Below are 95,481 nucleotides of genomic sequence, written 5' to 3'. Positions count from 1 at the left end.
AGTTTGTGAGCAACAGCTTGCCTAAGATTCAAAGGTAGCTACTTTTAGCTGCGCTCATTTTTTAGTCTAAACTACAGTAAATTAAGCTCCTTGACTCGGTTTTCCAAGTTATTTCTTTCCGAGCCATCTCCTACGATTGTTAAGCGTATTTTACTTTGAATTGCCTGGGCTAATTTCCCAATAGACTCTATGACAACATCGGCGCATTTGTAAGGCACTAATCTGCCCACAAAAAGCAAATTGATATGGTTGATATCTTTCTTGGGGATACTGGTCTGACTTAAAAATTCCTCGGAAATGCCATTTTCGTAGAACAAATCAATTTTTTGGTCAGGGAGTGCAAACAAATCCTTTAGCAAATTTAAAGTATAGGTGGAACCTGCTAGGATTTTGTCGGCTTTTTTGTAAGTTTCTACATAGCCTGGAATTAATGCTCGACCAACTGCTCTCAAAAAGTTGAATTGAGCAAATTCTTGTCTGGCCGTTTCTTGAAAGCCTGGTGGAAATGGAATGCCGCCATTCACAGGCCCTAGAATAAAAGGAGTCTGCTAACACACACTGACTACCTTAAACGGATATCGCGGCATCATCGGGGTAATTGCATGAACTATGTCATAATCTCCGTTGAGGATTTTCCCTTTAAATTTTTGATAGAATTGCTGATTAAATTCTTCATAAATTGGGTAGATCAAGGCATTATAAAGAGGCCAATTTACTCGTCCATTTGCCGTAATTTAGGCCACTATTTTATAATATTGTTTGGTTAAGTTACCTTCTTCTAGATAGAAAATTTTTTCGTATTCCGGGTGTTTTTCTAGAGCTGGTTTATTTCTAATATGGGTAACGAGGGTTGTATCAACTAAGTTGTTAATTTTTTGAAAAAAATTGTATCCAACCAAAGGTACAGATGCCCAGTCAGGATTGCACGGCTCTACAATTAGTAAAACTTTTAATTTTTTATTACTCATTTGTTTGCTACTCAGGGGTTGACTTTCTGGGACGTTAGCTGTAATTCTAGCTGGCTGAATTAATAGAGTTGGTTGTTTTGTATTCGATTAACTTGCTTTGCTGCCCCAGTAATCGGCGCTGGTGAAACTGGATTTGACCTTGTAGCTGGGGAAATTTGGCTAATACGCAAGACAAAGCGTAGATGGCTGCCTCTTTACTTGTGATCTCCCGATGCTTTATATAATAGTTATAGGTGCGATAGGTTGCTAAGGGGTAGCCACTCAATAGTAACAGGCTCCAGCCTTTTGTCGGCCATGTCATTGCCAAGGCTAGCGCTGGCAAGACTAAGCCCCAAAACCAGGTGCTGCGGGTTTCTTTGACCCAATGGCGCTCCGGTTCGCTTCCGTGCATCCAGGAACCCTCGGCGTAGGCGTGACCCGCTCTTTGAGCGCGTTTCCACCACTGAGAGAAACTGCTCATTTGCGCGTCGTGCAGGGTCATTTCTACATCTAAGCGGAGGATTTTCCAACCTTTTTGGCGCAACCGCAAGCACAGTTCGGGTTCTTCGCCGGCTATTAGTGTGGGATTGAAACCTTCGACTTGCTGAAATGCGGTGGCGCGCATCATGGAATCGCCACCGCAGGCTTTGGTTTCGCCGATGGGGGTATCCCACTCGATGTCGCACAATTGGTTGTAGATGCTGGCTTCGGGGTATCGTTCGCGCCTGCGCCCGCATACTGCTGCTACCTCGGGTTTGGCTGTGAGTTCGCTGTAGGCCCGATCGATCCAGCCGTCAACGATTTCGCAGTCGCCATCGACAAATTGGACAAATTCGATGTCTGGAACTAATTGCAGCAAGCGGGCAAAGCCTTCGTTTCTGGCGCGTGCTGCGGTAAACGGTATAGATAAGTCTAGTTCTACTGTATCGGCTCCGATCGATCGGGCTAACTCTACGCTACCGTCTGTTGAGCCGGAATCGACATAGACGACGCGGGCAACTTTGTCTGTGGCCGACACTAGGCATTGGCGGAGGCGCTGCCCTTCATTTCGTCCGATCGCCACTAATCCAATTTGTTTCAAGTTTTACCTTTGGAATTCGACTACTGAGCAGTTCCTTTATATTTTAATAAAAGTCGAGCTAATTTCCTCATTTTTCGGCGACTTCTAGAAATTCTTTTTCAGACTCTCTGGGTTTTTTTTCGATTATTTTTGCCGGTATTCCTACTGCGGTTGCACCTGGTGGCACGTCACAAATCACCACAGCATTGGCACCAATCAAAGCATGATCGCCGATCGTTACTGAGCGAATAATTTTCGCTCCTGCACCGATATCGACGTGACCGCCGATTTTGACATCAGCAACAATTGTCACCTGTTGAAGAATCAGACAGTTAGGGCCAATGGAAGCACTGGGATGAATGACAATGCCATTAGGATGAGGCAGCACCAGTCCTCCTTGTATTTGGCAGTTTAAAGGGATGTCTGTTGCAGTTACCACGCTCCAAAATCGATACTCGATGATGTTCAAACGGCATAAAAAATAGCCTAAAATCCCACCCTGCTGCTGCCACTTTTGATAGTTGCGGATAGATTTGAGCAGTTGGCGACTCGGCTCCCACCACTTGCTGGGTTTTTCGCGACTCCAGTCTGCTTCTGTAGCAGAAACGATTGGCTTAGTGATTGACTCAACCATTGTTTGTGGAATATTTTGATAATGTTGACAATTGTGCCTATTTGTGCAGTTTACCTTAACAGGCATCTCTAACTTGAGTAGGTAGATTGATTGAATCTCCGCAAAGTTATAGGAGAAGGAAAAAGGCCGAAGGAAGACAATGATTTAAGTATTGTTTTCAGCAGGGCGGGATTTGATAATTTTGGCTGGGATACCAACGGCAGTTTGACCGGCTGGAATGTCTGATAAAACTACAGCATTGGCACCGATATTTACGTCGTCTCCCAAGTTTACTTTGCCGAGGATTTTTGCACCAGCGCCGACGTTAACCCGATCGCCCAATTGAGGAGATTCTAGCGGTTTGTCCAAATAGCGGTTTCCCAAAGTTACGCCTTGGCGTATAATGCAGTCGTCGCCGATCGTACAATATCCGTGAATAATAATAGCGTTTTGATGTTCAATCACCACGCGACGACCGAGCTTCACAGTGTAAGGCAAGTCTATCCCGTAACTATTGCGGACTTTTCGGTAGAGCGATCGATAAATAATGCTCAAAGGAGCTCGCAGTAATTTCGGTTCTACCTGCATTCTCCAGACGCCAAAACGCTGCACTGCTACGGCGCGAAATCCCGGTTTTGTCCAATCTCGACCATGAGCAATCCAGTCTTCTTTAATTTGCTGCCACAGTCCCATGCCGGGGTTTTCTACTTGATTTTCACTGGTGATTAAGTTTTGCTCAGTTACCATAAGCTCTAATTCACACTATTTCTTGTTTACTGTATTGCTAGATGCCCACGATATTAATTGGTTAATCAGGTTTTTGAGAAAAAAGCAACCCGGTTTTATCGCTCAAGAATACTAATTCCTGGTCTGCCTCTGCAAATATTTTGCTTTGCCTAGGTTAACCTGGTTTAGTTGGCTTTGACCGATTTACCAACTCCCTTTAAAAGTTTTTGGATTTTTCAATCTTACCCCCCTTAAAAAATACACTATTTAATACAAAATCCCTCAGCAATTGTGGTGGATCGCCATCTGGTTTGCCTTGAAGTACGCGACGCACCCTCCAGGCTGCAAAACCCGAAGCCCAAGATACATCAGTTAATGCTGTGTAAACCAAGCCGTAGTTTTTGATAAAGTACCTACGCCGGGAATCAAACCAATAAGTCGGCAGCCGCTTGGCGGGCTTTTTGGTGTCAGTGACGCCTGAGCTTTGGCCGACTAAGTGCACAACGCGACTTTCGGGTACGTACCAGCAACTCCAGCCAGCTTTGTTCGCTTGCAGACAAAAGTCCATTTCTTCGCAGTACATGAAATAAGCTTCATCCATCAAGCCAATTTTTTCAAATACTTCGCGACGGACGATCATGCTGGCTCCAGCTACCCAATCAGTTTGACAGGTTTCTTGGGAAATGGGAGGCGCTGCGGCCCAGTTGGCTAATAACTTGGATATAAAGCCTGTCCGCCAACCAAAATCGAGTTCTGTCAAGATGTTGTGAAACCGAAAAGCTGACTCCTGGGGCGTGCCGTCTGGGTCTTCCAAGCGGCTGCCGGCGATGCCGGCTTCGGGATGAGTGTCCATGAAATCGACGAGGGCTTTGAGGGCACCGGGGCGAACTATGGTGTCTGGGTTGAGCAGCAGGAAGTAAGGGGGGGGATTGGTGGATTGCAGGGCGGGACGGATCAGGGCGTTGTTGCCGAAGGCAAATCCGCCGTTACGGTCTAGGGGAACGAAGGATGCCCATTCATTCCAGCCTTCTGAGGCGATCGCACTACTAATTTCTTCGACGGATCGATCGCCTGAAGCATTGTCGGCAACTACAACTCGCATACCGGGCAGCGATTGAACTTCGCTAACTAGAGAGCGCAAGCAGTCAATTGTCAAACTAGAGGTTCGGTAGTTAACAATGACAACCAGCAGTGGATAGGGGTGATTGGACTCGCTGGCCTTGGACATAAGTACCGTTGTTTGTGTAACAACTTTTTAGCTCAAGTTGTACCCATCTGGCAAGCGGGAGCGATCGCCCGGAGTGCAGGTATCGCCTACTTTTTTGATTGCTCCAACATCATTAACAAAAGCTGCCACCGCTGCCGGTGCATTTCTTCGTGAGTCAGGCTGCGAGCCTTGTTCAGAGCTGCCATGCCCATATTTTGAAGTAGGTTCAAGTTTTCTCCCGACTGTTTGAGCAAGTTTGCTAAAGCAACGGGGTCATTGCAATTAGCGATCGAGCCTGTGATGCCGTTTTCGATGCAGTCGCGGAGTCCGGCTGTGTTGTTTGCCAGTACAGGTACGGCCTGGGAATAAGCATCGTATACGATTCTGGGCTGCTCGTCCGAGATGCTGGGAACCACAACAGCATGATATTGTTGCAGCCGCCCGAAGAATTCTCTGCCGTAAGGAATAGTTCCCAAAAGTTCGATCTGTACCGATTTTTGCATCGCCTTGCTTGCTGCTTGGCAGTTGCTTAACAGTTCGCCTTCACCTAGTATGTCCAGCTTGACGGCAATGTTTTGCTCGTCCAAGATTTTCATTGCTTCTAGGAGAACTAACAAGCCTTTATTGGGATGCAATCTGCCCGCAAATATAATTTTTAGTTGTTTGGGTGAGGGAGACAGTTTTTCGTGCCATATTTTTGTCGCGTCGGCTTCCGAAATAATATTTGCTTCATCTATCCACGAAGCATTAATTATGTGACTTTCTTTGTGTCGTTTTGTTAATAAACTTTGCTGGTATTCTGCCTGTGTAAAAATTGTCAAGTCGGCGCTGTTGATGCACCAGCGATTCAATGTTTCGTATATGTAAGCTTGGATTTTGGCTTTAATGCTGGCAGGGGGGCCCGGTGGCAGCCGCCACGGTGCGGACTCGACTATGAGCAGGTATGGTTTCCGCTGTATCAGGACTATTGGCGTCACTAACCATGCCATCGGAATCGGCCAGCCTGCTACGCCGCTATGTACGATATCTGAAGATGCGATCGCGCCCCAAAGCTGGGCAACCGTTGTCGGCAGCAGCAATATTGCTTTGGCCAAGCTATTTGCGGAGGGAAGGTCAATAAATTTAGCATCAGCAAATGATGTTTCCGAATCCACCTCTATTGTATTTTCTGGGGGGGTTTCTCGCACGCACGGAGATGCTAGCGTGAAGTTTTTCAAATACTTGAAGTGTTGGGTTAGGTCTTTAGCCCACATTAAATCGAGATACCTGCTGCCTTTGGAGTCGCAGGAGGATGGGATGTTGAGGACGAGCAGGTAGCGCTTGTCGATCGGCATCAAAGTCGGTTCTTTGGCCCCATCTTCTGTGATATTTAACGAGTTGGATTCCATAAAATACACTACGATTGAATGCGATATATCTACTTTAATGCCACCTTAGCCGATTTTTAGTATTAATTGAGACCCTAAACACGCAATTATATCGCCCAACAATACTGAAGTCAATTTTAAATCTCGCCGAGCTCCATCAAAGTCGATACTGCCTGTAGGCTTGACTTGCGGCTCGGTGCAGCAGCGAATGTCGGTAAACTAACCCCTTAGCGTCATCGGAATAGCCCCCGCCAATCACGCAGGCAACGGGATAGCCGCCAGCCAAACAGGCCATCAAAACTTGCATTTCCCGGCGAAATAAGCCCGTATCAGTTAAAGCTAATTTTCCCAGTTTGTCGCCGTGATGAGGGTCTACTCCAGCATCGTACAAAACTAAATCTGGCTTGACATTTGACAGCAAATCTGGTAAGAATTTATCCAATGTTTGTAAATATTCGTCGTCCTCCATACCCACAGGCAAAGGTACATCTAAATCGCCCTTTTGTTTAGTGCCGGGAAAATTGACTTCGCAGTGCATCGAGAAAGTAAAAACGCTGCTGTCATCTTGGAAAATTACGGCGGTTCCGTCTCCTTGGTGGACATCTAAATCGACAATTAAAACTTTGCGAACTAAACCAATTTTTTGCAAAACGCGAGAGGCGATCGCCAAATCATTAAAAATACAAAAACCCGACCCAAAAGCAGGGAAGGCGTGATGAGTTCCGCCCGCAGTATTGCAAGCCAAACCGTACTCTAAAGCGAGCTTGGCAGTTAGTACAGTTCCCGCCACCGCAGTGCAAGTGCGATTAGCAAGGGCGCGACTCCAAGGCAGACCAATTCGCCGAGTCGCTTTGTTATCGAGCGTCCCGTTGCAGTAAGCTTGAACATAGGAGTGGTCGTGGACTAATTCAATCCATTCTTGAGGCGGAAGTTCGGGAGCGTGAAATTGCGATTTATCTGCTACCCCGTCCGCGAGCAGCATCTGGTAAAGCATCCGAAACTTTGCCATCGGGAAGCGGTGATCCGGTGGCAGAGGTGCAACGTAATCTTCGTGGTAAATAATTGGTAAGTCCATTAAAATTATTGTATAACGAATGAATCTCCAATTGAACGCCTGCAATCTCAAATTTAAATTCGCTGGAGAACCTGTATATGCAACAACTAAAAACAGTCTGGCAGTCCGGCAGCACCGACCCCGAAAATGCTGACAATCTCGATAATATCAGTCAGTGGTGGGGAAACCTCAACGGCAAAGAAATTAGCTGGGTAGAGCGACTGATTCCGCAAATCGGCGGTCTGAGCGAAATTCACTGGCACCCCCAGCGTTTTGACGAAACATTTGTGATAGTCAATCCTGAAATTCGGGAGGAAACTCTCTATTGGTACATACCCGATTCTCCCGTCCGACGTAACAACACTGTTGACAAATTAGAACTTGACAATTTGCAACAGCAATTGTACATCTATCCTCAGTTGGAATCGGAACTGGTAATTCGCGTAGGCATTCCAGAAGTTAAATATCAAACACTTGAATTGAACAATCCCGAAATCGCCTTGGGCGAAGAAAATATGCTGCTGCTGTGGGAATCTGACCAAGAACTAGAAATTAAAATTTACTTCAGCGATAAAAATTTTGCTAAACTTAAGGAATTGCTGACCTAGAAAAGACCGATAAAATAGTTTATATCGTAGGCGTTGGGTGCGGGAGGATAGATATATAATCTTAGTCCCCTATAACTATCTTAAGACTGAGCGGCGGGTGCGTCAAAACCGAGGTTTTTCACAGCCATACTTTGTTGCAGCGACAAGAGTAAAACAACCGGTTTCTTCGCCTCGCGGTACGTCCCGGTGTGTATCTCGGCTAAAATCCTTTGAATGTGGCAGCAAAATGTCAAGAAACTGGCGTTATCCTCCTGGGACTTTTAATGCAAAAGTCAAGCAAAAAATAGTCCTGGACGCATCAACCCGGTTGTACGAAAATACTTGGTCGCAGCCCTTGAAAAAAGTTAAAAAACCCGGTTGCTTTGGTCGGGAGTGCCTAAGCGAGGATGGTTTTTCGGCCCACTTAATTGGGACATCAAATAAGGGGGTTTGTTGGGGAAATAAAATGTGGTTAAGTACGGTTAATTTGAGTGGAAAACTTAAGACAAGCCACCAATAAGTTTAAAAAATAGAAGGTGCGTTAGTTGATGGCTAATATCTAAAATTAATCCTCGATTTGCTGAGGTTGAAAAGGTTTTATAAATAATTACGAGCGGAAGGACTCGCTAAATTTATTAAATCATCAATCGGCTACTAGCACTAAAAAAACCACAATGGTCAGACAAAAAATGATATTTGACAAAGAAAATATTAACATTTTAATTATTGACGATCAACCCCACAACCTGCGGTTTATATCAAAGATATTGACGAGAGAAGGGTATAAAGTTCAGCGGGAGATTTCGGGAGAAATGGCGGTTAATGCTAATTATACAGTTCTCCCAGACTTAATTTTGCTAGATATTGCCATGCCCAAAATGAACGGATACGAAGTCTGTGTCCGACTGAAAGCTAATGAGGAAACGAGTGAGATACCGGTTATTTTCTTGAGCGTTTTTGATGATACTTTTCACAAAGTCAAAGCTTTTGAAGTCGGCGGTGTTGACTACATTACTAAGCCTTTTCAAGTGGAAGAAGTTTTAGTGCGGATCGAAAGTCAATTGACTATACAACAGCTATCAAAACAATTAAAACAGCAGAATGCCCAACTGCAACAAGAGGTAAAATTTCGCAAGCGGACAGAACAATCACTCCGGGAAAGTAAATCGCGGTTGCAGAAATTGGCTGTCAATATACCGGGAGTTCTTTATCAATTTATCAAGAAGCCCGATGGAAGTTTCAAGTTTGAATATATTAGTTATGCGTGTCGGGAAGTTTACGAATTAGAGAGTGAGGAAATATTAAAAAATCCCGACTTGTGCTTCGATCAAAATCATCCAGATGACCAAGAATATCTGGTAAAACAAATTGCTACTAGCGCCCAAACTTTAGAACCTTTTGCCTTTGAATGGCGGATTATTACACCGTCGGGGAAACTCAAATGGCTGCAATCTAATTCTCGACCAGAAATGCGCGATAATGGCGATATTGTTTGGTATGGCGTACTTTTTGATATCAGCGATCGCAAGCACGCAGAAATAGAAATGGCTGGAGCTAAAGCTGCTTTAGAACGGCAAGTTCAGCGAGAATTGCTGATTGCAAAAATAACTCAAGAAATTCGATCGAGCTTGCAGCCCGAACAAATATTTCAAATAGCTGCTACTCAAATCGGTCAGGCATTCTGCGCCAATCGCTGTTTGATTCATACTTACGTTACTACCCCCCAAGTCGATATTCCTATGGCGGCCGAGTATCTCGAACCCGATTGCCCATCTATTCGGAACGTACCTGTTCCAATTTGGGGCAATCCTCACGTCATACAAATGATGATACAAGATATGGCGATCGCCTCCAACAATGTTTATTCAGACCCTCTTTTGCAAGCTGTTCAACCGATTTGCCAGAAGGTTGGGTTAAAATCGATGCTGGCAATTCGCACTTCCTACCAAGGCATGGCAAACGGCGCTATCTGTTTGCACCAGTGCGATCGTTACCGGGAATGGACTCCCGAGGAAATCGACTTATTAGAAGCTGTGGCAGCTCAAGTAGGGCTCGCTATCGCTCAAGCTAAACTGATCGATCGAGAAAAAAACCGGCTTGAGCAGCTCGATCGGCAAAATAAATTGCTGCAAACAGAAATTCGCACCCGCATCTGCGCCGAGCAAGCTCTGCAGGAATCGGAAACAGAATTGCGGGCTATTTTTGCCGCCATGACTGACACAGTTTTAGTGAGAAATGCAGAAGGGCGCTGCATCAAAATCGCCCCGACAGCATCAACGAATTTGGTGAAACCTCCAAGCGAAATGATTAACAAAACGGCACACGAAGTCTTGCCAAAACCTATAGCAGATTTAGTATTAAATGCGATCCAACAAGCTCTAAAAACGAAGCAAACCCTCAATGTTGAATATAGCTTTCAAGTCGGAGAGCGCGACGTTTGCCTCGATGCTAAAGTTTCTCCGCTGACTCCTGATTCAGTGATTATCGTGGCGCGAGATATTAGCGTTCGCAAACAAACAGAATCCGCACTCAGAGAGAGCCAGCACTTCATTCAAGCGATCGCCGATTCCAATCCCAACCTATTGTACGTTTACGATGTAATTGAACAGCGGAATGTTTATACCAACCGACAAATTTCGACGATGCTCGGATATACCGCCCAAGAAATACAAGATATGGGTACAGCAATGATGTCAACGCTGATGAACCCCGAGGATTTGCCAGCTTTTTTTGAAAATATCCAAAAATGGGAGCGAGCCAAAGACGGCGATATCATTCAATTTCAATACCGAATGAAACACAAAAACGGTGAATTGCGGTGGCTGCACAGTTGGGATACAGTATTTCTCAGAACAGCAGATGGTAAACCCAAACAAATTCTCGGCACTGCTAATGACATCACAGACCGCAAATTAGCCGAAGAAAAACTGCTAGCATCGCAGCAAAGAATCTCATTTTTATTGCAGCAAACGCCGATCGCAGTTATCGAGTTAAACCTCAATTTAGAAATTATCACTTGGAATCCCGCAGCCGTTGCTATTTTTGGCTACAGCGAGCAAGAAGCGATTGGTCGAGTCGCCTCCGATTTGCTCGTACCTGAAAGCTACCGCCAGCAAATATCTGAGATTTTCAATCACGACTTGAACGCCAAATCCAGCGGCACTACCGAAAATCTGACTAAAGACGGCAGAATTATCATCTGCGAGTGGTACAATACTCAGCTAATTGACGATAACGGTACAGCGATCGGCATTGCTTTAATGGCTGTAGATATTACCGAACGCAAGCAAGCAGAAACCGAACTGCAAGAAAGTGCTTTACGACAGAGAGCGATCGCCCGCATCATTGAAAGAATGCGGCAGACTTTAGATATCCGAGAAATTTTTCACGCCACAACCCGAGAATTGCGCCAAACCATGAAGTGCGATCGAGTCGCAATTTACCGTTTCTATCCTGACTGGAGCGGCGAATTTGTAGCCGAATCCCGTGACCACAAGTGGGTTTCTTTCATCCAAGCACAGGAACTCGATTCTCACCTTACTGAAGGCGCTTTAGACAGCGACCGTTGCGTCGTCAAAGAATTAGATAGCCCCTCACAAGAAGTACGCGATACCTATTTGCAAGAAACCCAAGGCGGAGCCTACAGCCGAGGTACAACTTACCTTTGTGTCCCAGACATTTACAAGCAAGGATTCGATATTTGTTACATCCACTTACTAGAAAAATTCCAAGCTAAATCCTACATTATTGTACCAATTTTTTCCGGCAAAAAGCTCTGGGGATTACTAGCATCCTATCAAAATTCGGGTCCCCGCCAGTGGACTGAAGCAGAAATCAACGTTGCAGTTGATGTCGGTACTCAGCTAGGAGTAGCATTACAGCAAGCGGAATTGCTCGCCCGCACTCAAAGGCAGTCCATGGAACTGATTAAATCCAAAGAAAACGCCGAAGTTGCCAACCGCGCCAAAAGCCAATTTCTAGCTTCCATGAGCCACGAACTCCGCACACCTCTCAACGCCATTCTCGGTTTTTCCCAAGTCATGGCCCGCAACAGTTCTATCACGGCAGAACAGAAAGAATACATAGAAATTATTAACCGCAGCGGCGAACATTTGCTAGAACTCATCAATGATGTTTTGTCAATGTCCAAAATAGAAGCCGGTCAAATTACCATCAATCCCAGCCGCTTCAATCTCTACAACCTTCTCAACAGTCTCAAAGAAATGCTGCAACTAAAAGCCAACTCAAAAGGTTTGCAATTAATCTTGGAAAATACCGACGATTTGCCGCAGTACATTCAAACAGACGAAGCTAAATTGCGGCAAGTTTTAATTAACCTGCTCGGCAACGCGATTAAATTTACTCAACACGGAACTGTTACTTTGCGCGTCAGCAGCCAAGCTGAAAAAGACGCCACAGAAGAAAACAAATTCCAATTGTATTTTGAAATTGCCGACACCGGACCCGGCATCTCTCCCTCGGAAATTTCCACATTATTCAAGCCATTCGTGCAAACCGAAACAGGTCGGAAATCCATGCAGGGGACTGGCCTCGGATTGCCGATCAGCCAACAGTTTGTTCGGATTATGGGAGGAGATATTGATGTTGAAAGTCAACTCGGTCAAGGCACAACTTTCAGATTTAATATCTCGATTAGCTTAGTAACAGAAATTGATGAACAAGAAAAACCACCGATTAAACAAGTTATTGGTTTAGAAGCCGGACAAGACAATTATCGGATATTAATAGTTGAAGATGTAGCGGAAAATCGCCAACTGCTGCTTAAGCTCCTCGTACCGCTGGGATTTGAAGTCCGCGAAGCAACTAACGGTCAAGAAGCAATTGCTTTGCAGTCAACTTGGAAGCCGCACCTGATCTTAATGGATATGTTGATGCCAGTGATGGATGGTTACGAAGCGACAAGACAAATTAAGAAAACTCTAGAAGGTAAAGAAACAATAATTATTGCCTTGACGGCCAGTGCTTTTGACGAGCAGCGGCAGATAATTTTATCTGCTGGTTGTAACGATTTGATCTGTAAACCGTTTCGGGAAGAGGTACTCTTTGAAAAGATAGCGCATCACCTGAGCTTGCGTTATATTTATGAGAAAGAAAACTTATCTACTTCTTTTTCAACACCCACGCTGCTTAAAAGTTTGACCCCCGAGGATTTGAGTGTAATGCCCACAGACTGGGTGGTCGAGTTGCACCGAGCAGCACTTTGTGTTGATGACAACCGCATCCTCGAACTCATCGAGCAAATTCCCGAAACTGAGGCAAATCTCGCTAACGCTTTAACAGATTTAGTCGATAATTTTCGGATAGATATCATTATCGATTTAACTCAATTATATTATGATGAACGACCATCCATTACCAGCGACTCCTAAAGACATTCTGATCGTTGACGATCTGCCGGATAATTTGCGACTTTTATCCACTATGCTGACATATCACGGGTATCAGGTCAGGAAGGCTATTAACGGACACTTGGCTCTGCAAGGGGCGCAAATATCTCCTCCCGATCTAATTTTACTAGATATTAATATGCCGCAAATGAACGGGTATGAAGTTTGTGAGCAGTTAAAGTTAAGGGAAAAAACTAAAGATATTCCGGTAATTTTTATTAGTGCGCTAGATGACGTGCTGGAAAAAGTTAAAGCTTTTCAAGTAGGAGGAGTGGATTATATTACTAAACCGTTTCAAGTAGAAGAAGTCTTAGCCCGCGTCCAAAACCAACTTTCCCTTCGTTCGCTGCAATCCAAACTGCAACTGCAAGCTAGGGAACTGCACGATCGCAATTCTAGATTGCAGGAAGAAATCGCAGAACGGCAGCGGGCTGAAGAATCAATCCGGTTTTTGCTGGAAACTACGCGGGCGATCGGCGAAGCTGTAGACTTCCACTCAGCTTTAGAAGTAATTCTGCACCAAGTTGGCGAAACAATCGGATGGGATGTAGGAGAAGCTTGGATTCCCGATGCAGAAGGAACTGTGCTGCAATCTGCCCGCGGCTGGTATGCCAGCAACGCGAGGATGGAGGCGTTCCGCAGGCAAAGCGAACAACTGACATTTGCCATGAATATAGGGCTGCCGGGACGAGTTTGGGCATCCAAGCAACCGGAATGGGTAGAAGATATTTCCAGGGGCTACCCGCATTTTTTCCGAAGTCAGATAGCACTAGAACTCGGATTCCAAGCGGGTTTTGGCGTGCCGATTTTGGTAGGCGATGAAGTATTGGCAGTGCTAGTTTTCTTTAAAATTTCGTCTGGTGGGAAAGACGCCAGATTTATAGACGTTTTTAATGCTGTCGGCACTCAATTAGGTTCTTTGATTCAGCGCAAACAAGCAGAAGAATTGCTGCGTATTGCTCAAGAAAAATATCACAGCATTGTAGAAAATGCGATGGAAGGCATTTTTCAAAGCACGCCTTCAGGAGGCTATATCAGCGCTAATCCAGCTTTGGCAAAATTGTACGGTTACGACTCGCCAGAAGAACTGATGTCCGAGATTAACAATATTGCTCAGCAACTCTATGTTGACCAGGAACGCCGCCTCGAATTTGTCGCTGCTATGGATGCTGAAAATGCCGTTTCTGGGTTTGAATCTATGGTATGTCGCAAAGACGGGCGCCGGATTTGGGTGTCAGAAAATGTTCGGGCTGTTCGAGATTCAAAAGGTGAGCTGCTCTACTATGAGGGTACTGTTTCTGACATTACAGAACGCAAATTAGCGCAAGAAGCGCTCAAAGTTCAACAAGAACAAAGCGAGAAGTTGCTGTTAAATATTTTACCCAAACCAATCGCAGAACGCTTGAAGGCAGAGCAAAGCACGATCGCCGACAGTTTTGCCCAAGTAAGTGTTTTATTTGCTGATATTGTTGGCTTTACTGAGTTGTCGGCGAGAATGTCTCCCACCGAGTTGGTAAAGCGATTGAACGTAATTTTTTCGCACTTCGACCAGTTAGCTGAAAAGTACGGTGTGGAGAAAATTAAGACTATTGGCGATGCTTACATGGTAGTCGGGGGGTTGCCTACGCCGACACAGGCTCACGCCGAGGCGATCGCCCAAATGGCCCTGGGAATGCAGGCAAAAATAGCAAAGTTGTGCGCCGAGACAGGCGAAAAACTGGCAATTCGCGTCGGCATCAATTCCGGGCCAGTTGTTGCGGGAGTGATTGGTGTGAGCAAGTTTACCTATGATTTGTGGGGAGATACGGTGAATGTAGCGGCGAGGATGGAAGCTACGGGTTTTGCAGGCAGAATTCAAGTTACTGATGTTACTTATGAGCTTTTGAAAGATAAGTATTTGTTTGAGAGGCGAGGCGTAATTCCGGTAAAAGGTAAGGGGAATATGATGACTTATTGGTTGCTACAAAAAAAGTAAAAATTGCGAAGGAAGAAGGAAGAAGGAAGAAGGAAGAAGGAAGAAGGAAGAAGGAAGAAGGAAGAAGGAAGTTCGGCAACGGATTCTGTAACGGATGTAACGGATGTCAGGAAGAAGGAAGAAGGAGGAAGAATGAAGGAGGAAGAATGAAGGACGTTTATATGTTTATTTAACCTGATATCTTGCACCATTCTCAAGAACGGGCTAGAAGCCCGTTTCACTATTTGTTCAATGTTCTTGTGGCCCGTTGCTCCGAGGCCGCCCTTAGAGGGATTGTGCTGGTATGATCAAAGAAGTTAACGAAAATTTACATTAAGAGCCGTGACTGCACAACAATTAGTATCTGCAACGAGTTTTGAAAAGCTAATTTGGACTTGGAAAGGTCACAAAATCCAATATACCGTCCAAGGAACCGGCCGCCCTCTGATCTTGATTCACGGATTTGGCGCTTCGATCGGACATTGGCGGCAAAATATCCCCCCACTAGCGGCCGGCGGCTATCGCGTATTTGCTCTGGACTTGCTGGGATTCGGTGCTTCCGCCAAACCAGCCCTCGATTACACTCTGGAATTGTGGGAAGAATTGCTGACTGATTTCTGGGCTGATCTGGTACAGGAACCGGCGGTATTTGTCGGGAATTCGATCGGCGCTTTGCTGAGTTTGATGGTAGTCGCCAACCATCCAGAAATATCAGCAGGTGCAGTCTTAATCAACTGTGCCGGCGGGCTCAACCACCGGCCGGACGAACTAAATTTCCCGCTCCGAGTAGTAATGGGGACTTTTACTAAATTAGTTCGATCGCCCCTGATCGGCCCATTTATGTTCAACAACATCCGCCAAAAACACCGCATCCGCAACACCCTGCGCCAAGTCTACGGGAACCGCGAAGCCATCACTGACGAACTCGTAGAACTCCTCCACGCCCCCTCCTGCGAGCCCGGAGCTCAACAAGTGTTTGCCTCCATACTCACAGCCCCTCCAGGCCCTCAACCGTCAGAATTGCTGCCCAAAGTCGATCGTCCGTTATTGGTACTTTGGGGCGCAGACGACCCCTGGACGCCGATCGCCGGCAGCCAGATTTATCAACAATTGGCCGCCAACGATAAACCAGTGAAATTTGTTTCAATTCCCAACACAGGCCACTGTCCCCACGACGAGCGGCCGAGTGAAGTCAACGCTCTGATTTTGGACTGGCTGCTGGAATTGAAGTAAAATTTTTCTGCTCAATCCAACCCTTGGGCGATCGAGTCAAACCCTTGTATTGCAAGAGTTTTGCCTCGCTCCACCGCACCGACACCCCGGCAGCAGCCGACTCAAAAAACAATTTTTGGCAAAAGTATTGACACAATTTACTGAGTCAGCTATATTGATGGACGTGTGAGGAGCGAACCAGAAGAAGCACCGAGACGAAACACGGCCAGTCGTCGGTGCTTTTTCTGTTGAAACCCATTTTTAAGAGTTTTAAATTATCTATAATTCACATCCAGAAGATTTGTAAGCCCGCCCCGCCTTCTTCATTTCTTCCTTCGCGTTCTTAGCGTCTTCGCGGTTCGTTAAATAAATATTCGGATGTTGCAAACAAACTAATTAACTGGACTTAATCTCGAAAAATCAGAAATTGTGGATTTTTTTTATAATCAAAACTTGATTGCATAGAACTCAAAACTACACAGTTATATAATAATATCGTTTCCGGTTGCATCGGAATAATAAAATCGAGTCAACAGTTAACCGTCAACAGTCAACAGTCAACAGTCAACAATAATTCCGGTGCAACCGGAATTTATATAAATTAAATATTGTCGCTGGGTCGGGGCGGGTTGATATACATTTTTTCCAAATGTCGCTAAACCCGCCCCTGCGGTATTGGTGTAAAAATATCAACGATCGCCCAAAACAAATTGTTCGATCGCAGCCGCCACCCCATCTTCCTCCACATCCGGCGCCACCCAATCAGCAGCAGCCTTCACCGCATCAGGAGCATTGCCCATTGCCACGCCTACACCCGCGTAGGCAATCATTTCTAGATCGTTAAAATTGTCGCCGATCGCCATCACATTCGCCGCCTGTAAACCCAAAAGTTCCTCCGCTAAATACTGCACCGCATCTCCCTTATTCGCCAAAGGATGCGTAGCTTCAAAAAAAGTAGCAACCGATCGAGTCAAATAAAGCTCCGCAGGCGTGTAGCGCAGGCGCATACTGCTGAGCAAGCCGTCGAGTACCCCCGGATTGTCGCACAAAGCCAAAACTTTCGTCGGTTCCCCCGGAAGATCTCGCCGCAAATCTTTAATCACCATTGGTTCAATGCCCGATCGTTCGGCATAAATTCGGGTAGCTGCGGTAATTTCCGGCACGTAAAGTTGGTCGTCAATGTAGAAATGGATCGAAAGGAGCGATCGCAAATGCGGTTCTTCAAAATGGTCTAACAGTTGCAGAGCAGTTTGTTTCGACAGGGGCAAGTGCCGCAGCCGTTTTTGAGTAGCGTGATCTTGAATCCATGCGCCCTGGTAGCAAATCAGTGGCAATGTTGAGCCGATGTCGCGGTGAAAACGCAAAGCTGAGCGGTACATCCTGCCCGTAGCGACGGCCACTTTCACTCCCCGCGACTCGGCAGCCAAAATTGCCTGCTTGACTGGTTCTCGGATGGTATTTGACAAACCTGCGATCGTGCCGTCTATATCCACTACCAGCAATTGAATGTCTGCGGTGCCCAAAGCGCGATCGGTCGCATTAGCTGGATTTGAGGCAGTTATATTCTGCATGATTTTTTTAGATTTTAGCTGTTGATTTGCACGCACCCGTTTATTTTGCCACTGGCGGGATAGCAAAGTGCGACTTCTGATTTTTTGAAGACTAAAATATAGATAACTAAATAAGCGACAAAAAAAGTATCTAGGACGACTCTTTAGGGAGGGATTTAGCTAAGCTATATAATAGTAGCCAGTTTACTGCCGTAAAAACCGCACTCGACAGGCAATGTGTATTTTCACTTACTTAATAATACTTGTGGCCAAAAACAATGCAACTCTCAGCCCGCGCTCCAAACCCTTATATCATCAATCATTCCCAATCTAAAATCTAAATTCTAAAATCTAAACTTGTATAACCGCATCTTTGAAATTACCCCCAACTATCATGATTTCTATCCCAGGATACCGCATTGACGGAGAACTTTATACAAACCCTCACACAGTTATTTATCGAGGGATGCAGCTTGAGGAACAAAAACCCGTTATCCTCAAAACTCTCACACCCTCATACCCTACCCCAGCGCAAATATCCCAACTGCTGCACGAATCCGAAATTCTTAAGAATTTGAATTTCCCCGGAATAGTCAAGCTTTATAAAATAGAAACATACAATCACTTTCCTGTTTTAGTTTTAGAAGATTTTGGTGGGATTTCCCTAAAAGAGTTTCTCAGCAACAACCAGCTAGAGTTACAACAATTTCTGCATATTGCCATCAAACTAGCAGAAACTATTGGGCAACTCCACGAGCACCACATTATCCATAAAGATATTAAACCCAGCAATATTATTGTCAATATCGAGACAGGAGATGTCAAGATTGCTGATTTTGCGATCGCCTCCCTGCTACCGGGCGAAAACCCCGCCCCCAGCCATCCCCATTTACTCGAAGGCACTCTCGCCTATATGTCTCCTGAACAAACGGGACGCATGAATCGGGCGATCGACTACCGCACCGATTTTTATTCTTTAGGCGTCACCTTTTATGAGATGCTTTGTGGCGAATTGCCTTTTAAGGCGATCGATCCTATGGAATTAGTACACTGCCATATTGCCAAAACGCCAGTTTCTCCTTGGGAAAACAGAAAGCAAAAAGTACAAAGCAGAAGCATCGAAGGCAGAATCAATCAAGTAGGAACCAAGGAGATTCCTCAAGTCGTTTCCGATATCGTCATAAAACTCTTAGCAAAAACAGCCGAAGACAGGTATCAAAGTGCTTTCGGACTTTTGTACGACTTGGAAAATTGTCTCAATCAACTGCAAACAACAGGCGAAATTTCCCACATAACCCTCGGCGAACAAGATCAGTCAAGTCACCTGCAAATTTCGCAAAAATTTTACGGGCGAGAAGTAGAAGTTAATATGCTTCTCAGTATCTTCCAGCGGATGAGGCGAGGCAATACAGAAATTGTGCTGATTTCTGGTTCTGCAGGTGTGGGCAAATCGTCGTTAGTATATGAAGTTTACAAGCCGAATCGGCGGGAAAACGGGTATTTTATTGACAGCAAATTTGAGCAATTTAAGCGCGATATTCCCTACGCTTTTTTGCTCCAAGCTTTTCAGGATTTGTTGCGACAAATATTCACAGAAAATGCCGCCGAAATCCATGTTTGGAAAGAAAAAATTTTAAAAGCACTCGGCGGCAACTGCCAAGTAATTATTGAAGCTATTCCCGAAGTAGAACTGATTGTCGGGCCGCAGCCCCCCGTCCCCGATTTAGGAGCAAATGAATCTCAAAATCGCTTTAATTTAGTATTTCAAAACTTCATCCGCGTCTTTGCTCAAAAAGAACACCCCCTAGTAATTTTCCTGGACGACTTGCAGTGGGTCGATTCAGCATCTCTCAAGTTAATAGAACTGCTAGCCACTGACCTGGGAACTCAATATTTATTAATAATTGGAGCTTATAGAGAGCAGGAAGTAGATGCAAATCATCCCCTAATGCTGACCGCCGAAGCAATAAAAAAAGCAGGCGGCACTGTGAGGGCGATCGCCCTTTCGCCTTTAGATATAAGCAGCGTCAACCAATTTGTTGCCGATACTTTGAACTGCGCCCCAGAAAAATCCCTAAGTTTAGCAGAATTGCTTTTACGAAAAACCGCTGGAAATCCCTTCTTTTTAACTCAATTAATAAAATTTCTTTACTCGAAAAGTTTGATTCAATTTAAACTTTCACCCTCGAATAATTTGGTCGAGCTAGCTGAACCTAACCTGTCGGGCTTAGCGCAACCAATCTCAGAGCAAATTGTGAAAAAATGCCATCTTACAGGCGAGTGGCAGTGGGATATCGAACAAATACAAGAAATGGGAATAACTGACAATGTTGTAGAATTAATGATAGACAACATTCAGAAACTTTCAAAAAAGACCCAGGAACTGCTTAAATTAGCCGCTTGTATCGGGAACAAATTTGATTTAGAAACTATCTCGACAATCGCCGAAAAACCTCTCGCTTCCGCAGCAACAGACCTCGGTGAGGCACTTCAGTCCGGTCTGATTTTGCTCGTGAATAACGCCTACAATATTCCGATCGCACTAGCAGCAAGCACAGAAGTAACAGACACAATATCTAGAGACTTTACCGATAAATTTTCCCTACCAGTGGCTGATGTTTCGAGCGCCACTTACAAATTTTTGCATGAGCGAGTGCAGCAAGCAGCTTATGCTTTAATATCCGATTATCAAAAACAAAAAATCCATCTCAAAATAGGCAACTTTTTACTGCATAATTCACCGCCAGAGCAATTAGAAGAGCATATTTTTGATACCGTAAACCAACTAAATTTAGCGAAAGAAATCATCCGCAGCCAATTAGAACAATTTCAATTATGCCAATTAAATTTAATTGCAGGTCGCAAAGCAAAAGCAAGTGCAGCTTACGAACTTGCCCTCAAATATTTAACCGCAGGTATTGAACTGCTTCCCCCCGAAAGTTGGCAAACTGACTACGACTTGACTCTGGCACTCTACGAGTCAGCAGCAGAAGCTGCTTACCTCAATACCGACTTTGAAGCAATGGAAAAATGGGCGAGAATTGTCCTGCAACACGCAAAAAATGAACTAGACAAAATCAAAGTGTTTGAAATCAGAATCATAGCTTGTGCGATGCAAACCCAACTCCAAGAATCGGTAAAAATTGGTCGGGAAGCACTAAAAATGTTAGGAATAAACTTTCCAAAATCGCCGATTCCCCTCCACATTCAGCAAGCAATGGCTAAAACAGCAGCTTATTTAACCGAAATAAAAATAGAAGATTTAATTAACTTGCCGATGATGACAAACCCGCACAAATTAGCAACTATGCGTGTGCTTTCCAGTATGTTTTCAGCTACATTTATAGTTGAACCTGTGCTGCTGCCGCTGATTGTGTGCGAGCAAGTTAATTTATCTATTAATTACGGAAACTCTACTTTTTCTGCCTTCGGTTATGCTAATTACGGAGCAATTTTAAAAGGAATAGTTAGAGATATTGAATCGGGCGATCGGTTTGGTCAATTAGCTTTAAATTTGAGCGAGAGATTAAATGCGTTAGAATTCAAAAGCAAAACGCTTAATTTAGTAGCATTCATTTTGATGAACGGCAAGCATCACGTTAAAGACTCTTTGCCGCTATTAGAGGAGGCCTATCAAAGCGCGCTAGAAAATGGGGATTTAGAATCTGTCGGATATTCAGCCGTAAATATTTGTCAGTCTTTGTATTTCATCGGTCAAGAATTGCCACAACTGGAACGGAGAATGGTAAGTTACAACCATTTGCTGTTTCAACTCAAGCAAGAAACTGTATTGACTTGGAATCAAATATATCGGCAAAATATTTTGCAATTGATGGGAAAATTGGAAAGTCCACCCCTGGTATTAGGTGAAGCATACAGCGAAGAAAAATTGTTGTCGCTGCTGTTGAAAGCTAACGATCGGGTGGGACTACAGCACTTTTATTTGCAAAAATTAATACTAGCCTATTTATTTGGAGATACCGCTACAGCGCTAGAAAATGCAGCGCAAGCCGAAGTATATTTAGACGGAGTTGCAGGCTTTATTAATGTTTCTGAATACCAGTTTTACGATTCTTTAGCCCGCCTAGCCGCCTATCCATTTGCAACAGAGGAGGAACAAGAAGAGCATATTTTTTACGCGGTCAGTAACCGGAAAAAACTGCAACAAAAAGCGCTTTCGGCGCCCATGAATCTTCAGCACAAATGCGACTTACTTACGGCAGAAAAAGCGCGTGTTTTGGGCAATATTGAGAGAGCAATGGAATATTACGATCGCGCAATTGAAGGAGCCGAAGAAAACGGATACATACAAGTACAAGCACTAGCAGCAGAATTGGCAGGAGCATTTTATCTATCCATAGGAAGAGAAAAAAATTCTAAAACTTACTTGACAGAAGCGCGTTATTGCTATCAGCGCTGGGGAGCAACAGCAAAAGCAGCGCATTTAGAATCCAAATACTCGCACTTGCTAACTTCTGGCTCGATTTCAACTAATATTGAAACTCACAAATCTACCAGCAGCGCTTCTTCCACTACGAACGACGCTGCAGGCGTGCTAGACTTGACTACCGCAGTGAAAGCATCGCAAACCTTAGCGGGCGAAATAGTTCTAGACAAACTGCTGGCCAAAATGATGAAAATCGTTATTGAAAATGCCGGGGGGCAACGAGGGTTTTTAATACTAGAAAAAGAGGGTCAATGGGTGATTGAAGCATCAGGATCTGTAGATGTCGATCGCGTTGCTGTCATGCAATCAATTCCGATAGATTTTGTAGCCGACGATCGAGAAGTAACTTTGCTGGCAGTTGCAGTTGTGAATTACGTCGCCCGCACCCAGGAAAGTATAGTTTTAAACGATGCCAGCCGCGAAGGACAATTTACTCGCACACCCTATATAATGGCGGTTCAACCTAAATCAATTCTTTGCACTCCGTTAATTAATCAAGGTCAACTCACTGGGATTCTATATTTAGAAAACAATCTGACTACAGGCGCTTTTACCCAAGACAGGTTAGAAATATTAAAACTGCTGTCTTCTCAAATTTCTATCTCCATCGAAAATGCCCAACTTTACGCCAATTTGCACCAATTCAATCAGAATCTCGAAAATTTAGTACAGCAGCGTACCTCCGAGCTCTCCCAAACTTTAGCAGACTTAAAATCGGCTCAAAATAAACTGGTAGAATCGGAAAAAATGGCTGCCCTCGGAGGATTGGTGGCAGGTGTGGCCCACGAAATCAATACTCCCATTGGCATCGGCATCACCGCCGCCTCCCTGCTTGCTGAAAAAGCCACAAAGTTTTTTGAGGTTTACAGTAACGGGCAAATAAAACGTTCCGAGTTAGAAAAGTTTCTGGATACCGCCATGCAAAGCAGTAATATGATCTTATCTAACCTCACGCGGGCGGCCGACTTGATTCACAGTTTTAAAGAAGTAGCTGTGGATCAGTCGAGCGAGTTAAAACGCACGTTTAATGTTAAAAACTATCTAGAGGAAATTTTGACATCCTTGACAGCCAAACTAAAAAGAACTAAACACAAAATAGAGATTAAGTGTGATGAAAATATTGTAGTGGACAGTTACCCCGGCGTAGTGTGTCAAATTGTGACAAATCTGGTGTTGAATTCCCTAATTCACGCCTACGATGTAGAAGACGAAGGAGTTCTGGCGTTTGATTTCAAACTAGAGGGCGATCGGCTAATATTTGAATATGCCGATAACGGCAAAGGAATTGACCCAGAAAATCTCAGTAAAATTTTTGAACCGTTTTTTACCACCAAAAGAGGTCAGGGAGGCACGGGATTGGGACTGCACATTATTTATAACCTTGTTACTCAAAAACTAAAAGGCACAATTAGCTGCACAAGTCAAGTAAATAAAGGCACAAGATTTATGATTGAATTTCCCGCTAAAATGAGCAGTTAGTTATTAGACCGCCAACATGGATATAAGTTTTATATAGGAGAACGATATATGTCAGAAGCTAGTAAAAACCTGTTGGCTGCAGGCGATGACGAATTAATCCCAGCGGGCGACGATGAATTAATATTTGCCGAGGAAGACGAGGCGGAAGAAAAACCGCTAGAAGAAAGTTGGAAAATATTAATTGTCGATGATGAAATAGAAATTCATAATATTACTAAATTAGCATTAAGCGATTTTAAATTTGAAGGTAAAACTATAACATTTATTAGCGCTTACTCAGGAAAAGAAGCTAAAGAAATAATCCAAAATAACTACGACATAGCATTGATTTTACTTGATGTAGTTATGGAAACAGAAGAAGCAGGCTTGGAAGTAGTTAAATACATCCGCGATATTTTAAATAATCAAATTGTGCGAATTATTTTACGAACTGGACAGCCCGGACAAGTACCAGAAGATGTAGTAATTGTCAGCTACGATATCAATGATTACAAAACCAAAACAGAACTTACTAACAAAAAATTATTTACCACAGTAGTCACCGCACTGAGAGCATTTAGATCGCTCAATCAAATCGAATCCAGCAAAAGCGAACTAGAAAAAATTGCCGCTGCATCAGCCCGTTTTGTACCGCGTGAATTTTTGAAGTTTCTCAAAAGAGAAAGCATCGTTGATGCCAGACTAGGAGACTCTGTACAAGCAGAAATGACGATTATGTTTGCCGACATTCGCTCATTTACAAGTCTGTCAGAAAGTATGTCTCCCCGAGAAAACTTTGAATTTCTTAACTCTTACTTAAGCCGAGTTGGCCCAGTTATCCGCCAGTACAACGGTTTTATAGATAAATACATTGGTGACGGGATTATGGCTTTGTTTCCTAACAGGGCTGAAGATGCTGTGCAAGCAGCAATTGAGATGCAGCAGCAAGTAAAAATTTATAACAGACACAGGCAAAACAGTGGCTATCAACCTATTTCGATAGGGATTGGCTTGCATACGGGGACTTTAATGTTAGGTACGATTGGCGAAGCGGAACGAATGGAAAGTACGGTGATTTCTGATGCCGTTAATTTAGCTTCCCGCGTGGAAGGATTGACAAAGCTTTATGGAGTTAGTATTGTAGCTAGCGTCCAAACCCTTTGCCGGATAGACGATCCTCAACATTACAAGTGCCGATTTCTCGATCGCGTTCAAGTAAAAGGAAAACAAACACCTGTTGCTGTATTTGAAATTTACGATGGCGACTCGGCGACAATGATCGAACTAAAAGCACAAACTCAAACTTATTTTGAACAGGGAATTTTTTTTCACTACCAGCAGCAATTCGCGCAAGCAAGGCAAATGTTTCTGCGCGTTTTGCAAGTCAACAAGTATGATAAGGCAGCAGCTTTTTATGCAGAAAGGTGCGATATGTTGATGAAGAATGCAGTCATTATGACTCTGGAAGGAATAGAGATATAGGGAATAGGGCATGGGGCATGGGGCATGGGGCATGGGGCATGGGGCATTGGGAGTTGGGAGTTGGGCATTGGGAATTGGGCCGAAAAGAATTAGGAAATGGGCATCACCTAAGATAGTGAACAGTGAACAGTGAACAGTGAACAGTGAACAGTGAACAGTGAACAGTGAACAAATAACTTAATTTATGCGCTTCAAATCCCTTGATGTTTTTCGCGGAATTGCGATCGCCTCGATGATTCTAGTCAACAACCCCGGCAGTTGGAAACAGGTGTATCCGCCGCTAGAGCACGCAGAATGGCACGGCTGCACCCCGACAGACTTAGTATTTCCGTTTTTCTTATTCATCGTTGGCTGCGCGATGTCTTTCTCGCTGTCTAAATATATTCAAAATTATCCAAAAACCGGAATAGAAACCTCAAAATTTACACAAACCAAGGAAAAATCAGCATCTGCTAAAAACCCTCTTCCTTCTTCCTTCTTCCTTCTTCCCTCTTCAAATATTTACTGGCGAATTGCCCGCCGCGCCGCGATTCTATTTATATTAGGATTGCTGCTAAATACATCTTCGATCGCCCTTGACGTACTTCTCAACAGCGCCCCGGTGGAAAACTTCGGTAAAATCCGCATCATGGGAGTATTGCAGCGCATCGGCTTAGCTTATTTCATCAGTGCGATCGCGATTCTCAACCTTTCCCCCCGCAATCAAAAACTGCTCGCGGTTGCCGTGCTTTTGGGCTATTGGGCTGCATTAACCGTAGTGCCTGTAGGGGGGTACACTGCCGGCGAACTCACGCCAGAAGGAAATTTAGGGGGATATGTCGATCGGCTAATTCTCGGTAGCCAACACCTGTACAAAGGCGGCCCCTTCGACCCCGAAGGATTGTTGAGTACCTTACCCGCAGTTGTCACAGTCCTCACAGGCTACTTTACCGGAGAATGGCTGCGAGTACAGCAAATCAAAACCCGCACCAGTATCAACTTAGCAATCTGCGGTCTCAGTTGCGTGGTAATCGGCCACTTGTGGGGATTTCTATTTCCGATCAACAAACAACTTTGGACAAGTTCCTATGTAGTGTTTACCGCTGGTTGGGCGTTGCTATTGCTAGCAGCTTGCTACGAAACAATAGAAGTGCGGGATTGGAAATGGGGGAGACCGTTTGAAATCATGGGAGTGAATGCAATTTTCCTGTTTGTTGCTTCCGGTATAGTTGCCCGAATTCTCTTAAAAACTCATATCGGTACTGGTGCAAATGCTCCAACAACTTACACTTGGATTTATGAAAACTGGTTTTTGCCGTGGGCCGGGCCGCTGAATGGTTCCCTAGCGTTTGCCGTGACTGCGGTATTATTTTGGTGGTTAATTTTGTATGGAATGTACCGCCGAGGTTGGGTGATTAAAATTTGAGTAGTTTAGTATGTAGTGGATCTAACTCTTTTCTGGCTAGCGCCTGATCTACTTGAATCGGAGTGTGCGAGGTACTAGATGCTTGAAAGGGAGACTTCCTCTGGCAAGTAGTAGCTAATGGGGCTTGACATACAAAAGCCTTTTGCGGTAATATACACCATAAAATTTATTCTCCAAATACTATATAAAAACTTACCAATAAAGTAGTAGTCATCTAAAAAGAGAAGAGGTGAATAGTTATGGCAAGAATGATTCCTCAAAAATTATCATCAACAACTAAGAGCTACGCAGAAAAGACTCTCTTCCAGATTTTTGAAAAAAATTTGAGTGATGACTACGTTGTTTTTCATGGAGCATGGTGGCAGCACATCAAATATATCGTTCAAGATAGGGAAGCTGACTTCATCATTATTCATCCCGATCGAGGAATTATTATACTAGAAGCCAAAGGAGGGCAGATCGCCTACGATCATCTGAATATGGCATGGTATCAGAACCAATACAAGATGAAGATATCTCCTTTTCAACAAGCTAGAGAAATTAAGTATAAGTTTTTGGATTTTCTCAGTAAACACGACGAATTTAAAAATAAAGATTTTTGTATTGGACAATGTGTGGCTTTTCCTGATATGGATGACGTGGCAAATAATCTACCCTCGGAAGCACCTCAAGAAATCTTACTTTTACGTCCTCAGTTAGGAAATATTAGTGGCTGGATATCTTCTGTTTTCGATTATTATAGAGCGGCAGGAAATTTTCCAAAACTTGGACAGCAGCGGACAGATTCAATCATTAACCTCATATCTCCAAGTACAGTGTTCAAAAAATTTATTGTTAATGATATTGGTGAAAACAACCAAGAAATTCTGCAATTAACAGAACAGCAATTCGATATCTTGAATAATTTGTGCTTCCATTCTCAGTGCATTGTTTTGGGCTGTGCTGGTTCAGGGAAGACTCAGTTAGCTATAGAAAAAGCAAGAAGGTTATGCCAACATAAGGTTAGAACGCTCGTAATATGTAAATCTAATAATCTTTCTCTTTATCTCGCTGCTGCTTTACAAGATGAAATTACAGAGGGTTACTGTGTAGTTTATAGTTATGAAGAAATACAACCCCAAAAATCTCAGTTAACATTTGAGTATACAGCAATCATCGTTGACGAAGGACAAGACTTTGAGCAAAAGGAAATTAACGATTTGAAACAGTTGATTCCTGATGATGGAATATTCTACATTTTTCAAGATAGTAATCAAAAAATTTCAAAAAATGCAAATAGATGCGCCCTTCAAGTAAACCCGACTGTCTTAAATAAAAACTGTCGAAATACTCACAAAATCTTCAAACATGCCGAGAAATTTGTATCCTGTATTTATGAAAGAAAGAGTTCATTAATTGAAGGAAGAGAAGTAATACATCAGATATATGAAGAGACAGATGATATCTTTAGTCTATTAGAAAAAGATATTACCGAGCTAGTGAATAAGGAGAATGTTTCTCCGGCTCAGATAGTTATATTAACTGATATGTATCCATCATCAAAGTCCCTACTTTCACAATATTCGCATATCGCTCGTTTTTATCTTAAGCCATATTCATTTTCCGATAAAGATCAAAATACTATTCATTGGTCGAATATAGGGATGTATAAAGGACTAGAAAGTGATGTTATAATGTTATTTTTTGAAAAAGAAAAGAATTTGATATTAAGTAATTGGGATATCGCAGATAGGTATGTGGGATCTACAAGAGCAAAAAGCTTGCTTGTTATTTATGAACCTCCCGATCGAGATATTGATTTTTAAGATGGGAATTTTACTGACAATTCAAGTCTTCAGATTCATATTCTATTTCACTCTCTTCCAAAATCTCTTCAAAAGAAGCTAACCCTGGAGAATGATTTTCATATAAAGTTCCTATCTGATAAACAGCCTGTTGGATCGGTTTTGGTATGGGACGCTTTAAGTTATGAGATACAAAGTCTTGCAAATGTCGATGATCGCGGTCTCTGAACATCAGATAATAAGCATATATACAATTCAACTGCAATGCGATACAATTGATTTTCATTAACTTAGTTATATGTTCAATAATTCTATTTCGGAGTTTTTGATTCATCCCTATTCTTTCTATATAGGGTAAGCCCCCCTTTCGTGAATTAACCAGATGATGAATAATTCTAGTTTTGATAAATACATTAACAAGTTCATCATCAAATACTTTAAAAAGATATTTAAGGCTGATGTTTTGAATATCATTACTATAATTTTGTGATATAAATTTTACCCACAACCAAGAGTAATAGCTCCAATGTTTTGGGTATTTTTTGGACAATATATAAAGAGATTCCATCTGCTGACTAAATGCTTGATTTTCAAGTTTCGCGCCTAATTTAATGCCATTCAAAAAAACACAGATTTTTTTTGCTTTATCTTCATCATCAATATCGTTTATTTTTATAACTTTCTTTGGATATTTTAAAAAATATAATTTCTCATATTGCTCACTTGCTTGTTTAGAATCAATTTCTTTAATGATTTGGGTTTTATCTAGCTTTTTTTCTGGCTGGCTTTCATTAGAACTCTCTTCTTGACAGGGCCTTCCATAAATGCCACTTTTATTTGAATGTTTAATGAATTTAATAATTTGTTCTTGAGCTTCTATGATTTTGGTTTTTGAAGTATTCAAATTTAGTCCTATTTTTAGAAGAAATTCTTGTAGGATTATTAACACCTTTAATGAATCACTTTTATTGTTTGTAAAAACTCTAAAATCATCTACATATCTGCCGAAATTTATACCTAAATTGAATAATGCTTCATCCACTTCATTAAGAAATATATTAGCTATAAAGCCTTCGGCTGAATTTCCTATCGGTATACCTTGGCTATTATATGTTTCACATAATTTTCCGTCCACCATTGAATAGTAACAAGTTTTGAATTTCAATGTCCTACTAAATAGAATCATAAAATGACTTTCATTAGTTATGTTTAGTTTTTGTGAAATTGCTGACAGGAGATATTCATGAGATATAGAGTCATAAAAAGATGATATGTCGGTTTTCAGCAGACAAGTGCTATTTTCGACTTGGGCAAATTGCCAATCTATAAACTCTTGAAATCCTGCATAGTGAGGCATATATAAATATCTCTTGGATCTCTTATTTTTTATATTTCTATCAAGACGATGTGAAAAGCAATTGTGAACAAACGTAAAATCCAATAGTTCAGCTAATACAGATACAAAAATAAATTTGATTACTAAGTCTTTGAAGGGAGTGTATATCATCCTTCTGAAGAACATATCTGATTTTGGTAGATAGAATGAAAACGCAGTTTCTGGTTCATACAAACTGGGATTTTCCAGAGATGATTCAATTTCTTTAAATAATTTTTCTTTATTTTGTCTGTAGTAAGCTATTTCAATAAAGTTGCAGTAGGCATCTTCTTTGATTTGGTAGTAAATAGCATATACATAGGCTTTTTCAAAAACTTCTCTTTTCTTGAGCTGTTCAATCCAAAAATCTTGATTCATTAGTTTAATTAATTTAAATGTTACCTATCAGCAAAGGATTCAATGAGTCAGGGCAAATCCCGAACGGCGGAGGGCATCAAGGGAAGGATTGCCGATCGCACTTCTAATGATATGAGAAAAGGGCGATCGATCTTTCTAGCAAAACACCAGTTTAAGTTAAAATTGAAGGCATGAGCAAGTTTTTAGGCCGACTATCGCTCAGGAAATCTATATCCAAGTTGTCCGCACTTTGTCACTAACAGAGCGGCTGCGCTTGGCAACTCTTATCCTCAACGAGTTATCGCAGCCAAATCTCGCTGTAGTCGAGCCAAGTGATACCTGGACTGAGGAAGATTGTCTTGATGTCACAACCTTTTCTTTGCAATACGCAGCTACTATCTTTCATAGCGACCCCGATATTTTAGGTGGAACTCCTGTCTTTATTGCTACTCGCGTCCCGATCGAGACTCTACTTGATTATCTCGAAGCTGGTGATTCGGTCGATGAATTTTTCGACCATTTTGCTAGTGTCAGCCGCGATCGAGCGATTTCAGTTCTCGCAACGATACGATCGCCACATAACAACGTTGATTGATGTCCGCTTCCTCAACATTGATCGCCTGCGGGATCGGAAATCCGATCGCACCCCCGCCACAATTTCCACAAATGACCGCCCCCATCCCTTCCAGCTAAAGGATTTTGCCGATTTCTCGATCGCGCGCCACCCCTCCCTAACTATAAATGAGCCCTAATCGCTAAAATTAAAAAAAGATACGTAATAGGCAGGCAGGCGTCAATGATCCCAACAGTTATAGAACAATCCGGTCGCGGCGAACGCGCCTTTGACATTTATTCGCGACTCCTGCGCGATCGCATCGTCTTCTTGGGCCAACAGGTTGACTCAGACTTGGCTAACCTGATCGTTGCCCAATTGCTATTTTTAGACGCCGAAGACCCGGAGAAAGATATTTACCTCTATATCAACTCCCCAGGGGGTTCGGTAACAGCAGGTATGGGCATTTTTGACACGATGAACCACATCCGCCCCGACGTTTGCACTATTTGTCTCGGTTTGGCAGCCAGCATGGGCGCTTTTCTGTTGAGTGCCGGCGCTAAAGGCAAGCGGATGAGTTTGCCTCACTCCCGGATTATGATCCACCAACCTCTCGGCGGAGCTCAAGGACAAGCAACCGATATTGAAATTCAGGCAAAAGAGATTTTGTACCACAAACGCCGCCTGAACGAACATCTTGCCAACCATACCGGTCAGCCGCTTTCCCGCATTGAAGAAGATACCGAACGGGATTTCTTCATGTCGGCTGAAGAAGCAAAGGACTACGGATTAGTCGATCAAGTGATCGATCGCCGTCCTTCCGCCAGCCGCCCGATCGCCGCTGTCGTCTAAATAAAAAGTTAAAAATCAAAAATGAGGAAATATTCTTCATTTTTGATTTTTAATTTTTAACGTTCAAAAGTAGCTCTTTAATGGATAAACGGGTGGCGAGAAACCGGGTTTTTTACCCTAATCTTTGGTTCTCAACCTTAATCTCTGTAAAAAACCCGGTTTCTTTAATCTAATAGCCTCCAGCGCCTTGTTTAGTTGCCGAATTCCTAGGGCAAAGATTCGAGATATTGCAGGAAGTCGAGCAATTCTACTTGATTTAAGAAATGGCGCGCTTCTTTGCCATAACCTTGTTTGAGATAATCTTTTCCTTGGCTGGGACTCCAGTTCAACCGCTTGATTTCCTCAGTGGTTCTGCTGTAGATTTCCAGATATTCTAGGAAATCTCCCAACTGTTCGCTAGAAAGCTCTCTCTGCGACGACTTGCCGTAATTGTGTTCGAGACAGTCAGTTTCTTGTTTCTTAGTCCATTTCAAGCGCCTGAGAATTGCCTCTATTTGGGCGATCGTATCCGAATTATCCTCGATCGCATCGCTGGGAATTCCCACTGCGATCGGTTGCAATTCCCTGACTTCGGCCGCACCCTGTAGCAGTTCACTTTGGCTAGAAGTCGGCACCTCCAGTTCCTGAAGTGGTTCGCCGTAGCTAGAAGAAAGCCAAGCGTCTGAGTCTAACTGCTTTGGTACAAACCCAGTAGCCTCGACGCGATCGACCTTTGGCGGCAGCGGTTCCGGTACAGGTGCGATCGGCTCTTCATTTAATTTCGCTTCAGTCTTGACAAAATTCCTTTGATGTGTTTCAAGCAATTTGTCAGCAACAGGCATTTCTAGAACCGGAAGAGGAACACTTGTCGGCCCAACAGGAACCGGAACAGCAGGAGGAGGGGGAGGGGGAACAGCAGCAACCGGGGAAACGGCAGGAGGAGGGGGAACAGCAGCAACCGAAGCAACCGGAGCAACCGGAGCAACCGGAGCCGGATCAACAGTCGCGATCGCACGATCGGGCTCAGCAAATCCGAGGATAGCGATCGCTCGCAACCGGGCGCGGTCTTCAGCATCCTCAACAGACTCAGCAGCCGACATAGCCGTAACAAGAGTTTTGCCGTCAACCTGAACCAGACAGCGAACAACAAACTTACCGTGATGAACAGTCAGCAACTCACAGATTAACTGTCCAGCGGGATAAAGGGCGCGAAATTCAGCAAACATAATTTTTTGACCCCGAAACCAGGAGGGGCTTATGACTTAAGTGTAGTACAGCCAGAGAGAAAACTATTTTCTGAAAGCACCTATTCAACATACAATAAATTAAAGGTGAGTCATCCGCGCAACCTTACACGCCACTAAACCCCATCCCACATCCAGCGGTTTAAGCTAACAAGCATCGGGCGTCATTTCTACCTATAGGAGATGACACAGCAACTAAGCAAAAGTAGTAAAAGTCTCCGGTTTGCGTACCTGCACTTTCTACAGCACAGATTGCTCCCGACCCGCTCGTTGCACCTCTGTCCGCAAGGGCAGATCGCGTGCAAAAAACAGGGGCATCGCAGCAGCGAGCTACTAGCAATTTTGCCTTGATGCGGTAAATTCTTTGCTAAAGCAAGAAGCAAGAGGCACTTCAAAAGGAAGAAGGAACAAGGCAGAAGGAACCAGGCAGAAGGAAGAAATGCAAATTTTCTCCCTCTCCATCCCTCCATCGGCTCATCCTCGACTCAAGCCGTCGCTTTCAGTATCGAGCCATCTTTTAAGAACCGACAGGGGCTTTCTAATTCGCAAAGTGCTCGGCGCTGCTGACCTAAAAGCAAACAAACCAACGCTAAAAAATTGTATTGGGGAATAGCGTGCGGGACAGTTTTCTGCACCGTCAGCAGTCAGTTCAAGACAGACAGCAGACAATTAGCACCAAGCCGGTGTCGGGAGAGAATCTCAAAAAAAACCTCGCGATGAAACAAGGTGGCTGTGCTCGCGTCTCCACCTATCAACCCGCGCATTTGTTGGGAAGCAGGCACTGCGAGGGCCCGAGGGGGCGCGGCTGATTTCGCCAAAATTTAGACTAATTGCTGGAAACAAGAGGATCGATCGCTACATGGAATTTTCTATCGCTGCACTGCTGGCAAATTTTACAGAAGACAAATTAGTGGCCCCAAAAGCATTGGAGAAAAAACTCGACTGCAACGACGCCACCAGTCAACTCAAACTTCAAATCGCATTAGAAGCTCTAGAGAAAATTGGCATATTAGTCAAAGACAAAGGCCGCTATCGCCGAGTAGCTGAAGACGACGTAGTAGAAGCAAAACTGCGCTGTTCGAGCAAAGGATTTTGCTTTGCAATTCAAGACGCCGAAGGCTCAGAAGACGTTTACGTGCGGGAAAGTCACCTCTCGACAGCTTGGAATGGCGATCGAGTCTTAGTCAAAATCATCAAAGAAGGTAGCCGCCGCCGATCGCCCGAAGGCGAAGTCATGCTCATCCTCGAACGCGCCAACCCCTCGGTACTCGCGCGAGTCAAGCAAACCGCCACCCCCACCGGCCGCGTCAGCTACAGAGCAATCCCCCTGGACGATCGCCTGCTGTTTGAACTAGACTTACTCGCAAACGGCACAAATCTCCAAGAGGCGATCGACCACCTAGTACACGTCGAAGTCAAACGCTACCCCCTCGGCACCCACCGCCCAGTCGGCAAAGTAGTACAGGTACTCGGTTCCGACGCCGAAGCCGCAGACGACCTCGACATCGTATGCTGCAAACACGACTTGCCGCGATCGTTCCCCGCCGCCGTCATCAAAGCAGCCGAAAATTTGCCCAGCAAAGTCAAAAAAACCGACATCAAAAAACGGCTAGATTTGCGTAACATTCTGACTGTTAGCTTCAGCAAAAACGAACCGGGAACAACCAACAGCGAAAACGATGCCCCTAAAGTTGAGGAGGAAAATCTCTCCGAGGGAGGAGGCGAAAAGGAGTTTGACCCAACATCATTCCTCTCCGATCCGCCAGTGGAACGCGCTTTGTCGATCGAAACCTTGAAGCCCGGCCGCTGGCAAATAGGAATCCACATCAGCGACGCCGCCGAGTACGTGCAGCCAGAAACCCCGATCGACCGCGAAGCCCGCAAGCGAGGCACCGCCGCCCATCTGGGAGAAAAAATCATCGCCGTACTCCCAGAAACCCTCAACGAGCGCTGCTCCCTCCTGCCAGACACCGAACGGCTGGCCTTCAGCATACTGCTGACCCTAGACGAATCAGGAGAACTCCTAGAATACGAGATTCAAACCAGCGTCATTCAAATTGACTACCACCTCACCTACGAGCAAGCTCAAGCAATTCTCGAACCAGGCGATGCCGAAGAGCACCCTTTATCCTCCGCCCTCCGTCCTTTCCTAGATCAACTCGGTGCCGCCTCACAGGCTGCCAGACAGACAAGGCTCAAGCGAGGAGCTTTTGAACTAAATTTGCCCGACGCTAACTCTCACTTCGACGACGAAGGCGAATTAGGAGCTTTTGCAACGGCTCCCCCCGCCCAGTCGGCTGTCTCCGAGTTGATGGTACTTGCCAACCAAGCCGTCGCCACTCACCTGCAAGCCTTGGGAGTCCCAGCAATTTACCGCGTCCAGCCGATGCCAGACCCGGCAGACATTCAAGAGTTCATCAAACTCTCCAACAACCTCGGAGGCGAACTGTATCTCGAAACCGAAGAAGAAGTTTTGCCCTTGGACTTTCAGCGATTTACCCAGCAGTTTGCCGGCCTTAAGTCCGAAAGAGTTCTCACCTACCTGCTAGAAGACACCATGAAGCCCGCTGTTTACAGCACCACTCCTAAGCCACACTTCGGTTTGGGGCTGTCAGAGGGTTACACGCGCTGCACTTCGCCGCTTTCCCGCTACGCCGATTTGCTGGTGCTGCGGGTGTTGCAAGCGGTGTTCGAGCAAGGCCGCAGCAGCCGCACAACACGGGCTAAGGAAAAAGTTGACTTGCACCATTCCTCCTGTCACGGTCAAATTACTTGGAATGTTCTTCCCCCAGATTTGCACCACGAATTTGAGACAGAGTTTGCATCGGTAGTAGTCCACCTAACCGAACGCGAAAGGGTTGCTGAGGATGCCGAAAGCGATTTGCAGGGATTGAAGAAAACCGGATTGATGAAAGAGCGCACCGGGCAAACTTTCCAGGGTTTGATTACAGGCGTGCAGTCTTACGGTTTCTTTGTGGAAATTGAGGTGCGGCCACCGGAGAGCGACATCCTGCGAGTTGAAGGACTGGTGCACGTTTCCTCGCTGAAGGATGACTGGTACGAATATCGATCGCGCCAGCAAACTCTGGTGGGCCGCAAAAACCGCAATCAGTATCGTTTGGGCGATCGGGTAGAAGTTCAAGTCAAGAGTGTGGATTACTACCGCCAGCAAATTGATTTAGTTGCAGTTGGCGGCGGCAGTCAAGCTTTTGATGATGATGAGTAGTTAGTTGATAGTTGATAGTTGATAGTTGATAGCTAACAGTAAAGGTAGGGTGCGTCGCCAGTTTCCAACTCTCGCCTGTTTCTAACAAACGTCTGCTGTTCAGAAACCGGGTTTCTTGATGAAACCCGGTTTCTGAAGTCCGCTTCAAGAAAAATCAGGCTTTTTTGCAAATATTGCGGTGCTAAAATTCGATACTTTCCAAAAAAATCAGGTTTCTGGACTCGAGTCAGTGAAGGATCTAGAGCATCTGTGAGGAGGTGGGGTGGAAGGCTTTCCCGCACACCAAGGCGCATATTTCTAGTCTCTCCGAACAAGACCAGCTTTTGGCTAAGTCTTTTTGATACCAAACATTTTCTAGCACTTCTTTGATAGATTTGCTGCGGAGGTTGTTAAATCCTTGCCCATATTTTTCAAACAGAGCGATCGCCTGGGTCATATAAGTGTCGCTGTAATGAGCGTATTTGGTCTGAGCTGTATAGCAGCAGGGCCACAGTTCAGCGTCAAAACTAACGTAAATTTCAGCTTTCTTTTGCGACTGGCAGTTAATTTCAATGCCCTGAAAATAATTTTCTAATCCTCCATATTCTTGGACGGCTTTGCGAAAGTTGGGGATTTCTGGATTTTGATACTGGGGTAAGGAAGCCGGCTTGAGTTCTACGGAGCTTTCTTTGTTCGCTTTAGCAGCTTTAGCCGGAGCAATTTCTTGAGCGAGTTGGAGTTTAACGGCTTGCTGAAAAGCTTCATTTGCTTCTTCTATTTTACCTAATTGTGTCCAAATTTTGGCTAAATTTCGATACACTCCTGAAAAATTTGGTCGAATTTCCAGCGCTTTTTGATAGTGAGAAATTGCGGGTTCCCATTGTTTTTGAGAAGCATAAACGCTGCCCATATTTGCATAAACTTCGGCAAATTCTGGCTGAATTTCTAGGGCAGTTTTATAGGAGTTCATCGCTTCCTCCAGACAGTCTGTGAGCTGTAGCAGATTGCCTAATGTTTTGTGAGCGACGGCAAAGTTTGACTGAATCTCAAGTGCTTTTTGACAAGCTAAAAATGCTTGTTCTAAATTTTTTTCCGCTAAATAATCTTCAGCTTGTCGGTGAAAATTGAGAGCTGCTTTTTCTAGGGTGATGGGGGTAGAACGATCGCGCTTTTCCTGCGTCTGGGAGTCCACCTCTGCGATCGCCTCCTCCTTTTCTCCGACTTCATCAACCTCTGACAGCGCAAAGCGAGACGTTGCTTTAGCTTGAAATTTAATAAACCCCAGTCTACGGGCCAAAGCGCGAGCTTCTTCGACTTGGTGTTGATTGTGTTCAAAGACTAAATATTGCCACTCTGCTTGGCCACCGGCGCCAATAAAGGCCTCGACGGATTCCATAATCCGGTTCCAGTTTGTATTGCGACGGTAGAGGTGGTTGGTATCCGCTAATCCATCGATGGCAAAAATAACGCGATCGTTTGGTTGATTCAAAATTTTGGCCAGTTGTCGCCACCAATCAGGGCTGCGTCCGCTACCATTGGTGTACATCCAAAGGTAATTGACTCCCATTTTGTGAAAATACTTTAGCGCCGGGAGAGTGGTATTACTCACCATCGCATCCCCAAAGTTGCCGCACAGGTAAATCCAAGACAACTGAGAGCAGAATTCTTTAGGGAAGATTCTCTTAATATCTGCTATTGTCAATTCTGTCATTGGCAAAATAGGGTTCCCCGTGCGCGGACACTGAGGACAACCGGCATTACATCGGGAGGTAATGTCTAATTGCACTATTTCGATATCTTCGTATCTTAAGAACATTGTCTGCCTCCCCTGATGTTAATAAAGTAAAGTTAGTAGTTCTATTTTGACACAGAGTTGGTCGCGCGGCTATCAGGATGTAAGATGGGGCTGGGATCGGGAGCTCTGGCGATCGCAGTTAGCCTTTGTTTTTGTTAACGAAGAATAGGGTAATGATAATCCTGGCGAGCGCAGTCGCATACTTTCTTGTAGTATCCGGGGGTGTTGCAGGTGGCTATAGGTTTCGCCTTTTATTGTTATTAAGAGCGATCGCCACGCAATCATTGAATTGATTGATGAGTGTTGTGGCTGTTATTAGCACCTATCGCGCTATAATTAGTGAGCTTATTGCTGGATAATTTGCTCATGACTAATTCTGTTTCAGTCCCCGCCCAACCTCTAATTGTAGGAGTTACCGGTGCATCGGGACTGATTTATGCGGTGCGAACTCTGAAGTTTATGTTGGAGGCCGATCGCGCGATCGAACTGGTCGCTTCCAAGTCTACTTACATGGTTTGGCAAAGCGAACAGAACACCCGAATGCCCGCAGAACCGACGCTTCAAGAGGAATTCTGGCGGGAACAAGCAGGAGTACCCACAATGGGTAAACTTCGGTGTCATCCCTGGCAAGATGTCGGTGCTAATATTGCTAGTGGCTCCTTTCGTACCCAAGGGATGATCATTATTCCCTGTAGCATGAGTACGCTGGGCAAATTGGCGGCTGGCTTGAGTTCGGATTTGCTCGAAAGAGCGGCCGACGTTCAGCTCAAGGAAGGGCGAAAATTGGTACTCGTGCCTCGCGAAACGCCTTTTAGCTTGATTCACCTGCGGAATTTGACTACCTTGGCGGAAGCTGGAGCTAGAATTGTACCAGCGATTCCTGCTTGGTATCACAATCCGCAAACTATTGAAGATTTGGTAGACTTTGTGGTGGCTCGCGCTTTAGACCAGTTGGGGATTGATTGCGTTCCTCTCAAACGCTGGAAGGAAGAAGAAGGGAGTTAGTTGACAGTTGACGGTTGACAGTTGACAGTTGACAGTTGACAGTTGACAGTTGACAGTTGACAGTTGACAGTTGGCAGTTGACAGTTTGTTATTTGTTATTGATGATTTGTTAGTTTTAATTAGCAATTACCAATTACCAATTACCAATTACCAATATTTTTAATATGCGACCTGTATTTTTGCTAGTAATTGTGGTGGGGCTGACTATTTTTGCCCTGCAAAATGTGGAGCCGGCCTTATCGCTGGTGTTTTTGGGAGTTCGATCGCCTGCTGTGCCCTTATCTATCTGGATTTTGGTGAGCATGGCGGTGGGAGCTCTCACATCTTTATTGATTTCTGGTTTGCTGGCTTTTTCAAATTACCTATCTTCAACGCGGGCCCGCACGGGCCGATCCAGTCGCAGCCGTCCCGATACTTTCCCCGAAGACGGGAGAACACCTTACACGCCACCTCCCCCTCCGAGAAAACAGGAAATTGACCCGGATCTGAATAGGGAAAATAGCCAAACTCAGGCTGCTGGTTCCTACCGAACAGAGTACGGCACGTCGGCGGGTTACAGATCCGGGACTTTCCTGCAAGATACTCCGAACCCGGATGGGGCGAAGAATTACGCTCAACCGGGGACTTATGCAGCAGCAGACGATGAGGACGATTGGGTCTCAGATGGCTCAAAATCGGGTTCTCAAGGAGGTGATGACGATTGGGGGGACGATCGCGATTTTCCCGATCAACCGCAGGTCAATGATGTTCCAGGGGCAAATCCGAGGGCTTACGAAGCTCAGCAGGAACCGAAAAGCAAATCTTGGGCTGGCTCAGTATATTCTTACGGCTATCGAGATCCGAGCCAGTCTGGGGTGGGGCAAACTGAGGCTGTATACGATGCGGAGTATCGAGTGCTGGTTCCCCCGCAAGAGGCAATACCTAAACCCGCTGATGAAACACCAATAAATCCTATGGCAGAAGCAGAGGATGATTGGGGATTGGATGAGGGTGATGAGTTTGAGGACGATGATGGCCTCAGTGGCGGATCGATTAACCTGAAAAAATAGAAAAATATCGGAGGATTTGGCAGTGGATGGGTTGAGGGGAGTAAATATTTATCTTGTCGGGATGATGGGTGCGGGGAAAACAACGGTGGGGCGGATTTTGGCAAAAAAATTAAAATACCGTTTTTTTGATACTGATGAACTAATTGTTCGAGTTGCTAATCAGTCAATTGCTGAGATTTTCGATCGAGAAGGGGAAGAGGCTTTTCGGGAACTAGAAACTAAAGTGCTGGGGGAATTGTCTGCGTATCAAAATTCGGTAGTGGCTACTGGCGGCGGCATTGTGACGCGATCGATGAATTGGGGCTATTTGCACTACGGTGTAGTAGTTTGGCTGGATGTGCCTGTAGATCAATTGTACGATCGACTGCGTTCAGACACCGCTCGACCCCTACTGCAGGAGGGCGAGATCAAATCTAAGCTGCAAAGCCTTTTGAAAGAGCGAGAGCGTTTCTACACTCAAGCAGATGTCCGAGTCTATGCTGGTGTGGGGGAAAGGCCTGAAGCAGTGGCGACGAGGGCGATCGAGGAAATCCAAAAAGTTATCAAACCAGAAACCGGGCCTGAGATCAATTGATACATTCAGAAACCGAGTTTCTAAGAAAATAACAGGTTTGTGAGGACTTTTGATACCTGTTCAAAAAAATAATGCAACTATACGCAACCTCCAAACCACAAGCTTCATCAGTCATTCCCAAAATCTAAAATCTAAAATCTAAAATCTAAAATGGTATGACTTCGGTAAAAATACTGATTTTTGTCTGAGTGTGCCCGTTTAACCACCCAATATTTTGCAATCCACCGGGTTTGAGTGGATGTGATGCGTAACTTTTATAAGTATGAGGATGTGGCGATGCGGAGATTTTATACAATAACTAATGGCAGACTGATCTGATGGGTTAAAGTCGGCTATTGAGTTTTCCCTAAAAATAAAAGGGCCCCACCGCTGAAGGGCTGTAGGGCGCAAGGACAGTTAAACGCTAACTTGATTGTCGGGAAATTTAGCATCAATGCTATCCTCCTATGTGACGATTTTACGATCGTCCATTCACTCATCAACTCTCCTGTATCAAAAAATGTAACCCAGCACCGATCGAATTCAACGTGCCCTATTCTAAAAACAATACCTCATGCATTCTGACGAGCAGCTCCCAAAAGCTGCTTTTTTATTGCGATGAGTTTTTGGCTGCGGGACTTGCGGGCTCTTGGGAATAACATTTTGAGCAACAGTCGCTACACTTCAATACTGCCCTAGGGGTTTTCAGTTCCACTCCAGGTTTGTCGGTAATCGGTAATTAGTAATTGGGAATTAGTAACGCGCAACCGGGAATCGGGAATTGAGAAGCTTTACCTCACGAGGCTGGAAAACTGCTATGATTACGGCGCGGAGCGGGGAATTAATCCGGGGGTGGGGGATTGAAAAAAAATAAGCTGTATTTATTGATGGGCGATCTGATAGTTTTCGGCTAAATATCCGTTGCGAGTTATAGAATTTGGTTGGATGAATTTCCCGTTCCTCATTAAGAGAATACGAGCTTGCCTGTCCTTGACCAAAACTCGATCGCTCCGCCCAACCCCACACCTGTTAAAGAAATGGTAGCTAATACCGCAAAAGCCCGCCAATTCTTCCAACCAGATATTTGAATATCGAGTCTTGCCAAAGCTCCGGCTGAAATCAAGAGTAAACAAGTAGCAAAAAGGTGCAGCCAAGCAAAAACTACCACTGCCACAAAAGCTCCTACAATAATAGAAAGAAAAGCACCGATATCACTCGAAAACCACTGCAAAATTAAGGCTTTTATGTCTCTCAGAGGGAACGACAAGGCGACAGCAAACACTAAAATTGAAGCTATGGCTAGAAACCAAGTCAGGTGCGGTGGAACATCAAACTCAGATAATTTCCAGCCAAAAGTGAAATAAGTTACAAAAAGTAGAGTTAGGGAAACCCAAGAGTTTTTTTTCATCCAATCGCACCATTAGGAGAACCAGGCAAAAAAAGATGATGAGCCCCAGGAGTGTTTACAGGGCCTAGAGGTTAGTAGAAATAGCTTGCACCGGACAAGTAGGGATACACTGCTCGCAAACGATACACCGCGATCGAGCAAAACTTAGTTTAAAGCTTTCTGGGTCAAGGGTCAAGGCTTCTGTCGGGCAAACTCCCGTACACAAACCGCAGTCAACGCAGATATCTTCGTCTATGAGTATTTCCCGACTGGCTAGGGAAACGCCGATATTTTGCGATCGCATCCAGTCGATCGCGGCTTCTAGTTGGTCGATGTCCCCTGATAACTCTAGCACCAGTTTGCCCACTTGATTCGGAGCCACCTGAGCACGGATAATGTTGGCTGCAACATTAAAATCCTTTGCCAGTCGATAGGTGACAGGCATTTGGATCGATCGTTGGGGAAACGTCAGTGTTACCCGTTTTTTCACCCTGCAAGTCCTCGGTAATTTACAAACAATCTTTGTTATCTTATGTTTTAGCGCACTTGAGCTAAATTACTGCCTTTAGCACAAATTTTTATGAGATGGGTCTGATTATCTGAAAATGTGGTATAATCTGAATCTATTATTTAAAATAAAAACATAGAAATCAAAGCGCAATTAATTTTATGACCCAGAATTCCCCCAAGTCAACAGTCTTCCCCGCAGCCAAAAATCCCGAAACAAAAGTCGCCACGCGCCTCAGAAACTTATTGATCGTGTTAACAGCGATCGCCCTTTCAATATCCATCTTCTTCGGGCTGCAAACCCAAACGCCGTCAAGCAGTCTCACCGATATGGCAAAAGCTTCAACGCCATTAGAAACAGCTTTGATCAATGGCAAGCCGACACTCATGGAATTTTATGCTAATTGGTGCGGTAGCTGTCAGGCAATGGCTAAAGATCTGAGCGAAATAAAACAGAAATACGCCGAACCGATGAATTTTGTGATGCTGAATGTAGATAATGACAAATGGCTGCCAGAAATCACAAAATATCGAGTAGATGGCATTCCGCACTTTGTCTATTTGAACGATAAAGGCAGCGCCGTTGCTGAAACAATGGGCGAAATGCCGCGCAGTATTATGGAGGCTAACTTAGATGCTTTAATTGCAGGAAAACCTCTGCCACACGTCCAAGCAGGCGGTCAAGTTTCTAATTTTACTCCCCCCACAGGGCCTGTGAAAACCAGTAGCTCCGACCCCCGCGCCCACGGCTCTCAAGTACAGTAAAAGAAGGAAGTTCGGCAACGGATTCTGTAACGGATGTAACGGATGTCAGTCCGATGGAAGTCGGAAGAAGGAAGAAGGAAGAAGGAAGAAGGAAGAAGGAAGAGGGAAAAGGGAAGAAGACTTTAGGAACAGGCATCTTGCCTGTTCCACAAGAAAGTTTATTTGTTGTGGAACAGGCAAGATGCCTGTTCCTGATGGCGATAACTTACAGAGATTCAAAAGCCGATCGCAATTTCTGGCAATCTGCGTTGTGGGCGATCGACTACCTCTAAAGGAATATTCAACAAAACATTTTTCACAATTTATTAAAATTTATTATACTACTTGTCAGGTGCGGAGCGTAAATATCCTCTCACTCCCGATACACAATAAAGCCTGACCGAAAACAATTTAGTCGCCAGCCCCGCGATTCATTCCTTTGCAGGCTGACTGACGGGGTAAAATTTTCAATTCTAAAATCTAAAATCTAAAATCTAAAATCGAATGACTCCCGACAAAACCGGATTCAGTATTAGCGCGACCGCCATTCGCCGTCACATCGGCACCCTCATGCTGACACTTGCCATTATAGTCGTGGGCATTTTCTACATAACCCAACTGCCCGTTGACTTGCTGCCCTCCATCACCTATCCCCGCATCAGCGTGCGCTTAGACGCCCCCGGGGTCTCGCCAGAAGTGGCAGTTGACGAAATTACCCGCCCCCTCGAACAAGGACTTTCAGCAACAGAAGGAGTCACGCAAGTTTTTTCCCGCACCCGCGAAGGACAAGTCAGCGTCGATTTATTCTTCAGACCGGGCGGCGATATTGACCAGGCTCTTAATGACGCTACAGCCTCCGTCAACCGCATTCGCAACCGACTTCCCGATACGGTTGAATCGCCAAATCTGTTTAAATTTGACCCTTCTCAACAGCCGGTTTACGAATTTGCCCTGACTTCAGACTCGCGACAAGGAGTAGATTTGCGGGTATTTGCCGATGAAGAATTAGCCAGGGAAATAAACGTGATTCCCGGAGTCGCTTCCGTTGACATTTCCGGCGGCGTTCAAGAAGAAATTCAAGTTAATATAGACCTGAATCGGCTGCAAAGTTTAGGAGTGAATCTAAACGATGTTTTTAATGCTTTGCGCGATCGCAATTTAGACACTTCCGGCGGCCGGCTGCGGCAAGAATCTAACGAACCGCTGACGCGCACAATCGGCCGCTTTAAAACAGCTTCTGAACTCGCCAATCTTTCCTTTCAAGTATCCGGTTCCAACCCGCCAAAACGAGTTTACCTGCGCGATTTTGCCCAAGTCAAGGACGGCACGGAAGAACAGCGAGTCAAAGTTTTTCTCAATCAAAAACCTGCCGTTAAAATTAGCATTTTGAAACAGCCGGACGCCAACACAATTACTGTTGTAGACGGAGTGAAAAATCGCATCAAAGAAATGCAGGATTCCGGGTTAATTTCGGCGGACATGACTGTAGTTACTACCTTAGACGAATCCAGATTTATCCGCAATTCCTTAGCCGATGTGGCGAATGCGGGGGTTTCAGGGGCAGTGCTGGCTGCGATCGCAGTTTTGTTCTTTTTAGGTTCCCTGAGACAAACCCTGATTATCTCTCTGACTATTCCCCTGTGTACTCTAGCAGCCATTATTTTAATGCGGCTGTTCGGCTTGTCGCTGAACTTGTTTAGTTTAGGCGGTTTAGCGTTAGGAATTGGTCAGGCGATCGACACCAGCGTAGTTATTTTAGAAAATATTGTAGTCGGTCTAGACAGCAACCCTCATCTGAAAAAAGGCAGAATCAAAGATCGAAAAGAACGCACGATTGAAGAGTCTGTAGAGCGCAGTGAAGAAGTAGAATCAGCAATGATTGCCTCCACAGCGGCAAACTTAGTATCAGTGCTGCCATTTTTGCTGATCGGTGGCTTCTTTTCGCTCCTATTTAACGAATTGATTTTGACAATTAGCTTTGCAGTAGGAGCGTCTCTGCTAGTAGCTTTAACTGTAGTGCCGATGCTGACTTCTCGCTTGATGGGAATGTCTTATTCCAGCGGTATCAGTCAGTTCGGGCCAATAAAACATTTCAACCGCGGTTTTGAGAACGGTACGCGGGCCTACGGTTCAATGCTGTCAAAAGTGCTGGGTTTGCGGTTAATTATCATTGCCCTCGCTTTTGTAATTTTAGGCGGCGGCACTTGGGTAATGGCAGGTCAAATTCCCCAAGAAATTTTGCCGAGAGTTAATACAAGTCAAGCTCGGTTATTTGCTTTGTTTCCTCCGGGGACTAACTTGGAAACCAATCAAAAAGTGGTGGCTGCTGCCGATAAACTTCTGCTCGCACAGCCAGAAACAGCGTACACTTTAACGACAGCGGGAGGGCTGCTTTTCGGCAACAATACAGTTGAAAATTTGCTCAGGGGAAGCAGCACAATCACGCTAAAACCAGGTACGAATACCATCGCGTTTACCGAAAGAATGACTGAGGAATTAAAGAAAATTGACGTTCCGAAAGGAACTCGCCTGCGGTTAGTTCCAGAATCGATTAGGGGTTTAGTTTTAACTAATTCCCCAGTGCGAGGTGGCGAAATTGATGTGGTGGTTCAGGGGCCAACTGAAGAAGTATTGCAGGAAGCAGGGCGTCAGATATTAAAAGAATTAGATGAGAAGGTAAAATTAGCTCGGTTTCGCCCGGACGGAGACGCGCCGCAGTCAGAAGTGCAAATTCGTCCAGACTGGGAAAAGGCCGCTGTGTACGGGCTGACGGCCCAAGACATTGGGGAGACGATTCAGACAGCAATTGAAGGTGCTGTTCCGACTCAATTGCAGCGGGGAAACCGCTTGGTAGATGTGCGGGTGCAGTTCGATCGCACTTCTGTAAAATCTATTGCTCAACTCGGACAAATTCCCTTATCTGGTGGCAATAATAGCATCATCCGTTTAAGCGATGTGGCAAATATTACGATCGGCAAAGCACCAGGAGAAATTCAGCGTCTCAACCAGCGGCAAGTTTTCTTAGTTGTAGGAAACTTGAATCGGGGTGCAAGTCTCGGCGATGCTGTCCAGCAAGTCGATGCAGTTTTATCGGAAATGAAGTTACCGCCAGGAGTAAGGATTGTGCCAAGTTCGGCTGCTGAAACTAATCAGCAATTGCAAACTTCTCTAAAACTTTTGGGTGGATTGGCGACTTTTTTAGTGTTTGTAGCGATGGCGGTGCAGTACAATTCCCTGGTTGACCCGCTGGTGATTTTGCTGACAGTGCCGCTGGCATTAGCGGCGGGTATATTCGGGCTTTACATAACGAAAACTGCGATCGGTGCGACGGTGATGATCGGTGCAATTTTGCTAGTGGGAATTGTGGTGAATAACGGCATCATTATGATCGAGTTGGCGAACCAAATTCTGGAAGAGGAAAAGGTCGATCGCACAACAGCAATTCTCCGGGCGGCACCTCAGCGCTTGCGGCCGATTTTGATGACAACTATTACTACAGTTTTGGGTTTGTTTCCCCTAGCTTTGGGTATTGGAGAAGGTTCGGAGTTTCTGCAGCCGCTGGGTGTGGTGGTGTTTTCCGGTTTGTCGCTGGCGACGCTGCTGACGCTGTTTATTATTCCCTGTTTCTATATTTTGCTGCACGATTTCTTCGGGATGTTTGCAGCGAAGAAGAAGCCGCAGGCGGTGGCTATTCCTGTGCAGAAGGTGGGGAGAAAGACTCCGAATTTGTAATAATTTAGTGCCAGCAAATACGCGCTTTTCCCACAATCCGACAGGGAATGAATTCCCTGCCTCATAGCGAAAGTCGGTTAAAACCGACTGTAGATTTTGACGGGAAGTGCGATCGATTTTAGTCCTCTTTCAGAGGACTTTTGCTATGAGACAGGGAATTCATTCCCTGTCGGACTGTCGGATTTACCAACAATACTGGTACTGCATTTGATGTTAAGTTTACGCGCCGATAATTAGTCTGTAAGGTGCGTCAGTAAACAGTCTCTGACTCCCCAAAGCAATTCCAGACTGACGCACCCTACGAGAATTAGTGTGTTTGACATCTGAAGTGTTTATGCTACAATAATACTACACATTCCAACCAGGCAAAAAAAACTTAAACACAAATGCCCTACGAAAAATTAGACATATCAGCCCCAAAACCAGTATTATCTTGGGCAAATCACCCCCTGGACGAAAAAGAAACCAAGATGACCGCAAACGTAGCATCTTTGCCATTTGTATTCAAACACGTCGCACTAATGCCCGACGTACATTTAGGAAAAGGTGCTTTAGTCGGTTCAGTAATTGCCACAAAAGAAGCGATTATTCCGGCTGCGGTGGGCGTGGATATTGGTTGCTTTACTGATGATACAAAAATTCCTCTAGTTGATGGCAAATCTTATGCGATCGGGGAATTGGCCAGGAGTGAAAAAGAATTTCTTATCTACTCCTGTACAGCAACAGGCAGAATTGTTGCTGGTAAGGCTACAGCCAAATTAACCAGAAACAATGCCGAACTGGTTAAAGTGGTACTGGATAATGGAGAAGAAATCAAATGCACTCCCGATCATCAATTCATGTTGCGGAATGGTGAATACCGAGAAGCGGGCAATTTGACAACGGGAACGTCATTGATGCCTTTTTATTCCAAAATAGATCAGGATGGATATACCTTAGTGCAGCAAAACTATTCAGGTAGATGGCAAAAAGCTCATTGGATGATTGCTCGTTCTGGTGTGTTAGGAGACATACCATCTTTCCACAATCAGAGAACTGTGATTCATCACATAAACTTTGATACCGCCGATAATAGACCCGAAAATTTAGAATTCATGGGTAATAATGACCACTCTGCCTATCACCGCTCATTGGTTGATAGAAATACCCATTGGCAATCCCTGGAATTTGAACAGAAAAGAAAGCAAGCCCTAGCTGATAAAGCTCAAACCTCAGACGGACACAGGTATTACGCCGAACGCGGAACGAAAAATATCCTTAAGTATATGGAGAACAATCCCGCACACTTCAGAGAGTCAGTTGCAGGGAATGGCGAACGAGGAAAGCAGTATCTAATTAATTACAATCAGAGTGAAAAGGGTAAAGCAAAGAGTAAAGAACTTGCTAATCGGCTATACACTTGTGAGACTTGTGGAGATCAAATTAAAACCCCTATCGGACTTCACAACCACAGAAAAAATCAGCACGGCTACAACCACAAAGTAGTTGCTGTTATTCCTTTATTTGAAAAGGAAGATGTCTATTGCCTAACAGTTCCCGAATACGGCAACTTTGCGTTAACTGCGGGAGTATTTGTCCATAACTGCGGTATGATGGCGGTGAAAATGCCTTTCACAGCCAACAAATTAGAAGGCAAACTCAAACAAATTCGCCTCGATATCGAAGCCGCAATTCCCGTGGGATTTTCCGAAAACAAGGAAGTAGAAAAAACTGTCACCAACTGGCAAGGATGGGGCGAGTTTAAGGAACTTCATCAAGGTGTGCAGCACCAAAACAATAAAGCCTTAAAACAAATGGGTTCCCTCGGTGGCGGTAATCATTTTATTGAGGTTTGCGTTGATACTGAAAACTTTGTTTGGCTGATGCTGCATTCCGGGTCTCGCGGCATTGGAAATTTGCTCGCACAGCAGCACATCGAGACTGCTAAAGATTTAGCTAAACTGGCAGAAATTAATCTGGCTGACAAAGATTTGGCTTATTTTGTAGCGGGTACGCGGGAGTTTGCTGCTTACTGGCACGATTTGCAGTGGGCGCAAGATTATGCTCGTTTTAATCGCGATGTGATGATGAATCGGTTTAAGCGAATTGTGGAAAAGCACGTCGCGGGAGGCAAATCTGTTAAGCCGTTATTAGAGGTGAATTGCCACCACAATTACGCGGAAAAAGAGGTGCATTTTGGCGAAGATGTGTATGTGACTCGCAAGGGTGCTGTGCGGGCGGATGTAGAGGATTACGGGATTATTCCGGGTTCGATGGGGGCGAAGTCTTTTATTGTTAAAGGGAAGGGAAATGCTGAAAGTTACTGTAGTTGCAGTCACGGTGCGGGGCGCTTGATGTCTCGCACTCAAGCTAAAAATGTATTCACTCTGGATGATTTTGTGCGGCAGACTGACGGGGTTGAGTGCCGCAAAGATGAGCAATTTTTAGATGAAATTCCGGGGGCTTATAAGTCTATTGATGAGGTGATGAGTCAGCAGTCGGATTTGGTGGAAGTTGTGGCGACGCTGAAGCAGGTGGTTTGCGTGAAGGGGTGACAGAAACTGGTTTATTTGTACTTCACTTATCTGAAAATTGCTTTATGGGAAGAGGGGGAAATCAAGTCGCTTTTGATTTCCCCCTCTTGACAAACGCTTTGTTTTCTGACCTTTTTCTCTAACACACCATGTGTCTCGACTCAATTTCTAGCAAGCGCAGCAGTGTTTCATCGCCCTTGGCTTTGGCTGCTTGCTTTCTACGATCGAGAATATTGCAAATATTCGCCTGGTGGACTTGCGCCACTTCCACAACTGTTGGGTAATAATCCACCGTCGCTGAGGTGCGAGCTGCTGCGACATCCCGATCGCCAGCTTGACCATCACGCTTTTTGGTATAGTTTGGGCCGCCGTATTTTTTGGGGTTGGGAATGTGTCTCGGATACCGATAGTTCCAGTTTTGCCCCCGGTATTTGCCCGCGACTTCGCCTTCGACCATATCAACTGTCGGAATGTCGTACTCGTAGTTTGAACCGCGATAAGTGAGTTTCATATTTTTTGATCCTTATATTTATGGAGATAAAAAGGGCAGTCAGGTCAGGGTTGGTTTTATGGGCTAAAACTTTTTTAGTTTCTGTATTCAATTATACTGTTTTTTGAGATGAATCCGTTTGGTTTACAAAAATTAATATTTTGAGGGGGGAGACGGCAAGAAAAAACCCGCCGGAGCGGGTTTAATCGAGTTTTTGACTAATTCGAGCAGCACCCGGAGCGAAACTGCTTCGGTTCGGAAGAACTAGCCAACTGTCACCTGATCGGTTTGCACGCCTGCGGCACCTTCTTCAGCAGAGGCGATCGCCACCAACTTGTCGAGAATTTCCTGACTGGGAACTTGACCTTTGAGAACAACCGTGCCGCTGAGCTGAGCCACATAAACAGTCTCGATATCAGCAACTTCTGGATCGCTGTCAAAAGCTAAAGCAACGCGCTTCGCGAGGCCGCTTTCGTCAAAATTTCCGTCTGGGCCGACTTTAGCAGGAGCGATGGATTGCGCTTGGGCTGCTTGCTGTACTACTTGTGCCATCGGTTCAGCCTGGGGTGCAGGCTTTTCGAGTCCGAACAGTCTTTTAAACCAACCCATAGTATTTGAGTCTCCTGAAAATACACTTTTTCCAAGATAGCTCTAGAATTCCAAAAGACTGGTAATTGTTGCAAAACTCAGCGAAATTTATCAAAATGTTTTCCGGTAGACTTTCACAATCTCAAATTTCCCCTGATATCTAGATGTTGATTTTGCTATTTTATGTATATGACGATCGCGACACCTTGGATTGCAGACCAGTAGTCGAAATAGTTCCCACTTTTACCTTGAAAAAACTTCACAGCGCGCCGGAATACATTCCCGGTTTGTTTAATTACTGGGGACATCTCGTGCTGGTCATCGAACTGTGTTCACTGATACAGGCGACGCTAAACCCGCGCTTAATTGGGGGTAGCCCTGCACATACGCTGTCAATCTAATTCTTAACTTTTGATATAATATTGTTCTGCTTCTGACCAATTGAGTTTAAGCAACCAATCATCTCCCCATGTCAGCTTGAGACTCGGCTTAATTGCTGTCACGCCTAAAGCGCTAATAATCTGCGCTGCTACAACTTTCGCCAATCGCGGTGGTACAGAATTTCCTACTTGGCGAAAACCGTGCCATTTTGTGACATGAAATCTAAACCAGTCAGGATAGGAATGCAGCCGCGCAGCTTCTCTGACTGTAATGCACCGAGGGGTGCTCGGGTGAATCGGCCTCGGCGAAGTATAAGCCCCCCTGGCCCGGTCGGTTCCAGCCCTGAGAGTGTTGCAAACTCCCTGGGGGTGAAGCTTATAAAAACGGCTGATCGGCTCTTTTTCGCCGTGTTTGGCCGCATGAAACCTTTCTATACATTCCTGAGAATGTTTAGTTCGCAAACTACAAGAGAGGATTTGTCGATCGTACTCGCGATCGTAGGAATAATCATCATCCAAACCATCGATTCCGCGCATTATACTCGCATAAGTGCTGCACTTTCCGTACTCCGCCATTACCCAATCTCGGTGCAGTAACTCGCTGTACTTTTCCACCTCCGGCAAATCTCCAATCGCATCCCAAACTGTAGGGACAGCAGGTAAATTAACTTTTTTATAGCGTTTAGGAATTTTAACTTTCGGGAGTATCGTCGTTGGCTGAGGGTATTTTGGCAGCTCATAATCTTTTTTGCACCCAATCAGAAACAAGCGTTTGCGAGCTTGCGGCACTCCGTAGTTAACGGCGTTGAGAACTTGATAGTTTTCTTCTACTTTATAGCCGGCTTCCAGAAAAGAGGTAATTAAAATATTCAGGAGTTCTTTGTGTTTTCCTGATGCAATTCCCGGCACATTTTCCATTACGAAAAACTTGGGTTTTAGCTCCAAAACTAAGCGTTTAAAGTGAAAAATTAGAGAATTTCGGGGGTCGTCCACATCGCGCTTGCCCATCATCGAGAATCCTTGACAGGGCGAACCGCTGATTACTACGTCTATCTCGCGCCGCCCGATCGCCGATTTTTTCCTAATTTCCGAACCCGTAAGCTGTGCGACATCTTTGCACAGAATAGAACACAGCGGGAAATTAAACTGGTGTGTGGCGCAGTGAATTGGGTCAATTTCGACTGAGGCAAGTACATCAAAACCTGCTTGTTCAAAGCCCAGGGTCATGCCGCCCGCGCCTGCAAATAAATCAACAGCGATCGGTCGCTTTTTCCGATTGCTTGGCATAACATTTCAATAACAAAGTTGCTTTAAGAGAAATTAAGGAAATCAACCGCGTTTCTGGTAATAAATCTGGGGTTTGTCAAGGAGGCATCCACAAATAAACCGCGTTTATACATAACCTTTCAATACCACAATTGCTTTAAAAAGCTGTATTTAATTTGACATTTTTCATTATTTCCGCAGCGGCGCGATCGCACACACCCACATCTCCGAGACTTTCCCGCATTTCCCGATAACCGGCCAAAGTTTGCTGGCGTCGATCGGCATTTTGCAGCAATTCCAGTGCGTGATTCACTATATTTTCCGCAGTCGCCTCGTCTTGCAGCAACTCAGGGACGATCGGCTTCATTTGCACCAAATTGGGCGGAGACATAAAAGGAATCGAAAATTTCAGCACGTGGCGAGCAATAATCGCCGTAATCGGACTGACGCGGTAGGCGACAACTTGCGGAACGTCGAGCAAAGCTAGCTCCAGATTAACAGTACCAGATTTAGCGATCGCCAGATCGGCAGCGGCTAATATTTCCAGAGTTTGATTTTCTAACAAAGTAGCCCGCAAACCGTAATTCTCGATCGCCTGTTCAATTTTGCTGCGGAAAGCTTTGTTAGCAAGCGGAATCCAAAAATGAACTTCCGGCAATTTAGCTTGAATAATTTGAGCTGCCTCAAATATAACCGGCATCAGGTACTTGAGTTCTTGGTGTCTGGAAGCGGGAATTAGGGCGATCGACACCTGTTCCGGCCCAATTCCCAAAGTTTTGCGGGCAACTTCCCGGCTGGGCGCAGATTGCATTCTATCCACCAAAGGATGGCCAACCCAACTCACTTCGGCTCCTTTTTTTTGATAATAACAAGCTTCTTCGGGGAAAATTGCCAAAAGTTGGTCGCAAATATTGACAATCAGCTCAGTATTGCGAGGAGAAATCGACCAAACCCATTCTTGAGGTGCGATGTACCATACCACCGGCAAATCAGGCAAATAGCGGCGGATATAGCTGCCTATACCGAGATTTGGAGTCAAATAATCAATCAATACAACAGCATCGGGGCGGAAGTTTTTGAGATATTGTTTAGCTTTTTGCTGAACTTTAATCGTGGGCCAAATATACGGAACTGATTCTATAATGCCCATAGAACCAATGCCCACAGTATCGCCTAAAATAGTAGCACCCGCTTCCGCCATACGAGGGCCACCCAATGCGGTTATTTCTAGATCAAAACCAGCCGCGACAGCGTGACGTTTTAAGGCTGCAACTAACAAAGCTCCTTGCAAATCGCCCGAAACCTCACCAGTGCTGATAAAAATTTTCATATTCTGACTTTATACAGGTGAGATGTTTGCTAATAACTCGGTAACAGCATCATATTGATCGGGCATATTAGCACAGCGTAGCAGTAATTCTAAGTCCAGAGCGGGAAGGAATGTACTCCGGGTCATCTCCTGATAATTTTCACCTGTTAAGTAATAGAGAGATAACTGACTATTTTGCCAAAACCAGACTTCCCGAACACCCAATCTTTTGTAGAATTCTAGAGTATTTATCCCGCCACTGGTAATTACCACTTCAATAGCAATATCTGGGACTATTTTTTGGGTTCCTATATCATAGGAATCATCCGGCTCTTTTCTACCGCCTAATTCTCTGTTACCTAGAGTCGGGCCGCCCTTGCCGTAAAATCGAATCCCGTTTGCTCTCATATATGCCTCTAGGAGCATACAGAGAGTTTTCTTGATTATTTCGTGTTCGGGCGAGACAGTCATAATTTGCAGTAGTCGATCGAGATAGAAAAATTTTACACCTCTGACATCTTTAAAAGCTGCTTCTATCGCTTCAAATTGCTCCCAACTAACATCTGATAACCTGATGCAGCCATCTTGTTCTGTTTCAGGGGATGTTGATTTGACTGAAGTATATACATTCATAGGGCAACAGTCGCTTAGTTCATAGGTTTATTCTACCTCATTCACTTCTTGCCAGGAATCAAACCGCGCCGGCCTTTGGTTATAGACTGCTGCACAAATCTCCGCAGGTGCTGCAAGTGGGCGTTTTCTGGCAACAAATCCAACTGTTCCAAAGCTTGATTGAGAGTGTAGCCAGAATGGTATAAAATACGAAAAGTTTTCTTCAAAACTAGCAAATCTTCTGCGGTAAAACCAGCGCGTTCGAGGCCTATTTTGTTGATGGCTCGCACTCTCGAAGGATTCCCCTCGACTAGCATATAAGGAGGTACGTCTCGATCGATCCTGCTCAAGCCACCCACCATAGACAAGCGGCCGATGTGGACAAACTGGTGAACGCCCAAAACACCGCTCAATCGGGCTTGAGACTCGATTTTAACGTGTCCGGCTAAGGCTACAGCATTGGCGATAATTACTCGATCGGCGATCGCGCAATTGTGTCCCACATGAACATAAGCCATCAATAGATTATGATTGCCAATAGTCGTGCTTTCCCCGGCTCCAGTAGCGCGGTTAATTGTCACGTATTCCCGAATCAGATTGTTGTCGCCAATTTTCACCCTAGTCAGAGAACCCTCATATTTCAAATCTTGAGGTTCCAAACCTATCGCTGCACCGGGGAAAATTTGATTGCGAGCACCTATTTCTGTTAGCCCGTCGATAATTGCATGAGCGCCAATCTTAGTCTCCGGCCCGATTTTCACTCTTTCCCCAATTACAGCATAAGCTCCCACTTCTACAGTCGGGTGAAGTTCAGCACCGGGATGAATCACAGCAGTTGGGTGAATCAAAGTAAGCATTTGTCAGTTTTTTTTGCTGGTAAGTGGGAAGGAAGTTTGGCAACGCGCAGTGTAAGGGATTAAACGGATTAAACGGATGAATGTTGAAGGAAGACGGAAGGAAGAGGGAAGAAGGAAGAGGGAAGAAGGCATTTTTTTAATTTTAAGATTGCTTCGTTCCGAGGAACGCTTGGCGGTTTTAATTTAAATTCAAAACTCACAACTCAAAACTACCCGCAAGCCCTCACCAATTCCCAAATTTAATCTACCATCGAAAACGTCAATTCTCCTTCACAAACTTTTTGTCCGTCTACTTCAGCCAGAGCCTGCATTTTTGCGAAGCGACGGCGTTTTACCCACAGCAATTCTACAGTCATCAGCAACTGATCGCCCGGTACAACCTGACGACGGAACTTGACTTGATCAATGCCGGTAAACATCCACAATCCTTGCTTGATGTCGGGCAACTGAGCCAGAACAATACCGCCAACTTGAGCCATCGCTTCGACAATTAATACCCCAGGCATAATCGGCCGTCCGGGAAAATGCCCTTGAAAATGCGGTTCGTTGAAAGTCACATTTTTAATTCCTACAGCCTTCTCGGACGGCACGTAATCAACAATCTTGTCAACCAGTGCAAAAGGATAGCGATGAGGCAATAATTTCTGAACTTCTTCGAGAGTAAAAGTAGATTTAACCGCTGGAGAATCTTCACCGTTTTTGGTGGGGACGGATTCAGAATTAGCAGTATTGAGGGTGTTAACTTCAGTCAGCGTAGACATTTCTTGAAGACTTTTGAGTGTGGTATGGCAGAAGGCAGAAGTCAGAAGGAAGATGCAATCTTAACAGAAGATCACCTTGTTTTTTCCTAACTTTTATCTAGGGTAGCTAGAGCTTCCGATTTCAGGGCTTGGGCGAGTTGGACGTGCAGGTTGTGACTGGCTTTGTAAGCCAAGTAGTGAGCTTTTGGCCAAGTTCCGAGCAGACTGAGGTCGCCTGCTAGGTCTAGGATTTTATGGCGCACTGGTTCGTTTGCAAATCTCAAAGGCGGGTTGAGCCAGCCGGATCGATCGCAAACTAGGGCGTTCTCTAGGGTACCACCTTTGATCAAACCTGCTTGTCGCAATTGGTCAACTTGGCGAGCAAGTCCAAAAGTGCGGGCTGGGGCGATCGCCGTCGCAAAACTTTCTGCCTCTGGCGACCAACTGTACCATTGATTGCCGATCGCCTGTTCCTCAAAATCAATTCCGTAACTAAACCGAGTTTCGGCTGAGGGTAAAGCCGCTGCAAAAGCATCCCCGTGGCGCACCCAAATTGGCTGTTCTAGGACGCAGGAGGAAGTGGGGGCTTGCTTCGATTCTTGAGGAACTAAGCCGGTATGGGCGATCGCCTCTACCCAAACCAGAGCCGAACCGTCCAGCAGCGGCACTTCCGGCCCATCAACCTCTATTCGAGCATTATCCGCTCCCATCCCCGCCAAAGCGGCTAATAGATGCTCTACAGTGCGAATTTGAGCATCGATACCTGCCAGTTCAGTTGAAAGTGCAGTCTGAGAAACCGCCTCAACTTTTGCAGGAATTCTCGGAGCACCAGGCAAGTCAACTCTGACAAAATAGCGGCCTTCCCCAACCTCTGCAGGCAAAACTCGGACGCGAGTTTGTTCGCCGCTGTGCAAACCAATTCCCGACAGTTCAAATTCAGATTTTAGGGTGTGAATAGTCATTAGTCATTAGTCATTAGTCATTAGTTAGTAGTCATTAGTCATTAGTCATTAGTCATTAGTCATTAGTTAGTAGTCAGTAGTTAGTAGTCAAATGTCAACTGTCAAGCCAACTGTCAACTGTCAACTGCCAACTGCCAACTGTCAACTGCCAACTGCCAACTGTCAACTGCCAACTGTCAACTGCCAACTGCCAACTGCCAACTGCCAACTTAGAATCGCTCACCAATTCCAAAGTGAACTTGATTGTCGCCAGTGTCGTTGATACCGTAATCGATCCGGATCGGCCCTAAAGGAGATTGAATCCGCACGCCGAGGCCATAACCGTAACCGCTACCGGGCTTTCCACGGATACCTGCAGGGTCGCCTGGGACATCTTCGCCCGTGCCCAAGTCAGTGCCAGCATCCAAAAATAGCGCTCCGCCGAGAAAGGAAATAATCGGAAAACGGTACTCAACGCTGGCTTCTAGGAAGCTGCGGCCGGCTCCGAGGTCGCCTTCGTCGTATCCGCGCACCGAGTTGGCGCCGCCCAAGGCAAAGGCTTCGTAGGGAGGCAAATCTCCGAATACGGTGCCGCCCCTAAAACTGAATGCCAGGGTTTGAGGGCCGGCGGTAAAGTTAGTGTACTTGACTGGTAGGTACAAGCTGTAGCTGGCCCGCAGGCGGTTTAAGAGGATGCTGCCGGAACCTACAGGAATCGATTGTTCCATCCCAAATCTGAGCAGGGAACCGCTAGTGGGGCGGAGGGGGTCGTTGCGTCGATCGCGTACCACACCTGCTTGCAAAGTTGTCAAGTCATCCGAACCCGAATCGCTAAAACTTAACAGGTTGCCGAGTTCGTCCTCGGATTCGCGCCTGCCTTTGCGATCGGTAATTGAGACTCGCTGGTACTGCAAGCCGACTGAAGCAGTCCACTCAGGATCGGCAAAAGGATTGCGCGACAGGGGACGGGTGAAATTGATGCCGGCCCCGGTGCGATTGATGCGGGGTCGATCCTCGTTGGGCAATCTGACTTCCCGTTCGCCACCGTCAAAAATCACGCTGATCGATCGTCTTCTAAACGCATTAATCGTATAAGAAGTCCGGTAAGGATCGCCCGCAATCCAGGGATCTGTAAAACTCACGTCAAACAGATTTTGGCGTTCCCCGATTTGCACCTCAGCGCCCAACTTCTGGTTCCTACCGCCCAAGTTTTGCTGCTGGTAACTCACCGTACCGAACAAACCCGTCGCGGAACTCAAACCCGCACCCGCTGCTAGAGAACCGGTATTTTTCTCAATGACGTTGACAATTACCCTTGCCTTGCGGGGGTCAGTCGTTCCCGGTTCCAAGGCAAGTCGCACGTCTTCAAAAATTCCCAAACCAAACACCCGTCTCAAATCTCTTTCCGCCTTGGTGCGGTTAAAGATGTCTCCGGGCTTGAGTTCTACTTCGCGGGTGATGACAAACTGACGGGTGTTGCCTCCGATCGGCTGACCCGTGGCATCTGTTGCCTCTCCCTCCTTGTTCAGGAAGCGGACATCAACGGATTCGATCTGGCCTTCTGCCACTACCAGGGTGACAGTGCCGTCGTCTGCTACTTGCGGGGCATCAGTGATTTGCCCCAAAACATAGCCGTTCTCTTGATACCACGCATTAATTTTTTTCACTCCCTCTTCAAAGCGGCGGAGGTTGAGAATTTTGCCGTATTGATCGCGGAAGCTTTCGTCAATTACGCTTTGGGGCAGCACTTGCTGACCGGTGATTGTCACTCCCCGCAATACCGGATTTGGCTGCACAATAAAAGTCACCCGGACGCCCAACGGGGTGTCTTCCGGCACTGCCCGCACGTTTCTGAAAAAGCCTGTGGCAAAAATGGCGTTGATGTCTTGTTGCAGTTGGCTGCGGTTGGTCGTGCGTCCCGGTTGGGTGCTGATGACTCGGTAAATTTCGCTTTCCAAGTCTTCCGTCGCCCCGGTGACTGTAACTTCTGCAACTAGCACTTGCGGTTCGGCCGCCCCGGCGGGTGCAGGGGTTTGTCTGGGCTGCGGTGCTGGGCCAGGGGGCAATGGGGGAACGGTGTCGGTGGGCGGTCTGGTCGGGGCCGGTCTGGTCGGGGCCGGTCTGGGGGTAACTTGGGCGTTTTGATCGATCGTCCCTGATTCCTCTGGTTTCCCTAGCTCTGCTGCGATCCAGGCGGGCGTTACATCCGCTTCCGATGGGGGGAGCGAGCTGTCCTGTTGCGCCTCTGGCAGGGCGTTTTGGCTGCTAGAGGCGGGGGAGGGGTTGGATGCTAACTGGGGTTGGAGTTGAAGGAGCGGAGGTGAAACCGGGGAGGGCGGGTCTGTGACTAGGTTTGGGGGCTCCTCGCCTTGTCCTCTGTCAGGGGCCGTAGCTATTGTTAGGGCTTCCCCTTTGCCGGTTTTAGCGGCTTTGCGGTTTTGAGGAGGGTTTTGGGTTAATTCTGGAATGGGGCGATCGGGTAATTCGATCGACGGGGCGGGCCGGGCGGCAGCCAAAGCTTCCTCTGCAGATTCAGAGTAGGATGTTTGGCCGTTTGCAGAATTTGATAACCCGAATGTTGCTGAGGCAGTAAAAACTGCCACCAATACAGCAGATAAACGCATTTTTGTTCACTTTTTTGGGCAATTCACACACCACATTAGTCATTATTCATTAGTCATTAGTCATTAGTTATATAAGTCGGTGGAATTTCGCGCTGACCGCTAATTGATGACTGTTGACCGCTGAGCTGACATCAAAGGCACAAGGGTGACAAACTGTGCAATTGTAGCGCATTGTTAAAGCCTCTAGACTTTCTGAGCTAGAACCCGTTGGAGAACTTGCTGGTAAGCGGTTTCCACCGATCCCAAGTCCCGGCGGAATCGGTCTTTGTCCATAACACGGGCGTCGGGGTCGGTTTCTGCGTTGTCCCAGAGGCGGCAGGTGTCGGGACTGATTTCGTCGGCGAGGAGCAGATTTTGATGTTGGTCGATACCGAATTCTAGTTTGAAGTCTACTAGGGTGATGCCGCACTCGGTGAAAAATTCTTTGAGTATTTCGTTAATTTCGCGGGCGGCTATTTCTAGTTGGTCTACTTGTTCGGGGGTGGCTAGCTGCATTAACTGGAGCCGGTCGCGGGTCAGCAGCGGGTCTCCCAAATCGTCGTTTTTGTAATAAAACTCCACCAGCGGGGGATTGACTATTGTGCCGAGGGCGAGCCCGGTCTGCTTGCAAAGACTGCCGGCGGCAATGTTTCTGACTACGACTTCCAAGGGCAAGATTTGGACGCGACAGACTCGCATTTGGTTGGGGGCCGGCGTGTCGATGAAGTGGGTGGGAATGCCTTTGGCTTCTAGCATCCGAAACAGGTGGGCGGATACGGCGCAGTTGATTTCGCCTTTGCCGACGATGCTGCCACGTTTCTGGGCGTTAAAGGCTGTGGCGTCGTCTTTGAAGTGGGTCAGCAAAATTTCGCTGTCTTCGGTGGAGTAGAGGATTTTGGCTTTGCCTTCGTAGAGTTTGCGATCGGCTGACATGGCGATTAATAATGAATGTAGATGAGTTTTAGATTTTACCGTAGCTCGATCGGGTGTTATTGGCGAGTTTTTGGATCTCGGCTGTGCCGCTCATTCTCTGACCAAGAATTTCTTGATGGTACAAGCCCCCAGATTTATCCGTGGAATCAATCCAAAATCTAAAATCTAAAATCCTCAAGCCCCCGCATTTATCCGTGGGGTCGCCTCCAAAATCTAAAATCTAAAATCTAAAATCGAATGAGGGGCGAGTACCCCTGGCAGTAGATACCGTCATCGGCCTCGGCATAAATGATTCTTGACAAAGGACAATAGAGATTAAACCTGCTGGGTTCGCGATCCGTGCTGGCTAAACCTCCCCAACGAGACTGGCGCTTAAAAAACATCTATAAAATGGCTGATTTATGCAAGACAAAAAAATTCATATCCTCTTGGTAGAAGATGATGAGGTTGATGTGATGAACGTCCGGCGAGCTTTCAAAAAAAATAACATCGTCAACCCCCTCTACATTGCTGCCAATGGATTAGAAGCTCTGGCTATATTACGTGGAGAAGGAAAAATAGACCCTCCAATGCCTCAAGCGCGCCGGTTGATTTTGCTGGACTTGAATATGCCGAGAATGAGCGGGATCGAGTTTTTGCAAGAATTGCGACTGGATGAATGTTTGAGGTCAATTCCGGTAATCGTCCTCACAACTTCTAATGAAGATAGAGATAAAGTAAAAGCTTATAATTTGAATGTAGCGGGCTATATTCTTAAACCGGTGACTTTTTCTAACTTCGTGGAAGTGATGGCTACCCTCAACAGATACTGGATGCTGAGCGAAATTCCCTAAACCAGGGAAAATTTAATAAAAAATTTTTCAAGGCGGGTTTGTGATTTTTCAGCGATGCAGTTGTTTTAATTCCGTTTTCTCGACAGCAGCTTTTTCGGAGTAATCCACAATTCGGTTTTTATGGACAAAATTCTCACAATTCTGATAGTTGATGACGATGCAGTCGATCGAATGGCGATCAAACGATCGCTCAAGTCCGCTGGTGTTTTGGTAGAAGTTACTGAAGCAGAAGACTGCGCGGATGCGCTGGCCCAACTCTCGGTCAGCAAAACTTCTATGCAGGCTACCGCGAAACTCTCCAAACAAAATAAATCTCAACCTTTAAGTGAGGTTGAGGAGAGAGAAAATGGGCTGCTATTAAATCAAATATTTGAGTGCAAATTTGACTGCGTATTGCTCGACTACGGATTGCCCGACGGAGACGGTCTGAGTTTGGTAAAAAATCTACGAGAAGCGGGGCTGAAAGTTCCCTTAATTGTGCTCACAGGTCAAGGCGACGAACAAATTGCTGTGGAATTGATGAAGGCTGGAGCTTCTGATTATATTGCTAAAAATAAGCTTTCTCCCGATAGTTTGTCTCGCAGCTTGTACAATGCCATGCGCGTTTACCGCGCCGAATCCAAGGCGTTTGATGCCAGTCAAAAACTTAAGGAAAGTGAGGAACGGTACAGGTTAGTTTTAGAGGGAGTGAACGACGGAATTTGGGATTGGGATTTAAGTAAAAATGAGGTTTATTGGAACGATCGCCTTTTGGAAATTATCGGTTTGTCGCGAAAGCAATTTGGCAGGACTATGGAAGCTCTATACAACCGCCTGCACCCCGATGACAAGGAGGGAATCGTCGCGGCGATCGCCGCTCACTTGGAACAAGAAATAGACTATAATGTAGAATTCCGGCTGCTACACTCGAACGGTCTTTACCGCTACTGCACTTCTCAGGGAAAAGCTCAGCGGAATTCCCAAGGAAAACCGCTGCGGATGGCCGGCATGATTAGCGACATTACCCAGCGCAAACAGGCGGAAGATGCTCTGGAAAGGGAACGGCTGCAACTGAGACAAATTATTACTTGCGTGCCTGTAGCAATGGCGATGTTCGATACACAAATGCGCTATATGGCTAATTCTAAAAAATGGATTAGTCAATTTGATTTGGAGTTGCCGTCCCTGAATAATCTCAGCCATTACGAATTGTTTCCAGATACCCCCAATCGCTGGAAAGTAATGTATCAAGAAGTGCTCAAAGGCAAGGTAGTTTCTGTGAGCGAAGATGCCTGGGAACGATCGGACGGATCTGTTCTGTACCTGCGGTGGGCTGCTCACCCTTGGTACGATCCAGACGAGAAAGTCGGGGGAATTGTGATGGTTGCCGACAAGATTAATGAGTTGGTGGAAGCGCGGGAAACTGCCTTAGAAGCGAGCCGGGTGAAGTCGCAATTCTTGGCGAACATGAGTCACGAAATTCGCACTCCGATGAATGGGGTTTTGGCAATGGCTCAATTGCTGCTGCGCGCTCCTCTGGAACAGAAACAGCGAGACTGTGCTCACACGATTTACCGCAGTGCTGAACATTTGCTGACTGTTATTAATGATATCCTCGATTTCTCTAAGATTGAAGCTGGAGAAATGCGACTGGAAAAGTCTAATTTTGATTTGGATAGTTGCGTTGAGTCGGTGATAGAAATTATAGCGCATTTGGCCGAAGAAAAAGGTATTGAATTGAATATTTTAGTTGATAGCTCAGTGCCGAGGAAGTTGGTGGGCGACTCGGGGAGATTGAAGCAAGTTTTGCTGAATTTGACCGGTAATGCCATAAAATTTACCGATCGCGGTCAAGTTCTAGTTCACGTAACTGTGAAACAGGGCAACCGACAGGCAGACGGTAGACAAGAAGCAAGATTGCTATTTTCCGTGCGGGATACTGGCATTGGAATTTCGGCCGAAGGGCAAACAAAGCTGTTCCAATCTTTTTCTCAGGTAGACGATTCTCCTACTAGGCCTTACGGCGGAACGGGTTTGGGTTTGGCTATTTGTAAGCAGTTAGTGGAGATGATGGGAGGCGATATTGGAGTTCGCAGTGTGCTAGGCAGCGGTGCTACTTTTTGGTTTACTGTACCTTTGGAAAAACAGTTGCCAGTTGAGCCTCACGATCCCGAACTTGCGGGCAAGAAGCTGTTAGTGGTATCGGAAAGCGCTTTGAGGAGGGCAGCGGTGCGATCGCTCGCTCAAAGTTGGGGTGCCCGCTGCGATGAGGCAGAAACTGCTACTGAGGCTTTGACTTGGTTGAAAAATGCCCAGAGCGGGATTTCTCAGAATTCGGGAGAGGGGGGAAAAAGCTGGGATGTGGTGCTTGTGGACTTGCAAATGCCGCAGTTGGATGCGGAGGAATTTGCTAGGAAAGTGCGATCGACCTCGACAGTTGGCTCGTTAATCGCCATGACTGCTTTGCGGGAACAGCCCAAAGCTGAATCGCTTTGCAGTCAGGGTTTTAACGGATATTTGATCGAGCCCGTGCGGCCAAGCCGCCTGCTTGAGACAATGCTTGCGTCGGTTAAGGGAACGGGAGAGTTTGGGAGGCGGGAGGCTGCTAATACTTGCAAATTGCCAGCAGTTAATTCTCAATATGTTACTCCCAATTCGCCGTCATCCCTGAGAATTTTGCTGGCGGAAGACCACCCGATCAATCAACAAGTTATTGTCGAACAGTTGGCCGTTTTAGGCTATCAGGCTGACTGCGTGGTCAACGGTCAAGAAGCGCTGGATTTGCTGGCTAAAAAAAGCTATGATTTAGTGCTGATGGACTGTCAAATGCCGGTACTTGACGGTTACAAAGCGGCGCAAAAGTTGAGGGAAATCGAAGGAAGCGATCGGCATACTTTTGTGATGGCTTTAACTGCTCATGCTATGCCGGGGGAACGAGAAAAGTGTCTGGCGGCGGGGATGGACGATTATCTCAGCAAACCTGTAGATTTAGATGCTTTGGCGGCGGCTCTGAAAAAGTATGAAGCCCTAAATGTTCAGGGTGAAAATAAGTATGGAGTAAAAAGTATTCACTCGGAAAATAAATCTCACTTAGCAACAAATTATACAGAACTTGTGGAAAAAGCGCAGGTTGTGGCTCTGCCGACACCAAGGGCGATCGCACTTCAAACTTGGGAACATAGAGACTACGACGGACTGTTCGACAAGAGCAGATTGGAGCAACTCGGACGAGTTAATATTAAATTACCAGAGCGACTTTTGCAAGCTTTTGTGGCAGACGCCCAAGCTGATATGGCTGCTGCCAAACTAGCTCTAGAAGCTAAAGATTGGCAAGCTGTGGAATATCAAGCCCACCGTCTCAAGGGAACTTCGGCTAATGTGGGAGTTGCTCTGATGTCGGATTTGGCCGCACAATTGGAGCATCAAGCGCGAGGCTTTCAATCTGAACCACCAGAGAGGGAATTGTTAAATATTGAGAGGATTGAGAACATATTAGTGAGTTTGTCCAGTCATTTAGCCCGGGTTCAAGAATTTGTGGAAACTCGAATGTTTGGTTAATATCTTACTCGCTCAGAGTCGAGATTAGTCGGCGATTAAAATCGCCATTACCAAAACGAAGTCCCTCTCTAAGAGACTAAGAAATAAAGCGATACGGTACGGAGGGTGCATCCTACATATAAAAATTATAATAGGGAAATTTAGTTGGTTTCTTTCTTCACTCCGTGTCCTCTGCGTTCTCTGCGGTTAATTTAAAAAATAATTAAGTTAGCTATGAATTACGATCCCAGTACAAACACTATTTTAGATAGCGATTCATTAGAAAATGATGAAAAACGGCTCACGCCTTTGATGACATTTGCTAGAGAACTTTTATTGTATGAAAACGAGGCTATTGCTGAGCAAAATTCTGTAAATGCTGTGTCGTACCTACCCGACGAAAGCAATAATTTTTGTGTTGAGAATTTGGTTGCAAAAGTCGCTCGGTGCTGTCGGGAAAGCAAGGTTGGGAAAAAATTACCTACGGCTTTTTACGTTCACGTTTCGGCTTTGCAAGCACTCAACCCAGTCATCGGAATCTACGAAAATTGTGCCAGACGCACTCTCGAAAATATTGATGAAGCAAATTTAGTTAAATTTTCACTCCATCAACCTAAAATATCTTATCTTTTTTACCCGGATTTCGATACAGATGCTCATCCTGCTTTGCAAACCAGCATCCAAATTAATCTAGCAACAGGGGAAGTGAAATATTTCGATTACAGCAACAGCGAAAACCCCCCGGTTTTGCACCGCAAGGAAACTTTTGTAGCTGCGGATTATCCCAATTACGAAAAGTTTTCTCGACTCACTCGCTGCGAGGAAAAGTGGGGGCTGCTTGACAATACTAGCGTTATCGGCACTCGCGAGGGTTGGCTCAAATATTTGGGATATTGCCGTGTAGAAATCCAAGATCATACTGTTGTCGAGCGTTTGAAAGAGGAGAATAGTGAGCTATCAATTCCTAAGATCGAGCGACACAAAGCTGCAATGGTACGCAATTCGCTTTCTAAACCTCTGCGTCTGGTTTTAGAAGCTGATTTAGCGAGGGACGGCGCGACTTTTTTTGATTACGGTTGCGGTTTCGGCGGGGATGTTAAATATATTGCACAAGAGGGTTATGCTATTTCTGGTTGGGACCCCTACTATCAGCCGGATACTCCGCGAATTTGTGCTGATATTGTGAATATTGGTTATGTGATTAATGTGATTGAATCTTTGGCGGAACGACGAGAAGCTTTGCTGAATGCTTGGGAATTAACTAAGAATTTATTAGTGGTAGCGGCTCAGGTTTTGATTGACGATCGCCAACAAGGTCAAATTGCTTACGGGGATGGGGTGATTACTTCTCGGAATACTTTTCAGAAGTATTACGAACAAGAAGAGTTGAAGGTTTATATCGACCAAGTTTTGAGTGTAGATGCAATTCCTGTGGCTTTGGGGATTTATTTTGTATTTCGGGATGCTGCGGAGGGTGAAAGTTTTCGTGCTTCTCGGTTTCGATCGCACTTATCGACTCCCAGGGTGCGATCGCAAGTTAAGCGGTTTGAGGATTATGCGGAAATGTTGGCTCCTTTGATGGCTTTTGTGAGCGATCGAGGCCGCCTTCCTGTTAAAGGCGAACTAGCGGAAGAATCGGCGATTAAGGAGGAATTTCACAGTTTTAATCGCGCTTGGAGGGTGATTTTGCAAGCAACGGATGCGGATGATTGGGAGAAAATCGCCGACAAGCGCCGCCAAGATTTGCTGGTGTATCTGGCTCTGAACGGTTTGGGCGATCGACCTTCAATGCGCCGACTCCCGGCTCAAATCCGCAACGACATCAAAGGTTTGTTTGACAATTATCAAAAAGCTTGCACTTTGGCAGATTTAATGCTATATAGTCTGAGCAAACCTGATATTGTGGCGGATTGCTGCGAAGATAGTGCGATCGGCTACAAACAGCATGGTTCCCTTTCAGTTCATGTCTCTGCATTAGAAGAACTAGACCCTTTACTCCGGCTCTACGAAGGCTGCGCCAACCGCACAATTGGCAGACTTGACGGCGCGACAATCATCAAATTTTACGCTCGCAAACCTCAGATTTCCTATTTATTTTATCCCGATTTTGACACAAACCCGCATCCAGCCCTTCACACTTCTATGCACATAGATTTGCGCGATCTTTCTGTGAGCTATCAAGACTATTCTGATGTGTATAATCCACCAATTTTAGTGAGAAAAGAAGCTTTTGTTACTGCGAGTTATCCCCATTATGACAAGTTTGCGAAACTCACCCGCCAAGAAGAAAAGTTAGGTATTCTCGATCGTGGCGCAGTTAAGAAACATCGGGAATGGATGAAGTGTTTGGAGGAAAATTGCGTTAAAATTAAGGCTCATAAGTTGTTTTGGCGATCGAATGCTGACCCAGAAAAATTGAAAATCCTGCAAAAAGCTGCCTCGGAACGTCAGCAGAAAAAGATTGAGGTTAATGTAGGAAAGAGTGAAGGAACCACAGAGGACACAGAGAGCACAGAGGATGGGAAAGAAGAGGGAGAGGAATAGTTATGGAAGCAGATTATGATTTTAGGGGGACTTAAACAATTTTTAAGCCCAAACCAATATAATTATAGTTAAGGCAACGATTGAGGAAAAGTGGTAATCATGGTAGTCCGTCAACCCCGCTATAGCAAAGAAGAGTTTGCTCAACGTGGCGATCGCATTTACCAAACTCAAATAGGCTCACAAATCGAATCTGAGAATCAAGGTAAAATTGTAGCGATCGACATTGAAACTGGAGACTTTGAAGTTGATGCGAGTGAAATAGCTGCTTGCGATCGCCTTGAATCTCGTCACCCAAATGCTCAAATCTGGATTGTTCGCGTTGGGTATCGTCACGTTCGCCGATTCGGTGGACGAACCAAGATATCTGTATGATCTCAGGAATCGTTAATGCTGATTTTGAACCGATTATCTCGCTTTCAATATGTGACTCTGATGGGAAAGTTTACACACATGAGGCGATCGTAGACACGGGCTTTAATGGTTGGCTTTCATTACCTTCCGACAAAGCATTAGGCTTCTTGCTACAATGTTTTGATACAGTTCAAGTCAGGTAGAATATGTCCATAATGAGCGCCCCAGCAAAATTCCAAGCAACCTCTCCTCCTTTCCGTTGGGATGAAGCGGGAGGTATCCGTATAGGTTCGAGTCGAGTCACCCTAGATAGCATACTTGCTTCATACCACAATGGCTCCACTCCCGAAGAAATCGCTATTCAGTATTCAGTTGTTCGCTTAGAAGACATATACAGTACCATTGCTTACTATCTAAACCATCGTCAGGAAATTGACAGTTATTTGGAACAGCGCAGCCAACAATCTCAGCAACTGAGACAAGAACTTTCTCGACAACACAACTTAGTTGATCTGAGACAACGTTTGCTTACTCGTTATCAGTCAAAAGGGGAGTCGATACCAAGTGCGCCTTCTAACTGATGAAAATTTTAATGGAGCCATATTGCGTGGGCTGGTGAGACGTTTGCCTGAATTAGATATTGTTCGTGTCCAAGATGTAGGGCTGATTCACACTGACGATCCAGATATTTTAGAATGGGCGGCTAATGAAGGACGCATCTTACTTACCCATGATGTGGCCACTATTACGATGTATGCCTACGAGCGAGTCAATCAAGGACTACCTATGCTGGGAGTTATTGAGGTTATTGCAACAGCACCCATTGGTAAGATCATTGATGATTTAGAACTATTTATTTGTTGCAGTCAGCCTGATGAATATGAAGGTCGAATTCTTTTCATCCCTTTCCCTATACTGTGATTTGGCTAGATAGTCGGTGGAATCTACTGTATGTGGTTCACATTGAGCGTGAAGAAAATGTCATTCGGATTATTTCAGCACGTAAAGCAACTCGTCAGGAGAGGGCAGAGTATGAAGGTTGAAGCATTAAAACAGCGATTAAACCGCAACCGTCCAATGACTAGCGTGACGATTCGTATGCCCGAAGATGTTGTGGAAGATCTAAAGAAAGTTGCACCATTGTTGGGTTTTTCGGGTTATCAGCCATTAATTCGTGCTTATATCGGTCAAGGTTGGCGCGTTGATTTAGAACGATTTGAGAGCGAGACAGTAACAGCCTTAGTAGCAAGTTTGAAGCGCCGAGGTGTCAGCGATGCAGTGATTGATGAGGCATTAAACGAAGTCCTTCGTGCTGAGTCCCGTTAATTGTGTCTAGCCAGCAGCATCTCATATCAAATCCGTTGACATCGGAATAATTCATCTCTCTCTTCTGGAGACTCTGTGCCATCTGCGCCCTCTGCGGTTAAATCATTCCGGTACAATCGGAATTGATACCATTACAAAAGTCATTGTCTCATAAACGCAGACGCAACCATCCTACTTTTGACAAAGCAGTTCGCCTTGGACAAGAATGGCGTAAGTCTGCTGAATAGCTCAATACCTGCACGCGGGCCAAAAACCCGGTTTCTGCGTGAATATCTCAAGGGATAATCCACGATTTTTCCTAGAAACCGGGTTTTTTAGGTTGATAGTGCGTAAGTCCTGTTAAGCAAACTTAATCTTCAAATAATCATCCTCCATCTTCGCCCCCGAAGGTTGCAGCGCCGCTAAAGCTTGCGGCAACACCAAATTACGGCGGTGATTCCCAATCCGAACATTCAACTCATCTCCCGTTTTGGTCAACTGGATCTGATCCTTAGCAATTCCGGGCAAATACAGTTCAAGACTATATTGATTGTTTTCCTGCACGATCTTAATCGTATTTTCTTTGTAATAAACTTGACTTGGATCTTCGTCTTTGTAAAGCGTTTCTTTCAACCGTTCCAAAGCTGGCAAACCGCACATTTCTTCAGAATAAAGTGGCACTTCCTTAACTGGCAGCGGCATGAAATCTGAGTGTATTTCCTGACGGTACTGCTCCTGGCTTTCTTTCCACCGTTTAAAAAATGGGTCAGTTACTTCGGCGGGAATAATCCGGTTAGCTACTACTAAATCAGTGGCTACATTGTACAAACTCAAATAGGCATGAGCCCGCAGAGACTCTTTAATTACCATTTTTTCTGGATTGGTAACTAACCTTACCGAAGTGACAGTATTGTCAGTTAAAACCTTTTCCAAAGCTTCGATTTGTTCGTAAAATTCGTAAGGTGCATCCATCACCTCTTTGTCTGGTAAAGAAAAACCCGCAATTGGTCTAAAAATAGGTTCAACTAAAGGTCTAAGGGCAGCAGATATACCTTGCAGCGGCTTGTAAAATTTTCTCATGTACCAGCCGCCAACTTCCGGCAAACTTAGCAGTCTCAATGCTGTTCCCGTCGGAGCAGAATCGATAATTAAAACATCAAATTCGCCTTCGTCGTAATGCCGCTTCATTCGCACTAAACCGAAGATTTCATCCATTCCTGGCAAGATGGCTAATTCTTCAGCTTGCACCCCTTCGAGTCCCTGCGCTCGCAAGACTTGAGTAATGTAGCGCTTAACTGCTCCCCAATTGCCTTCTAATTCCCTGAGAGCGTCTAATTCTGCTCCCCACAAATTCGGTTTCACCAGCCGCGAATCGTGTCCGAGTTCCATGTCGAAGCTGTCGGCTAAGGAGTGAGCGGGATCTGTGCTCAGCACTAGGGTTTTGTATCCCAATTCGGCACACCGCAGCCCAGTAGCAGCGGCTACGGAGGTTTTGCCGACGCCACCTTTTCCAGTCATTAATATTAAGCGCATTGATTGTTTAGCTCGCCTGAAAGTAGTTTACTCCTATATTGTAACGTTATGTAACAGAGATTAATTTTGTGGGGAAATTAATTTGGGCGATCGCCCGGACGGACATGGCGCATTTCGGGCTATCCACTAAATTGGTGCAATGTCAATATATGGGTTGAGTTGATGAGGGCGATCGCACTTTCTAAACTGTCGTAATCACTCTTTAAACTCAACTACTTTTCTTTCCCTATAAAAGGAGAGTCGATATTTATCTGCCAATTCTCATCAACAAATTGCAGGTTTTCATCATAAACGATCGTCAATTCGCCAAGATTTTGTGTGCTATTAGGATGCGACGAATCTTGAGAATTCACCCGCTCGGCTTGGAGAACAAATTTTAGTTTAATCCAACGTTTTCTGCCTGTAACACCAATCGAACTGCTGACTAAATCGGCGGACAGGGAACGGGGTAAGATAATTTCTTCATAAAATTCATCTTGTTCGTCCCAGTAACCGCAGAGTTTATAATCGCATAATTCTAGATGCTCTGCTACCAGAGAGTTGGCATCTAGATTTTCTAATACTTCTGTTAAATCTTGCCAAACAGGGTGATTTTTTAACTCAATTATCGTCATAGCTTGTGGATGATTAATGTTCAGTGAAAAAACCAGGGAAGTGTAGGACTCCATCTAGGATTTTTCCGTGAAAGCGGCGATCGCCTCCTTTGCCTAGCACTTTGGATTTTAGCTCGTAGTCTTCAACTTCTGAAGGAACAAGACCAATATTACCGCGAGGGGCAACAATTCCTTTTTCAATCGCTTTTAAATGTTTGTTGTTTTGGTCATACTTGATTCCGAGTTGTATTTGAGCTTGACTAAAAGATACTAGCAGCCCATTAGTTGCTTGATATATGGTATCAGGCTGAATATCTGCCCAGCTATTGGGTAGAGGTTCCATTTACTTTAATTAAAAATATTTTTCAAACATTAGTCTGGACGGGAAATACCAATTGTTTGAGCACATCCAACCGCGAACAGTCCCAGTAATCGATGTGAGAAACAATTAAACCGTCACTGTTGACTTTCAGTTCGCTCCTACCGGCGATCGCCATTTTCGGTTTCCAAGGTAACGGTGCGATCCAGCTCAGAGTCCAGCGAGTGTCTATAGTATCTCCCGACTGCGAAATCCCGTGCAAATCGAGATTTACATCCTGAAAAAAAGTCCCCATAAACCCGATCATTTTGCGGTAGCGATCGACTCCTGTAAATCGATTCACCGGATCTTCAAAATAAACATCTTTTGCATAGATGCTGTAAGTCTGATTATCGGGAAATCTTTGATAATCGTCTTTGAGAATTTCAAGAATGTCCATTTCGAGCGATCGTTATTCTTATATTATTAGAATATAATTTTAACACAAGAGAGCGAGAATCCGCAATTCTAGTCCAAATTGTGATAGTATATCGGGTTATTTCCTGCCTTGCCAACTTTCACCTTAACATCACAACTATGATTGACCTCTACACTTTTACCACACCGAACGGTCGCAAAGTCTCGATCATGCTCGAAGAAATAGGTTTACCCTACAACGTGCACGTCATCGACATCACAAAAAACGACCAATTTAGCCCAGAGTTCATCGCAATCAACCCCAACAGCAAAATTCCGGCGATAGTCGATCGAGATAACGGCATCACCGTCTTCGAGTCCGGCGCTATTCTAATCTATCTTGCCGAAAAAAGCGGCAAATTTCTGCCCACAGACAAACAAAAATACTTTCAAGTTATAGAGTGGCTGATGTTTCAAATGGCCAGCGTCGGCCCGATGTTTGGTCAGCTAAACCACTTCAAACGCTTTGCACCCGAACAAATTCCCTATGCGATTAGGCGCTACGAAAAAGAAACCTTGCGCCTCTACGGAGTATTAGACACTCAACTAGCAAAATATGAATATATCTGCGGCGACTATTCGATCGCCGACATTGCTACCTATCCCTGGGTTGCTATTTACGAATTTCAAGGATTAAGCCTCGACAACCACCCCCACCTCAAACGTTGGGTAGAAACCTTGCAGAAGCGTCCCGCAGTTGAACGCGGAATGGCTGTTCCATCATTATAAACCCCCCATCTAAATTGTATTTTTGGGAGGGCGGGACACCCCACAAGCAAGTTGACTTTTGTGGAACCGGCTTCTAGCCCGTTCTTAATAAACAGCGGGCGGGCTAGGAGCAACGGCCCACAAAGCAAGTTTACTGGTTGTGGAACGGGCTTCTAGCCCGTTCAAAAAAAGCCCTCAAACTCAATCAGCGAAATGCTTAATAATCGCCTCAGCAAACTCCGAACACTTCAACTCAGGCACCGGTGGCTCCATCAACCTCGCCAAATCGTAAGTAACTTCACCGTTAGAAATTGCCGCTCCCAAACCCTTCTTAATCAAGTCTGCTGCTTCCTGCCATCCCATGTATTCTAACATCATCACCCCGGACAAAATCAGGGAACCGGGATTAACTTTATCCAAACCAGCGTGTTTCGGTGCAGTGCCGTGAGTCGCCTCAAAAACTGCACATTCATCACCAATATTCGCACCGGGGCCCATACCTAATCCACCGACAATGGCGGCCGCCGCATCGGACAAATAATCCCCATTCAGATTCATTGTCGCCAAAATCGAATACTCGGCCGGTCGGGTTTGAATTTGTTGGAAAATACTGTCAGCAATTCGGTCGTTGACCATGATTTTTTCTTTCCACTGACCGCTGCCGTGACTGTCCCAAATTGCAAACAGAACGTCGGCAACTTCTTGACGAATTTTAGCTTGTTTTTCTGGGGTCAAGGCATCGTATCCCGGATCTATTTGGCGAGCATTATCTTCTAAGCTAATGTCGGGATTTTTTTCTTTGTTGCCCAGAATCCAAGACTCTCTTTCCGTTACGCACTGAGCGCGAAATTCGGTGGTTGCTAATTCGTAACCCCAATCTCGGAAAGCTCCTTCGGTATATTTCATGATGTTGCCTTTGTGCACCAAAGTCACTTGCTGCTTTTCTTTTGGCAACCTTAAAGCGTGGGTAATGGCGCGCCGTACTAAACGCTGAGAACCTGTTTTGCTAATGGGTTTAATTCCGATTCCAGAATCGAGGCGAATTTGTTTTTTGCCATGTTCTGGTGTTGCTGGAATTAACTCATTATTGAGGAATTCAATCAATTTTTTGCCGATTTCGCTGCCTTTAGCCCATTCAATTCCGAGGTAAATATCTTCTGTATTTTCCCGGTAAATAATTACATCTAGGAGTTCAGGAGTTTTGTGTAGCGATGGTGTTCCAGCATAATATTTGCAGGGTCGCACGCAGGCGTAAAGGTCGAAGATTTGCCGCAAAGCTACGTTTAGCGATCGAATGCCGCCCCCGATTGGGGTTGTCAGTGGCCCTTTGATGGCGACTCCGTATTCTTTGATCGCGTCTAAGGAATCCTGGGGCAGATATTGGTAAGTACCGTAGACATCGCAAGCTTCGTCGCCTACATAGATTTTAAACCAGTTGATTTTTCGATCGCCACCGTAAGCCTTTTCTACCGCAGCATCCATGACTTTCTGGGATGCAGGCCACAAGTCAACGCCGGTACCGTCGCCGCGAATGAAGGGAATAATCGGGTCATTGGGGACGATCGGCGAACCGTCTTTGAAAGTAATTTTAGAACCAGTTGTCGGGGCTACAATCTTTTCGTACATATTTTAACAGCGCGGATAGGAATGTTCCCTATTTTGCCACGATTATCTGCCTAAACCTCAACCCATCCTAAATATTTGTATAAATTTAAGTTTGATTTTTGGGATATCGTCTGCCCGTCACTGTGACTTTTGGGCGATCGCCAATTTAAAAGTTAATTTAAAAAAGTAGCAAAGATAGCAGAATTTTCTATCAAATCTCCCTCTCTATCTTTCAAAGCTACGGTTGAGAATATGCTGGAAACAAGTCAGTGGATTTTAGATTTTAGATTTTAGATTTTAGATTTACTCCACAGATGAATCTGGGAGATTGAACCTTAGTCTAAAATTTTGGGCGCATCACGGCTTTTGTCGGAAAGTTGTATGCGTTTTTGGGCGGGATCAAAATGGTGATTGTAGTCGCCGATTAACGCAAATCAACGCAGATTATTTTCACAAAATTTGCATTTATTTGCGATATTTTTCCTTCTGCATATTCTTTTTGACAACCCACAATATAAACCAAATGACAATAATCACCACAACTATTTTGGCAACCGGGCCCAGATACTCCTCTACAAGTGTATAATTTTCCCCTAGTTTATATCCGGCAAAAGTCAGGAAACATACCCATAAAAGAGTGCCTCCAGTTGAGTATAGTAAAAAAGGAATTAAAGGCATATTATTGATGCCAGCGGGCAGAGAAATTAGGGTGCGAACTCCCGGTACGAGGCGACACAAAAACACGGCTTTGTTGCCGTGTCTGTTAAACCATCTATTTGCTTTGTCAATATCGGCGCCCGATACAGTGATCCACTTACCGTATTTGTCGGCTAAATTCCTCAAGCGTTCTTCGCTCAATAATTTACCCGCATAGTACCAGGGAAGCGCCCCCAGAATTGTACCGATTACTCCTGCTGCGATCGCCGGGGCTAACTGCATATCCTCACCCTTTGATGCCGTGAATCCTGCCAGCGGCATAATCAATTCTGAGGGTATGGGCGGGAAAAGATTTTCTAAAAACATCAACAGGCCTATTCCGAGATAGCCCATCGATTGCATTGTGCTAGTTATCCATTCAACCATTTTGATTCACTAATTTGGTAAGAAGAAGCCAGTAGTCATTAGTCATTAGTCATCCCTCGTTCCTAGACTCTGCCTGGGAACGCATATCTAGAGGCTCTGCCTCGACTCCCCATGAGGGAGGCAGAGCCTCCTTGTATTCATTCCCCGACACAGCGTGGGAACGATAAACGATGATTAAGTGCCCGAAGTCCAAGAGTTTGTGTACTCAATTTGTTCGGCAGTCAAGGTATCAATGTGAATACCCATTGCTTCCAATTTGAGACGGGCAATTTCTTTGTCAACTTCCACGGGGATTGAGTGAATACCAGGCTCTAGTTTGCCTTTGTTCGTAACTAGATATTCGCAGGCTAAAGCTTGGTTAGCAAAGCTCATATCCATCACGGCGCTGGGGTGTCCTTCGGCTGCTGCCAAGTTGATCAAACGGCCTTCGCCCAACACAATAATCGACTTGCCATTATTGAGGTGATATTCTTGAGTGAAAGACCGAACCGTTTTCACGTCGGTGCTTTTTGCGCCGAGAGATTTGAGGTCAATTTCAATGTCGAAGTGACCGGAATTGCAAACAATTGCGCCGTCTTTCATTGTCTCGAAATGTTCGGCACGAATGACGTGTTTGTTGCCCGTAACGGTAATGAATATATCTCCGACTGTTGCTGCTTCGTCCATCGGCATGACGCGGAAACCGTCCATCACTGCTTCGATCGCCCGAATCGGATCGATTTCGGTGACAATTACGTTAGCACCCATACCACGGGCGCGCAGTGCCGTGCCTTTGCCGCACCAACCGTAACCTGCAACCACAATATTTTTACCGGCTAACAAAATATTGGTAGCGCGGATAATGCCGTCTAGGGTAGATTGACCGGTGCCGTAGCGGTTGTCAAAGAAGTGCTTGGTGTCGGCGTCGTTGACGTTCATTGCGGGGAAAGTCAGCACACCGTCTTTCAACATGGCCCGCAGGCGCACGATGCCTGTGGTAGTTTCTTCGGTAGTTCCGATTAAGTCGGCAATTTGGTTCGGGCGGTGCTGGATCAGTGCGGCTACTACGTCGCTGCCGTCGTCGATGATAATATTGGGGCGGTGGTCTAGGGCTGTGTAGACGTGACGTTCGTAGGTAGCCGCGTCTTCTCCTTTGAGGGCGAAGACGGAAATGCCGTAGTCTTCAACTAAGCAAGCCGCTACGTCATCTTGAGTGCTCAAGGGGTTGCTGGCGATCAGTACGGCGTCGCCACCGCCGAGTTTGATGGCGATTGCCAAATGAGCGGTTTCTGTGGTTACGTGGCAGCAAGCAGCCAAGCGAATGCCAGCAAAAGGCTTTTCTTTAGCGAAGCGTTCTTGAATTTGCCTCAAAACGGGCATTTCCCGGCCGGCCCACTCGATGCGTTGCTTTCCCAAGGGGGCGAGGGACAAGTCTTTGACTTCGTGTTTAATCTTGACGGATGTAGCAACCATGTATGTTATTTCTCAGAAATCATCAAACTTTGTTAGTTTTAGCAGATTAAGTCATCGGCGGGCAAGTGCTGTGATTTTACTCGATCGGGGTCGGCGCTGCTAATCTTAAATTTTGATTGTGTTTTAATGATTAGCGAACGAGTCGAGGGAGTCACCCGCACAGTGAGAGTCAAACATTCCTGTCGGCCGATGGATCTCAATCTTTTGTGTTAGCGTGGCATTTTTTAATTATTTGACCGAAAGCATCCAGGATACAAGCCCCCGAATTTATCCGTGGGGTCAAGGCTTCCATCGAAAATCGAAAATCGAAAATCGAAAATCGATTGACACTCTCACTTGGGCTGCTGGCAGTTTGATCGCCTGCGTGGCGTTCCCAGCTTGGCAGCCTGCAGATATGATCAGTTGGTTAGGACTTGGTTCAGCAGGGATTAGTTTCCCGTTCCCAGACCTCTTCAAATACTTTTTAGCGGAAATATATAGCAGTCCGATCTGAGTCTCACAACACAACGCCCTCTTGTCTTCCTAGACTTGTTGTATAGCAAGACTTTCAGATTTTATGGCTCTAGAAAATCACTTAGGATTGCTATAGTTGCTGTTGCACGAACCGTTTCAATTGGGCGATCGGATAATTGTAGAAGGCTTTGAAGGTACTGTTGAAAAGATTTTGCTGCGTTCAACTCAAATTATTAGCGATCGGGGAGAGCGAGTTATCGTGCCGAAGGCGATCGTATTTGCCAATTCAGTGCGGGTAAGCTAATCCGCATTTAAATTGCGGCGAACTAACTTGCCTTTAAATTTAGCCTATGATGTTGATACTTCAGGCTTTAACGATGGTTCTTTGCATCTTATTGTTCGCTATTGGACGCTGCGCGAACAAGCACAGGTGCGACGGACAAACACCAGGGCTGTGGTGGCGATTAAAGTAGCGTGCATCCGGGCGGACATTAAAATTCCTCAACCGGTACTGGTGACTTTGTACGATCGAACAATTTACCGTGAGGGAGTTTTGAATTTTGAGTGGGGAGAGGGAGAGAGTGGGAGAGTGGGAGAGTTGGAAAAATCCTCTTGCTTCACGCTTGACTTCTTCCCTCAACACCCATCCGTTAACTCCGTTAAATCCCGTATACTGGGCGTGGCCGAACTTTCCTCTGATATCAAATCCGCGCTTCGACAGTCGGGCGTAAAATCGAGTCAACATCCAGCACTCAACCATCATTCAGTTTGGCGACCCCTCCTTCAACAGTCAACAGTCAACAGTCAACAGTCAACACTCAACAATTCCGGAGGAGTGCAACCAGAATTGATATGAATTCTCCCTTCTGACTTTTCAAATCAAGCAAAAGGCGAGCCGATTTCTCATTAGCGCGCCTCCTAATTGAATTTTATTTTGTCAAGCGTCATTGAGGATATTGTTCCGGTTGAAAAAATCATGAAGTCGTCTTGCTAGCGCGGCGGCGGCGCGCTGCAACCAAACCACCCAAACCGAGAGCCAAACCAGTCATTGTCATGGGTTCTGGAACTGCTTCTGCGCTGACTGTGAAATCTTGGAAGTCTGTGTCGTTTCCGCCACCGCGATCGTCGAAGCCAATTAACGTGCCTCCGTTAAACAGAGAACCTGTTCCGTTTGTGAATTGTCCCGCAGCTTGGAAGACGTTCGTGGTTTCTTTGTCGAGCGCGTTCCACAGTTGCGATTGCGCGCCAAACACCGCTTGCTGGCTGCCGCTGTTCAAGGCTGAGGTCGAGTAGACACTGCCGTTGCCGCCACTGTTGAGTCCCAAAGTATAAATTTGATTTGCCAGGAATGTGAATACTGCCGAGCCAGAACCCAAGACTGTATTACCCAGAGTTCCTTTCCATTCGTTCTCCCAGGTGTTGTCTGAGGATTTAGTTTCCGAAAACAGGGTGCTAACTAGAGTGGCAGCCGAGTCCTTCACGGTGTAGATGCCCAAAGAGGAGGTATACCCACCGTGAGATTCTTTGAAGTTAAACTTGACGCTTGTATCTTGGCTGAATGTGATGCCGTTGGTACCAAAGGAGAAGGCCTGAGCTGGAGCTCCGGCGCCAAACAGAGCTGTGGCGGCGGCGGTAGCTGTTAGGGCGGATAAGAGTTTGGTATTCATAAACCTGTTCCTTTTGTGCGATCGTCTTAATAATTTCATTATGCGATACTTTGTTTGTATTTGGGGCACTTTAGGTAAAGTTTGACATATTCTTTATCAAGCCTTTACATATCCTTCATAAATTCTCTCTATCACATCTGCAGGCGGGCGATCGCCTCCTAATAATACCCACTAAATAATTATAAATATTGTGGCTTGAAACCTTGCCGTAGCGGGCATGGGAGCGCGGGTCAGCCCAAGTGATTTGGATCGAGCTTAGGCTAATTTTTTATTATATTGTCAAGTCTCAATCCTCAACAGCAAACACTTAAGTATAAATACGGTAATATTCGTGGGTACGGACTGTTACAGAAGTTTTCTATTAACCTGAAACTGGGAATATTTGTTTTTTGGGACTTGTGTAGGGGAGTTAAAGTAGTTTATCTATCGGGTAAATTACGTACAAAATGCGATCGTTGGCTCTACGTATTTTGGTTGAGTTAAATAGATCCCGTGGCGTCAGATATCCCACAGATGCGATCGACCAGATGCAATTTCTGCCGATTGAAGCGGTAAAAGACGGGATTGCCCCTCAACCAAGATTGTATAGAGAAGGTCTGGCCCCGTCTTTGCTCCCGATCGCCCGCATCAAAACAGACCGCTGTAGCGTTCCTCTGCCCAAGGTTCGCCCCGCCGATGGTAGCCGTTGCGTTCCCAAAAACCGAGTTCTTCGGTTTCTGTAAACTCCAGGCCGTTAATCCATTTAGCGCTTTTCCAAGCGTACAAGTGGGGAACTACCAGCCGCATTGGGCCGCCGTGGTCTGCGGATAGAGGTTCGCCGAAGACGGTGTGGGCGAAAAAGTTTTCTTCTCGGAGGAAGTCGGCGAGCGCAATGTTAGTCGTGTAGCCGCCGTAGCAGTGTTCCAAGACGTGCATAGCTTTCGGATCGACTTCTATATAGTTCATAAAATCTGTGACTTTGACTCCAGTCCACTGCACGTCGAGTTTTGACCACCGGGTGACGCAGTGAAAATCCGCAGTAAAGTTACTTTGGGGCATGGCCTGGAAGTCCGACCAAGTGAAGGTTTTTGGTTTTGCCAATCCCCAGACTTTAAATTCCCAACTCTCAATGCTGACAGAGGGTGTATCGCCGTAGGTCAGCACAGGAAAGCCGTTGGCGAGGTATTGACCCGGGGGGACGCGATCGCTGTTTTCTAATTCTGGCTTGCGAAAAAATTTGCCCAGCATTGATTCACGCTCTACAGTAACTGACTGCAATCCTCACTATAACTTGCAGAGATGGCCGCATTGCAATTCATCTCAAGGTAGAAAGTAAAAGCACCTCAGCAGAAATAAAAATTCCACAATCCTGCCTGATGCCAACCTCCTTCTGCCTTGTGAGAGAGGCTAAGCTAAAAATTCCCAAATATATCACCCCATAGTATGAATTACCTAACCTTAAATTTTATCGCAATTGATGGTGCATTTCTGAATCTTTGATGTATTGTAACAATATGCTCAGATGCCATATGTAAAAAACATTGATGGGGTAAAAATCATGATCACAAGTTGCTTGATTCCTTTGACGGTCTGCTTGGTTGCTTGGTGGGTGACTGCCGGGACTGACAACAGAACGCTAGACGGAATTCCGGCTCCGATAGCTGCAATTATTGGAGTTTGTTCGTTAATTTGGTTTGTGGCGGCGTGTCCTTGGCCTGTTGAACTCGCTCTAGTCTTGGCGGTGGTGGTTTTTGGCAAAGCTTATTTGCAAAAAATCTTGAAAGTTGGCTGAATTTTCAGGGCTAGCGCTCCTATGATTTGCGGGAGCGCGATCGGGTGCTGCTACTTTGTTAAAATTTTTCGCGATTGGTCTGGCTAGGTTCTCCGAGGGGGTCGCAAAGACGGAACCAACCCCAGAACTGGTGAAATTCAATTTACATATTTCGGTTAAAAATTAGAATATCAAGATCGACAGAGAAACCCGGTTTATCTTAGATAAACCGGGTTTGTGGGGGGCTAAAATTTTCAAACATCCCGCAAGAATTGCTTAGGACTTAGACAGTCGGAACACAAGAAACCGGGTTTCTGAGTCCAGGAATGTTGCTATATGTGCGTAAAATGGCGCTCTGTTAAATTGGCAAGCGATTGATATCTTTATTAGAACCAATTACTACCATCGCGTCGCCCTTTCTCAAGCGTTCGGTTGGCTCCGGATTAATCTCGAACTTGTCGGCGCGCCCGACTGCTAGCAAGTTCAAACCATACTTGCGCCGGAGCTCCAATTCGGAGATGGTTTTACCGTCAAACTTTTCAGGAACGAGCAACTCAACGATGCTGTGATCTGGGTCGAGGTCAAAGCGTTCTAAAATGCTGGGTTTTGTAAGAAGGCGGGCCAAAGAGCAGCCCATTTCTCGTTCTGGAAAAACTACATGATCTGCGCCGACTTTTTTCAACAGTTTTAAGTGAGTTTCCGAAGAAGCTTTGGCTATTACGTGACGTACCCCCCCTTCCTTAAGATTAAGGGTGGTGGTAATGCTTTCTGCTAGGTAATTGCCGATCGCAACAATCACTGTTTCAAATTCAAATATGCCGGCTTCAGCAAGAGCGCTAGGCTCAGTAGAATCTAACTGCACAACGTGAGCAGCAATACGATCGGTCAAAGCTTGAGTTACTTTTTTTTCATCGGTGTCAACTCCCAAGACTTCGTAACCCAAGCCGTGCAGAGTCGAACACACAGCTTTGCCGAAGCGTCCCAAACCAATAACGGCAAACTGCTTGTTGTCGGCGCGCAAAGTGCGAAAAAAATTCAAAGATGACAGGTTCACTGAATATCCAGCGCTGAGCGTCTTGCTGTTTAAATTTTAGCAGAGACAGCGCCGCCTCCTTTTGGTTTTTAGGTAAGTAGTAAAAGTTGATTTGGGTTGTCACCCATTGTTTAGATTATCAGCAACGAGGCAGGATTTTTTTATCCCACTAACAAACTTTCCTCAGCATACTTAAAAGACCTGGGTTTTGGGTCGCCGAATGCAGCACTCACCAGCAGCAGTATCCCAACCCGACCTATGTACATTGTAGCAATCAAAATCAACTTACCGATCGCTGAAAGCGTGGGTGTAATCCCAGTGGAAAGACCGACCGTGCCAAAAGCTGAAACGGCTTCATACAGCGCTGCGATAAATTCTACTTCTGGATTGGTCAGCTCGATTAAAATTGCAGATGTGAACGCGACCAACAGGGAACCGAAGACTACGCTAATGGTTTTCAGAATCATGGGTGGCGGGATTTGACGCTGATAGCACTCCACATCTTCCTGGCCTTCGATAACTGCTGTGGTACAGCAAAACAATAGCCTAAAAGTTGTGGTTTTGATTCCGCCGCCGGTGCTGCCAGGACTAGCGCCGATAAACATCAGCGCGATGGTCAGAAATAGCGAGGCTTCGGTCATTTGGCCAATGCTAATTGTATTGAACCCCGCCGTGCGGGGAGTAACAGATTGAAACCAAGCTGCCATCAGCTTTTGAGGAAAAGTTAGAGAGCCGAAAGTGTCTGGGTTGTCGTATTCGAGCACCAAAAAGGCTACCGTTCCTAAAATTAAAAGGACAGCCGTTGTAGTGGTAACAACTTTGAAGTTCAGGGAAAAAACTGTGCAGATAGGGCTTTTGTTGAAGCGATCGCGCAGCCACAAGTACATTTCCATAATTACTTGATAGCCGATTCCCCCAAATATGATTAAGCCGCTGACTGTGAAGTTAACCATAGGCGAAGTGATGTAGCCGATCAAATTATCTGAATAGATGCTAAAACCCGCGTTGTTAAAGGAATTAACGCTGTGAAATATAGCAGACCACACACCCTCTTTAAATCCGTATTGGGGGACGAAAACCGTCATCAGCAAAAACACTCCTGTTAATTCAAACAAAAGCGTTGTTGCTAGAATTGACTGCACGAGTTGTACGACGCCGGCTAGCCCGGATTTGTCGAGAGATTGTTGCAGGGCAACTTTGTCTTTCAAGCCAAAGCGGCGGCCCAATAACAGCAGCAAGAAAGTCGTGGCTGTCATGTAGCCCAACCCTCCTATTTGCACCAGTAAAACTAGGCACAGTTGCCCCCAAAAAGAGTAATATTTTCCGACATCTACAACCGACAAGCCCGTGACGCAGACAGAGGAAGTAGAGGTAAACAGTGCTGTTATTGGATCGCTCCAAGTTCCATCAATTGTGGAAAAGGGCATCATCAGTAATAGAGCACCTATGAGGATGACAGCGAGAAAGCCCAAAGCAATGGTTCGCGAGACAGTCATTCGATTTTAGGTTTTAGATTTGAGATTTTAGATTTGAGAGGGAACCCACAAATCGATTTGAGATTTGAGGTTTGAGAGGGAAGCCACAAATCGATTTGAGATTTGAGGTTTGAGAGGGAACCCACAAATAGAGCGTCGGGCTTGAAATCAGGACATCTCTATCTGGCGAAGGCCGGAGACCGATCGAACTCAATAGCCAAATTCTATGACAACATCGGGAAAATAACGGTAGAATTCCTTTAATAACTTGCGATCCGGCGATGACATCAACACTTTACCAGCAAATTCAGCAACTTTACGACGCTTCTAGCGGTCTGTGGGAGCAGGTGTGGGGCGAACATATGCACCACGGTTACTACGGCCCGGATGGCAATTTGAAAAAAGAGCGCCGACAGGCTCAGATAGATTTGATAGAAGAACTGCTGGGCTGGGCTGGAGTACCGTCAGAGAAGGCACTCTGTGAATCTTACCGCATTCTCGATGTCGGTTGCGGCATCGGCGGCAGCACGCTGTATTTGACTCAAAAGTTTAGTTCGATCGCGGAAAATAATTTAAAGTTGGATGGCAGGAGCGATCGTGATTTTAGCATATCTGCCGAACAAAATAAAACGGGCGCTAGCGTTACAGCGACCGGGATTACTCTGAGTCCGGTACAGGCCAACAGAGCGACCGAACGCGCTAAAATTGCCGATGCTCAAAGCAATGTGAATTTTTTGGTCGCAGATGCTTTGAATATGCCTTTTCCTGATGAGTCCTTCGACTTGGTTTGGTCGCTCGAAAGTGGCGAACATATGCCCGACAAAATTAAGTTTTTGCAGGAATGCTGCCGCGTACTCAAGCCGGGAGGAACTTTGATTTTGGCTACTTGGTGTCACCGCCCGGTGGGAGAAACGGCGGGAGAATTAACTGATGAAGAGAGAAAGCAATTGGCAGAAATTTACCGGGTTTATGCTTTGCCTTATGTGATTTCTTTGCCGGAATACGAGGAAATTGTTCGCAGTTTGCCTTTGACAAGTATTCGCAGCGCTGATTGGTCAAAAGCTGTTGCTCCTTTTTGGGATGTGGTGATCGATTCTGCTTTGACTCCGAGCGCGATTTGGGGTTTGCTAACGAGCGGTTGGACTACTATTCAAGCTGCACTTGCTCTCGGATTGATGAGCCGTGGATATCAGAGCGGGTTGATTCGTTTTGGGCTGATTTGTGCTGTAAAATAACAGGCATATATCAGAGAAGTTTTGAGTCTTGAGTTGATGAGTAAGGTGTGCATTGCACACCCTACAGAATATTATTTGTTTGGTGCGGGTGTGAGATTTATGGGCAATGATTCGATGGGCAAGTCTTGGATTGATAAAAATGGCTCGGCTCCGCAAAGCTGGGTGAGGGCATTTTGGGAGTTTTCTCGGCCGCACACAATTGTGGGTACTAGCTTGAGTGTATTGGCTTTGTACGCGATCGCCCAAAGTGCGCGGCTGTTTGTGAATCCTGTATTTGCGCCCCTAGCTTGTGCCTGGTTGGCTTGCATTTGTGGCAATATTTATATTGTGGGATTGAACCAGTTAGAAGATGTTGAAATTGATAAAATTAATAAGCCGTATTTGCCGATCGCATCGGGAGTGTTTTCTCGGAAAACCGGGGAATTAATTGTAATTGCAACGGGAATTATAGCAATTTTGACTGCTGTTTTACAAGGCCCGTTTTTGCTGGCTACGGTTGGCGTTAGTTTGGCGATCGGGACTGCTTATTCTCTGCCGCCAATTCGGCTGAAGCGGTTTCCTTTGTGGGCGGCGCTGTGCATTTTTACGGTGCGGGGCGCGATCGTAAATTTAGGCTTATTTTTGCACTTTAATTGGGTGTTGGGTTTGGGAAGGGCGAAAAGCGCTTTTTCTGGCTGGAGTTGGGAGAGTATGTCTTTTGAGATTCCTGCGGAAGTTTGGGTGCTGACGGTTTTTGTTGTGGTGTTTACGTTTGCGATCGCCATTTTTAAAGATATCCCCGACATGGAAGGGGACAAGCAATATAATATTACTACGTTTACGATTGAGCTGGGTAAGCCGGCCGTCTTTAATTTATCTCGCTGGGTGTTGACGGTTTGTTATTTGGGCGCGACTTTGGCGGGAGCGATGGTGTTGCCTAATGTTAATTTAGTGTTTCTGGCAGTTTCTCATTTGGCGGCTTTGGGTTTGATGTGGTTTTGGAGCACGAAAGTTGATTTGGACGATAAAATAGAAATTGCTGCATTTTATCAGTTTATCTGGAAGTTGTTTTTCTTAGAATATCTGATTTTTCCCGCCGCTTGTTTGTTGGGGTAGAAGGGGGAGAAGGAAGAAGGAAGAAGGAAGAAGGAAGAAGGAAGAAGGAAGGAAGAAGGAAGAAGGAAGAAGGAAGTTCGGCAACGGATTGTGTAACGGATGTAACGGATGTCAGGAAGAAGGAAGAAGAAGGAAGGGGGAAGAAGGAAGAAGGAAGGGGGAAGAAGGAAGAAGGAAGAGTTAACAAATTAGAACAAGTGGGCAATTACAAGTTAGCGAACTCCCAAACAACCAAGACAACTATGGCTTCTCAAAAAAAATCGCGAAAATCTGCTGGCAAATTGGGTGCAGAAGACTGTTTGAAATTAGCTTGGGAACATCACCAAGCGGGACGTTTGTTAGAAGCTGAGAATTTGTACCGGCAAATCATAGAAGTACAGCCGGAATCAGCAAACGTGCTGTGTTTGTTGGGAATAGCGGCGAGACAGCAGGGAAAAATTGCAGAGGCGATCGACTTTTACGAAAAGGCGATCGCCCAAAACCCCAATTTTGTAGAAGCACATTTAAATAAAGCTAATCTTTTACTGGATGTAGGCGAGTATCAAAGGGCGATCGCCAGTTACGAACAAGTCATCAAAATTCAGCCCAATTCCGCACTCGCTTACAATAATTTGGGCTGGGCAAAACAGCAATTATGCGAAATAGAGTCGGCAATTTTATATTACCAAACAGCGCTGCAACTCGACCCCAACCTGTACGAAACAGCGCACAATTTAGCACATTTATTTAAAGAAAAAAAACACTTTAACGAGGCGATCGCCTGTTACCTGCACGCTTTAAAAATAAATCCCAACTTGACATATTCTCTGATGGGTTTGGGAACAGTTTGGCAACAACAGGGGAAATTTGCCGAAGCTTTGAACTGCTACCAACAAGCTGTAAAACTAGAGCCAAACAATCCCGAAGCTCACAACAATGTAGGAGCATTTTACCACGAACAAGGCAATGCAAAAGCAGCAATATCCTACTACAGACAAGCATTAAAATTAAAGCCAGACTTCGTGGAGGCTCTTAACAATCTCGGACACGCTTTGGTCGATTTAGGAGAATTTCAAGAGGCTTTTTATTGTCACAGTCGAGCCTTGGAATTGCAGCCAGACAACGCCACCGCACACCTGGAATTCGCCTTAACTTTGCTATTGTTCGGAGATTTTCAGCGCGGTTTTGCTGAATACGAGTGGCGGTGGCGCACTCCGCAACTACAACCGAGGCAATTTAAACAGCCGGTTTGGGATGGTTCGGATTTGCAGGGAAAAACTATTTTACTGCACGTCGAGCAAGGCTTCGGCGATTCGATTCAGTTTATTCGCTACGCCCCGATTCTTCGCAGCCGAGGGGCTAAAGTTATGGTGGCTTGCTATCCAGAACTGCTGCGGTTGTTTGCGACAGTTCCTGGTATTGAATATTTATCAGTTAGTCTGGAAGGTTTGCCAGAATTTGACGTTCACGCACCTCTGATGAGTTTGCCACGAATTGTGGGGACAACTCTGGAAACAATACCAGCAAATGTTCCTTATTTAGCTCCGCCTGCTGAGTGCAAGTTTGCGCTTTCTTCTGATGCAAAATTGAAGGTAGGGATTGTTTGGGCGGGGAGCCCGAAGCGCCGGAAAGACAATCAGCGTTCTTGCAGCTTGAGCGATTTTATTCGATTTTTGGATGTTCCGGGAATTGCTTTTTATAGTTTACAAAAAAACTTGTCCGAGAGCGATCGCACTTTGTTGAACCAACACTTAGTGCCGGATTTAACTCCGCATTTGAACGACTTTGCTGATACCGCTTCGGCTATATCTCAACTGGATTTAGTCATTACTGTCGATACGGCTGTGGCGCACTTAGCCGGTGCTTTAGGAAAACCGGTTTGGGTGCTGCTTTCTTTTGCTCCTGACTGGCGCTGGCTGCTGGATCGTGAAAACAATCCTTGGTATCCAACTGCGAGGCTTTTCCGCCAAAGTCAGCCGGAAAGTTGGCAAGAATTGTTTGAGGAAGTGCAGGCGGCTTTGAGTTTATTTGCGATCGCAAATACTGCTAGTTATTCGGAGGATTCTGCCAAAGATTCGCTTGACTTCGTTTCACTTGCAATGACTGCTAATCATACGCCTGACCTCGATTCTGTAGCTCTCAAAATGACAGGTGCAAGGGTAGTTCAAGAGAGTAAACAAATATTGGTGATTGCGAGCGAAGGGTTAGCAGAAGGCTCTGCAGCTAAGCAATCGCAGGGGATTGAGACATCGATTGCGATCGGAAACGGCGGGGAGAATTTAGTTGTTTTAGAGGATTTATTGCGGCAAGCAGAGCATTTAATGGAAACAGGAGATCGGGAAGAGGCGATCGCCATTTACGAACAGATTATATCTCTTGACCCAAGTTGCGTCCAAGCGCGGATTAATTTTGGTTTTCTCAAGCAAGAAAATGGCGAATTAGACGCAGCTATGTCGCATTACCGAGAAGCTTTAGCGCTTAATCCCAATATTCCTCAAACATCTTACAACTTGGCAAAGATTTTTGAGGAACAAGCTCAAGTGGAAGAGGCGATCGCACATTACGAACAAGCTCTTGTCGCTGAACCGAATTTCGTACCCGCACTGATTAATTTAGCTGTCGCGCTGCAAGAAAAAGGCGAACTTGTAAGGGCGATCGAGCTGTACCGACGAGCGCTGGAAATTCAGCCGCATAGCTGGGAAGCTTACAACAATCTGGCAACAGTTTTGCAAGAACAGGGGAATTTAGAAGATGCGCTGGAGTATTATCACAAAGCTCTAGAATTGCTGCCGGATTTTGTGGAAGCTATCAACAATTTAGGCAGGACGTTTCTGGAAAAAGGCGCGGTAGAAGATGCGATCGCCTGCTACAGACGAGCAATTCATTTAAGTCCAAATCACGCTAGCGCTCACCTGAATTTATCCTTGGCTTTGCTGTTGGTGGGAGATTTGGAAAATGGTCTCGCTGAATATGAGTGGCGCTGGCAAATTAAAGAATTTCACACTGGTCATTCCTGTTTTTTGGTGGGGCCGGATAATACTGTTTCGGCGAGAGAATACCGGCCTCTATGGGACGGTTCTGATTTGGTGGGAAAGACTATTTTGCTGCACGCCGAACAAGGTTTAGGCGATTCGCTTCAGTTTATTCGCTACGCTGCGATCGTCAAAAATAAAGGCGGTAGGGTCATTGTGGGCTGTTACCCGCAATTGCACCGTTTATTTGCAACGGTTGACGGCATTGATTTGCTAATAGTTAAAGGGGAGCCACTGCCGGAATTTGACGTGCAAGCGCCGATGTTGAGTTTGCCCTATATTATCGGTACAAAGCTGGAAACAATACCGGCAAATACTGCTTATTTATCTCCGCCTGCGGGTGCTGAATTTACGCTTGGGCCCGATCGCACTTTGAAAGTTGGGATTGTCTGGGCGGGGAATCCAAAACACCGCAAAAACAAGCAGCGTTCTTGCAGTTTGAGTCAGTTTCTGCCGCTTTTGGACGTTTCGGGGGTAAGTTTTTACAGCTTGCAGAAAGAGGTTTCCGAGGCCGATCGCGCGCTGTTGAATCAAACGTCTATCGTAGATTTGAGCCCGTATTTTGGCGATTTGGCCGATACTGCGGCTGCGATCGCCAAACTGGATTTAGTCATTAGTGTCGATACCGCTGTAGCCCATTTGGCGGGCGCTTTGGGTAAACCAGTGTGGATTTTGCTGGCGTTTTCGCCGGATTGGCGGTGGCTGTTGGAGCGTGAAGATAGTCCTTGGTATCCAAGCGCAAGGCTGTTTCGCCAGCATCAGCGGGGCGACTGGGAGGACGTTTTCGATCGGGTGGCGGAAGCTCTAGGCGCGGTTGCTGCAACATTTGTGCCGTCGGATTTGGCGGATGCAGAGTTTCGGTTGGGCGTGGATTTGCAGCAGCAAGCCGATTTTGGCGGTGCGATCAAATGTTATGAGCGGGCGATCGCGATCGATCCTAATTACGCAGCCGCGCACAGCAATTTAGGCGTTGTCAAACAGCACAGCGGCCAGCTAACAGAGGCGATCGCGCACTACCAACAAGCCCTCTTCATCGACGGGAATTTGGCGGAAACTGCGAGCAATTTGGGCAGTGCGCTCGCAGAAGTAGGGGAGACTGAAGAGGCGATCGCACAATATGAACGGGCGCTTTCTTTGAAACCGAATTGCGCGGAAGCGCTAATTAATTTGGGCCTGTTGCGGGAAGAACAAGGGGATGTGGCGGAGGCTATAAGCTGCTATGAGCAAGCGATTCAGGTCAATCCTAATTGCGCGGTGGCTTATTTGAATTTGGGAATTGCTTTGGAGGCACAAGGGGAGGATGCGATCGCGAATTACGAACGGGCGATCGCGAATTACGAACGGGCGATCGCGCTCGCTCCCAATGATGTGGAGGCTTTGCAGCATTTAGCATACGCCTCGATCCGACAGGGCCGAGTTGCAGATGCGATCGCCTACTACGATCGAGCTCTGGCGCTGCAACCGGCTTTGGCAGAAATCGATCTCGCTTTGGGGAGTTGGCTGTCAAACCAAGATAAGTTAGATGAGGCTCTAGCTTTTTGCCAGCAGGCGATTCAGAAATTGCCAGCCAGTGCACAGGCTCACTGCAATCTCGGAATTGTCCTGCAGAAACAGGGCAAAATTGAAGATGCGATCGCCTGCTATCAGCAAGCTTTGAGCCTGAAACCCGACTTTCCTGAAGCTTTGAACAATCTGGGCAAAGCTTTTGAGGAAGCGGGAAACATGGCAGAGGCGATCGATTTTTACCGTCGGGCGATCGAACTCAAACCCGGTTATCTCAATCCCCTCTACAGTTTGGCAAGTGCTTTGCACAATCGCGGACAATTTGCGGATGCTGTCACCTACTACAGCCAAGCAGTTAAATTCAATGTCGCTAGCCCCGAATCTCACCTAAATTTAGGTTTAGCTTTGCTGCTGGCGGGAGATTTTCAGCGCGGTTTTTCCGAGTACGAATGGCGACTGCTGGTTCCACAAAAAGAGTACCCGGACTACAGTTTTCAACAGCCGGTTTGGGACGGCAAAGATTTGCAAGGAAAAACTATTTTGCTTTGCCCGGAACAGGGTTTAGGCGATGCAATTCAGTTTATCCGCTACGCAGATTTAGTTAAACAAAAAGGCGGTAGGGTAATTGTTTGGTGTTTGCCGCAGTTGCTGCGCTTGTTTGCACAAGTTGCGGGAATCGATGAGTTAATAGTTAATCCAGAGGATGCGCGAAATTTTCAAGTTCGCGCGCATCTAATGAGTTTGCCGCACCTTCTGGGAACAACTTTAGAAAGTATACCCGCCAAAGTTCCTTATTTAGCTCCGCCGCCCGGTTTGGAATGTACTATTCGCCAAACTGCTAATTTGAAAATAGGGATTGTGTGGTCTGGAAATGCTCAACATTCCCAAAATAAAGTGCGATCGTTACCGCTAAATTTGTTGTCCCAACTGTTAGATATTCCGGGAGCAGAATTTTACAGCTTGCAAAAGGAAATGACAGCAGACGATCGCGCTTTGTTAGAGCAAATGCCCGTAACAGATTTAAGCTCTAATTTGCAAGATATGGCCTATACTGCGGCTGTAATATCGGCTCTGGATTTAGTGATTTCTGTAGATACTTCTGTGGCGCACTTGGCTGGTGCTTTGGGCAAACCCGTGTGGATTTTGCTGTGTTTTGTGCCGGATTGGCGGTGGATGTTGCAACGCGAAGATAGTCCTTGGTATCCGACGGCGCGGCTGTTTCGCCAGTCTACAGCGGGGGATTGGGAAGGAGTTTTAGAAGAAGCTGCTTTGGCGTTGAGAGAAAGAATTTATCAGTATCAAGAAGCTCGATCGCCAATAGAAACTCAGACCAATATTCAATTATATCAAAAACAGTTCAATCAGGCAAATATTCTCAAGTCGCAAGGAAGATTTGCCGATGCGATCGCTTATTTTAAAAATGCTTTAGTTTTGCAGCCGAATTCGATAGAAGCCGCCACTAATTTGGCAGTGACGCTGCACCAAACAGGCGATTTAGCCGAAGCAGCCGCCTATTATCAGCGCGCGATCGAAATCGATCCGAACTGCGCTCAAGCGCACAATAACTTGGGTATTTTGCTGCAAGATCGAGGCAATATACCCGATGCTATATCTTGTTTTCAAAAGGCGATCGCCCTGAATCCGATTTACGTCAAAGCTCTCAACAATCTCGGCGCGACACTCCAGCAGCAGGGCGAGTTGCCGACTGCGATCGCCTGTTTTCGTCAAGCACTTTCTGTCAATTCCAATTATGCGCCAGCGCTGGTAAATTTGGGTGCGGCGATGCAAACACAATCTCAGCTAGCCGAGGCTGAACGCCTTTACGAGCGTGGAATTGAAGCAGAACCGCACAATCCTAAAGGACACTATCACCTGGGAACGTTATGCTTGGCTGCGGGAAAAATAGAACAGGCAATTTCTAGCTTGGAACGAGCCATATCTTTGAGTCCTAATTATATAGAAGCTCTTACTAATTTAGGCAGTGCTGTTGAACAATTAGGAGACGTGAATAGAGCAATTTTTTGTTACACTAAAGCTCTTGAAATTGATGCAAATTGTGTTAAGGCTCACTTCAATTTAAGCTTAGTCTTGCTGTTGACTGGGGACTTGTCGCGCGGTTTAGCAGAATACGAGTGGCGCTGGCAAACAGAACAGGCGAAAAAATTACCACGGTTGAATTTTGACCAACCAGTTTGGGACGGTTCAGATTTGAACGGCCAAACTATTTTGCTCCGATCCGAACAAGGTTTGGGCGATGCCATTCAATTTGTGCGATACGCGGCAATTGTGCAGCAAAAAGGTGGCAAAGTAATCCTTTCTTGCTATCAAGAACTGAAGCGTTTATTTAAGCAGATTCCGGGGATTGAACAAGTGGTGATTCGGATGAATGAATTGCCGGATTTCCAACTGCAAGCACCGCTGATGAGTTTGCCGTATATTCTCGGAACAAATTTAGAAAATATACCGGCAAATGTTCCTTATTTAGCTGCGCCGCCGAATTGGCAATTTTCCCTAAATTTGGATGGCAAGTTTAAAGTTGGGATTGCGTGGGCGGGAAGTGCGGAACATTTGAAGGATTTTCAGCGATCGAGCGATTTAAGCTATTTCCTGCAATTGTTAGATATTCCCGGTGTAACTTTTTACAGTCTTCAGAAAGAAATGTCGGCTGGCGATCGTACTTTGTTAACTCAAATTCCCGTGATAGATTTGAGCGACAATTTGAACGATTTTGCCGATACTGCGGCGGTGATATCGCAGCTAGATTTAGTAATTTGCGTGGATACTGCTATCGCGCACTTAGCCGGTGCTTTGGGTAAACCGGTATGGATTTTGCTGTGTTTTATGCCGGATTGGCGGTGGATGTTGGAACGCGAGGATAGCCCTTGGTATCCGACGGCGCGGCTGTTTCGGCAGCAAACACCGGGCGATTGGGTGGGAGTTTGCGATCGGGTAAAAACAGCCTTGCTAGAGAGGGCGGGCACGGGGGCACCGCCCCTACAATCTACTCGTTCCCAGGCTGTGCCTGGTAACGCATATTCAGAGGCTCCGCCTCGATTTGCCTTATCGCCCGCACAGGTACAATTTCACATAGCAAATGCTTTACAAAAACAAGGTAAAAAAGCCGAAGCAGCAGATCGCTACGAACAAGTAATTGCCGCCTCACCCAGCCACGCAGAAGCCCACAGTTGTTTAGGTGATATCAAACAGGAAAACGGGCAAATAGCCGAGGCTATTGCTCATTACCAAAAATCGCTAAGAATCAATCCCAACCAGGCTGAAACTAACTTATACTTGGGTTCCGCCCTCGAAGAACAGGGACAAGTCGCAGAGGCGATCGACTTCTACAATAAAGCAATTCAACTACGTCCCAACTCGCCAAATTGGCGCTTGAGACTAGCCTTCGCTTTGCTCTTAACTGGAAATTTTGAGCGTGGTTTTGCGGAGTACGAATCGCGCTGGCAAACTGAAGAATTGGAGCAGCGCTCTTTTGAGCAACCGCTTTGGGACGGCTCTGATTTGCAGGGAAAAACAATTTTATTGCACCCGGAACAAGGTTTTGGCGATACGATACAGTTTATCCGTTACGCGCCTTTAGTTAAGCAAAAAGGCGGCAAAGTTATTGTTGCTTGTCATGTCTTGCTGAAGCGTTTATTTGAAGGAATTGCAGGAGTCGATCGAGTAGGAGTCAGGCCGAGCGATTTGATAGATTTTCAAGTGCAAGCCCCGCTGCTAAGTTTGCCCAGAATTCTGGGAACGACTTTGGAAAATATACCGGCAAATATTCCTTATTTAGCCCCGCCACAGGATTTTAAATTTTTCCTAGAGCCGAACAATAAACTAAAAGTAGGTATTGTGTGGGCGGGCGGCCCGCTGCACCGCAACAATCATCAGCGATCGTGTAAATTGAGCGATTTTGTGAAATTTGTAGATGTTCCGGGAGTGAGTTTTTACAGTCTTCAGAAAGATTTGTCAGCGGGCGATTCCCAACAGGATAGCAGCGCTTCACGCACTTTATTAAAGCAACACCAAATTGAAGATTTGAGCGAACATTGCGTCGATTTTGCCGACACAGCAGCAATTATTTCGCAACTCGATTTAGTAATTTGCGTAGATACTTCTGTCGGGCACTTGGCCGGTGCTTTGGGCAAACCTGTCTGGATTTTGCTGTCTTTTGTTCCCGATTGGCGCTGGATGTTGGAACGCGAAGATAGCCCTTGGTATCCCACTGTGCGTCTGTTTAGGCAGCAAAAAGCGGGTGATTGGGATGGAGTTTGCGATCGCATAAAAGCAGCCTTAGAACAGCTAATTTCCCATCCTCTCCCTCGTTACCAGGCAGAGCCTGGTAACGCATATTCAGAGGCTCCGCCTCGGCTTCAACCCCCAGAAACTCCGCCTCAAATTCAACCACCAGAAACTCCCCCACAAATTACAGGAATGGGCATCAGTTGGCCGATCAGCATCACCAGCGGCTGGGGAATTTACGCCATGAATTTAACACTACAACTGCGGCAAAATCCTGCCTGGGAAGTTGCACTTTTAGCACCGCCCTCAATCACCTCAGAATCGATGAATCCCCTGCATAAATCGCTGTTGTTACCTGTAATTGAAAAGCACAAAAATTTTCAGGAATTAGTAGCAGCAAATTCCGACAAACAAATCAGTTGTAATTTTCCCGTACTTTACGCTTTGGGGAATAATTTAGCATCCTCTGGAGTTGACAATCAAATTACCAGCGCTTGTCAAATAGGAGTCATATTTTTTGAAGACACACGAATCACAGCAGAAGCACTAGAAACGGCAAAAAAATATAGCGTGATTGTCGCAGGTTCTAACTGGAATGCGGATGTTTTGAGAAGCTGCGGCTTGACTAATGTGGCGATGGTACATCAAGGAATTGACCCAACAATTTTCCATCCTGCACCCAAATCTAATCTATTTGGCGATCGCTTCGTCATTTTCTCCGGCGGCAAACTGGAATATCGCAAAGGTCAAGATATTGTAATTGCCGCTTTCAAACGATTTCGCGCCAAACATCCAGAGGCTTTGTTACTAACAACATGGCACAACTTCTGGCCTCAGTATATGCTAGGAATCGAAAAAACCGGAAACGTGGCCGGACTTCCCAATATCAACCGCGACGGAAGTTTAGAAATTTCCCAATGGTTAGTGGCTAACGGTTTGCCGGTGGACTCTTTTATCGATATCGGCTTAATTCCAAATCACCTCACCGGACAAATTTTGCAAGAAGCCGACTGCGCTGTTTTCACCAACCGCTGCGAAGGGGGTACTAATTTAGTCGCGATGGAAAGTATGGCCTGCGGAATCCCGACTATTTTATCAGCAAATACTGGTCATTTAGACTTGATTTACAGCCACATTTGCTATCCTTTATGGAGTCAAGGACGAGTAAAACCGACTGCTCCTTTTTCCGGTGTAGAAGGTTGGGGAGAGTCTGATGTGGCAGAAGTTGTCGAGGCTTTGGAACAAGTTTATACTAATCGCGAAGAATCAAAACGGATCGGTTTAGCTGCGGCTAATTTTATGCTGGATTGGACTTGGGAAAAACAGGTTAAGCGCTTTCTTGATGTCATATCAAATTCGCTTTAACAATCCTCTTTTTCCGGCGAATAGAATTCGCTACCACACAAACTTTAGTCCGCCTAAGCGTTGGCGCGCTGGCTTGGTTTAGGCGGACTAAAGAATAACTGGAGTTTAGACTAAAAAAGAGAGAAGGGTGGCAAAAGCAGGACTTGAGCCACCGCGCCGGGAGAGAATGAGGGTGAAAAATAAAACCTATTGACTCCCTCAATGAACAGTGAACGATTAAAGGACTTTCGTCAAGCAGCATACGAATTATTGGTGCGAGCGAAAGATGCCACATTCGAGCTGATGGATGCAGTGATGACCACCAGGAATGCGTCTTGTTTGGCAGAATTTTCACTCAGCCCGCTATTCAATCGACAATGGTCAAGTATCTATGAAGCCTTACAAGACTGTAGACCTGACCGAAAAAAACTGATGGAGTTGTATCGAGAGCAATTAGAACAGCAAGTACCCGCAACAGAACATATATTAGTGGCGATTGATCGTACTGTATGGGGGAGACCAGACGCTAAAACCTTAAAAGACAG

At 45.6% G+C, this 95,481-nt stretch carries 75 protein-coding genes; 39 read left to right on the top strand and 36 right to left on the bottom strand.

The window, feature by feature from the left end; translation table 11 throughout:
• Nucleotides 1-71 precede the first annotated feature (71 nt).
• The 8 genes from QUB06_RS12805 to QUB06_RS12770 all read right to left on the bottom strand — a co-directional run bounded on the left by QUB06_RS12805 (nt 72) and on the right by QUB06_RS12770 (nt 6,995).
• On the bottom strand, nt 72-524 hold the full coding sequence (locus tag QUB06_RS12805) for a glycosyltransferase (RefSeq protein ID WP_333435568.1): 453 nt from the start codon (nt 522-524) through the stop codon (nt 72-74).
• Nucleotides 525-734: 210 nt separating this feature from the next.
• A complete protein-coding gene (locus QUB06_RS12800; protein ID WP_333435567.1) occupies nt 735-968 on the bottom strand; it encodes a hypothetical protein in 234 nt (77 codons plus the stop codon).
• 46 nt (nt 969-1,014) lie between these two features.
• Entirely contained in the window at nt 1,015-2,028 is a 1,014-nt protein-coding gene (locus QUB06_RS12795; RefSeq protein WP_333435566.1) for a glycosyltransferase, read from the bottom strand.
• A 67-nt stretch (nt 2,029-2,095) separates the two neighbouring features.
• Entirely contained in the window at nt 2,096-2,641 is a 546-nt protein-coding gene (locus QUB06_RS12790; RefSeq protein ID WP_333288965.1) for a serine acetyltransferase, read from the bottom strand.
• A 144-nt stretch (nt 2,642-2,785) separates the two neighbouring features.
• On the bottom strand, nt 2,786-3,367 hold the full coding sequence (locus tag QUB06_RS12785) for a serine acetyltransferase (protein ID WP_333288963.1): 582 nt from the start codon (nt 3,365-3,367) through the stop codon (nt 2,786-2,788).
• A gap of 196 nt (nt 3,368-3,563) precedes the next feature.
• Nucleotides 3,564-4,574: a glycosyltransferase family 2 protein gene (locus tag QUB06_RS12780; protein ID WP_333435565.1), complete on the bottom strand. Its 1,011-nt coding sequence runs from the start codon at nt 4,572-4,574 to the stop codon at nt 3,564-3,566.
• 86 nt (nt 4,575-4,660) lie between these two features.
• Nucleotides 4,661-5,941: a glycosyltransferase gene (locus tag QUB06_RS12775; RefSeq protein WP_333435564.1), complete on the bottom strand. Its 1,281-nt coding sequence runs from the start codon at nt 5,939-5,941 to the stop codon at nt 4,661-4,663.
• A gap of 136 nt (nt 5,942-6,077) precedes the next feature.
• Nucleotides 6,078-6,995 carry a histone deacetylase gene (locus QUB06_RS12770; protein WP_333435563.1) on the bottom strand — a complete coding sequence of 306 codons (918 nt, stop codon included), beginning with the start codon at nt 6,993-6,995 and terminating at the stop codon, nt 6,078-6,080.
• Nucleotides 6,996-7,072: 77 nt separating this feature from the next.
• Here QUB06_RS12770 and QUB06_RS12765 point away from each other — a divergent pair, with 77 nt between their 5' ends.
• The 5 genes from QUB06_RS12765 to QUB06_RS12745 all read left to right on the top strand — a co-directional run bounded on the left by QUB06_RS12765 (nt 7,073) and on the right by QUB06_RS12745 (nt 16,156).
• Nucleotides 7,073-7,582, top strand: a complete 510-nt coding sequence (locus tag QUB06_RS12765; protein ID WP_333435562.1) for a hypothetical protein — start codon at nt 7,073-7,075, stop codon at nt 7,580-7,582.
• Nucleotides 7,583-8,235: 653 nt separating this feature from the next.
• Nucleotides 8,236-12,951 carry a PAS domain S-box protein gene (locus QUB06_RS12760; RefSeq protein ID WP_333435561.1) on the top strand — a complete coding sequence of 1,572 codons (4,716 nt, stop codon included), beginning with the start codon at nt 8,236-8,238 and terminating at the stop codon, nt 12,949-12,951.
• A complete protein-coding gene (locus QUB06_RS12755) occupies nt 12,917-14,944 on the top strand; it encodes an adenylate/guanylate cyclase domain-containing protein (RefSeq protein ID WP_333435560.1) in 2,028 nt (675 codons plus the stop codon). Before QUB06_RS12760 ends, QUB06_RS12755 begins: the two co-directional genes overlap by 35 nt.
• Nucleotides 14,923-15,117, top strand: coding sequence for a hypothetical protein (locus tag QUB06_RS12750; protein WP_333435559.1), 195 nt, complete (start codon nt 14,923-14,925; stop codon nt 15,115-15,117). Before QUB06_RS12755 ends, QUB06_RS12750 begins: the two co-directional genes overlap by 22 nt.
• Before the next feature lie 148 nt (nt 15,118-15,265).
• Nucleotides 15,266-16,156, top strand: coding sequence for an alpha/beta fold hydrolase (locus tag QUB06_RS12745; RefSeq protein ID WP_242718618.1), 891 nt, complete (start codon nt 15,266-15,268; stop codon nt 16,154-16,156).
• A 668-nt stretch (nt 16,157-16,824) separates the two neighbouring features.
• Here the strand turns inward: QUB06_RS12745 and QUB06_RS12740 are convergent.
• Nucleotides 16,825-17,706, bottom strand: coding sequence for a Cof-type HAD-IIB family hydrolase (locus QUB06_RS12740; RefSeq protein WP_333435558.1), 882 nt, complete (start codon nt 17,704-17,706; stop codon nt 16,825-16,827).
• Between the two features lie 373 nt (nt 17,707-18,079).
• Here QUB06_RS12740 and QUB06_RS12735 point away from each other — a divergent pair, with 373 nt between their 5' ends.
• The 4 genes from QUB06_RS12735 (at nt 18,080) to QUB06_RS12720 (ending at nt 28,282) form a co-directional block, all read left to right on the top strand.
• Nucleotides 18,080-23,611: an ATP-binding sensor histidine kinase gene (locus QUB06_RS12735; RefSeq protein WP_333435557.1), complete on the top strand. Its 5,532-nt coding sequence runs from the start codon at nt 18,080-18,082 to the stop codon at nt 23,609-23,611.
• A gap of 48 nt (nt 23,612-23,659) precedes the next feature.
• Entirely contained in the window at nt 23,660-25,072 is a 1,413-nt protein-coding gene (locus tag QUB06_RS12730; RefSeq protein WP_333413143.1) for an adenylate/guanylate cyclase domain-containing protein, read from the top strand.
• 184 nt (nt 25,073-25,256) lie between these two features.
• Nucleotides 25,257-26,477 carry a heparan-alpha-glucosaminide N-acetyltransferase domain-containing protein gene (locus QUB06_RS12725; RefSeq protein WP_333435556.1) on the top strand — a complete coding sequence of 407 codons (1,221 nt, stop codon included), beginning with the start codon at nt 25,257-25,259 and terminating at the stop codon, nt 26,475-26,477.
• Nucleotides 26,478-26,716: 239 nt separating this feature from the next.
• Nucleotides 26,717-28,282: an NERD domain-containing protein gene (locus tag QUB06_RS12720; protein WP_333435555.1), complete on the top strand. Its 1,566-nt coding sequence runs from the start codon at nt 26,717-26,719 to the stop codon at nt 28,280-28,282.
• Between the two features lie 10 nt (nt 28,283-28,292).
• On the opposite strand, the gene QUB06_RS12715 is transcribed toward QUB06_RS12720, so the two are convergent.
• A complete protein-coding gene (locus QUB06_RS12715; RefSeq protein WP_333435554.1) occupies nt 28,293-30,014 on the bottom strand; it encodes an RNA-directed DNA polymerase in 1,722 nt (573 codons plus the stop codon).
• Between the two features lie 42 nt (nt 30,015-30,056).
• On the opposite strand from QUB06_RS12715, the gene QUB06_RS12710 reads away from it, so the two are divergent.
• The 3 genes from QUB06_RS12710 (at nt 30,057) to clpP (ending at nt 31,398) form a co-directional block, all read left to right on the top strand.
• On the top strand, nt 30,057-30,188 hold the full coding sequence (locus QUB06_RS12710; protein WP_333435553.1) for a hypothetical protein: 132 nt from the start codon (nt 30,057-30,059) through the stop codon (nt 30,186-30,188).
• Nucleotides 30,189-30,243: 55 nt separating this feature from the next.
• Nucleotides 30,244-30,588 (top strand): DUF433 domain-containing protein, encoded by a 345-nt coding sequence (locus QUB06_RS12705; RefSeq protein ID WP_333435552.1) that lies wholly within the window; start codon nt 30,244-30,246, stop codon nt 30,586-30,588.
• Nucleotides 30,589-30,789: 201 nt separating this feature from the next.
• The gene (clpP, locus tag QUB06_RS12700; RefSeq protein WP_333068546.1) at nt 30,790-31,398 is read left to right on the top strand and encodes an ATP-dependent Clp endopeptidase proteolytic subunit ClpP; all 609 of its coding nucleotides are present in this window, start codon (nt 30,790-30,792) and stop codon (nt 31,396-31,398) included.
• Between the two features lie 206 nt (nt 31,399-31,604).
• On the opposite strand, the gene QUB06_RS12695 is transcribed toward clpP, so the two are convergent.
• Complete coding sequence (locus QUB06_RS12695; protein WP_333435551.1) at nt 31,605-32,603, bottom strand: hypothetical protein; 999 nt, start codon at nt 32,601-32,603, stop codon at nt 31,605-31,607.
• 382 nt (nt 32,604-32,985) lie between these two features.
• On the opposite strand from QUB06_RS12695, the gene QUB06_RS12690 reads away from it, so the two are divergent.
• Nucleotides 32,986-33,234, top strand: a complete 249-nt coding sequence (locus QUB06_RS12690) for a hypothetical protein (RefSeq protein ID WP_333435550.1) — start codon at nt 32,986-32,988, stop codon at nt 33,232-33,234.
• 246 nt (nt 33,235-33,480) lie between these two features.
• Nucleotides 33,481-35,847, top strand: coding sequence for a ribonuclease R family protein (locus QUB06_RS12685; protein WP_333435549.1), 2,367 nt, complete (start codon nt 33,481-33,483; stop codon nt 35,845-35,847).
• 238 nt (nt 35,848-36,085) lie between these two features.
• On the opposite strand, the gene QUB06_RS12680 is transcribed toward QUB06_RS12685, so the two are convergent.
• A complete protein-coding gene (locus tag QUB06_RS12680; protein WP_333435548.1) occupies nt 36,086-37,642 on the bottom strand; it encodes a tetratricopeptide repeat protein in 1,557 nt (518 codons plus the stop codon).
• Between the two features lie 345 nt (nt 37,643-37,987).
• Here QUB06_RS12680 and QUB06_RS12675 point away from each other — a divergent pair, with 345 nt between their 5' ends.
• The 3 genes from QUB06_RS12675 to QUB06_RS12665 all read left to right on the top strand — a co-directional run bounded on the left by QUB06_RS12675 (nt 37,988) and on the right by QUB06_RS12665 (nt 40,249).
• The gene (locus tag QUB06_RS12675) at nt 37,988-38,626 is read left to right on the top strand and encodes a flavin prenyltransferase UbiX (RefSeq protein ID WP_333435547.1); all 639 of its coding nucleotides are present in this window, start codon (nt 37,988-37,990) and stop codon (nt 38,624-38,626) included.
• Nucleotides 38,627-38,790: 164 nt separating this feature from the next.
• Nucleotides 38,791-39,675 (top strand): LapA family protein, encoded by an 885-nt coding sequence (locus QUB06_RS12670; RefSeq protein WP_333435546.1) that lies wholly within the window; start codon nt 38,791-38,793, stop codon nt 39,673-39,675.
• 22 nt (nt 39,676-39,697) lie between these two features.
• A complete protein-coding gene (locus tag QUB06_RS12665) occupies nt 39,698-40,249 on the top strand; it encodes a shikimate kinase (RefSeq protein ID WP_333435545.1) in 552 nt (183 codons plus the stop codon).
• Between the two features lie 943 nt (nt 40,250-41,192).
• On the opposite strand, the gene QUB06_RS12660 is transcribed toward QUB06_RS12665, so the two are convergent.
• The gene (locus tag QUB06_RS12660; protein WP_333435544.1) at nt 41,193-41,636 is read right to left on the bottom strand and encodes a hypothetical protein; all 444 of its coding nucleotides are present in this window, start codon (nt 41,634-41,636) and stop codon (nt 41,193-41,195) included.
• 64 nt (nt 41,637-41,700) lie between these two features.
• Nucleotides 41,701-42,105 (bottom strand): NIL domain-containing protein, encoded by a 405-nt coding sequence (locus tag QUB06_RS12655; RefSeq protein WP_190741019.1) that lies wholly within the window; start codon nt 42,103-42,105, stop codon nt 41,701-41,703.
• Nucleotides 42,106-42,284: 179 nt separating this feature from the next.
• Between QUB06_RS12655 and QUB06_RS12650 the strand changes: the two genes are divergently transcribed.
• From QUB06_RS12650 to QUB06_RS12635, 4 genes are all read left to right on the top strand, one after another.
• Complete coding sequence (locus QUB06_RS12650; protein WP_333435543.1) at nt 42,285-42,887, top strand: thioredoxin family protein; 603 nt, start codon at nt 42,285-42,287, stop codon at nt 42,885-42,887.
• A 53-nt stretch (nt 42,888-42,940) separates the two neighbouring features.
• Nucleotides 42,941-43,159: a hypothetical protein gene (locus QUB06_RS12645; RefSeq protein WP_333435542.1), complete on the top strand. Its 219-nt coding sequence runs from the start codon at nt 42,941-42,943 to the stop codon at nt 43,157-43,159.
• Nucleotides 43,160-43,370: 211 nt separating this feature from the next.
• Nucleotides 43,371-46,598 (top strand): efflux RND transporter permease subunit, encoded by a 3,228-nt coding sequence (locus QUB06_RS12640; protein ID WP_333435541.1) that lies wholly within the window; start codon nt 43,371-43,373, stop codon nt 46,596-46,598.
• A gap of 386 nt (nt 46,599-46,984) precedes the next feature.
• Entirely contained in the window at nt 46,985-49,132 is a 2,148-nt protein-coding gene (locus tag QUB06_RS12635; RefSeq protein WP_333435540.1) for an RtcB family protein, read from the top strand.
• A gap of 118 nt (nt 49,133-49,250) precedes the next feature.
• On the opposite strand, the gene QUB06_RS12630 is transcribed toward QUB06_RS12635, so the two are convergent.
• The gene (locus QUB06_RS12630; protein ID WP_333435539.1) at nt 49,251-49,622 is read right to left on the bottom strand and encodes a DUF4278 domain-containing protein; all 372 of its coding nucleotides are present in this window, start codon (nt 49,620-49,622) and stop codon (nt 49,251-49,253) included.
• Nucleotides 49,623-49,865: 243 nt separating this feature from the next.
• Entirely contained in the window at nt 49,866-50,210 is a 345-nt protein-coding gene (locus tag QUB06_RS12625; protein ID WP_333142062.1) for a BON domain-containing protein, read from the bottom strand.
• A gap of 143 nt (nt 50,211-50,353) precedes the next feature.
• Here QUB06_RS12625 and QUB06_RS12620 point away from each other — a divergent pair, with 143 nt between their 5' ends.
• A complete protein-coding gene (locus tag QUB06_RS12620; RefSeq protein ID WP_333435538.1) occupies nt 50,354-50,590 on the top strand; it encodes a hypothetical protein in 237 nt (78 codons plus the stop codon).
• A gap of 3 nt (nt 50,591-50,593) precedes the next feature.
• Here the strand turns inward: QUB06_RS12620 and QUB06_RS12615 are convergent, their stop codons facing one another.
• The 9 genes from QUB06_RS12615 to purC form a co-directional block, all read right to left on the bottom strand.
• Nucleotides 50,594-51,856, bottom strand: coding sequence for a DNA cytosine methyltransferase (locus QUB06_RS12615; RefSeq protein ID WP_333435537.1), 1,263 nt, complete (start codon nt 51,854-51,856; stop codon nt 50,594-50,596).
• A gap of 136 nt (nt 51,857-51,992) precedes the next feature.
• Nucleotides 51,993-53,165, bottom strand: coding sequence for a lipid-A-disaccharide synthase (lpxB, locus tag QUB06_RS12610; protein WP_333435536.1), 1,173 nt, complete (start codon nt 53,163-53,165; stop codon nt 51,993-51,995).
• A 9-nt stretch (nt 53,166-53,174) separates the two neighbouring features.
• On the bottom strand, nt 53,175-53,777 hold the full coding sequence (locus QUB06_RS12605; protein ID WP_333435535.1) for a Uma2 family endonuclease: 603 nt from the start codon (nt 53,775-53,777) through the stop codon (nt 53,175-53,177).
• Nucleotides 53,778-53,818: 41 nt separating this feature from the next.
• Complete coding sequence (lpxA, locus tag QUB06_RS12600) at nt 53,819-54,613, bottom strand: acyl-ACP--UDP-N-acetylglucosamine O-acyltransferase (RefSeq protein ID WP_333435534.1); 795 nt, start codon at nt 54,611-54,613, stop codon at nt 53,819-53,821.
• Between the two features lie 239 nt (nt 54,614-54,852).
• A complete protein-coding gene (fabZ, locus tag QUB06_RS12595) occupies nt 54,853-55,374 on the bottom strand; it encodes a 3-hydroxyacyl-ACP dehydratase FabZ (RefSeq protein ID WP_333041219.1) in 522 nt (173 codons plus the stop codon).
• A gap of 86 nt (nt 55,375-55,460) precedes the next feature.
• Complete coding sequence (gene lpxC, locus QUB06_RS12590) at nt 55,461-56,315, bottom strand: UDP-3-O-acyl-N-acetylglucosamine deacetylase (RefSeq protein ID WP_333435533.1); 855 nt, start codon at nt 56,313-56,315, stop codon at nt 55,461-55,463.
• A 94-nt stretch (nt 56,316-56,409) separates the two neighbouring features.
• Entirely contained in the window at nt 56,410-56,538 is a 129-nt protein-coding gene (locus QUB06_RS12585; protein WP_333435532.1) for a hypothetical protein, read from the bottom strand.
• Entirely contained in the window at nt 56,525-58,918 is a 2,394-nt protein-coding gene (locus QUB06_RS12580; RefSeq protein ID WP_333435531.1) for a BamA/TamA family outer membrane protein, read from the bottom strand. The genes QUB06_RS12585 and QUB06_RS12580 overlap by 14 nt, the downstream gene beginning before the upstream one ends.
• A 183-nt stretch (nt 58,919-59,101) precedes the next feature.
• Nucleotides 59,102-59,830, bottom strand: coding sequence for a phosphoribosylaminoimidazolesuccinocarboxamide synthase (gene purC, locus QUB06_RS12575; protein ID WP_333142053.1), 729 nt, complete (start codon nt 59,828-59,830; stop codon nt 59,102-59,104).
• A gap of 401 nt (nt 59,831-60,231) precedes the next feature.
• Between purC and QUB06_RS12570 the strand changes: the two genes are divergently transcribed.
• The 9 genes from QUB06_RS12570 to QUB06_RS12535 all read left to right on the top strand — a co-directional run bounded on the left by QUB06_RS12570 (nt 60,232) and on the right by QUB06_RS12535 (nt 68,400).
• A complete protein-coding gene (locus QUB06_RS12570; protein ID WP_333076249.1) occupies nt 60,232-60,663 on the top strand; it encodes a response regulator in 432 nt (143 codons plus the stop codon).
• A 120-nt stretch (nt 60,664-60,783) separates the two neighbouring features.
• On the top strand, nt 60,784-64,200 hold the full coding sequence (locus QUB06_RS12565; protein WP_333435530.1) for a response regulator: 3,417 nt from the start codon (nt 60,784-60,786) through the stop codon (nt 64,198-64,200).
• Between the two features lie 213 nt (nt 64,201-64,413).
• A complete protein-coding gene (locus tag QUB06_RS12560; RefSeq protein ID WP_333435529.1) occupies nt 64,414-66,723 on the top strand; it encodes a DNA phosphorothioation-associated putative methyltransferase in 2,310 nt (769 codons plus the stop codon).
• Between the two features lie 99 nt (nt 66,724-66,822).
• Nucleotides 66,823-67,095 carry a hypothetical protein gene (locus QUB06_RS12555; protein WP_333435528.1) on the top strand — a complete coding sequence of 91 codons (273 nt, stop codon included), beginning with the start codon at nt 66,823-66,825 and terminating at the stop codon, nt 67,093-67,095.
• The gene (locus tag QUB06_RS12550; protein ID WP_333435527.1) at nt 67,092-67,277 is read left to right on the top strand and encodes a hypothetical protein; all 186 of its coding nucleotides are present in this window, start codon (nt 67,092-67,094) and stop codon (nt 67,275-67,277) included. The genes QUB06_RS12555 and QUB06_RS12550 overlap by 4 nt, the downstream gene beginning before the upstream one ends.
• Nucleotides 67,278-67,280: 3 nt before the next feature.
• Nucleotides 67,281-67,655 (top strand): DUF433 domain-containing protein, encoded by a 375-nt coding sequence (locus tag QUB06_RS12545; protein ID WP_333435526.1) that lies wholly within the window; start codon nt 67,281-67,283, stop codon nt 67,653-67,655.
• Nucleotides 67,639-67,995 carry a DUF5615 family PIN-like protein gene (locus QUB06_RS12540; protein ID WP_333236367.1) on the top strand — a complete coding sequence of 119 codons (357 nt, stop codon included), beginning with the start codon at nt 67,639-67,641 and terminating at the stop codon, nt 67,993-67,995. Before QUB06_RS12545 ends, QUB06_RS12540 begins: the two co-directional genes overlap by 17 nt.
• Entirely contained in the window at nt 67,992-68,117 is a 126-nt protein-coding gene (locus QUB06_RS34690; RefSeq protein WP_445251377.1) for a BrnT family toxin, read from the top strand. The genes QUB06_RS12540 and QUB06_RS34690 overlap by 4 nt, the downstream gene beginning before the upstream one ends.
• Nucleotides 68,107-68,400: a hypothetical protein gene (locus tag QUB06_RS12535; protein WP_333435525.1), complete on the top strand. Its 294-nt coding sequence runs from the start codon at nt 68,107-68,109 to the stop codon at nt 68,398-68,400. Before QUB06_RS34690 ends, QUB06_RS12535 begins: the two co-directional genes overlap by 11 nt.
• A 339-nt stretch (nt 68,401-68,739) precedes the next feature.
• Here QUB06_RS12535 and QUB06_RS12530 read toward each other — a convergent pair whose 3' ends face one another.
• From QUB06_RS12530 to QUB06_RS12515, 4 genes are all read right to left on the bottom strand, one after another.
• The gene (locus tag QUB06_RS12530) at nt 68,740-69,912 is read right to left on the bottom strand and encodes a TRC40/GET3/ArsA family transport-energizing ATPase (RefSeq protein ID WP_333053180.1); all 1,173 of its coding nucleotides are present in this window, start codon (nt 69,910-69,912) and stop codon (nt 68,740-68,742) included.
• A 212-nt stretch (nt 69,913-70,124) separates the two neighbouring features.
• The gene (locus tag QUB06_RS12525; RefSeq protein ID WP_333316972.1) at nt 70,125-70,526 is read right to left on the bottom strand and encodes a hypothetical protein; all 402 of its coding nucleotides are present in this window, start codon (nt 70,524-70,526) and stop codon (nt 70,125-70,127) included.
• 13 nt (nt 70,527-70,539) lie between these two features.
• Nucleotides 70,540-70,848: a hypothetical protein gene (locus QUB06_RS12520; RefSeq protein WP_242718312.1), complete on the bottom strand. Its 309-nt coding sequence runs from the start codon at nt 70,846-70,848 to the stop codon at nt 70,540-70,542.
• Nucleotides 70,849-70,870: 22 nt separating this feature from the next.
• Entirely contained in the window at nt 70,871-71,263 is a 393-nt protein-coding gene (locus tag QUB06_RS12515) for a DUF2358 domain-containing protein (RefSeq protein ID WP_333435524.1), read from the bottom strand.
• A gap of 137 nt (nt 71,264-71,400) precedes the next feature.
• Between QUB06_RS12515 and QUB06_RS12510 the strand changes: the two genes are divergently transcribed.
• Nucleotides 71,401-72,009: a glutathione S-transferase N-terminal domain-containing protein gene (locus tag QUB06_RS12510; RefSeq protein ID WP_333435523.1), complete on the top strand. Its 609-nt coding sequence runs from the start codon at nt 71,401-71,403 to the stop codon at nt 72,007-72,009.
• Nucleotides 72,010-72,189: 180 nt separating this feature from the next.
• On the opposite strand, the gene QUB06_RS12505 is transcribed toward QUB06_RS12510, so the two are convergent.
• The 3 genes from QUB06_RS12505 to ahcY form a co-directional block, all read right to left on the bottom strand.
• Complete coding sequence (locus tag QUB06_RS12505) at nt 72,190-73,614, bottom strand: NADP-dependent isocitrate dehydrogenase (RefSeq protein WP_333435522.1); 1,425 nt, start codon at nt 73,612-73,614, stop codon at nt 72,190-72,192.
• A 444-nt stretch (nt 73,615-74,058) separates the two neighbouring features.
• Nucleotides 74,059-74,676 (bottom strand): DedA family protein, encoded by a 618-nt coding sequence (locus QUB06_RS12500; RefSeq protein ID WP_333435521.1) that lies wholly within the window; start codon nt 74,674-74,676, stop codon nt 74,059-74,061.
• Between the two features lie 174 nt (nt 74,677-74,850).
• The gene (gene ahcY, locus QUB06_RS12495) at nt 74,851-76,128 is read right to left on the bottom strand and encodes an adenosylhomocysteinase (protein ID WP_333232159.1); all 1,278 of its coding nucleotides are present in this window, start codon (nt 76,126-76,128) and stop codon (nt 74,851-74,853) included.
• Nucleotides 76,129-76,717: 589 nt separating this feature from the next.
• Between ahcY and QUB06_RS12490 the strand changes: the two genes are divergently transcribed.
• Complete coding sequence (locus QUB06_RS12490; RefSeq protein WP_333435520.1) at nt 76,718-76,885, top strand: mechanosensitive ion channel domain-containing protein; 168 nt, start codon at nt 76,718-76,720, stop codon at nt 76,883-76,885.
• A 27-nt stretch (nt 76,886-76,912) separates the two neighbouring features.
• On the top strand, nt 76,913-77,437 hold the full coding sequence (locus QUB06_RS12485; RefSeq protein ID WP_333435519.1) for a hypothetical protein: 525 nt from the start codon (nt 76,913-76,915) through the stop codon (nt 77,435-77,437).
• 118 nt (nt 77,438-77,555) lie between these two features.
• Here the strand turns inward: QUB06_RS12485 and QUB06_RS12480 are convergent, their stop codons facing one another.
• Nucleotides 77,556-78,248, bottom strand: a complete 693-nt coding sequence (locus tag QUB06_RS12480) for a PEP-CTERM sorting domain-containing protein (RefSeq protein WP_333286842.1) — start codon at nt 78,246-78,248, stop codon at nt 77,556-77,558.
• A 627-nt stretch (nt 78,249-78,875) separates the two neighbouring features.
• Nucleotides 78,876-79,475 carry a sulfite oxidase-like oxidoreductase gene (locus QUB06_RS12475; protein ID WP_333435518.1) on the bottom strand — a complete coding sequence of 200 codons (600 nt, stop codon included), beginning with the start codon at nt 79,473-79,475 and terminating at the stop codon, nt 78,876-78,878.
• A 310-nt stretch (nt 79,476-79,785) separates the two neighbouring features.
• Between QUB06_RS12475 and QUB06_RS12470 the strand changes: the two genes are divergently transcribed.
• Entirely contained in the window at nt 79,786-80,019 is a 234-nt protein-coding gene (locus QUB06_RS12470) for a hypothetical protein (RefSeq protein WP_333165369.1), read from the top strand.
• Nucleotides 80,020-80,356: 337 nt separating this feature from the next.
• Here the strand turns inward: QUB06_RS12470 and QUB06_RS12465 are convergent, their stop codons facing one another.
• Both QUB06_RS12465 and QUB06_RS12460 read right to left on the bottom strand, forming a co-directional pair.
• Nucleotides 80,357-81,052, bottom strand: a complete 696-nt coding sequence (locus tag QUB06_RS12465; RefSeq protein WP_333286844.1) for a TrkA family potassium uptake protein — start codon at nt 81,050-81,052, stop codon at nt 80,357-80,359.
• Between the two features lie 140 nt (nt 81,053-81,192).
• On the bottom strand, nt 81,193-82,527 hold the full coding sequence (locus QUB06_RS12460) for a TrkH family potassium uptake protein (RefSeq protein WP_333435517.1): 1,335 nt from the start codon (nt 82,525-82,527) through the stop codon (nt 81,193-81,195).
• A gap of 260 nt (nt 82,528-82,787) precedes the next feature.
• On the opposite strand from QUB06_RS12460, the gene QUB06_RS12455 reads away from it, so the two are divergent.
• The 4 genes from QUB06_RS12455 to QUB06_RS12440 form a co-directional block, all read left to right on the top strand.
• The gene (locus QUB06_RS12455; RefSeq protein ID WP_333435516.1) at nt 82,788-83,741 is read left to right on the top strand and encodes a methyltransferase domain-containing protein; all 954 of its coding nucleotides are present in this window, start codon (nt 82,788-82,790) and stop codon (nt 83,739-83,741) included.
• A 36-nt stretch (nt 83,742-83,777) separates the two neighbouring features.
• On the top strand, nt 83,778-84,836 hold the full coding sequence (locus QUB06_RS12450; RefSeq protein WP_333435515.1) for a homogentisate phytyltransferase: 1,059 nt from the start codon (nt 83,778-83,780) through the stop codon (nt 84,834-84,836).
• A complete protein-coding gene (locus QUB06_RS12445; RefSeq protein WP_333435514.1) occupies nt 84,821-94,957 on the top strand; it encodes a tetratricopeptide repeat protein in 10,137 nt (3,378 codons plus the stop codon). Before QUB06_RS12450 ends, QUB06_RS12445 begins: the two co-directional genes overlap by 16 nt.
• Before the next feature lie 201 nt (nt 94,958-95,158).
• On the top strand, nt 95,159-95,481 hold a 323-nt coding region (locus QUB06_RS12440), incomplete at its 3' end, for a hypothetical protein (RefSeq protein ID WP_333435513.1).

Source organism: Microcoleus sp. D2_18a_D3 (genome assembly GCF_036702455.1).
Taxonomy (GTDB): Bacteria; Cyanobacteriota; Cyanobacteriia; order Cyanobacteriales; family Microcoleaceae; genus Microcoleus.
This window is presented reverse-complemented; position numbering and strand designations above follow the sequence as displayed.

Excerpts from the sequence above, each read along its gene's own strand:
- QUB06_RS12800 (WP_333435567.1), bottom strand. The coding sequence starts at position 968 with ATGAGTAATAAAAAATTAAAAGTTTTACTAATTGTAGAGCCGTGCAAT.
- QUB06_RS12790 (WP_333288965.1), bottom strand. The coding sequence starts at position 2,641 with ATGGTTGAGTCAATCACTAAGCCAATCGTTTCTGCTACAGAAGCAGAC.
- QUB06_RS12785 (WP_333288963.1), bottom strand. The coding sequence starts at position 3,367 with ATGGTAACTGAGCAAAACTTAATCACCAGTGAAAATCAAGTAGAAAAC.
- QUB06_RS12780 (WP_333435565.1), bottom strand. The coding sequence starts at position 4,574 with ATGTCCAAGGCCAGCGAGTCCAATCACCCCTATCCACTGCTGGTTGTC.
- QUB06_RS12775 (WP_333435564.1), bottom strand. The coding sequence starts at position 5,941 with ATGGAATCCAACTCGTTAAATATCACAGAAGATGGGGCCAAAGAACCG.
- QUB06_RS12770 (WP_333435563.1), bottom strand. The coding sequence starts at position 6,995 with ATGGACTTACCAATTATTTACCACGAAGATTACGTTGCACCTCTGCCA.
- QUB06_RS12765 (WP_333435562.1), top strand. The coding sequence starts at position 7,073 with ATGCAACAACTAAAAACAGTCTGGCAGTCCGGCAGCACCGACCCCGAA.
- QUB06_RS12760 (WP_333435561.1), top strand. The coding sequence starts at position 8,236 with ATGGTCAGACAAAAAATGATATTTGACAAAGAAAATATTAACATTTTA.
- QUB06_RS12755 (WP_333435560.1), top strand. The coding sequence starts at position 12,917 with ATGATGAACGACCATCCATTACCAGCGACTCCTAAAGACATTCTGATC.
- QUB06_RS12740 (WP_333435558.1), bottom strand. The coding sequence starts at position 17,706 with ATGCAGAATATAACTGCCTCAAATCCAGCTAATGCGACCGATCGCGCT.
- QUB06_RS12735 (WP_333435557.1), top strand. The coding sequence starts at position 18,080 with ATGATTTCTATCCCAGGATACCGCATTGACGGAGAACTTTATACAAAC.
- QUB06_RS12730 (WP_333413143.1), top strand. The coding sequence starts at position 23,660 with ATGTCAGAAGCTAGTAAAAACCTGTTGGCTGCAGGCGATGACGAATTA.
- QUB06_RS12725 (WP_333435556.1), top strand. The coding sequence starts at position 25,257 with ATGCGCTTCAAATCCCTTGATGTTTTTCGCGGAATTGCGATCGCCTCG.
- QUB06_RS12720 (WP_333435555.1), top strand. The coding sequence starts at position 26,717 with ATGGCAAGAATGATTCCTCAAAAATTATCATCAACAACTAAGAGCTAC.
- QUB06_RS12715 (WP_333435554.1), bottom strand. The coding sequence starts at position 30,014 with ATGAATCAAGATTTTTGGATTGAACAGCTCAAGAAAAGAGAAGTTTTT.
- QUB06_RS12710 (WP_333435553.1), top strand. The coding sequence starts at position 30,057 with ATGAGTCAGGGCAAATCCCGAACGGCGGAGGGCATCAAGGGAAGGATT.
- clpP (WP_333068546.1), top strand. The coding sequence starts at position 30,790 with ATGATCCCAACAGTTATAGAACAATCCGGTCGCGGCGAACGCGCCTTT.
- QUB06_RS12695 (WP_333435551.1), bottom strand. The coding sequence starts at position 32,603 with ATGTTTGCTGAATTTCGCGCCCTTTATCCCGCTGGACAGTTAATCTGT.
- QUB06_RS12685 (WP_333435549.1), top strand. The coding sequence starts at position 33,481 with ATGGAATTTTCTATCGCTGCACTGCTGGCAAATTTTACAGAAGACAAA.
- QUB06_RS12680 (WP_333435548.1), bottom strand. The coding sequence starts at position 37,642 with ATGTTCTTAAGATACGAAGATATCGAAATAGTGCAATTAGACATTACC.
- QUB06_RS12675 (WP_333435547.1), top strand. The coding sequence starts at position 37,988 with ATGACTAATTCTGTTTCAGTCCCCGCCCAACCTCTAATTGTAGGAGTT.
- QUB06_RS12670 (WP_333435546.1), top strand. The coding sequence starts at position 38,791 with ATGCGACCTGTATTTTTGCTAGTAATTGTGGTGGGGCTGACTATTTTT.
- QUB06_RS12660 (WP_333435544.1), bottom strand. The coding sequence starts at position 41,636 with ATGAAAAAAAACTCTTGGGTTTCCCTAACTCTACTTTTTGTAACTTAT.
- QUB06_RS12650 (WP_333435543.1), top strand. The coding sequence starts at position 42,285 with ATGACCCAGAATTCCCCCAAGTCAACAGTCTTCCCCGCAGCCAAAAAT.
- QUB06_RS12645 (WP_333435542.1), top strand. The coding sequence starts at position 42,941 with ATGGAAGTCGGAAGAAGGAAGAAGGAAGAAGGAAGAAGGAAGAAGGAA.
- QUB06_RS12640 (WP_333435541.1), top strand. The coding sequence starts at position 43,371 with ATGACTCCCGACAAAACCGGATTCAGTATTAGCGCGACCGCCATTCGC.
- QUB06_RS12635 (WP_333435540.1), top strand. The coding sequence starts at position 46,985 with ATGCCCTACGAAAAATTAGACATATCAGCCCCAAAACCAGTATTATCT.
- QUB06_RS12630 (WP_333435539.1), bottom strand. The coding sequence starts at position 49,622 with ATGAAACTCACTTATCGCGGTTCAAACTACGAGTACGACATTCCGACA.
- QUB06_RS12625 (WP_333142062.1), bottom strand. The coding sequence starts at position 50,210 with ATGGGTTGGTTTAAAAGACTGTTCGGACTCGAAAAGCCTGCACCCCAG.
- QUB06_RS12620 (WP_333435538.1), top strand. The coding sequence starts at position 50,354 with ATGTTGATTTTGCTATTTTATGTATATGACGATCGCGACACCTTGGAT.
- QUB06_RS12615 (WP_333435537.1), bottom strand. The coding sequence starts at position 51,856 with ATGCCAAGCAATCGGAAAAAGCGACCGATCGCTGTTGATTTATTTGCA.
- lpxB (WP_333435536.1), bottom strand. The coding sequence starts at position 53,165 with ATGAAAATTTTTATCAGCACTGGTGAGGTTTCGGGCGATTTGCAAGGA.
- QUB06_RS12605 (WP_333435535.1), bottom strand. The coding sequence starts at position 53,777 with ATGAATGTATATACTTCAGTCAAATCAACATCCCCTGAAACAGAACAA.
- lpxA (WP_333435534.1), bottom strand. The coding sequence starts at position 54,613 with ATGCTTACTTTGATTCACCCAACTGCTGTGATTCATCCCGGTGCTGAA.
- fabZ (WP_333041219.1), bottom strand. The coding sequence starts at position 55,374 with ATGTCTACGCTGACTGAAGTTAACACCCTCAATACTGCTAATTCTGAA.
- lpxC (WP_333435533.1), bottom strand. The coding sequence starts at position 56,315 with ATGACTATTCACACCCTAAAATCTGAATTTGAACTGTCGGGAATTGGT.
- QUB06_RS12580 (WP_333435531.1), bottom strand. The coding sequence starts at position 58,918 with ATGCGTTTATCTGCTGTATTGGTGGCAGTTTTTACTGCCTCAGCAACA.
- purC (WP_333142053.1), bottom strand. The coding sequence starts at position 59,830 with ATGTCAGCCGATCGCAAACTCTACGAAGGCAAAGCCAAAATCCTCTAC.
- QUB06_RS12570 (WP_333076249.1), top strand. The coding sequence starts at position 60,232 with ATGCAAGACAAAAAAATTCATATCCTCTTGGTAGAAGATGATGAGGTT.
- QUB06_RS12565 (WP_333435530.1), top strand. The coding sequence starts at position 60,784 with ATGGACAAAATTCTCACAATTCTGATAGTTGATGACGATGCAGTCGAT.
- QUB06_RS12560 (WP_333435529.1), top strand. The coding sequence starts at position 64,414 with ATGAATTACGATCCCAGTACAAACACTATTTTAGATAGCGATTCATTA.
- QUB06_RS12555 (WP_333435528.1), top strand. The coding sequence starts at position 66,823 with ATGGTAGTCCGTCAACCCCGCTATAGCAAAGAAGAGTTTGCTCAACGT.
- QUB06_RS12550 (WP_333435527.1), top strand. The coding sequence starts at position 67,092 with ATGATCTCAGGAATCGTTAATGCTGATTTTGAACCGATTATCTCGCTT.
- QUB06_RS12545 (WP_333435526.1), top strand. The coding sequence starts at position 67,281 with ATGTCCATAATGAGCGCCCCAGCAAAATTCCAAGCAACCTCTCCTCCT.
- QUB06_RS12535 (WP_333435525.1), top strand. The coding sequence starts at position 68,107 with ATGAAGGTTGAAGCATTAAAACAGCGATTAAACCGCAACCGTCCAATG.
- QUB06_RS12530 (WP_333053180.1), bottom strand. The coding sequence starts at position 69,912 with ATGCGCTTAATATTAATGACTGGAAAAGGTGGCGTCGGCAAAACCTCC.
- QUB06_RS12525 (WP_333316972.1), bottom strand. The coding sequence starts at position 70,526 with ATGACGATAATTGAGTTAAAAAATCACCCTGTTTGGCAAGATTTAACA.
- QUB06_RS12520 (WP_242718312.1), bottom strand. The coding sequence starts at position 70,848 with ATGGAACCTCTACCCAATAGCTGGGCAGATATTCAGCCTGATACCATA.
- QUB06_RS12515 (WP_333435524.1), bottom strand. The coding sequence starts at position 71,263 with ATGGACATTCTTGAAATTCTCAAAGACGATTATCAAAGATTTCCCGAT.
- QUB06_RS12510 (WP_333435523.1), top strand. The coding sequence starts at position 71,401 with ATGATTGACCTCTACACTTTTACCACACCGAACGGTCGCAAAGTCTCG.
- QUB06_RS12505 (WP_333435522.1), bottom strand. The coding sequence starts at position 73,614 with ATGTACGAAAAGATTGTAGCCCCGACAACTGGTTCTAAAATTACTTTC.
- QUB06_RS12500 (WP_333435521.1), bottom strand. The coding sequence starts at position 74,676 with ATGGTTGAATGGATAACTAGCACAATGCAATCGATGGGCTATCTCGGA.
- ahcY (WP_333232159.1), bottom strand. The coding sequence starts at position 76,128 with ATGGTTGCTACATCCGTCAAGATTAAACACGAAGTCAAAGACTTGTCC.
- QUB06_RS12480 (WP_333286842.1), bottom strand. The coding sequence starts at position 78,248 with ATGAATACCAAACTCTTATCCGCCCTAACAGCTACCGCCGCCGCCACA.
- QUB06_RS12475 (WP_333435518.1), bottom strand. The coding sequence starts at position 79,475 with ATGCTGGGCAAATTTTTTCGCAAGCCAGAATTAGAAAACAGCGATCGC.
- QUB06_RS12470 (WP_333165369.1), top strand. The coding sequence starts at position 79,786 with ATGATCACAAGTTGCTTGATTCCTTTGACGGTCTGCTTGGTTGCTTGG.
- QUB06_RS12460 (WP_333435517.1), bottom strand. The coding sequence starts at position 82,527 with ATGACTGTCTCGCGAACCATTGCTTTGGGCTTTCTCGCTGTCATCCTC.
- QUB06_RS12455 (WP_333435516.1), top strand. The coding sequence starts at position 82,788 with ATGACATCAACACTTTACCAGCAAATTCAGCAACTTTACGACGCTTCT.
- QUB06_RS12450 (WP_333435515.1), top strand. The coding sequence starts at position 83,778 with ATGAGTAAGGTGTGCATTGCACACCCTACAGAATATTATTTGTTTGGT.